The organism is Chryseobacterium sp. DT-167, from assembly GCF_058310155.1.
Window position 1 is genome coordinate 57672 of record NZ_JBZEEQ010000013.1, and the last position, 83756, is coordinate 141427.

Annotated in this window: 76 protein-coding genes, 4 tRNA genes and 1 pseudogene (1 of these 81 only partly in view); 35 read left to right on the plus strand and 46 right to left on the minus strand. The window is 35.0% G+C overall.

Features of this window, described 5'->3' with window-relative positions:
- The 3 genes from AC4FQ5_RS16255 to AC4FQ5_RS16265 form a co-directional block, all read left to right on the plus strand.
- Positions 1-30: the final stretch of a pirin family protein gene (locus AC4FQ5_RS16255; RefSeq protein ID WP_491144993.1), read on the plus strand. It extends 846 nt beyond the left edge of the window; only the last 30 of its 876 coding nucleotides appear in the window; its start codon lies off the left edge, out of view; it ends in the stop codon at positions 28-30.
- Positions 31-175: 145 nt separating this feature from the next.
- Positions 176-493: a GNAT family N-acetyltransferase gene (locus AC4FQ5_RS16260; RefSeq protein WP_491144995.1), complete on the plus strand. Its 318-nt coding sequence runs from the start codon at positions 176-178 to the stop codon at positions 491-493.
- Positions 494-569: 76 nt separating this feature from the next.
- Positions 570-1469 carry a pirin family protein gene (locus tag AC4FQ5_RS16265; RefSeq protein ID WP_491144996.1) on the plus strand — a complete coding sequence of 300 codons (900 nt, stop codon included), beginning with the start codon at positions 570-572 and terminating at the stop codon, positions 1467-1469.
- A gap of 56 nt (positions 1470-1525) precedes the next feature.
- Here AC4FQ5_RS16265 and AC4FQ5_RS16270 read toward each other — a convergent pair whose 3' ends face one another.
- A complete protein-coding gene (locus AC4FQ5_RS16270) occupies positions 1526-1924 on the minus strand; it encodes a hypothetical protein (protein ID WP_491144998.1) in 399 nt (132 codons plus the stop codon).
- Positions 1925-2128: 204 nt separating this feature from the next.
- On the opposite strand from AC4FQ5_RS16270, the gene AC4FQ5_RS16275 reads away from it, so the two are divergent.
- From AC4FQ5_RS16275 to AC4FQ5_RS16310, 8 genes are all read left to right on the plus strand, one after another.
- Positions 2129-2662: an NADPH-dependent FMN reductase gene (locus AC4FQ5_RS16275; protein WP_491144999.1), complete on the plus strand. Its 534-nt coding sequence runs from the start codon at positions 2129-2131 to the stop codon at positions 2660-2662.
- A 4-nt stretch (positions 2663-2666) separates the two neighbouring features.
- Positions 2667-2885: a (4Fe-4S)-binding protein gene (locus AC4FQ5_RS16280; RefSeq protein WP_491145001.1), complete on the plus strand. Its 219-nt coding sequence runs from the start codon at positions 2667-2669 to the stop codon at positions 2883-2885.
- A complete protein-coding gene (locus AC4FQ5_RS16285; RefSeq protein ID WP_491145002.1) occupies positions 2885-3283 on the plus strand; it encodes an OsmC family protein in 399 nt (132 codons plus the stop codon). Before AC4FQ5_RS16280 ends, AC4FQ5_RS16285 begins: the two co-directional genes overlap by 1 nt.
- Before the next feature lies 1 nt (position 3284).
- Positions 3285-3566, plus strand: coding sequence for a GNAT family N-acetyltransferase (locus AC4FQ5_RS16290; protein WP_491145003.1), 282 nt, complete (start codon positions 3285-3287; stop codon positions 3564-3566).
- Between the two features lie 246 nt (positions 3567-3812).
- Positions 3813-5387 (plus strand): sodium:solute symporter, encoded by a 1575-nt coding sequence (locus AC4FQ5_RS16295; protein ID WP_491145004.1) that lies wholly within the window; start codon positions 3813-3815, stop codon positions 5385-5387.
- Positions 5388-5422: 35 nt separating this feature from the next.
- Positions 5423-6409 carry a WG repeat-containing protein gene (locus AC4FQ5_RS16300; RefSeq protein WP_491145005.1) on the plus strand — a complete coding sequence of 329 codons (987 nt, stop codon included), beginning with the start codon at positions 5423-5425 and terminating at the stop codon, positions 6407-6409.
- A gap of 275 nt (positions 6410-6684) precedes the next feature.
- Positions 6685-7536, plus strand: coding sequence for a transketolase (locus AC4FQ5_RS16305; RefSeq protein ID WP_491145006.1), 852 nt, complete (start codon positions 6685-6687; stop codon positions 7534-7536).
- A 96-nt stretch (positions 7537-7632) separates the two neighbouring features.
- The gene (locus AC4FQ5_RS16310) at positions 7633-8577 is read left to right on the plus strand and encodes a transketolase family protein (protein ID WP_491145007.1); all 945 of its coding nucleotides are present in this window, start codon (positions 7633-7635) and stop codon (positions 8575-8577) included.
- Positions 8578-8960: 383 nt separating this feature from the next.
- On the opposite strand, the gene AC4FQ5_RS16315 is transcribed toward AC4FQ5_RS16310, so the two are convergent.
- The 3 genes from AC4FQ5_RS16315 to AC4FQ5_RS16325 all read right to left on the minus strand — a co-directional run bounded on the left by AC4FQ5_RS16315 (position 8961) and on the right by AC4FQ5_RS16325 (position 14809).
- On the minus strand, positions 8961-9350 hold the full coding sequence (locus AC4FQ5_RS16315) for a hypothetical protein (RefSeq protein WP_491145008.1): 390 nt from the start codon (positions 9348-9350) through the stop codon (positions 8961-8963).
- 67 nt (positions 9351-9417) lie between these two features.
- Entirely contained in the window at positions 9418-9888 is a 471-nt protein-coding gene (locus AC4FQ5_RS16320) for an Lrp/AsnC family transcriptional regulator (protein ID WP_047446659.1), read from the minus strand.
- 133 nt (positions 9889-10021) lie between these two features.
- Positions 10022-14809: a translocation/assembly module TamB domain-containing protein gene (locus AC4FQ5_RS16325; RefSeq protein ID WP_491145010.1), complete on the minus strand. Its 4788-nt coding sequence runs from the start codon at positions 14807-14809 to the stop codon at positions 10022-10024.
- 4 nt (positions 14810-14813) lie between these two features.
- Here AC4FQ5_RS16325 and tsaD point away from each other — a divergent pair, with 4 nt between their 5' ends.
- From tsaD to AC4FQ5_RS16340, 3 genes are all read left to right on the plus strand, one after another.
- Positions 14814-15830, plus strand: a complete 1017-nt coding sequence (tsaD, locus tag AC4FQ5_RS16330; protein WP_491145011.1) for a tRNA (adenosine(37)-N6)-threonylcarbamoyltransferase complex transferase subunit TsaD — start codon at positions 14814-14816, stop codon at positions 15828-15830.
- Positions 15831-15900: 70 nt separating this feature from the next.
- Positions 15901-16311, plus strand: coding sequence for a hypothetical protein (locus tag AC4FQ5_RS16335; protein ID WP_491145013.1), 411 nt, complete (start codon positions 15901-15903; stop codon positions 16309-16311).
- A gap of 17 nt (positions 16312-16328) precedes the next feature.
- Positions 16329-17024: an RsmE family RNA methyltransferase gene (locus tag AC4FQ5_RS16340; RefSeq protein WP_491145015.1), complete on the plus strand. Its 696-nt coding sequence runs from the start codon at positions 16329-16331 to the stop codon at positions 17022-17024.
- Here AC4FQ5_RS16340 and AC4FQ5_RS16345 read toward each other — a convergent pair.
- Both AC4FQ5_RS16345 and AC4FQ5_RS16350 read right to left on the minus strand, forming a co-directional pair.
- Positions 17021-17494 carry a hypothetical protein gene (locus tag AC4FQ5_RS16345; RefSeq protein ID WP_491145017.1) on the minus strand — a complete coding sequence of 158 codons (474 nt, stop codon included), beginning with the start codon at positions 17492-17494 and terminating at the stop codon, positions 17021-17023. The two genes, AC4FQ5_RS16340 and AC4FQ5_RS16345, sit on opposite strands and share 4 nt — an antisense overlap.
- A gap of 99 nt (positions 17495-17593) precedes the next feature.
- Positions 17594-18265, minus strand: a complete 672-nt coding sequence (locus AC4FQ5_RS16350) for a TrmH family RNA methyltransferase (protein WP_491145019.1) — start codon at positions 18263-18265, stop codon at positions 17594-17596.
- An 83-nt stretch (positions 18266-18348) separates the two neighbouring features.
- Between AC4FQ5_RS16350 and AC4FQ5_RS16355 the strand changes: the two genes are divergently transcribed.
- From AC4FQ5_RS16355 to AC4FQ5_RS16365, 3 genes are all read left to right on the plus strand, one after another.
- Entirely contained in the window at positions 18349-19365 is a 1017-nt protein-coding gene (locus AC4FQ5_RS16355) for an asparaginase (protein ID WP_491145021.1), read from the plus strand.
- A gap of 56 nt (positions 19366-19421) precedes the next feature.
- Positions 19422-19508: transfer RNA gene (locus tag AC4FQ5_RS16360), tRNA-Ser, on the plus strand.
- A 329-nt stretch (positions 19509-19837) separates the two neighbouring features.
- Complete coding sequence (locus AC4FQ5_RS16365; protein WP_491145022.1) at positions 19838-20677, plus strand: GLPGLI family protein; 840 nt, start codon at positions 19838-19840, stop codon at positions 20675-20677.
- Positions 20678-20922: 245 nt separating this feature from the next.
- Here AC4FQ5_RS16365 and AC4FQ5_RS16370 read toward each other — a convergent pair whose 3' ends face one another.
- From AC4FQ5_RS16370 to AC4FQ5_RS16390, 5 genes are all read right to left on the minus strand, one after another.
- Complete coding sequence (locus tag AC4FQ5_RS16370) at positions 20923-21621, minus strand: hypothetical protein (RefSeq protein WP_491145024.1); 699 nt, start codon at positions 21619-21621, stop codon at positions 20923-20925.
- Positions 21622-21780: 159 nt separating this feature from the next.
- The gene (locus AC4FQ5_RS16375; protein ID WP_491145026.1) at positions 21781-23223 is read right to left on the minus strand and encodes a TolC family protein; all 1443 of its coding nucleotides are present in this window, start codon (positions 23221-23223) and stop codon (positions 21781-21783) included.
- Positions 23207-26404: an efflux RND transporter permease subunit gene (locus AC4FQ5_RS16380; RefSeq protein ID WP_491145027.1), complete on the minus strand. Its 3198-nt coding sequence runs from the start codon at positions 26402-26404 to the stop codon at positions 23207-23209. The genes AC4FQ5_RS16375 and AC4FQ5_RS16380 overlap by 17 nt, the downstream gene beginning before the upstream one ends.
- 7 nt (positions 26405-26411) lie before the next feature.
- Entirely contained in the window at positions 26412-27494 is a 1083-nt protein-coding gene (locus AC4FQ5_RS16385) for an efflux RND transporter periplasmic adaptor subunit (RefSeq protein ID WP_491145110.1), read from the minus strand.
- A 142-nt stretch (positions 27495-27636) separates the two neighbouring features.
- Positions 27637-28026 (minus strand): hypothetical protein, encoded by a 390-nt coding sequence (locus tag AC4FQ5_RS16390; protein WP_491145029.1) that lies wholly within the window; start codon positions 28024-28026, stop codon positions 27637-27639.
- 246 nt (positions 28027-28272) lie between these two features.
- On the opposite strand from AC4FQ5_RS16390, the gene AC4FQ5_RS16395 reads away from it, so the two are divergent.
- Positions 28273-28653, plus strand: coding sequence for a hypothetical protein (locus AC4FQ5_RS16395; RefSeq protein ID WP_491145030.1), 381 nt, complete (start codon positions 28273-28275; stop codon positions 28651-28653).
- A gap of 34 nt (positions 28654-28687) precedes the next feature.
- On the opposite strand, the gene AC4FQ5_RS16400 is transcribed toward AC4FQ5_RS16395, so the two are convergent.
- The 8 genes from AC4FQ5_RS16400 to AC4FQ5_RS16435 form a co-directional block, all read right to left on the minus strand.
- On the minus strand, positions 28688-29719 hold the full coding sequence (locus AC4FQ5_RS16400; RefSeq protein WP_491145032.1) for an NAD(P)/FAD-dependent oxidoreductase: 1032 nt from the start codon (positions 29717-29719) through the stop codon (positions 28688-28690).
- A gap of 54 nt (positions 29720-29773) precedes the next feature.
- Positions 29774-30712 (minus strand): type IX secretion system ring subunit PorN/GldN, encoded by a 939-nt coding sequence (gene porN / locus AC4FQ5_RS16405; RefSeq protein WP_491145034.1) that lies wholly within the window; start codon positions 30710-30712, stop codon positions 29774-29776.
- A 24-nt stretch (positions 30713-30736) separates the two neighbouring features.
- On the minus strand, positions 30737-32329 hold the full coding sequence (gene porM / locus AC4FQ5_RS16410) for a type IX secretion system motor protein PorM/GldM (RefSeq protein ID WP_491145035.1): 1593 nt from the start codon (positions 32327-32329) through the stop codon (positions 30737-30739).
- Between the two features lie 39 nt (positions 32330-32368).
- A complete protein-coding gene (gene porL, locus AC4FQ5_RS16415; protein WP_300352584.1) occupies positions 32369-33061 on the minus strand; it encodes a type IX secretion system motor protein PorL/GldL in 693 nt (230 codons plus the stop codon).
- Positions 33062-33122: 61 nt separating this feature from the next.
- Positions 33123-34535 carry a T9SS ring complex lipoprotein PorK/GldK gene (gene porK / locus AC4FQ5_RS16420; protein ID WP_491145037.1) on the minus strand — a complete coding sequence of 471 codons (1413 nt, stop codon included), beginning with the start codon at positions 34533-34535 and terminating at the stop codon, positions 33123-33125.
- Between the two features lie 107 nt (positions 34536-34642).
- Positions 34643-36496: a glutamine--fructose-6-phosphate transaminase (isomerizing) gene (gene glmS, locus AC4FQ5_RS16425; protein WP_491145039.1), complete on the minus strand. Its 1854-nt coding sequence runs from the start codon at positions 36494-36496 to the stop codon at positions 34643-34645.
- Positions 36497-36521: 25 nt separating this feature from the next.
- Positions 36522-38051, minus strand: a complete 1530-nt coding sequence (locus AC4FQ5_RS16430) for a DUF4270 family protein (protein WP_491145040.1) — start codon at positions 38049-38051, stop codon at positions 36522-36524.
- A 23-nt stretch (positions 38052-38074) separates the two neighbouring features.
- Positions 38075-38845 (minus strand): glycogen/starch synthase, encoded by a 771-nt coding sequence (locus AC4FQ5_RS16435; RefSeq protein ID WP_491145042.1) that lies wholly within the window; start codon positions 38843-38845, stop codon positions 38075-38077.
- 168 nt (positions 38846-39013) lie between these two features.
- Here AC4FQ5_RS16435 and panC point away from each other — a divergent pair, with 168 nt between their 5' ends.
- Entirely contained in the window at positions 39014-39862 is an 849-nt protein-coding gene (panC, locus tag AC4FQ5_RS16440; protein WP_491145044.1) for a pantoate--beta-alanine ligase, read from the plus strand.
- 96 nt (positions 39863-39958) lie between these two features.
- Here the strand turns inward: panC and AC4FQ5_RS16445 are convergent.
- From AC4FQ5_RS16445 to AC4FQ5_RS16455, 3 genes are all read right to left on the minus strand, one after another.
- A tRNA-Lys gene (locus AC4FQ5_RS16445) sits at positions 39959-40031 on the minus strand.
- 65 nt (positions 40032-40096) lie between these two features.
- A tRNA-Leu gene (locus AC4FQ5_RS16450) sits at positions 40097-40179 on the minus strand.
- Positions 40180-40214: 35 nt separating this feature from the next.
- Positions 40215-40287: transfer RNA gene (locus AC4FQ5_RS16455), tRNA-Lys, on the minus strand.
- 115 nt (positions 40288-40402) lie between these two features.
- Between AC4FQ5_RS16455 and AC4FQ5_RS16460 the strand changes: the two genes are divergently transcribed.
- Positions 40403-40918 (plus strand): shikimate kinase, encoded by a 516-nt coding sequence (locus AC4FQ5_RS16460; RefSeq protein ID WP_491145045.1) that lies wholly within the window; start codon positions 40403-40405, stop codon positions 40916-40918.
- Here the strand turns inward: AC4FQ5_RS16460 and AC4FQ5_RS16465 are convergent.
- On the minus strand, positions 40913-41350 hold the full coding sequence (locus AC4FQ5_RS16465; protein ID WP_491145047.1) for an RNA-binding S4 domain-containing protein: 438 nt from the start codon (positions 41348-41350) through the stop codon (positions 40913-40915). The genes AC4FQ5_RS16460 and AC4FQ5_RS16465 overlap by 6 nt on opposite strands.
- A gap of 54 nt (positions 41351-41404) precedes the next feature.
- On the opposite strand from AC4FQ5_RS16465, the gene AC4FQ5_RS16470 reads away from it, so the two are divergent.
- Positions 41405-42139, plus strand: a complete 735-nt coding sequence (locus AC4FQ5_RS16470; protein ID WP_491145049.1) for a hypothetical protein — start codon at positions 41405-41407, stop codon at positions 42137-42139.
- 64 nt (positions 42140-42203) lie between these two features.
- Here AC4FQ5_RS16470 and AC4FQ5_RS16475 read toward each other — a convergent pair whose 3' ends face one another.
- From AC4FQ5_RS16475 to AC4FQ5_RS16485, 3 genes are all read right to left on the minus strand, one after another.
- On the minus strand, positions 42204-43706 hold the full coding sequence (locus AC4FQ5_RS16475) for an FMN-binding glutamate synthase family protein (RefSeq protein WP_491145050.1): 1503 nt from the start codon (positions 43704-43706) through the stop codon (positions 42204-42206).
- A 56-nt stretch (positions 43707-43762) separates the two neighbouring features.
- Complete coding sequence (gene mtaB / locus AC4FQ5_RS16480; RefSeq protein WP_491145052.1) at positions 43763-45109, minus strand: tRNA (N(6)-L-threonylcarbamoyladenosine(37)-C(2))-methylthiotransferase MtaB; 1347 nt, start codon at positions 45107-45109, stop codon at positions 43763-43765.
- Between the two features lie 143 nt (positions 45110-45252).
- Positions 45253-45819 (minus strand): hypothetical protein, encoded by a 567-nt coding sequence (locus tag AC4FQ5_RS16485; RefSeq protein WP_491145054.1) that lies wholly within the window; start codon positions 45817-45819, stop codon positions 45253-45255.
- Between the two features lie 135 nt (positions 45820-45954).
- On the opposite strand from AC4FQ5_RS16485, the gene AC4FQ5_RS16490 reads away from it, so the two are divergent.
- Entirely contained in the window at positions 45955-46290 is a 336-nt protein-coding gene (locus AC4FQ5_RS16490) for a nuclear transport factor 2 family protein (RefSeq protein ID WP_491145056.1), read from the plus strand.
- A 45-nt stretch (positions 46291-46335) separates the two neighbouring features.
- Here AC4FQ5_RS16490 and AC4FQ5_RS16495 read toward each other — a convergent pair whose 3' ends face one another.
- Both AC4FQ5_RS16495 and AC4FQ5_RS16500 read right to left on the minus strand, forming a co-directional pair.
- Positions 46336-48438 carry an FIDD domain-containing protein gene (locus AC4FQ5_RS16495; RefSeq protein ID WP_491145057.1) on the minus strand — a complete coding sequence of 701 codons (2103 nt, stop codon included), beginning with the start codon at positions 48436-48438 and terminating at the stop codon, positions 46336-46338.
- Positions 48439-48573: 135 nt separating this feature from the next.
- Complete coding sequence (locus AC4FQ5_RS16500; RefSeq protein WP_491145059.1) at positions 48574-49371, minus strand: hypothetical protein; 798 nt, start codon at positions 49369-49371, stop codon at positions 48574-48576.
- Positions 49372-49572: 201 nt separating this feature from the next.
- Here AC4FQ5_RS16500 and glgP point away from each other — a divergent pair, with 201 nt between their 5' ends.
- Complete coding sequence (gene glgP, locus AC4FQ5_RS16505; RefSeq protein ID WP_491145061.1) at positions 49573-51237, plus strand: alpha-glucan family phosphorylase; 1665 nt, start codon at positions 49573-49575, stop codon at positions 51235-51237.
- 49 nt (positions 51238-51286) lie between these two features.
- Here glgP and AC4FQ5_RS16510 read toward each other — a convergent pair whose 3' ends face one another.
- Together AC4FQ5_RS16510 and AC4FQ5_RS16515 are read right to left on the minus strand one after the other, a co-directional pair.
- Positions 51287-51478, minus strand: coding sequence for a DUF6496 domain-containing protein (locus AC4FQ5_RS16510; RefSeq protein ID WP_491145062.1), 192 nt, complete (start codon positions 51476-51478; stop codon positions 51287-51289).
- Between the two features lie 13 nt (positions 51479-51491).
- A complete protein-coding gene (locus tag AC4FQ5_RS16515) occupies positions 51492-51965 on the minus strand; it encodes a hypothetical protein (RefSeq protein ID WP_491145064.1) in 474 nt (157 codons plus the stop codon).
- Positions 51966-52183: 218 nt separating this feature from the next.
- On the opposite strand from AC4FQ5_RS16515, the gene AC4FQ5_RS16520 reads away from it, so the two are divergent.
- Entirely contained in the window at positions 52184-54313 is a 2130-nt protein-coding gene (locus tag AC4FQ5_RS16520) for a S9 family peptidase (RefSeq protein WP_491145066.1), read from the plus strand.
- Between the two features lie 351 nt (positions 54314-54664).
- On the opposite strand, the gene AC4FQ5_RS16525 is transcribed toward AC4FQ5_RS16520, so the two are convergent.
- Entirely contained in the window at positions 54665-54910 is a 246-nt protein-coding gene (locus tag AC4FQ5_RS16525) for a hypothetical protein (RefSeq protein ID WP_491145067.1), read from the minus strand.
- A gap of 84 nt (positions 54911-54994) precedes the next feature.
- Here AC4FQ5_RS16525 and AC4FQ5_RS16530 point away from each other — a divergent pair, with 84 nt between their 5' ends.
- The 5 genes from AC4FQ5_RS16530 to recG all read left to right on the plus strand — a co-directional run bounded on the left by AC4FQ5_RS16530 (position 54995) and on the right by recG (position 62904).
- Positions 54995-56650: a peptide MFS transporter gene (locus AC4FQ5_RS16530; protein ID WP_491145069.1), complete on the plus strand. Its 1656-nt coding sequence runs from the start codon at positions 54995-54997 to the stop codon at positions 56648-56650.
- Between the two features lie 132 nt (positions 56651-56782).
- Positions 56783-58501: a peptide MFS transporter gene (locus AC4FQ5_RS16535; RefSeq protein ID WP_491145071.1), complete on the plus strand. Its 1719-nt coding sequence runs from the start codon at positions 56783-56785 to the stop codon at positions 58499-58501.
- Between the two features lie 134 nt (positions 58502-58635).
- The gene (locus tag AC4FQ5_RS16540) at positions 58636-60147 is read left to right on the plus strand and encodes a peptide MFS transporter (protein WP_491145073.1); all 1512 of its coding nucleotides are present in this window, start codon (positions 58636-58638) and stop codon (positions 60145-60147) included.
- A gap of 29 nt (positions 60148-60176) precedes the next feature.
- On the plus strand, positions 60177-60710 hold the full coding sequence (locus AC4FQ5_RS16545) for a thioredoxin family protein (RefSeq protein ID WP_491145074.1): 534 nt from the start codon (positions 60177-60179) through the stop codon (positions 60708-60710).
- A 109-nt stretch (positions 60711-60819) separates the two neighbouring features.
- Positions 60820-62904 (plus strand): ATP-dependent DNA helicase RecG, encoded by a 2085-nt coding sequence (gene recG / locus AC4FQ5_RS16550; RefSeq protein WP_491145112.1) that lies wholly within the window; start codon positions 60820-60822, stop codon positions 62902-62904.
- A gap of 124 nt (positions 62905-63028) precedes the next feature.
- Here the strand turns inward: recG and AC4FQ5_RS16555 are convergent, their stop codons facing one another.
- Both AC4FQ5_RS16555 and dapA read right to left on the minus strand, forming a co-directional pair.
- Positions 63029-63526, minus strand: a complete 498-nt coding sequence (locus AC4FQ5_RS16555) for a GNAT family N-acetyltransferase (RefSeq protein WP_491145076.1) — start codon at positions 63524-63526, stop codon at positions 63029-63031.
- Between the two features lie 252 nt (positions 63527-63778).
- Entirely contained in the window at positions 63779-64651 is an 873-nt protein-coding gene (dapA, locus tag AC4FQ5_RS16560) for a 4-hydroxy-tetrahydrodipicolinate synthase (protein WP_491145078.1), read from the minus strand.
- 170 nt (positions 64652-64821) lie between these two features.
- Here dapA and AC4FQ5_RS16565 point away from each other — a divergent pair, with 170 nt between their 5' ends.
- The 4 genes from AC4FQ5_RS16565 to recO are packed head-to-tail and all read left to right on the plus strand — an operon-like array spanning position 64822 to position 69485.
- The gene (locus AC4FQ5_RS16565; protein WP_491145080.1) at positions 64822-65577 is read left to right on the plus strand and encodes a 5'-nucleotidase C-terminal domain-containing protein; all 756 of its coding nucleotides are present in this window, start codon (positions 64822-64824) and stop codon (positions 65575-65577) included.
- Positions 65577-66527 carry a bifunctional metallophosphatase/5'-nucleotidase gene (locus AC4FQ5_RS16570; protein WP_491145081.1) on the plus strand — a complete coding sequence of 317 codons (951 nt, stop codon included), beginning with the start codon at positions 65577-65579 and terminating at the stop codon, positions 66525-66527. The genes AC4FQ5_RS16565 and AC4FQ5_RS16570 overlap by 1 nt, the downstream gene beginning before the upstream one ends.
- Before the next feature lies 1 nt (position 66528).
- Positions 66529-68799, plus strand: coding sequence for a type IX secretion system anionic LPS delivery protein PorZ (porZ, locus tag AC4FQ5_RS16575; RefSeq protein ID WP_491145083.1), 2271 nt, complete (start codon positions 66529-66531; stop codon positions 68797-68799).
- A complete protein-coding gene (gene recO, locus AC4FQ5_RS16580) occupies positions 68799-69485 on the plus strand; it encodes a DNA repair protein RecO (RefSeq protein WP_491145085.1) in 687 nt (228 codons plus the stop codon). The genes porZ and recO overlap by 1 nt, the downstream gene beginning before the upstream one ends.
- 3 nt (positions 69486-69488) lie before the next feature.
- Here the strand turns inward: recO and AC4FQ5_RS16585 are convergent, their stop codons facing one another.
- The 8 genes and pseudogenes from AC4FQ5_RS16585 to AC4FQ5_RS16620 all read right to left on the minus strand — a co-directional run bounded on the left by AC4FQ5_RS16585 (position 69489) and on the right by AC4FQ5_RS16620 (position 77112).
- On the minus strand, positions 69489-70298 hold the full coding sequence (locus tag AC4FQ5_RS16585) for a glucose 1-dehydrogenase (RefSeq protein WP_491145086.1): 810 nt from the start codon (positions 70296-70298) through the stop codon (positions 69489-69491).
- A 61-nt stretch (positions 70299-70359) separates the two neighbouring features.
- Positions 70360-70851, minus strand: a complete 492-nt coding sequence (locus AC4FQ5_RS16590; protein WP_491145088.1) for a GNAT family N-acetyltransferase — start codon at positions 70849-70851, stop codon at positions 70360-70362.
- 2 nt (positions 70852-70853) lie between these two features.
- A complete protein-coding gene (locus tag AC4FQ5_RS16595; protein ID WP_491145089.1) occupies positions 70854-71480 on the minus strand; it encodes a DUF1684 domain-containing protein in 627 nt (208 codons plus the stop codon).
- Between the two features lie 4 nt (positions 71481-71484).
- Positions 71485-71928, minus strand: coding sequence for a hypothetical protein (locus tag AC4FQ5_RS16600; RefSeq protein ID WP_491145091.1), 444 nt, complete (start codon positions 71926-71928; stop codon positions 71485-71487).
- 35 nt (positions 71929-71963) lie between these two features.
- A pseudogene (gene mqo / locus AC4FQ5_RS16605) lies at positions 71964-73468 on the minus strand (malate dehydrogenase (quinone)).
- Positions 73469-73623: 155 nt separating this feature from the next.
- Positions 73624-74727, minus strand: coding sequence for an NAD(P)-binding domain-containing protein (locus AC4FQ5_RS16610; RefSeq protein WP_491145092.1), 1104 nt, complete (start codon positions 74725-74727; stop codon positions 73624-73626).
- A 12-nt stretch (positions 74728-74739) separates the two neighbouring features.
- Positions 74740-75762 carry an LLM class flavin-dependent oxidoreductase gene (locus AC4FQ5_RS16615; protein WP_491145094.1) on the minus strand — a complete coding sequence of 341 codons (1023 nt, stop codon included), beginning with the start codon at positions 75760-75762 and terminating at the stop codon, positions 74740-74742.
- A 309-nt stretch (positions 75763-76071) separates the two neighbouring features.
- Positions 76072-77112, minus strand: coding sequence for an NAD(P)H-dependent glycerol-3-phosphate dehydrogenase (locus AC4FQ5_RS16620; RefSeq protein WP_491145095.1), 1041 nt, complete (start codon positions 77110-77112; stop codon positions 76072-76074).
- Positions 77113-77333: 221 nt separating this feature from the next.
- On the opposite strand from AC4FQ5_RS16620, the gene AC4FQ5_RS16625 reads away from it, so the two are divergent.
- The gene (locus AC4FQ5_RS16625; RefSeq protein ID WP_491145097.1) at positions 77334-78359 is read left to right on the plus strand and encodes a M23 family metallopeptidase; all 1026 of its coding nucleotides are present in this window, start codon (positions 77334-77336) and stop codon (positions 78357-78359) included.
- A 139-nt stretch (positions 78360-78498) separates the two neighbouring features.
- On the opposite strand, the gene AC4FQ5_RS16630 is transcribed toward AC4FQ5_RS16625, so the two are convergent.
- From AC4FQ5_RS16630 to AC4FQ5_RS16650, 5 genes are all read right to left on the minus strand, one after another.
- A complete protein-coding gene (locus AC4FQ5_RS16630) occupies positions 78499-79152 on the minus strand; it encodes an NAD(P)-dependent oxidoreductase (protein WP_491145099.1) in 654 nt (217 codons plus the stop codon).
- A 57-nt stretch (positions 79153-79209) separates the two neighbouring features.
- The gene (locus AC4FQ5_RS16635) at positions 79210-79620 is read right to left on the minus strand and encodes an Rrf2 family transcriptional regulator (RefSeq protein ID WP_491145101.1); all 411 of its coding nucleotides are present in this window, start codon (positions 79618-79620) and stop codon (positions 79210-79212) included.
- A gap of 87 nt (positions 79621-79707) precedes the next feature.
- Positions 79708-81174, minus strand: coding sequence for a serine hydrolase domain-containing protein (locus AC4FQ5_RS16640; RefSeq protein ID WP_491145102.1), 1467 nt, complete (start codon positions 81172-81174; stop codon positions 79708-79710).
- A gap of 86 nt (positions 81175-81260) precedes the next feature.
- On the minus strand, positions 81261-81830 hold the full coding sequence (locus tag AC4FQ5_RS16645) for a helix-turn-helix domain-containing protein (RefSeq protein WP_491145104.1): 570 nt from the start codon (positions 81828-81830) through the stop codon (positions 81261-81263).
- 103 nt (positions 81831-81933) lie between these two features.
- Positions 81934-82368, minus strand: coding sequence for an FKBP-type peptidyl-prolyl cis-trans isomerase (locus AC4FQ5_RS16650; protein WP_491145105.1), 435 nt, complete (start codon positions 82366-82368; stop codon positions 81934-81936).
- Between the two features lie 182 nt (positions 82369-82550).
- Between AC4FQ5_RS16650 and AC4FQ5_RS16655 the strand changes: the two genes are divergently transcribed.
- Complete coding sequence (locus AC4FQ5_RS16655) at positions 82551-83552, plus strand: catalase family protein (protein ID WP_491145107.1); 1002 nt, start codon at positions 82551-82553, stop codon at positions 83550-83552.
- Positions 83553-83756: the final 204 nt, after the last annotated feature.

Sequence of the window (83756 nt, forward strand, 5' to 3'; positions counted from 1 at the left end):
ACCGGGAAATTCGGGTATCTGGAAGATTAAAACTTAGCCATTAATTTAGAAGTATGTTTGTCATTCTGTAAGAATCTAAATTCAGAGTTATCATCAACATTCAGATCCTTTCAGGATGACAAACTAAATGTTTAAGTATATAAATTTAATTCACAAACATAAAATATAAAAAATCATGAAACCAGAATTTGAAAACATCCCGTTAATAAAAAACGAAGAAAAAAAGAGATTTGAAATTGAATACAATGGTCATTTCGCATTTATCGACTGCAAAGAAACAAGTCATCAAATTGCTCTCATTCACACAGAAGCCGAGCCTGAATTGGCAGGAACAGGAGCTGCCGCTGCCGTAGTTGAAAAGACTTTAATTTACATCGAAGAAAGCGGAAAAAAACTTCTTCCTTTTTGTCCGTACGTTTTTGCTTTCATCAGAAAACATCCGGAATGGAAACGCATTGTTGACGAGAGATTTGAAGGGTACAGCAAACTTTAAATTTACGCAAACAAGCATCAGCATTGAAAATATTTGATTACATTAGCTTATCTGAAAAATAAAAACCAAATCTATCATGTCAAACATCGGACTTATTTTAGAAGAAAAATCAGCAGATATAGGAAATTTTTTGGTGGGAAGACTTTTGCCTTTCCGTGAAAAAAGAGCGGTCGGACCTTTCGTATTTATCGATCACATGGGACCTGCAGAATTGAAGGATTATCAGAACTTAGATGTTCCTCCACATCCGCATATTGGGCTTTCAACTTTAACTTATCTATTGGAAGGATCAATTTTTCATCGAGACAGCATTGGAAGCGCTTTAGAAATAAAACCGGGCGCAGTCAACTGGATGACTGCCGGAAAAGGTGTTGTACATTCAGAAAGAACTCCGGAATATTTACGGGAAACCGACAAACGACTTCACGGATTTCAAATCTGGGTAGGTCTTCCGAAACATCTGGAGCAAAGCGAGCCGACTTTCAGCCATATTGAAGCAGATGAACTTCCGGTTTGGGAAGAGAATGGAGTACAGTATAAATTGATAGCAGGTGAAGCCTTCGGAAGAAAATCTCCGGTTCCGGTTCACAGCAAATTATTTTTTATTGAAATTAAAACTAAAACGGCTCAGAAAATAAGCATCGGGCAAGATCTTTATGGAGAAGCTGCAATGTATGTTCTTGACGGAACCGTAAATATTGAAGATAATAATTACGGATCAAAACAATTGCTGATCGCCAAAAATACTCAACTTTGTGAGTTTGAAATGAGCGAAAATGCGACTGTTTACCTTTTCGGAGGCGAACCTTTTGATGAAGAACGTTTCATTTTCTGGAATTTCGTCAATTCAGATAAAGCATTGATAGATGAAGCAAAAGTAAACTGGAATGATCAGAATCACGAAGCTTTCCCCTTAGTTCCGGGAGATGAGAATGAATTTGTTCCGCTTCCGAAAGCAATTTTAAACAGAAAATAAAACAAAAGCCACTTGTTTTTGTAAGTGGCTTAGTTTTTTGAAAAAGAGCATAAAGATTAATTCTCTCTTTGAGCTTCAGAAAGTTTCGTAATAAAATCTGTCCAAAGTTTAGAATCTTCAGGGGTCATTTTAGACGACCAGGAAGCGTGTTGTGCAGTCCATTCCTGTGATTTTGCAGTAAGTTCCTGGCTTTTTGCTACATCTCCGGCTTTTGAAGCTGCAGACATTTCAGAAACCATTGTTGCGTATTCACTCGCAAATTGCTGAACTTCCGGGTTACTGAATTTTGGGACTTGTACTCCATCAACAGTAACACCTGATCCGTTCGAAACTTTTTCTTCTGATGCAGCCGAATTTTCTGTAGCAGCGATCTCAGCTTTTGAGGTTTCTTCTTTTTTGCATGCTGTAACGCAGATTAACGCAACAGCACCCAACATGAGGATAGTTTTTTTCATAAATATTTGATTTTATCTGTATTACAAATATAAATTAATTTATGAATAATTTAAATAAAAATATATTTAACCTTAAATTATTCAACAAAACTAAGCATAGCATAATAAATCAATAAAACAATTATTCCATAATAACAAATCTTTACAAAATAAGAGCAGTTCTTACTTAAATTAAATTTTGATTAGTTTTATAAAAAAATAACAATGAAAATATTAGCATTTGCAGGAAGTACATCCTCCACATCCATCAACAGAGAATTAGTGAAATTTGTTCTGAAAAGTTTTCAGGAAAATGAAATCAATTTTATCGACCTTAATGATTTTTCAATGCCTGTTTTCTCAGTTGATCTAGAAAAAAAAGGTTTTCCGGACGAGGCTTACAATTTCCTGAAGCAAATTGAAGAATGTGATGTAATTATCTGCTCGCTTGCTGAACATAACAGATCTTACAGTGCCGCCTTTAAAAATATTTTTGATTGGGCTTCGAGAATCAATGTAAAAGTTTTCCAAAACAAACCTATGCTTTTGATGAGTACTTCTCCAGGTGGTTATGGTGGCGGAAATGTTATGAATACAGCAAAAACCTTCTTCCCACAATTTGCGGCTGATGTGAAAGAAACTTTTTCTTTATCTAAATTTTATGAAAACTTCGATTTGGAAAGCGGTGTGATCAATCCGGAAATGCTGAAAGATTTAAATGAAAAAATTGAAAGCTTTAAAAACCAGACTCAATCTTAAAATCATGGAAACACATAAATATTCTAATGACAGCATTAATGTAATATGGCAACCTCAAAAGTGTATTCACTCCGGAATTTGTGTGAAAATGCTTCCAAATGTTTACGATCCGAAAGCACGACCCTGGATCAAGGCAGAAAATGCAACTTCTGATGAACTAAAAAATCAGATCAATCAATGTCCTTCCGGTGCATTAACTTATGAATTAAAAACTGAAAAATAATGGCTGTAACTGTAAAAGCAAGTCTAGGCAAAACAAAATACTACACAGAAGTGGTTGCAGGTGATAATAAATTAATCACCGACGAACCCATTGACAAAGGCGGAAAAAACGAAGGATTTAATCCTTTTGAAATCCTGGCAACTTCTCTGGCAAGCTGTACTGCTGCAACGCTGCGAATGTATATCGAAAGAAAAGAATGGGATGTAGAAAAAATTGACGTAGAAGTAGAACTTGAAAATTTCCCTTTGACAAAATTGGCAGTTTTTAAAAGAAATATTAGTTTTGAAGGGCAGGGTTTAGATGAAGATCAACTAAAAAGGCTTCACGCAATTGCAGATGCCTGTCCGGTACACAAAATTTTAACCAACCAAATAGAAATTCAAACCAAATTTTCATAATATGATAGAAGTAAAACAAAACAACGACGAAAAACACGGAAGCTTTGAAGCTTTAATAGATGGAAAAAAAGCAGGATTAATGACCTATACCTGGGCAGGTGAAGAAAGATTCATCATCGACCACACCGAGGTAGAAGAAGAATATAACGGAAAAGGCGTTGGAAAAGAAATGCTGATCAAAGCTGTAGAATTTGCAAGAGAAAACAGTAAGAAAATCATCCCGCTTTGTCCGTTTGCCAAGGCGACTTTTCAGAAAAACGAAGATTTGCGTGACGTGCTTTAGTTGATTTAAAATTAAATTTTCAACATACACCCTTTCAGAGTTCAGAACTCTGAAAGGGTTTTTCGTTTTATGAAATTTTTATCTCGCAGATTAAACTGATCCAGCAGATTTTTTATATATTTTGCCAAATCTGCGAGAGTTAATAAAATCAAATATCATCCAAAAACCTGTAATTCTTCCCTCCTAAATCTCCATGCTTTCTTCTTTCCAAAAAAAACTATATTTGCTAAAATTTAAAATCTTAGCATGAATACAGGAACTGTCCTTTTGCTGTTTGTTTTCGTTTACTTCGTCGGCCTTTTGGTGATCTCATATTTTACGAGCCGGAATTCTGATAATCAGTCGTTTTTCATCGGTAACAAAAAAAGCAAGTGGTGGCTTGTTGCTTTTGGGATGATCGGAACCAGCTTGAGCGGAGTTACCTTCATTTCTGTTCCCGGAACCGTCGGGAAAATGACCGGAAGCGAATATATTTATGGCGGATTTGAATATTACATGATGGTAATCGGGTTTTTCATCGGATATTTTATTGTTGCGGCGATCCTGCTTCCACTCTATTATAAGATGAATCTAACCTCTATTTATACTTATTTAGGAAAAAGGTTTAATGTAGAAGCACATAAAATTGGTTCGGTATTTTTTATCGTTTCGAGAGCGATCGGCGCAACTGCGAGACTGTATCTTGTTGTCAATGTATTACAGATATTTTTACTGGAAGGTTTAGGAGTTCCGTTTTGGCTGACTGCGATGGTACTTTTGCTGATGGTGCTTTTATATACATTTGAAGGCGGTGTAAAAACGATTGTGATTACCGATACGTTGCAGACTTCATTTATGATTATCAGTCTGATTGCGTGTATTGTTTATATTTTATCAAATTTAAATCTGTCTTTTGGCGAAGCTTATACTATTTTAGGTGAAAAAAATTATACTCATTTTATTAATTTTGATCCCAATTCCAAAACATTTTTCCTGAAAACCATCTTAGGCGGAATTTTCATTACCATTGCAATGACGGGTCTGGATCAGGAAATGATGCAGAAAAATATTTCTGTAGACAATCTTCAGAATTCTAAGAAAAACATGCTGACTTTCGCAGGAACATTGCTTTTTGTGAATCTTGCCTTCTTATTTTTAGGTGGTTTGCTTTATCTTTTTGCTTTGCAGAACGGCGCAGGATATTCGCAAATTACAAATATTGTCGACGGAAAAGAGGTTGTTTCTAATGTTTTCGGATTTAAAGATGCTGCGGGAAATGTGAAAAACATCATGGGAGACGATTTGTTCCCGGCTTTATCGCTAAACGGTTATTTCCCGATGACGATCGCAGTGATTTTCATCATCGGGTTAATTTCGGCATTATTCCCTTCTGCGGATGGTGCTTTGACGGCAGTGACGAGTTCTTATTGTGTAGATTTATTAAATTTAAATGAAGATAAAACCAGAACAGAAAAGCAAAAGAAACATCTTCGCATGAAAATTCACTTGACATTCACGGTGGTTTTCTTTATTTTAATTATGGTTTTCAAAGCGATGAATGACAAATCAATCGTTTATCTGATCATGGAAATTGCGGGTTATACATACGGACCGCTTCTGGGACTTTTTGCATTCGGAATTTTCACCAAATTTAAAATTTCAAGGAAATATTCAATTCTTGCCGTAACACTTTTAGCTCCGGTTCTTACTTATTTAATTAACTATCTCGTAACAACTTACACCGATTACAGAATTGGTGTGGAACTGATTATTTTAAATGGATTGTTAACGTTTATCGGGTTGTGGCTGGTGAAGAATAAGAATTATTTGAAGTTGGTATAAAATCTGACAATTATTAAATTTAAAACAACTTAAAAATGTTATTAAATAAAGTAAATTTATATATTTCAATAATTACATTCTTAGTTGTAAACAAAATTCATGCACAAAACCCGCTGATTCAATTTACTGACAAAATAGATTTTAATATTCTTAACGAAATAGTTAAAATGTCTGATGATAAAGTTTATGTTAGTAATACAAACAAAAATCATCTATCAGAAGATAGCCTTTTCTATTTTTATGATAAAAATGGAAATAAAGCAATTGAAATAGGTTATGAAGTTGCTTATCCCTTTACAGGAAAATCAGCAATTGTTAAAAACAAAGGTAATTGGGGGCTTATCAATCGTCTCGGTGAATTTATTTATCAGTCACAATTTCCTTTTCCAATAAAGTTATCTTCTTATGAAAAATATGGAATTTTCGATGATGGAGGAATTATATACAACTTAAGAAGTGGTACACAACAATCTGGGTTCATCAATTGCGCTGAGCCTATGACTCCCGATTATTTCATTGTCAAAACACAATCAGAAAAATATAAATTAGTACATACAAAAGAGCAAAAATCTATTTTTAAATCAGAAATGGATTCAATTATTTCACAGAATTTTTTAATGTATAACAACGGACCAAATTTACTCATCTTAAAAAAGAAAGATAAATACGGATTATTTCTTTCTAATGGTAATGAAATTTTGAAAATTAAACATGAAAAAATTCAATTCTTAGGAAAGTATATAATGTTACTTAAAGATAAAGTTTGGAAATACTACTTGTTCGAAAACAACAAGTTAAACTTAATTGTTTCTTCAGAATTTCAATGTGCTACTCCTACTTATCAAAGCAATACTATTGGTGTATATTTAAAAGATGAAAAATATAATATCCTAAAAACCAATGGAGAAAATTTATCTCAGGAATTTGATTATATTAACTTCGATGGAACTTTTGGTGTTGTGAATAATTCAATAGTGATATTTAATTCAAAAGCCGGTTTTCATATATTTTATAAAAAATAGAAAATACAACACTTTCCAAAATTTCTGTTTAAATAATTTTTATCAAACTTTTCAAAATATAATTTAGACGGAGAAATAACAAAGCGAAGACAAGAAAAACGGTGAAAGCTTAATAAACTCTTGAATCCAAAATATTATAAAATACTCTCACATATTTTAAGTTCAAAAAGAATTAAAATAAAATATCGGAAGAAAATCTCATTTTTTCGCATTTCCGTAAGCCGACAAAAAATCGTAAATTCGCATGTATCAATTCTAATAATAAATCCTAATATATGAGTAAAAGTATTGAAGAGCTGAAATCTCTTACAACACAAATCAGAAGAGACATTTTAAGAATGGTTCATGCTGTAAATTCAGGGCATCCTGGTGGAAGTTTAGGCTGTACAGAGTACTTCACTGCGCTTTATGGTAAGGTTTTGAACTACAAGTTACCATTCACCATGGAAGGTAAGAACGAAGATCATTTCTACCTTTCAAACGGACATATTTCACCGGTTTTCTATTCTACTTTAGCAAGATTTGGTTTCTTTCCGGTAGATGAATTGAAGACTTTCAGAAAATTAAATTCAAGATTACAAGGTCACCCAACAACTCATGAAGGTTTGGAAGGAATTAGAATCGCTTCAGGATCTTTGGGTCAGGGACTTTCTGTGGCACTTGGTGTTGCTCAGGGTAAAAAATTAGACGGCGACAATTCTTTGGTGTATACCCTTCACGGTGACGGAGAATTGCAGGAAGGTCAGGTTTGGGAAGCTTTGATGTATGCTGCAGCTAAAAAAGTAGATAATGTGATCTCTACAATCGATTATAACGGACAACAGATTGACGGAAGCACAGAAAATGTACTTTCATTAGGAAATCTTCATGCAAAATTAGAAGCTTTCGGATGGATCGTTTTGGAAGAAAAAAACGGTAATGATCTGGAGGCCGTAATTGCTATTCTTGAAAGAGCAAAAACGGAAACAGGAAACGGAAAACCAGTTGCAATCATTCTTCACACAATTATGGGTAATGGTATTGATTATATGATGGGAACTCACGCTTGGCATGGTAAAGCTCCAAATGATGAGCAGTTGGATACGGCTTTCAAACAATTGTACTTAGAAGCTCCGGCAGATTATTAATTGTAACTAATAAATAATTGGTAATCAGTAATAAATAATTTAGTAAAGAAATAAAACCGCAAGGTTATATGTTTCGTATAAAAATTTAAAATTCTCATGAAATATACCTATACAGAAAAAAAAGATACACGTTCAGGATTTGGGGCTGGATTGGCTGAATTGGCTGACAAAAACCCTAATGTTGTAGCACTTTGTGCAGACCTTATCGGTTCTTTAAAAATGGAAAAATTCATCGAAAAAGCTCCTGAAAGATTTTACCAAGTCGGTATTGCCGAAGCAAATATGATGGGACTGGCTGCAGGCTTAAGCATCACAGGGAAAATTCCTTTTACGGGAACTTTTGCTAACTTCTCTACATCAAGAGTGTATGATCAAATTCGTCAGTCTATTGCTTATTCTAATAAAAACGTAAAAATCTGTGCTTCTCACGCAGGTCTTACTTTAGGAGAAGACGGTGCAACCCACCAGGTTTTAGAGGACATCGGAATGATGAAAATGCTTCCTGGAATGACCGTAATCAATACTTGCGACTACAACCAGACAAAAGCTGCTACTTTAGCTATTGCTGACTTTGAAGGCCCTGTATATTTAAGATTCGGAAGACCAGTAGTTCCTGTTTTCATTCCTGAAGATATGCCTTTCGAAATTGGTAAAGGTATTCTTTTGCAGGAAGGAACCGACGTAACGATTGTGGCTACTGGTCACCTTGTCTGGGAATCTCTGCTTGCAGCTGAAGAGCTTGAAAAAGAAGGTATTTCTTGTGAGGTAATCAACATCCACACAATTAAACCTCTTGACGAAGAAATCATCTTAAAATCAGTTGAAAAAACAGGAAAAATTGTTACTGCTGAAGAGCACAACTATTTAGGTGGTTTAGGAGAATCAGTAGCAGGAATGTTGGCAAGAAAAAGACCTACAAGACAGGAATTTGTAGCTGTAAACGATACTTTCGGAGAATCTGCAACTCCTGCTGAGTTAATGAAAAAATATAAAATCGATTCTGCAGCTGTCATTGATGCTGTGAAGAGAATTTTAGCATAATATATTCATTTGAAATATATTTTAAAGCATCCAAATTGGATGCTTTTTTCTTTAATTGAATTTAAGATTCAGCAATTTTAATTGACCTTTAACAATTTTGCATCTTATTGTGTCGCTCCTACGGAGCTGAATATTTTTATGCTTCTTTATTGCTACAAACGTTTAGCAATATTTTAGGTGTGATTCCATTTTAGAATTATAAACGCTAAAAAAACTAACGGTTATAAACTTAAGCTAAAATCATTTCGAACGGTTCCTTAAAAAAAACGAACTAAAGCCCATTTCTATTAATACTTTTAAATATTTATTTTCTTTTGATCGAAGCTCAGCTTAATTCTTAAAAGCTTCAATACAATTTAATGGCTCAAGAAAATTTAAAATCATTATCTGAAAAACTTCCACTTCGGAATAATCGCCAGCATTCCAAAACCTGTAAAAAGGAAAAGATTGGTGACGTCTGAATATAGGAACGTAGACAAATAATAATTGTGCATAAAGAAATGCAGAACAAGCATTACCGGAAAAAGAATGATGCCTATTTTTCTGTAAAAATACATCAGCACAATTCCTGCAATCATTAAGATATCTATTGAGAAAATAAAGTAGAAATATCCGGAAGGAATATTCAGGGTCTTATGCTGCAAATATTCGTCAAAATCTAATCCAACTCCCATCAAAGTAAACAGCAGCAGAGCAGCTAAAGCCAAAATAAACCCCCATCCTTTTTTCGGATCTTCATCAAAATAACTGTATTCTTTATATTCCTTTTCCATAATGCAAAAATAAAGAACTTATGAATTACTTCATAAGTTCTCTGGTATTTATATCGTCTAAATTTGATTAAATCGAGATTGCGTTGATCAGTCTATTTTTGTCACTTAAGAATTCTTCCATAGAAATCATACTTTCAGTTCTCATTACATCCTGAATATCATCGATCTGATAAATGATCTTTTTCGCATCCTCAGTATTTTTTGCTTTTACTTTACAGAAAATATTATATTTTCCTGAAATAACGCTTGCTTCTACTACGTTTGGAATCGTTCCCAATTCCTTCAAAACCTCTTGTGTGCGGTTTGATTTTGTTAAAAGAATTCCGATAAAAGCTGTAAAATGATAGTCTAGCTTACCATAATCTAAATTAAGAGATGATCCTAAAATAATACCTGCATCTTCCATTTTCTTCACCCTTACGTGTATTGTACCTGCAGATACATCCATCTGCTTAGCAATTTCTGTAAAAGGCATTCTTGTATTTTCTACTAAGAAATCAAGAATTTTCTTGTCTATTTCGTCCAGTTGATAGTTCATATAGTGAAATTATATTTTTCCTAAAAAATCGATAAATTTTTTACAAAATTAAGAAAAATAAATTAACTAAGAAAAATATATTAAAGATTAACAATAATTAACACATATGACAAAAATCATTCAAAGATTCAGATTATTTAACCTGTGATTTTACGGAATCTGTTTTTATTTCGTTATTGACAGGCACCTGCTTTTTATCTTTTTTCTTCTTTTTAAAGAAAGAATTGAAGCTTCTACTCCACACAACACCGCCTCCATAAGCTTGATTCGCAGAGCCGTTTGTTCCTACAGTACCAACACCCATCCCGATATTGGTAGGTTTTGAGTATCCCCTTAGCAATAATGTACCGTCATTTTTTTTAGAAATATCATACTCTATAGTTCCTTCACCAGAGAGATAATTGGTTTCTGTAGCATCCGTTTTATTTAAAGGAATACCAAGACCCGTCTTTACGGTAACTCTTGGCGAAAGATCAAAGCTGACTCCGGCATTTGCACGATCTCCTATATTAGAATTCTGATCTGCTTTTACATAATTCAAATCAATCTGAAACTCATTACTCATCGTATTCAGTACAGAGCCCAGCTGTTTCAGGATCATATTATACCCAGAAGATTCTGCCACATTACTTGCATTAAAAGTCACTCCGCCCGTACTCGATTCATTAAACATATTGAGCAAAAGTATTGAACTGAACTGTAATACATTTTCACCTTCTGTCTGATTGATTTTTGCCGCCAGAGTTTCTTTAACCTGACTTGAAACATCTAAAGCCGTAACATTAAGATCTATTTTTGGATCAGTAAGAGTATTGGTAATTTTTGTTTGCAGCAAAATACTGATTGGCTGAAGATTTCCCATATTAAGATATGCCCCTGCGTTGGAAACCATTCTTACATAATTGGCTGTGATATCAAGCATTGGTTTCATTGCATCACCGTCCCAGCGTATGCTGCTGTTTTTCTGAATCTGGAATGTTCTGTTCAAAATTGCTTTGGAAACAAAAGTTCCGCTGTCTACCATATAAGCACCATTCATTGCAATATTTCCCTGTCTCCCCATCTGGAATCTTAAATCATCCGCAATACCTTTCACAGTAATATTCCCGACGTCATCACCTACCAAAACGTTTACCGTAGTTCCTTTGTCAACATCAAGGCTGAAGTCGATATTCATATTGGCTCCGGATTTTTTCTTGTCTTCCAATGTTACAAGACCGTCTTTCCCTTCTTTCAGGAATCTCAGCATTTTAAATTCTTCAACATTTGATGTAGAACTTGAATTAAAAGTAAATGTACTTCCATTCAGAGCCTTCATATTCGGGGTAGATAAATTTAAAGCAGAAACAGGACCGTCAACATACAAATCACCCTGCCCATAAATTCTTCCCCAGAAAAGATCATATTCCTTTTGAGTAGTATTCAGCATCAATAAATTATCAGCTCTCATGACAAGGTTGACTCCCATTGAGGATAAAGTTTCAAACTGTATTGCCCCGGAAATCGTTCCCTGTGAGTTTGATCTTCCATCATGTACACCGATATTGTTCAGGATCGCCAAACCTTTTGAAAGTGGGATCACGGTATCATCAAACGAATAATCTACACCCGTAAACAGAAGTTTTAGTCCAAATTCCTTTAAACCTATGTCTCCACTGTAATCTAAATTTTTCAGAGTTCCGTTGATTTTTAAATCGCCGGTTGCTTTCCCTCTTAAATTTCCGAAAATAGTCTGTACAAACTGTTGCGTAAAAGCCAAATCAAATTCACGAAGTTCTGCTGTCAGATCGATTGTCGGAGAAGCTGTGTTATTATTGACCGTTCCAGTTAAATGAAGGTTATTATTACCTATTACTCCGGCAGAAGTCACTTTCACATCTACATCATAAACATTAAGTGAATAGCCATTGACAGCAGAAATGGTAAGATCTCCCATGTCATTTCCGTTCATCATAATATCATCAACAGTCAGATCTACGAGGGGCTGCAAAGTATTTTTATCCATCTTGATCTTCACGCTCCCATTGGCTAATCCTTTAATATCCATAGGATTTCCTCCAGCCTGCATTTCGAGAAGTTTTTCAATTGCAAAATCCTGAACTTCAGCATCCACATAGAAATCTTTTGCTGATTTAAATATTGATTCATTAATCAAGAGTGAGCTTTTATCTGAATAAATTCTAAGATTCCTGACTTCAAAATCTTTTGTATTTTTCCGGTAGCTTATATAATGATCAAGCTCAGGACTTGTATCAATTGTCCATTTGACATTATTAAAATTAACTTCAGTCGGCTCAAATCTGAAAATATAATCCCCTTCCGGATTTGTTGACTGATTAAAGTTGACCGCATAGTTTTTCAGATTGTCATCAAGCTCATCTTCAGGACTGCCATGCTTAAAGCTTGTTGCAATTCGTAATGTTGTATTGTTTTCATTCTTTCCGGTGAGAAGAATGTCTTTCAGAATATTTTTATTGTACTCTACCCTTTTGATTTTGGCATAAAGCTGCTGATCAAGATTTGCCGTGTTGATTCTCACCATCACACTATCAACTAAGGCACTGTCTCTCGTAACAACATCCCTTTCATTGATTTTATAATCAGGATTTGCATTCGCCAAAGCCATATCTGCATCCGTAATTTCTTCCTTTTTGGTCATTACATATTTCAGTGATGCGGCGTCGAGATTTAAAATTAAATTATTTGAATTTCCGTCATATTCACCTTCAACAGTTGCTCCTTGAGGAAGCTTGAGATCCGGCATAAAATAACTTACCAAACCTTGCTGAACATCGAAATTCATTGCAAAATTTTGTCCGCGGTACAGTTTTCTCGGTGGTGGACCCACTAAGATTTTACCTAAACCATTTTCCACCATTCCTGCCAAATCAGCAAGATTATACTTACCTGAAATTTTACCATTTACAGCTCCCGGAGCATCTACATCAATTACGCGGTTTCCACCTTCTATAAACGTTTTTATCTTAGCGTTAGGAATCTGATAACGCTGTGTAGCAGTTGCAAAACTGATATTATTTGCCACAACGTCAAGATTTAAATCATTCACATTAGTCATCGCCATTTTTCCGTTTACCTGACCGCTTACAATCTGACTTCCGGATTTACCAGTGAAATAATTCATGTTCAGATGCGTAACGTTTGCATCAATATTTGCCGAAATTCTTTTAGTGCTAAAATCAATCAAACCTTTTACAGTTGCTTTTGCCTGTTCATCATTAACTGTTATTAAACCGTTGTATTTTCTGTGATCAAGCAAACCATCCAGATTCAGATTATTGATTTCCTTATTCATGATATCAATGCTTGAAATCTGAGATCTTGTCCTGATCCGCATCGTATTGACATCAAAACTCTGCCCGTCAATATTGAATTTTCCTGAAATAAGCCCCACCGTTTTACTTTTGGTAATCACCGAGGTATTTAAATCTCTTACTTCTGCGTAGCCTTTGTATTTAGGCATTGCAGTGCTGAAATCTGTCAATGAGAAATTGGTGATTTTTGCCTGTCCGATTCCTGTCATCAGATTTCCTGAAGAAACATACACTTGTTTTGGAGTTACTTTTACATCTCCATTGTATTTTAGTTTTCCGAAATCATCAGCGAAGTTTTTCATTTTCTTCGAAATGAAATTCGGCATCATCGCTTTCAGATCTTTGTAAGTGAAATCTGCGGAAAGATTATTGGTTTCAATTAAAAAATTACCTTTCAGCAAATTGGTAATATTCATTTTCTGAGTGGCAATGTTCACTGAAGGATTTCTGATCAGGAAATTATCTAACTTAAATTTATTTAGCGGACCAGCCATTTTTCCGCTAATGTTGAAAGGAATATAATTGTCCCAATTGGTCACAAAATAAGAAATATCGTAACCGCTTAACTGGCTTCCCAGCTTAAGATTCATATCCCATTTTACCTTATTGGTAAAATCTGCCCACGAACCTTTATTGAGATTAAATTTAATATCTCCCTGAAGAAGCGAATGATCAGTATTTAAGGTTAAGTCTTTAAGAAAAAGAAAATCTTCTGTCATCGAAAAATCTGTAGAAAAAGTATCTACAAAATGCGCTTTCCCCCATCTTTTGGTGGTAAATGTAAAATTATTGATGGTTGCATTGATATTTGCACCATTCACTTTTACTCGTGGAGCAATCAGATTGACATTGGTTGCAGTCAGCCATTTGCCAGGCTCTCCCGGAGAATTCTGATTGACAATAGAAACTTTAGAATCTAAAATCTCCAATCTTGAATTTAACTGAAATGGTGGTTTTGTAGGATCTTTCTTTTTACCACTGTCAAAAAGCTGTGTAAATCGTATGAAATTTGAAATACTGTCGCCTTTGTAGGTAATAACTTTTATATCTGCATCTTTCAGAGTCAGCCCGTTAAAACTTAAAGAATTGTTTTTTCCGATGTTGGTTGCCAAAGAAAACCAGTCAGAATTGGCTTTAAACTCTCTGGCTTTAATGAAATCTAAATTTTTATAATCTTTTATTCTTAAACCTTTAATCGTCACATCACCGAAGAAATCAACCTCTACACTTTCGGTAGACATTTTTGCCTTAAAATCTCTGTTAACAATCTGTAAAGCCTGATCTGCAGCCCATCTTTTGGTAACCGGAAGATTGATGGCGATAAAAATAAGAACAACAATTGAGAGAAGCGTCCAGAAAAGAATGAGCAAAAGTTTTGCCCACCAGGAATAGCTGGTAACATCTTTTGCAGCCTGTTTACCAAATTCCTGAGCGGTATCAATCGGATGATGAATGGCATCAGAAGCAAGCTCAGAAGCCTCTTTCACAGTCTCCTGAACATTATCAACCGTCTTTTGTACCTGATCTCCTAAGTTTTCAGCTACTGATTTTTTATGCTCATTTTCGTTATTATTCTCTAACTTTGCCATTACTATGAGTGACTCTATAATTTTAGGTATCGAATCGTCTTGTGACGATACTTCAGCAGCCATTATCAAAGGAAATTCTATTCTTTCAAATATTGCCGCAAACCAGGAAATCCATAAAGAATATGGAGGTGTGGTTCCTGAGCTGGCGTCACGAGCTCATCAGCAGAATATCATTCCTGTAGTAGAAAAATCCTTTACCAAAGCAAATATACAACAAAATGCAATCTCTGCCATAGGCTTTACCCGTGGTCCCGGACTTTTGGGATCTCTTCTCGTGGGAACTTCTTTTGCTAAGTCTCTGGCTATGAGTTTAGACGTTCCTTTAATTGAAGTAAATCACCTTCAGGCGCATATTTTGGCGCACTTCATCGACGATGCAAATCCTGTGCCGCCAAAATTCCCTTTTTTGTGTCTTACAGTAAGCGGCGGACATACGATGATTGTCTTGGTGAAAGATTATTTTGACATGGAAATCATAGGCAAAACGATTGACGATGCAGCAGGTGAAGCATTTGACAAAATCGGAAAAATTTTTGATCTTGATTATCCGGCAGGACCTATTATCGACCGTTTGGCAAAAGAAGGAAATCCTGATGCTTTTAAATTCAATAAACCTAAATTAGAAAATTACGACTACTCGTTCAGCGGAATCAAAACTTCAGTTTTATATTTCATTCAGAAAGAAGTAAAGAAAAATCCCAATTTCATTAAAGAAAACATGAACGATCTTTGTGCTTCGGTACAACAATGCATCATTGAAATTTTAATGAATAAGCTGGAGAAAGCGGCGAAAGATTTAGACATAAAAGAAGTAGCGATTGCTGGTGGAGTTTCTGCCAATTCAGCTTTAAGACGAGTAATGCAGGACAATCATGAGAAATTAGGCTGGAATATTTACATCCCAAAATTTGAATATACAACCGATAATGCCGCAATGATTGCAATGGTTGCCCAACTGAAATTTGAACGTGGAGAATTTACGGATCTAAGAACAACAGCAATATCGAAATACGATTTGTAAAAGAAATTTTCTTTCCCCAACCCTAAAAGTAGAAAATTCTATAAAATAACGGATTAAATAACATCTACAGATGAAAGTATTATTAGAAGAAAAAGTATTGGTAACGCATTCTAAAAAAAACTCAAAATATTATTGGGTTTTAGAAACCATTACAGGAAAAAATGAAGTAACAGAAAAATCTGAAGACGAAGATTATTTAATGACTAGTTCAGAAATAGGATATGTTCAAAATGTAAAGGAAGAGATTATCGAGAAGATCAACTCAGAAAATGTATTTAGTTTTGCTTACGAACCGAAAGAAGGAGATTATTTATCCATCAAAAATAATTTAAGAAAAAACGAATATCTGAATTTAATTTTTATGAATAACAGGTGGATTGAAGAGATTTACGCTTGTTCATACAGAGATTGTGACGGCGATATTTATACCACGATAAAGACCGGAGTGGCATTTTTAAGCGATAATGAAATTACGTTTTAAAAAATAATAACTTTTCTATGAAACTTTTTTTTGGAGAAATCAATAACGGAAAAGCAATCATCAACGACGAAGAACAGCAACACATCGTGAAAGTTCTTCGTATGAAAGATGGTGAAGAAATTCATGTGACCGACGGAAAAGGAAACTTGGCTTCCGGAAAATTAATGATTGAAGGTAAAAAAGCAGGAATCGAAGTTTCAGAAATCAAAACTGAAACTCCAGATTTCAGTCCGAAACTTCATATTGCGATTGCTCCGACAAAAAATATTGACCGCATTGAATTTTTCGTTGAAAAAGCAGTCGAAATGGGAATTTCTGAAATTACGATTCTTCAGACCGAAAAAACCGAGCGTAAGAATCTGAATATTGATAAAATCAGAAAACAGGCAATTGCGGCGTCAAAACAAAGTCTGCGATTTCATTTTCCTGTTATTAATGATTTGATTAAACTACCTGATTTTCTAAAAAACGTAGATTCAGAAAGTACTTTTGTAGCGCATTGTAACGAAAATTTAGAAAGAATTAATTTACATAATATTCCAAAATTGGAAAGCTACACTTTTCTGATTGGTCCTGAAGGTGATTTTTCAGATAAAGAAATTCTATTTTTGGCTGAAAAGGGAATTAAAGCTGTTTCACTAGGAAGTCAAAGATTGAGAACAGAAACTGCAGGAGTTTTTGTGGCAGCCTGGAATTATAATAAGATGATTTAATTTCTATTTTTATCTTTCCCTTTAATTATTGGCCACGTAATTCCGATATGACCTGTATTAATGGGCAAACTTTCAGCTTTTACTAATCTGAAATTGTAACCGATATAAAACTTACCACCCCAACCGCCAATTCCAAAATAAGGCATTATTCTCGGGACAAATTGTTCGAAATTGGTTTGAAGCTGTATTTCAGTACCAAAAGTGAATCCTGCTCCAACACTGATTCCAACTTTGGGAGCAACAAAAAAATCATATTTATCGCTCAGGCTAAAATCACTTCCAATATAATAAACTTTTGAACCACCGTGATGACCGCCATATTTGAAAACCCTAGCATAAGCCAATTCTATCGTATGCATTTTTCCGGCTTTCCATGTTTCTGTATTGTCTTTTGCATCGCCGGAAAAATGATATCCAGCCAAAAATGCGGGATAAATAGAGGTCTTCATATTTCCTCTATTATAAAACATCGAATCATTTTTTGATTGTGAAAACAAAAATCCTGAAAAAAACAGAAATAAAAGAGGGAATAATCTCATTATAATGATTTAAAATTTTAATAATAACTTTTAAAAAGTCAAATTATTATCCCTCAAATACTTTCCAAAAATCTGCTCACCACTTCTGATTGAATTTACAGTCCATCGGATTTTCATTCTCAACAGTTTTTCTTCATTAAGTTTGTAATCAATATCAGATTTCATCAGCTTTTGTTTTAACTCGTACATACAAATTGAGGCAGCAACCGAAACATTAAAGCTTCTTGTAAAACCATACATCGGGATCGCTAAAGTTTCATCTGCAAAATCTAGAATTTCCTGAGAAACGCCTTCCATCTCAGTTCCAAAGACTAATGCAATCGGTTCTGTAATTTCATATTCAGGTAGCATTTTTGCGTTATTTTCAAGAGAAACAACGACGATTTTGTAGCCTTTATCTTTAATTTTCTGGAAAGATTCCATATTTCGGGGTAGTTTTTCTACTTCAACCCATGTATCTGCACCTTTTGTTACTTTGAGGTTCGGTTCGAAATTGTTTTCTTCCTGCAAAGCCAATACTTTATGAAAACCACAAGCTTCCACGGAACGCACAATTGCAGCAGCATTTCTAAACTGATATACATCTTCCAAAACCGGAAGCACAAAATCTGAACTTTCAGGAGCGAAATGCTCAATCTTCCTCAATCTTTCATCCGTTAAAAACTGCTTTAAATACTCGTAAGTTTTTGCTAAATCTTCCATCTATTTTCAAATCTTTGCAAATTAACGTAATTTTGAAATTCTGAACCTGAAAAGAAACTCAAAATCTTTAATTTAAAGTAAAAATGAAGCGAAAAGTCCTTCTTATTTATACTGGTGGAACGATCGGTATGGAAAAAGATTACGAAACCGGAAGTCTCCGTGCCTTTGATTTCGGAAATATTTTTGAGAAAATGCCCGAAATGAAGCTGATGGAATGCGAAGTTTTTGTACATCCTTTTGCAAAACCGCTCGACTCTTCTGATATGGGACCTGAAGAATGGAGAATTATCGCCAATTACATCTTTGATAATTATAAAAAATATGACGGATTTTTGATTCTTCACGGGACAGACACGATGTCTTATACTGCTTCAGCATTAAGTTTTATGCTAAAAGGTTTAACAAAACCTGTTATTCTTACAGGTTCACAACTTCCGATCGGAGATTTAAGAACGGATGCGAAGGAAAATCTTCTGACAAGTTTGTACTACGCAAGTTTGTATGAGCAAAACGAAGCCGTGATTCAGGAAGTAGCGATTTATTTTGAATATAAATTATTGAGAGGAAACCGTACCCTGAAATATTCTGCTGAGTACTTTGATGCCTATTCGAGTCCGAACTACCCTATTCTGGGACAATCCGGAGTGCACCTTAAAATTGATAAAGACAATTTATTCCGTTGTGACGGGAGAATTGAATTTCATGTGGATGCGCATATTTCTGAGGATGTTTTGTTCTGGAGAATTTTTCCCGGAATGAAGCTGAATCATTTTAAAGAAATCCCGAAAATGAAAGTTCTGATTTTGCAGGTTTTTGGCTCAGGCACGATTTTCAGCAGTCAAAAAACGTTGGAAACTTTGCAGCAAATCAGAAATAACGGAACTGAAATCGTGGTGGTAAGTCAGTGTATTTCAGGAGGCATATCGTTTGGAAAGTATGAGAATAGCAATATTTTCGCAAAAATAGGAGCGATCAGCGGAAAAGATATGACGGCAGAATCTGCGATCACAAAATCGATGCACTTAATTGATAACCCAAATTACAAAGGAAGTTTTGCCGATAATTTTTCAAGAAATATTTGCGGAGAAATCAGTGAATAGGAAATAAGAATTTGTTAATTCAATAAAATAGCCTATTTTTGCAGTCTTCAAAACATAGAGAGGTGTCCGAGTGGTTGAAGGAGCTACCCTGGAAAGGTAGTATACGGGTAACTGTATCGTGGGTTCGAATCCCATCTTCTCTACATAGCAGGAGAAATGATTATTATTATCGTTTCTCCTGTTTTCTTTTGTTGGCAACTCATTGTTAATCTGAAAAATAAGATTTACGATGATGTTAATTCGGGTGGTTCGATAACGATTTCTGTCAAATTCCATTTTTTCGGGGAAAATCGAACCGATAATTTTCCTTTTAATCGCAATTCCCACTTCCGAGTACGTTTTCCAGATATTTGTAAGATTTTCAATAGCCTTACAAATTTATTGAAATCAGCAAATTGATTCATAAATCTGAAAATTTCCGGGATTATTTTGTAATTTCCGCTAGTCTAACCTTTTAAAATATTTATATAAAATGATTAGAAAAATTATAATTATCAGTACCGTTTTAATTCCATTGTTTTGCTTTAGTCAAAAATATTTTTTCATCTATGAGTATACCTTTAAACCTGACTCCTTACATTTGGAGAAAACCGAAACTGAATTAATGGGATTACTTATAGATAAAAATGAATCAACGTACATCAGTCTGAAAAAATTGAAAAGAGATTCGGCAATTACACAGAATATGGAGTCAAACAGAACATCTTCAAATATGTCAGTTTCTTTAACCACTTTTCCGAAAGAAAAAGTTCCTGGTATTATTCAGAAAAATTGGCAGTCAAATGAAGCCGTATCCTACCTGTCTGTAAATGGTGACAGGTTTAAAATCACTCAGCCTATTGCATATAACTGGCATATACAAAAAGAAACAGATGAGATACAAGGTAAGAAATGTCAGCTGGCAACGATGGAATATAAAGGTAGAAGATATAATGCCTGGTTTACCAATGAAATTCCCTTTTCCGAAGGGCCTTATAAGTTCGCAGGACTTCCTGGTTTAATTGTAAAGATCGAAGATACAAAAAAACAACATATCTGGGAGTTGAAAGGTATTGAAAAGTTCAGAAGTATGAAATTCAACTTTTCAAAATATATTCCTATTTCTGAAATACAATACAAAAAGGCCCTTGAAAATTACATCAAAGATCCAATGAGTAAAATGAGAGAACTTAGGCAAAGATATGGTATTACAAGCTTAACATCAACTTCTCCCGACGGCAATTCATACTCAGATGCTGATTATGAAAAAATGAGAACCCGGGAAGTAAAGGACAACTTTAAGGAAAACAATAATTCTATTGAACTTGATTAAATGGCATCCTTAGCCTATGTATATAATCTCTCAACTGAATAATAGTTATAAAAAAGTTGAAATTATCACGAATTTAATTCTAATAATACCTTCAAATCATTGACTAGTTGGTCGATATTTGTCCATTATTGACTACAAAACAAAAACCAGATCGATTGATCTGGTTTTTTGCTTGAAATGCAATTTCAAAAAGTGCATTTCAAAAATATAATGAAGTGAATAAATGTTGATATTAATTGAATTAATCAATTACAAATCGTCAGAAAACTGTGACCTCTCATGTGGATTTTCATCATGGCTTCAGATCTTAGTTCGGCATAAATGCTTTTTTCGAACGCTTCCACAGCTTTCAGTTTCTGGTCGATAAAATCTGCAATTCTCACTACCGAAAAATAAAAGTTCCTGTACAATGCCATATCAACTGTACTTCCAAAATGAGACAGAAAAGCCTTTAAAAAAGGAAGTTTTTTCTGATGCAAATCATAATCGAGACAATATCCTGTTTTTTCTTTTGCCGTGATGATTTCGTAATGATTGATGTAGTTTAAAATCGTCTCATTTTCTTTCATCGAAATTTTATTTTTCTGAAAGTAATGATGAATTCTGTCTAAAATATGTTGAGCATATTCCATCATGCTGATGGTTTTCAACTCGGAAACGTTGTTGATTCCGGTTTTGAAACTTTTTGCATTACCATGATTCATGTTGAATGAAATCCCGAAGTTTTCATGGTACGGAAAGAAACAGTTTTTCACTTCAATCATTGCATCTGCCTGCAATCGGTCTTCAGAAAAGTTGTAACACAAATACGGTTTGTACATCTCTTTTACATGAAGTAAAAAATCTGTTTCATTCGTATTTTGGTCGTTTTCAAACCACTTTTCAAGATTGTTATAATATTGATTTTCGAATTCTCTGAAACTTAAATAAAACGGAATTTCCATAACTCTTAATATTTTATACTGCAAAGCTATAGGTGTAATGCGACAAAACTTGACGTGTTTTATTTTGAAATTTAATTTTATTAAAAAAAAGCCCGGCTCTGAAAACAGAACCGGACTTCACGATTGAAATAATGATATATGAATAAAAAACTAACTTACTTACTTCCAGCCGCCACCTAAACTTTTGTAAATATCGACAACAGTGCTTAACTGTTTTTCTTTCGCTTCGATCAACTCCATTTTTGCGTCTAAAGCATCTCTCTGGTTTAATAAAACTTCCAGATAATCTGCTCTTGAATTCATAAAAAGCTGATTCGCAATATTGATAGATTGATCTAAAGCCTGAGTTTCCTGAGACTTTAACTGATAATACTGATCAATGTTTTTCACTTTAGACATCAGGTTTGAAATATCCAGATATGCATTCAGAATAGTTTTGTCATATTCATACAATGCCTGAATCTGTTTTGCATCTGCTGTCTGGAAATTGGCTTTGATCGCACTTTTGTTGATCAGTGGTCCTGCCAATTCGCCAACTAAACTTGTAGCGATTGACTCGGGCAATTTAACCAGATAAGAAGGTTTAAAAGCTTCCAAACCTAACGTTGCTGAGATTTCCAGAGAAGGATAAAACTCTTTTCTTGCTGCTTCAACATCTAATTTTGCCGCATTTAATTCTAATTCAGCCTGTTTAATATCCGGACGATTTGCCAATAACTGCGACGGAATTCCCGTATATACTGTTTGCGGAATGATAGACATAAAACTTTCTTTCGTTCTCACAATTGGCTGCGGATAACGGCCACAAAGTGCATTGATCTGATTTTCTTTTTCCGTGATTTCCTGACGAATTGTGTATTCCGTAGCTTTTGATTTTGCCAGTTCGGCTTCAAACTTTTTCACTGCCAACTCTGTTGCAGCTGCGGCCTGCTTCTGAATTTTTGCAATTTCTAAAGCTCTCGTCTGCAATTTGATGTACTGCTGAATAATATCCAACTGATTATCCAACGCCAACAATTCGTAATAATTGTCAGCAACTTCCTCGATCAGATTAGACAGAACAAAGTTCTTTCCTTCTACTGTTGAAAGATAATGAGCTACTGCAGCATCTTTCTCAGTTCTCAATTTTTTCCAGATATCGATTTCCCAGTTTGCCATCAAACCTCCTTCAAAATTCCCAAGTGGATCCGGCATTTCTTTTCCTGGCTCGATTTCAGTGGATGCGTCTCCGGCTCCTTCACTCGTGTAACGACCGGCTTTACTTACTCCGGCTCCTAAACCTGCTCTTACAGACGGACTTAATCTTCCCTTTTTGGCAACAATTCCGCTTTTGGCAATCTCTATTTCCTGAAGCGTAATCATTAATTCCTGATTATTTTTCAGAGAGGTTTCGATTAAACTAACCAAATTTGGATCTGTAAAAAACTGTCTCCAAGGGGTAGTTCCGCTGTTGTTATTAACGTCCTGTTGTTCATTTTGACTAAAATTCTCAGGAATTGTATTTTTTACTTCATCCTGAATAACGGTCGCCATTGGCGCCTTACAACTTGCTAAAACAAGCGATAAGGCGATGGCTGCTATATATTTATTGTAAATCTTCATGTTTATCATCGTGTTGGTAAGGTTCTGTTTGTTCAGTTAAAGGATTTTCTTCTTCATATTTTGCCAATCGGGATTTATCGGCAATGGTTCCGAAAATGTAGTATAGTCCCGGAATAATCAGCAGTCCGAAAACGGTTCCAATAAGCATTCCTCCTGCTGCTGCTGTACCAATCGTTCTGTTTCCAACAGCTCCCGGTCCGGTTGCCATGACCAAAGGAATCAAACCAGCAATAAATGCAAATGAAGTCATCAAAATCGGTCTGAAACGGATGGCTGCTCCTTCGATGGCTGCTTGAGCTACAGGAATTCCTTCTTCGGCTTTTTTCTGAACGGCAAATTCAATGATCAATACAGCATTTTTACCTAAAAGTCCGATGAGCATAACCATTGCAACTTGTGCGTAGATATTATTTTCTAATCCTAATAATTTTAAACATAAAAACGCTCCGAAAATACCTGTAGGCAACGAAAGAATGACCGGAAGAGGAAGAATAAAGCTTTCATACTGCGCTGAAAGAATTAAATAAACAAATCCTAAACAGATCAGGAAGATGTAAACGGCTTCGTTCCCACGGCCTACTTCATCTTTTGAAATTCCTGCCCAGTCGATACCGAAACCTCTCGGTAATGTTTTATCGGCAACTTCCTGAATGGCTTTTATTGCCTGTCCGGAACTGTAGCCCGGAGCCGGAGTTCCGCTCACCTCAGAAGAATTGTACATATTATGTCTTGTAATCTCGGAAAGACCATACACTTTTTCCAAATGCATAAAATCTGAATACGGAACCATCTGATCTTTATCGTTTTTCACATATAATTTCAATAAATCACTTGGCAAAGCACGATATTGTGGACCCGCCTGAACAATCACTTTGTAAGGTCTGTCGAAACGGATGAAACTGGTTTCATAGTTTGAACCGATTAATGTTGACAAATTATCCATTGCTTTCTCGATGCTTACACCCTTTTGTTCGGCTAAATCATTATCAATTTTAAGCATATACTGAGGGAAACTTGCAGAATAGAATGTGAATGCAGAACCTAGTTCCGGACGTTTTTTCAATTCTTTCACAAAATCTGTACTTACCTGTTCCATTTTTTGGTAATCACCGCTTCCTGCTTTATCCAAAAGTCTCAATTCAAATCCACCTGCAGCTCCATAACCTGGAATAGAAGGCGGCTGGAAAAATTCAATATTGGCTCCCGGAATATTTTTGGCTTTTTCTTCAAGCTTTTCAATGATTTCGGCAGCAGATTCTGAACGGTCTTCCCAACTTTTAAGGTTAATCAAACATGTTCCTGAATTTGAACCTGTTCCTTCCGTTAGAATTTCGTAACCAGCCAATGAAGAAACTGATTGTACTCCGTCAATATCTTCAGATTCTTTCAATAATTCTTTGGCAATCTGATTCGTTCTTTCTAGTGTAGAACCAGGTGGCGTCTGAATAATTGCATAAATCATCCCCTGATCTTCTCCCGGAATAAATCCTGAAGGCAGTGAGTTGCTTAAAAAGTAGGTACAAGCACAGAAAAGCAATAATAAAGGAAGTGTGATGAACTTTTTAGTAACTGTTTTATTCAGCAGCTTCTCATATTTTCCTGCTCCTTTCGTAAATACATTGTTAAATTTATCTAAAAGAATCGTGATCGGACCTTTCTTTTTAGCTTTTCCGTGATTGTTTTTTAGAATTAAAGCACATAAAGCCGGAGTCAAAGTCAATGCAACAACTCCCGAAAGAATAATCGACGAAGCCATTGTAATGGAAAACTGGCGGTAGAAAACCCCAACCGGACCAGACATAAACGCCACCGGAATAAATACAGCCGCCATCACCAATGTAATTGCGATAATTGCACCGCTGATTTCATGCATTGCTTCTTCAGTCGCCTTTAATGCAGAAAGTCCTTTTTCTTCCATCTTGGCATGAACGGCTTCAATCACAACAATCGCATCATCGACGACAACACCGATTGCCATTACCAATGCGAAGAGCGAAATCATATTTAAAGTGATTCCAAATGCGGACATCACCGCAAATGTTCCTACCAACGAAACCGGAACCGCAATTGCAGGAATCAACGTTGAACGCCAATCTCCAAGGAATAAAAATACCACAATCGCTACCAAAATAAAGGCTTCAAATAAAGTATGAACCACCTTTTCAATCGACGCATCAAGGAATCTTGAAACATCATAACTGATATCGTAATGCATTCCTTTCGGGAAATTGGTTTTTTCAAGATCCGCCATTAAGGTTTTTACATTTTTGATAACGTCACTTGCGTTTGATCCGTAAGATTGTTTTACAGTAATCGCTGCAGAAGGTTTTCCGTTTAATGTAGAATAGATATCGTACATCGAAGAACCAAATTCGATATCGGCAACATCTTTTAATCTTACAAATTCTCCTGCTGATTTAGCTTTAAGAATAATATTTCCGTAGTCTTTTTCATTATTAAAACGTCCCGGATATTTTAAGATATACTCAAATGACTGAGAACGTTTACCCGAACTTTCACCTGTTTTACCTGGTGAAGCTTCCAAACTTTGTGCGTTAAGAGCTTCCATTACTTCATCTGCTGAAATATTGTAAGCCGTCAAACGATCCGGTTTCAGCCAAATACGCATTGCATATTCTCTAGTTCCCAAAATATCGGCAAAACCAACTCCGCTTACCCTTCTCAATTCTGACATCACATTGATATCTGCATAGTTGAAAAGAAATTTCTGATCAGCTTTAGGATCGTCACTGTACAAGTTAATGTACATCAACATATTCGGTTCTTCACGGGTGATTTTCACCCCTTCACGAACTACCAATGGCGGAAGTTTATTTACAACCGAAGAAACACGATTTTGAACATTAACCGCTGCAACATTTGGGTCAGTTCCCAAATCAAACACTACCTGAATAGATGTTTCACCATCATTTCCTGCGTCGGAAGTCATGTATTTCATTCCGGGAACACCATTTAAACCTCTTTCCAACGGAATAACAACAGATTTAATTAATAATTCGTTATTTGCTCCGGGATATGTTGCGGTGATATTTACTTTTGGCGGAGAAATCGCTGGAAACTGAGTGATTGGAAGTTTCATTAAAGATAGAACTCCCATAAAAACAATAATCAGCGAGATTACGATTGACAGAACAGGTCTGCGAATGAATTTCTTAAACATAATTCTTCTATTCTGCTTTTAATTTTAAAGACTGAAGAACTTTCTTCGGATCCTGGAATTTCACTTTTACCTTCTGATCGTCCTTCACTTTTTGAACACCTTCCAGCAAGATTTTTTCGTCCGGAGAAATTCCTGAAGAAACAACATAGATGTCTGGAAGTTCATAAGACACTTTAATATTTTTAGATTTTGCAACACCGTTCTTATCAATCACGAAAACATATTTCTGATCCTGAATTTCGTATGTCGCTTTCTGCGGAATGATCAAAGCATTTTTAAGCGGTAAAGTCATACGAACTTTTCCTGTTTCGCCGTTTCTCAACAACTTTTCAGGATTTGGAAACTTGGCTCTGAATGCGATGTTTCCTGTTTCGTTGTCGAACTGACCTTCGATCGTTTGAATTTCTCCCTGCTGATTAAACATTTCACCATTTGCCATCATTAAGCTTACGCTCTGGCTTCCGCGATCTGCAACGTGAGTTTGATAATTAAGATATTCTGGTTCGGAAACATTGAAGTAACTGTAAATATTGGTATTATCTGAAAGTGTTGTCAAAAGATCACCTTCATCAACCAGACTTCCCAATTTCAATGGAATTCTGTCAATTACTCCGGAAAACGGAGCTTTAATATCTGTAAACGAAAGATGGATTTGTGCTAATTTCATTTCAGCATTCGCAGCATCCAATTTAGCTTTAGCCATTGATCTTTCATTTTTAGAAACAATGTTGTTGCTGGCCAATGTGCTTGCATTTTTAAGCTCAATAGAAGCTTGCTCAACTTCTGCTCTTGCCTTCAACAATTCTGCCTGATAAATCTGCGGCATAATGCGGAACAAAGTTTGTCCGGCTCTTACATACTGACCTTCGTCAACGTAGATTTTCTCAAGGAAGCCTTTTTCCTGAGCACGGACTTCGATATTCTTCACCGACTGAATCTGAGCGACGAAATCTTTGTTAATAATCGTATCCATCTTTACGGGGGACGTCACCGGATACACAGAATCTTCCTGTTTTTCTTCCTTCTTTCCGTTGCAGCTAAAGAACAACAGAACCGCGCTAAGTACAGCGCCTGAGACAACTCTTTTCATCATAATCTAGAGTATTATTAAAATCGTTAAATGTTAGTTTGAAATAAGTAATTTACTGGAATTTCACATTGTGAAATAAGAATTTGCACAACGTAAAGCTTCCTGCCCGTTTAGAGCAAAAAATAATCGAAAAAAAGAAATTTTAAATTCTGATAGAACGGATCAGAATGAAAGTTTTTACAAAACTGAAATGCTGTAAAAAATTTGAAATTGAGGGTTTGAACCTTTTTTTGAATAATAGTCCAAACGAATAAATCAATCCGAAAACACATGCAAAAGTCATTACTGCCTGCAGATTATCTGCCAACTGAAAATCGTCTTCTGCTACATCAAATGAAAAATCACTCACAAAATCAGAAGATTGCTGAACAGAAAATTTCTGTACTGAATGATTTAATTGATTTGTTTTTTCGGGATAATTGTGAGAAATATGACCTGAAAAGTCATTATACAAAGTTTTGACATTAAGTTTGCTTTCCACCACGAACAGCAGAAAAAGGGCAGTCAAAAAATATACGATGGTATTTCTCATTTCAAGTTGCAAATGTAAGCGGAGATTCTATTACTTAATTCAATGTTAACAAAGTTTAACTCTCCTTTAAATAAGCTAAAAAACGAATGACAGAAACAAAAAATTACATTTAACATAAAAAAATCATTCAAATCTTATCTTAAAATTCTTTAATTTATTAAAAATTAACATATTTTAAAGAAAAATAATTGTAATTTTGTCGAACCACATCAATATTATATGAAATTCATAAAACCACAACTAGAAATGAAAAAATCAGTTTTTGGATTATTAGTAATCCTCACATTAGCAGCATGTAAGCATTCTGCTAAAGATCCCGATCTCGCAGCTACCAATACAGAAACTGCTGCTTCAACAGATAATATCACAAAGCAAACTATTTCTGACCGTCACGGCGATGAAATGGAAATTATCATGAATAATACCAAAGATATTGTCACTGTACATCTTAATGGAAAGACTTACGAGCTTAAAAAGAATCATGAAAATGCCGGATTTTCTACAGAAGACAACAAATATCTGTTTACAGATACAAAAAATGAAGTTACCTTTCTGCAAAAAGATGTAGATATGGTTTTATTTCACGGTAAAAAAAATCAGGCCGAAACTAAAATGGCTTCACAATAAAACAAAAAGGACACTTTATAAGTGTCTTTTTTGTTTAAAACCTGTCTAAAGAAATTTCGTGCGGCAGATCAATATTATTTTCTATGAAATCGTACAAGCTTTTTGAAAAATAGCACCCGTTAAGAATCCCCCTTGCTCCAAGACCGTTAAAAACATAAAGATTATGATGGTCAGAATGTCTTCCTACAATCGGTCTTCGGTCTTTTACGGTTGGTCTGAAGCCGAAATGAACCTCTTCTATGACAAAATCATTCGGATAGAATTCAGACAAACCATTTCTTAATTGCTCAACTGCAGAATCGTCAATATTTTCATGCATTTGCTCTCTGTCATACGTTCCGCCATAAAAGTATAAATCTTTATTTAAAGGAAATAAAAAATGTTTCTTTTTGATGGTTATATTTTGAGGTATTGGTTCAGCAAGCTTGACTCTGATGTGGTGTCCTTTATTCGGAATTACCTGAATGTCTGAAAAATACGGATTGTTCTTAACAGCCATTCCCTCACAAAATACGATGTTTTTAAATTTAAAATTGGGGTATGTAGATTCAGCGATATTTAATTGACTATAATTAAATCGCTCCTTAACTAATTGAGAATTATTTTCATGAAACTTCATTAGATCATTGAAAAATCCATGAACGTTTAATCTTGCCGACTGCTTTACAATTCCGGTATTAAAATCATTTTTTACATCCTTTAAATGCTTAAAATCTTCATTTAAAAAATTCGAAAGCTCTTCGGTTTGTGATTTTTTAAGCCATAATTTCTGTTCATTTTCATCATGGAAAATCCTATGAATAAAAGCATTGATTAAATAATTTTCTCCGGTGTACTTTTCAATTTCATCAAGAGAATTTTTGAGAAAATCTAATTGTTGCTGAGCCAACCAAAAAGTAGTAAACTTTTTAAGAACCACAGGATTTACAATTCCTGCAGAAATCTGAGATGCACTTTTTCTCCCTTCAGAAAAAATAACAAATGACTTTTTATTTTTGGTAAGCTGATGAGCTAAAAACAAAGCTGCATACCCGTCTCCTACAATGATATAATCTACATTTTGCATAATAAAAAAACCTGAGTAAAAGTACTCAGGTTTTTTATAAATATCAAGTGAAATCTAGTAATTCCACATATCATTCTCCATTTGAAGAATCTGTTCTTTGATTTTGTCGCTTTCTTCCAATTGCTCTTCAGCATTTCTAGGGATGTAGTCTTTAATAACTCCATCACCTAAACCGTTTGAAGATTTGTAGATCACAGAAGAAAATCTTCTAGCATTGATTATATCATCAAAAGATAAGTCTGCAGATGAGTTCTTTCTATTGAAAACGTAATTGTTTGCTAAAATCTCTCTGGCTTTTGGATAGTAAACCCAGAATAGATCAACTAAATCATTTGCACCATCCATCAACTTACCTTCAGCATCTATTCTACCTAAAGATGTTGGATCAGGACCCATGGCTGCAATACCAAGCGGTCTGTATTTCATCTGACCATCTCTTTTGTCGATAAACCACATTCCCATAATCTTTAAAACCTTTACTTTGTCAGTAGTAGTTCTAATCTTATCAATTAACCTTTTCTTTTCCTCATCAGTAAGATTTCTTCCAGAATTTAGAATTTCGATAGCTTCATCATCCATTCTTTCACTTTCAAGCTTACTCTTGATTCCGTCTGGAGTTAATTTTGTGGTGAAATTTTCATCATCATACACTTCTTCAATTTCGCCGCTCATAGCAGCGTCTAAAAGAATTTGATATAAAGATCTTGTATTTTTAGAAAGCAACCCATCCGGGTTATCATAATAGAACGGTTGATTGATTTTATCATTCATATCGATAATCTCCCAAACCATCATGCTTTTCAAGACGTCTTTTTGATCTACAAAACCGTACTCAAGTGGTTTAACTTTATTGCTAATAACAGTATCTCCCACTTTCATCATATTTTCAGATCTCATTTGTCTGAATTCTTCTGGAGAAGATGCATTTAGAATAGACTGTGAGAATGCAAACCCAGAAGCTAATACTAAAAGACTGCTTATATATTTTTTCATAATATGATTTTTCAAATTATAATCTTATTGAACATTAATCGTTACTGGAGAAAGTTCTTTTAATTGTTGATTGCCTAAACCAGTAGCAGTAACTTTGATATCATAAATTTGTACAACATCACCAGATCTTAGGTTTCTAATTAAGCCTTCAGCAGAAGACAATGAATTTCCTTGAATCATGGTACCCGCTCTTCCTGGCAATTTCAAAATGAAACTATTAACAGTAAATGATACAGGGAAATCGAAATCAGGTAATGTAGCAGTAACAATCTGATTAGGTATCGAAGTAGCTGGCATAAAGTTTACTGCTTTTCCTCTGATCTGACCTTGTGGCTTAGGAATACCTTTGATTCTGTATTCAAATACCTGTGATACTGATTTTCCTGTTGGATCCGTACCTGACAATGTTAATTTTACTGTAGTTCCAGTTGAAGGAATAACGTTCCATTTACCCTTTCCAGTATTCTTCACTACAGCTCCTGGAGCAGATAAAGATAATTTAGCATTATCAGCACCTAGAATAGAACCCGTTACTGGGTTTTCTAATCCTCTGTACATTACATTCATCTTATCGGCAGAAAGTAATAGACCTTGTTCAAGTTTTACTTGTTGTGGACCAGCAATTACATTATACGTATGCGTGAATGGGAATTGCTGAGCTTTTCCTGTTGCATCTGTTAAAGTAATTACACCACCAATCTTTCTCTCTCCAAGACCTCCGGTATTTAAAGGAAGATATCCTTTACCGTTTTCTTGTCTGCTTACACCGCTGATGCTGATTTTATTACTGTTAGAATAAGTTCCCAACATAATAACCGCTTCAGCTTTTTTACCAGACTGAATGTCTGAAGGTGCTGAAACAATAGCTTCATACTGATTAAACTTAATGCTTGCATCAACTTTTTCCTGAAGCATTAATGCTAATGCATCAGACTGTACGTTTCTTGCATCATTCTGAATAATTTCTAAGTTTGAGATCGCAGCGATAAGCGGCTGGTGATAGAATTTATTCTGGAACCATGTTTTTCCGTTCGGAGATTTCCCTTGAGGATATTCGGCAACAATAGATCTGTTTGCTCTATCAACCAATTTTAATAATTGTGGGTTATTTCCAAAAGTAGAAACAATATACGATCTTACTTCATCCATTTTCTTTTTAAGCTCTAAAGCTTTCGGAGAGGGGCTGTTTTCATCACCCTCTTTAAAGAAATATTCTGTTGTTGCTTCGTTATTATTCAGTGCAGAAAAATTCTCGCTGACATCCATATCTTTTCCAGTTTTTGGATCTTTGTCAAAGAATTCTGAATTTTTTTTCAAAATTACTTTAACATCTTCCGCAGCACTAACTAAACCGTCAATTTTACTTTTTAAAACCTTGTATTGTTCCCAAGGCTGTGCATAAGTATCGGGTACCTGTTGAGCTTTTGCTTCCAGAGTAACTTCAAAGATATCCTGATTTTTATCTTCAGTTAAGTGTCTTGTTTCATTCAATGCTCTTGTAGAGTCGTAATATGATCTGATGATTTCAACATCAATGTTTAGGGCCATCATTGCGATGAACACCAAATACATTAGGTTGATCATCTTCTGACGTGGAGTCTGTTTTCCTTTTGCCATTCTCTTTTCTTTAGTTTTTATTAAATTAATGGTTTAGGATTACGACTTCATTGCAGTTAACATACCACCGTAAACTCTGTTTAAGCTGTTTAAGTTTGTGGTTAAACCTTGTAATTCTTGATTAAATTTTTCTGAATGCTCAGCAGATTTCTGCATATCTTCTACGTATTTTTTAGCAAAATCAGATTGTCTCTGACCGTTTTCTAACTGCATTGCATATAAAGCGTTCATACTTTCCATGTGCTGAGCAGCTTTGTTTAACTGATCGTTATACTTATGAGTAGAAGCAGAAACATCAACGGTCTGATTGATCTGATCTACTGAGTTTGAAAATTTATCAATTCCGGTTCTCAATCTGTCAAATAATTGTACATCAAGTTTTGCATCCTGAAGCATTTTATCCAATTTAGTAGATAAAGAATTTTCTAATTCTGCAAATTGAGCATTAGCATTTTTAGCAGAAATATTTGAATGTAGAGGGTTTGGGTTCGCATGTTTGTCTAATAATTCAGGGTAAACATTTTCCCAGTGGTAAGACTCTTCAGCTGCTGGAGGGTCAAAAGCGAAAATAATAAAGATAATTGCCTCTGTAACAAGCCCTACTGTAAGTGCGATGTTACCGTTAATTGGGCCAAATGAAATGTGAGTAATTTTAAGCCAAGCTCCAAGAATTACAATTGCAGCACCGAATGAATAGAAGAAATTCATCCAAGCATCTTTAGTCTTAAACATATAAGTTAGTTTTTTTTAATGTTAAATAAAATTGTTTCCGAAAATAATTGATTGAAAATTCTTATCTGTTAATTCTTTTTGCTTTAACAGCAGCCTCAGGAATATCCTGTACTGTTCTGAATCCGATGTAACTTCTTGCAGAGTCTTTCATTTCGAAATCTCTGTAACCAGTCATCAACATATAACCAACATCTTTCCAAGAACCACCTCTTACAGATCTTTTAGCATCTTCTTTATCTTTAGTAGAAGGATTTAAAGTTGAAGAGAAACCGTAAGATGAATTATTGTATGCAGATTCTGTCCACTCAGAAACGTTTCCGGCCATATCAAACAATCCGAAACTGTTTTTCTTGAATTTTTTCACAGGAGCAGCATAAGTATAAGTACCTAATTTCTCATCTTCCATATAATTACCTCTTTTTGGCTTGAAGTTTGCAAGATAACAACCTCTGTCATCCATCAGGTAAGGACCACCCCAAGGATAGGTTGCATTTTGCTTACCTCCTCTTGCAGCATATTCCCATTCCATTTCAGTTGGAAGACGGAAAGTCAATGGTCTTTGTTTTCTTCTTTTTAAACTTTCGTTATAATCAGATTTTAATTTAGATCTGAAGTTACAATATGCTCTAGCCTGATCCCAAGTAACCCCTACAACAGGATAATCTTTGTAAGCTTTGTGCCAGAAATACTGTTCAAATAATGGCTCATTATAAGTAAAATGGAAATCTTTAACCCAAACTGTAGTATCAGGATAGATTGCTATGCTTTCACTTCTAAGGTAGTTTACACCTCTTTCGTTTTCTGCAAGTGCAACATCCATATCTCCCCACTTATAATTATATTTTAATTTGCTCACGTCAAGAAGTCTTTCGCTGCCTACTCTTGAAGAAGCAGGTAAGTACATAGATTCTAAAACTTCAGCATATTCTACATCAGGATATTTAGAAGTATTCCAGTGTAATGGAATTTTCCAGTCTAATCTTTTTGTATCATCAAAACCTTCTCTTCCACCTGCTCCTTCAAGATACTCCTGATAAGCAGTAAGATTTTCTTCTTTTTTTGCAAGGTATGCATAATCTCCGATTCCTGTACCTTTGCCACCACCTTCTCCGCCTTCTCCGGCAGCTTCAGCGAGCATAGTTCTTGCAATAGAGTCTCTTACATAGTTAATAAACACCCTGTATTCTGCATTTGTAGTTTCTGCCTCATCCATAAAGAAAGATGATACAGTCACGGTTTTCAATGCTGCTTTTTCAGGGCTGTCTGTGAAATCCACATCAGCTAAACCTGCAACGAAAGATCCACCAGGAATGGCAACCATACCATATGGTCTTTCTGCAACAAATGATTTTGTTTTTTCTCTAGGTATCAATTCCCCTTTTGTTCCTGGCTTCCCAACAGAAGAAGATCCACCACCTGAACAAGATACCGATGCTACCGACGCAGACAATAATAAAAGAAATATCCTTTTCATGTTAATTTTTATAATTAAGCCGTAAATATATAATTTTTTTAAGAAACTTTTAAGATTTTTTTCAGAATAACGAAAAAAATCTAAATTTATTTTATTTGCAAGTATTTTTACTCTACAGTTACAGATTTTGCAAGGTTTCTCGGCTGATCAACATTTGCGCCTCTGTATACAGCGATATAGTATGCCAACAACTGTAAAGGAACAGATGCTACAATTGGCGAGAAGCATTCTGAAGTTTCAGGAATCTCAATTACATAATCTGCCATTGCACTTACCTGAGTATCTCCTTTATTTACCACAGCAATCACTTTTCCTTTTCTTGCTTTAATTTCCTGTACATTACTTACAATCTTATCATAATGCCCTTTTTTAGGGGCAATAATAACGATTGGCATATTTTCATCAATCAAGGCAATAGGACCATGCTTCATTTCTGCGGCGGGATATCCTTCTGCATGAATGTAAGAAATTTCTTTTAGCTTCAAAGCTCCTTCCAAAGCCGCAGGATAGTTATAGCCTCTTCCTAAATACAGGAAATTGGTAGCATTGATAAAATCCTTAGCAATGCTTTGAGTTAATTCATGAGTAGCTTCTAAAACTTCTTCAATTTTCTTAGGAATGGCATTTAATTCAGCAATTAAGCTCATAAATTCCGCATTCCCCAAATTACCGTTATGCTTTCCTAATTTTAATGCAATAAGCGAAAGAATAGTAAGCTGTGCAGTAAATGCTTTAGTAGAAGCAACCCCAATTTCCGGACCTGCATGGGTGTATGAACCTGCATCTGTAATTCTTGCAATTGAAGAATCAACAACATTACAGATACCATAAATAAAAGCTCCTTTTTCTTTTGCAAGCTTTAATGCCGCCATTGTATCAGCAGTTTCTCCTGACTGGGAAATTGCAATGACTACATCTTTGTCTGTAATAATCGGGTTTCTGTATCTGAATTCTGAAGCATATTCAACCTCTACAGGTACTCTGGCAAATTCTTCAATCAAATACTCACCAATAAGACCTGCGTGCCATGAAGTACCACAAGCAATAATGATGATTCTATTAGCATTTTTAAATTTTTCAAGATGATCCCAGATTCCGGCCATTTTAATAATTCCTTCTTCAACGAGAAGTCTTCCTCTCATCGTATCATGAATTGATTTTGGCTGTTCAAAGATTTCTTTAAGCATAAAATGCTCGTACCCCCCTTTTTCGATCTGCTCTAAATTTAATTTAAGCTCCTGAATTTCCGGAATAATTTTAGAATTATCTTTAATTGTTCTGATATCTACGCCATTTTCCAAAGAAAGAATCGCCATATGACCTTCTTCTAAATAAATAGCTTCTTTTGTGAATTCTACAAACGGAGACGCATCAGATGCAATGAAGTATTCTTTCTCACCAATTCCGATCGCCAAAGGAGAGCCTAGTCTTCCTACAACCAATACTCCTGGATAATCTTCATGCATTACCGTAATGGCGTATGCTCCGTATACTTCATTTAGTGCATATCTTACTGCTGTAGGAAAATCTGTTTCAGAATTCAGATCCATAAAATACTGCACAAGATTTACCAAAACTTCTGTATCAGTTTCTGATTTGAAACTAAAACCTTTGTCTGTAAGCATTATTTTAATGGTATCATAATTTTCGATGATCCCATTGTGAACGATTGCAATCTTACCGTTGTTTGATAAATGAGGATGAGAATTTCTATCACTTGGTACACCATGTGTTGCCCAACGTGTATGCCCCATTCCCACTTTTGCAAATCCTTTTAGTTTACTTGAAATATTTACAAGATCATCAACTTTACCTTTTGTTTTTTCAACGTCAAATGCATTGTTTTCGCCTTCCAAAACGATTCCGGCACTGTCATAACCTCTGTATTCTAGTCTTCTAAGTCCGTTTATAACTATATCATAGGCATCCTGAAAGCCCGTATAACCAACTATTCCGCACATAACTTATTAGTGTTTTTTTATTTTTTTATTTTGTACCGTAGGTAACTCTTAATTGAATTCTATTTGTATTTGCCGGATCTGATCCTACAAAAACAGCTCTATCCAAAGCGAAAGGTCGTGATGTATACTGATATCCTGCCAAAGTTGACCCGGTAGATGAAGAGATAAAATTTCCTAAATCTACTCTGAAATATTTATCGCTATATTTTGCTCCTGATTCAACAATATCTTTTACAGACTGAGTAACTGTGAAGTCATAATAAGCAGGATTTTTATCTAAATCATATGCTTTGATATAGGCAAAATTAGGTGTTGCACTAAGTTTTAACAAGTCTTCCGTAAAATTGGTAGTTTCCTTCCCGTCTACAATATCTTTCTGAAGTATCGTTAAGATTGTAGGTTTTTTAAGATTATTTTTCCATGCAACAGGATCGGTATACATTCTGATTTTTGCACTGATAATCGCAGCTTTATTATTTTGATATAGAGTTTTCAATGTATTTATTGTCTCAACTGGAAATTTAATCCCAATTGAATTCCCCCCCATTCCTTGAGTGTAAAGTTTCGCATCACCAGTAGTTGTATTTCCAATAGATGCTGACTGTAATGCAGATCCCGTTCTATTGTATTCATAATTTCCGATATGAGCATTTCCGTTTCCTATTGAGAAAGCGTATTTCTTTTGAGTGCTCGTTGTTGCACCTGTATCAGTAGATTTGTAATACATGATCAATTCAACTGATGAAGGTGAAAACTGTACCAAATATCCATCAGAATCTGTAACAGAAACTTTTAAACCTCTAAAATATCTAATGAATGTTGTAACATCTTTTAGTTCGGGTTGACCTTTTTTATCAATAATTTTTGTCTTAAAGAAACTTGCTGAAAGTGGTATTCTAAAACCAACTTCAGAAGAAAACAACGACGTATTATCCGAATCTTTTGTAATAGCAACGGAACTTACATATCCGTTGAATGTTTTAGAACCTAGTTCCTGACCTATTTGGTAAATTTTGTTAGAAAAAGCTATGTCGCTATACCCATTCAAAAAATCAGTAACTTCGTGTACTTTAACAGCTAAATTCCCACCATTAAATTTTGTTCGTCCATATTTGGTTGCGGGATATCTGTTAAAAACTTTTTTTGCTGGTACTGCACCATCCGGATAAACATAATTTTCATCGGTAGTGGTGGTCAAAGAATCTGAAGCATATGTTGGTTTGATGACCAATACTACAGAATCAACTTCTGCACTCGCACCAAAATCAGGATCATAAGCCGGAAGCCTTACCTGTGTATAGTAAGCAGCTCTCTGCATTCCAAATTGACTTTCAGAAAAAGCACCCAAAGTAGCTAAGCCTAATTTTGCGGCATCACTTCTTATACTGTCATTATTATTAATATTATATGCGGTAACGTCATACGCAACTTCATTTCCATTCGCCGCTCCGTCTAAAAACAATTGTTCCCCCAAAGAATCCGGATCCGGTTCGCAATTGTACACCAACATTCCGCCAAAAATCACCATAGAAAGTATAGTGAGGGCTCTTTTCACATTATAAATCATCAAAATGTTCTTTAATATAGTTTATTGATAGAATCTACGTCCAAATATTCTGACTTTGAAGTAGTAGTTTCGTTAAAAGCTTTATCCAAATCTCCTTCTAAAAACTCGTCACCTTTCACCACTTCATCTACATATTTCATACTTTCAATGACAAAACTTTGAAAACTCGGATTATTTAACGCTTCTAATCCTGAAATATTATCAAACTGTAATTTTTCTGCAATACTTTTATCTAAGGGAGCGTCCTTTTCATTATATAATGAAAGAACAATTTTTGCATCTTTGAAATAAGTATCAGATTCGTAAAAGGTTTTTAAATAAACCGGAATAAAAGAAGCCATCCAACCATTAAGGTGAATCACGTCCGGAACCCAGTTTAATTTCTTTATCGTTTCTATAACGCCCCTTGCAAAGAAAATTGCACGCTCGTCATTATCAGGAAAGCCTACACCTTCATCATCAAAATAATATTGTTTTCTTTTAAAATATTCTTCATTATCTATAAAATAAACCTGAAGTCTTTCTCCCGGAAGAGAAGCTACTTTAATGATAAGGGGCTGATCTAAATCGTTGATGATGATATTCATCCCAGAAAGTCTGATGACCTCATGAAGCTGGAATTTCCTCTCACTTATCTGTCCAAATCGTGGCATAAAAACTCTTACATCATTGCCTTCTTGGTGCATTTTAAGTGCCATTTTGTTTACCACGGTTCCTAAATTGGTGTCTTCCTGATAAGGGTACATCTCTGTGGTAATGTACAGTATTTTCTGATTGGGCATATAATTTTTATATAATTTAAATAATGCTATAAGTTGCAAAATTACAAAAAAACATCCAACATCAATGTAATTAACATTTATTTACGATAATCATTCCGTACAAACTGCTAAATCTTAAAAATTAATCCCAGATATTTTAGTATTTTTGAATTGCTATTAAAATAAATTATGGAAGTTCTAAAAAACAAAAAAACGCTTCAGGACTTTATTGAAAGACAGAGAGAAATGGGAAAAAAAATCGGTTTTGCACCAACGATGGGAGCCTTACACGATGGTCATCTCTCCCTTTACGAAGCTGCACGTACAGAGAATGATCTCGTCATTTCTTCAATATTTGTAAATCCGACTCAGTTTAATAATGCTGAAGATTTAAAAAAATATCCCAGAGACACCCGTCGAGACATTTCGATTCTTGAAAAATCGGGCTTGGTAGACGCTGTTTATATTCCGGAAGTTCAGGATATTTACCCCGAAAAAGCAGAAAGCCAGCATTATGATTTTGACGGTCTGGAAAATGAAATGGAAGGAAAATCACGACCCGGACATTTTGACGGTGTAGGAACTGTGGTTGAAGAACTTTTCAGTCAGGTAAAACCAGATACGGCTTACTTTGGTGAAAAAGATTTTCAACAATTGGCAATCATCAAAAAAATGGTTGATAAAAAACATCTTCCTATTAAAATAAAAGGAGTTGATATCTACAGGGCAGAAAATGGTCTGGCTTTAAGCTCAAGAAACCAGAGACTGGCTGAAAACAGAAGAGAAGACTCGAAAGTTATTTATGAAACGTTGGTAAAAGTGAATGATTGGTTCAGAACCGTTTCTGTATCTGAAATAAAGGATAGAGTGAGAGATATTTTTGATGACCAGAAAGGTATGCAGCTTGAGTATTTTTTAATCGCTGATGAAAACACACTGAAAGAAACAGATTTTTTCTATAATAACAAATCTTACAGGGCATTTATTGTAGTGATGGTAGACGGAGTAAGATTGATCGACAATATGCATTTAGATTAAAACCTTCAACAAAAATCAAAGGCTTCCTGAAGGAAGCCTTTGAACACCAAATCACAAAATATTAATATGAAAAAAATTTACTTTTCAGTAAACTTGTGACCCGGCTGGGATTCGAACCCAGGACCCATACATTAAAAGTGTATTGCTCTACCAGCTGAGCTACCGAGTCGGTCTTGATTTAATTTGATAAATATAAAATAAATTTCAGACTTACCAAATATTTTTTTTTTGCAGTGCCTGCGACTGGACTCGAACCAGCACATCCTTAGGAAACCACCCCCTCAAGATGGCGTGTCTACCAATTTCACCACGCAGGCAAAAAATTATAAAAAATATATAATATTTTTGCTAGTGACCCGGCTGGGATTCGAACCCAGGACCCATACATTAAAAGTGTATTGCTCTACCAGCTGAGCTACCGAGTCGGTCACTGATTATCAAGTTTTCATCGTAAGTAATGTCCCTTGTTTTTAGTGGTGCAAAGATAGAACTTTTTTCATTATCTCAAAACTTTTTCGCAAATTTGTTCAAAATAAATTCATGATAATTTCACTCGTCGGATACATGGGAAGTGGCAAATCTCACATTTCCAAAATTTTAAGCGAAAAAATAAATTTTAAATTAATTGACCTTGATAAAGAAATTTCCAGACGAAATAAATTGACGATCCCTGAAATCTTCGAAAAGAAGGGCGAAATCTACTTCAGGAAGCTGGAAAGGGAAACTTTGGAAGAAATATTGGCGACCGAAGAAAACATTGTTCTCAGTCTGGGCGGAGGCACCCCTGTGTACTACAACAATATGGAAATCATCAACCATAATTCAAAAAGTGTATTTCTCAGAACGTCTATCAATACTTTAATAGAAAGAATTTCAAAACAAAAAGAAAAAAGACCTTTGATTGCTAACATTTCAGATGAAAATCTCCCTGAGTTTATCGCCAAACATTTATTCGAAAGAAATGAATTCTACAGCAAAGCACAATTCCAGATCAGTACAGACTCTAAAGAACCTGAAGTGATCATGAATGAAATCATTGAAAAGCTTTATTTATGAATCTTTTTCTTCTTCAGAATCGTTCTCTCCAAAAAAATCATCCCAATCTGTAAAGTCAGCATCTACATCATTTTCTACATAGCCATCGATCTCTCTTCTGTCTTTTTTGGTGGGTCTTCCTTCGCCTCTGTCCCGGTAATAACTCTGAGACATTTTACGAAGCTTTAATAATTCATATTGTTCTTTGTCGGTAACATCTTTAATGTGGAGCGAAACCAATTTTGCTCCAATTCTGCTTTTAGGGATTTGTATGACTTTAATTTTATAGTCAATCTGATTTTTACGGATCCTGATCACATCACCTTCTTTTACCTCTTTAGACGACTTTACAACCGACTCTCCTATTGCTACCCTGTTCTTTTTGATCTCGTCGGTAGCAATACTTCTGGTCTTGTAAAAACGAATACTCCATAAAAATTTATCTATTCTCATAATTTTTTATACTTTTGCCGTTATATTATTTGTAAAGTAATTAAAGTTTTTGAAATGAAAAAAATATTTTTGTATATCCTTGCTGGATCTTTGTGTTTTTCAGCTTGTAAAAAAGATGATGAAGTAGAAACATTTATAGAGCCGGATAACATTGAAGTGAGAAACACTCTTGATGAACAGGCTATCCAAAAATTTATGGATAACAACTACTTAGACACACAAGGGAATATCAAAGCGTTTAGCAGTACAGACGCTACTGATGATAATTATAAGAAGTTATCTGAACTAAGTCCGGTAAAACTTCCTTCCGGAGTTATTTACATTAAAAGAGAAGGAGCACAACCCAATCCTGGAGTAGCAATAAATACTGATTCAAGCTCACCAACTACTGCAAGTCTGATCAAAACAATGATGAGAGTTACCTACTATCGTGCTACAGATACGGACGGAAATGTTGCCCTTACAACTGGGGGAGCCCTTTTAAATACAATTGATGGTGAAGCTTCTCCTACAATTGATCCAAAATTTTACTATGCGAAAAAAAGTATTGTAACAGATACATATCCACGAAGCTATTACGAGATAGAAGGCCTTCAGGAAGGGTTAAAGTATTTCAATGGTTTTCAAAACTTACCCAATGAAACCTTACCTAATTTACAGGGTGTAATTATTGTTCCTTCAAAAGCAGCTTTTGCAAGAGATGCCAATTATTATAGTCTTCAGAATGCAACATTTGTATTCAACTTCCAGATTTATCATACTGAAGTAAGACCAGTAGGTCAACAATAAAAAAACAAAAAATCCGCTTCAAATTTTACGAAGCGGATTTTTTTTGCTGTATGCGAGATTTAAATTATCTCACATTTCCCAGAATATCCGGGAAATATTTATCCGAAAGATGCTCAAACTCATCGCCACGCATGAACATGGTAGCATCTACTTCTTCATAAGAATCTCTTCCTGCCGCTGCAATCAATTCATTACAGGTGTGTAATGTATTTTTGTGAAAATGGTACACTCTTTCAGCTTTATCCGTCACATCAAGACCTTTGATCAGCATTTTATCCTGTGTTGCAACGCCTGTAGGGCAATTGTTGTTATTACATCTCAAAGCCTGAATACAGCCTAAAGAAAACATAAACCCTCTCGCATTATTACACATATCGGCTCCCATCGCAACTGCTCTCAAAATATCTAAACTTGTCAGAACTTTTCCGCTTGCGATCACTCTCAGCTTATTTCTGACATTGTAATTTTTCAATGTTTTATTTACAAAAATCAATGCTGGTTCCAGAGGCATTCCCACTCCGTCAGAAAATTCGGGTGGTGCAGCTCCGGTTCCTCCTTCTGCTCCGTCAACGGTGATAAAATCAGGATAAATCTTCAGAACGTTCATCTGAACGCAGATATCTTCAAACTCTTTCGTATCACCAATACAAAGCTTAAAACCAACAGGTTTCCCTCCCGAAAGCTCTCTTAAATGCTGTACAAATTTCAACAAACCTGCTGCATCTGAAAAAGATGAATGTGATGGCGGAGAAACAATCGTCAAACCGGGCTGTACGTGACGTATTTTTGCAATTTCCGGAGTATTTTTCACTCCCGGTAAAACTCCGCCGTGACCTGGTTTTGCACCTTGAGACAATTTAATCTCAACCATTTTCACGTTGGGAAGATTTGAATACTTTGTGAATAATTCAGGATTAAATTTTCCTTCCTCATCTCTGCATCCGAAATACCCGGTTCCGATTTGCCAACAAAGATCCCCTCCTTCCAAATGATGCGGAGAAATTCCACCTTCTCCTGTGTTATGATAAAAATTTCCTTTTTTTGCACCTCTGTTTAAAGAAATCTGGGCCCTGTCACTCAACGCACCGAAGCTCATTGCCGAAATATTAAACAACGAAGCATGATAAGGCTGTGTACATTGCTCACCTCCTACCCAAACTCTCGGAAGTTCTTCTTTTGGAGATTTAGCATAAATAGAGTGTTTGATTCCTTCGTACTTTCTGTGATTAACCTCTAGCTGTGTTCCGAAAGGCACAGTATCACTCAGGTTTTTTGAACGTCTGTACACTGCAGAACGCTGATTTCTTGGAAATGGTTTCCCGTCTGTTTCTCTTTCGATAAAATACTGCTGCATTTCGGGAGAAATATCTTCAAAAAAATATCTGAAATATCCTAAAACAGGGAAATTTCTGAGAATTGCATGCTTGGTTTGATAGGTATTATAAACCCCTAATGCATAAATTGCCGTTAAAAGGATCGGAATCCAATAATGTGCTCTTATCAGCAATGCAACGATCCATGTTACAATGACCAACACAATTCCCCAAGATAAAAATTTATCTCTCATAAGAATGTAGATTTAAAAAAAGTTAAAATAAATTTAGTGGAAATAAAGCAAACAGACTATGCTTTTGCTAAAAAACTTTCGTAAGATGACTGCACAGAAACCGTGCCATCTGAAAGGATTTTTTCTAAATTCAGAAATTCAATCTGATTGACAGAAGATTGGTCAAAATCTTTTTGTACCCTCACGTAATTTTCTGTGAAACCGTACATTTTTCCGTCTTTATTTTCGTGCTCCCAAAGTACGGGAAGTGTTTGCCCAAGCTGAGTCTGATAGAATGCCATTTTCTTTTTCTCAGAAAGAATTCTAAGCATTTTGTTGCGTCTTTTTCTTTCGGGAATTGGAACAGTTCCTTCCATTTCGGCAGCTTCCGTATTTTCTCTTTCAGAATAGGTAAAAACGTGCAGATAACTGATAGGAAGCTCATTCAGAAAATTATAGGTTTCCATGAATAACTCTTCGGTTTCTCCCGGAAATCCAACGATGACATCAACGCCAATTGCTGCATGAGGCATTACCTCACGGATTTTATTGGCTCTGTCTCTATATAGTTTGGTTAAATAACGACGTTTCATTTTTTTCAGCAAATCATCGCTTCCCGATTGCAAAGGAATATGAAAATGTGGAACAAAGCTCTTACTTTTAGAAACCAGCTCAATACTTTCATCCTTCAAAAGATTCGGTTCAATTGATGAAATACGGATTCTTTCAATACCGTCAACCTGATCTAATTCTTTAATTAAATCTAAAAAAGTATGCTCGTGTTTTTTGTTTCCAAATTCACCTTTTCCGTAATCACCAATGTTTACACCGGTAAGAACGATTTCTTTGATGTCTCTTGCTGCTATTTCTTTTGCATTTGTAAGAACATTTTCGATGGTATCTGAACGGGAAATCCCTCTTGCTAAAGGAATTGTACAGTAAGTACATTTGTAATCGCAGCCATCCTGAACCTTCAGAAAAGCTCTGGTTCTGTCACCGATAGAATAACTTCCGATGAAAAAATCTGTTTCTTCGATTTCGCAAGAATGGACAATACCTTCACTTTCAGATTTTTCCAAGTCATCAAGATAGCTCAGAATATTGAATTTCTCTTTGGCTCCAAGAACTAAATCTACACCTGTAATTTGTGAAATTTCTTCCGGTTTTAACTGCGCATAACATCCGACAATCACCACTAAGCCTTCGGGATTTGCTTTCATGGCTCTTTTTACGTGAAGTTTACATTCACGGTCTGCGTTTTCAGTTACCGAACAGGTATTGATGACATAAATATCTGCTTTGTCATCAAAACTCACCTTATCATAACCGGCATCTGTCAATTGACGGGCAATAGTAGATGTTTCCGCAAAATTTAATTTGCAGCCAAGGGTATGAAATGCGGCAGTTCTGTGAAAATGAGACATTTATTATTACTGAATTTTAATGGGTGCAAAGATAATAATTTAAATATGAATACTAAATTGATTCGGTCTATAGTTTGTAATCGTCTCGCAGTTCCTTGCTTTTCGCAAAGCAAACGGGAGAAGAATTCTGAATTTCAACCTCATCATTTTTTCTGTAAATTTTCAATACACTGCTCTCTGATATTCCAGATTTCATCTAAATTATAAGGAATTTTTTCTTCAGCAATCCAATTTTTAAGATACTCTTTATGAAATGAAATTTTCTCTGCAAAAATTTGATTATACTCTATTTCCTTTTCAATTAAAATCTTATTTCTGAATTGTCTGTAATCCGAATCAGGCTTAGTAAAATCAAAATATTCATTTTCAATTTTGAGATAATTGTGTGCTTCGGGAATATAATTTAAATGATATTCTTCCAACGTTTTTTTGATTTTAAGAGTATAATCAGCATCCATTTTAAAAATACCGAGAATCAATTTTACTTCAGGATGATTATTTTCAAGTGCTAATTTTTTTAAAACTGCGTGTTTTGTACTGCAGGTTCCTGCTGATTCGTCGAAAACACATTTGATATTCCTTTTGTCTAAATTTCGTTTATAAGGTAATTCGGAAATGTATTTACAAGCTGAAGAAAAATCAGTGATCTTCCGACTAAGAAACTGATCAGAAATAATTCCTTTATATTGAAGAATCGAGAAGTTTTTCATTCTTTTAATTTTAATAGTATTAAAAACCCGATTATTAACCCTACATTTCCGTGATCGAATTTAAATCCAAGTTAACAAATTCCCCGTATATAAAGATAAAAGAAGTAATTTATGGTGTGCAAAATCAGTGATTTTATGAAAGATTTAAATTCTCTGAAAATTGATCAGCTGGAAAAGTGGTTTACAGATGAAAGTACAATATGGATTCCACCCTCAAAAGAAATTTCAGGCAAAAATAGAATATTAGCCTTGTTCAGAGCTATTTTCAGGCGTTATGAAAAAATTGAATGGCATGTTTCGGAGATTTTTCACTTAGGAAATGAAAAATATTTTTATCAGACAACATCAATCGGAAATATGTCGGGATCGGGTGAATATGAAAATAGCATTTGTACAATCGTTCAGTTTTCAGAACACGGTAAAATCATCTATCTTTCTGATTATTTTAAAGATACTAAAGTTTTTAACTGAAAAGACCACCTTTATTAAGATGGTCTTTATTTATTTAATTGTTATTTATTCTCTATTCTTCACCAATACCCAACCTGTATACTTGAATAAGGTATTTTTCTGATCATTTTCATTCCATGTTACAGAATACCAATAATTTCCCGTAGGAACTTTTTTTCCACCTGAACTTCCGTCCCATTTGTAGTTATTGAATCTGTCTGCATGGAAAATTTTATTTCCGTAACGGTCAAAAATGTTGAATACCAAATTCTGTTTATTGGCCAATGCAGAATAATCGATGACATCATTTACTCCGTCTCCGTTTGGTGTGATTACGTTAATTAAATTAGGGACTACAATGTCTATCTTAATCGGTTCACAATCATAAGCATCTTTCACGTAAATCATATGATCACCTCTTGAAATGTTTGTAAAGACATTAGAGTCCTGCCAGTTGACATTATCCATAGAATATTTATAAGGTGCTTTACCACCATCAACATTAATAGTAACTGTAGTATTTGAAATTTCTATGCTTGAAACCACGGGTTGGTCAGAAGCATATACTTTTACCGTCTGATAAGAAATACATTCGCCAGTTTTTAGTTTCACCCAATAAGTTCCGACTCCGGCATCAGAAATTGTTTGTGTAGTGGCACCCGTACTCCATTCATATCCGTCAAATCCTGCACCTGCATCAAGTACGGTCTTGTCTTCGATACAGATGATTTTATCTTTTAAAACAGCAGAATAAACCGGCGGAATTACCTGCAAAGTAATTTTTGCAATAGCATAGCATCCGTTTTCATTAAAGACTTTTACATAAGCCACTCCGCTTGGAGAAATATATGCTGTAGCCATTGCAGCTGGTATTTCATTAGTTTCGCTGATTGCATCCTGTACTGACTTATAATATTTTTTTGTAGTTCCTGTTTGCAGTGTAACGTTTGCAGTAGTAAGATCAAAAGATGCAGTTACCAAATTTTCCTGCAATGCACAAAAGCGTAAAACAGCATCATTTACAACTACTTCAGGATAAAAACTCAAGGTAATCGCTGCCGTATCTGAACAACCTTCCGATGTGGTAACCAGTGCGTAAACTACACCTTGTGCAGAAACATACTGAGTCGGATTCATAATCTGTGCTGTTCCGGCATTCAGGTTTGCCATTGTAGGATAATATTTTATGGTAATATTAGAACCCGTAAAGACATTTGCTGAATTTAAATTGAAGGTTGCCGTACCCGCTTTATTATTGTTACAGGCAAATATAGTTTTGTCAAGAGCCGTAATATTCCCCTGCTTAAATTTAAACGGGCCAATCTGACGGCAAAAGTTGATCGGATTGTTTGGATTGGCAGGATCCTGATAATGAATGCTGTAATAATAAATCGTTGTCGTATTTACAGTAATCGGAGCTGTAATAGGACTTGTTCCGGCAAGTGCATCATTCTGAGTTGTATGGTAAGAAACAATAAAATTAGGATTTCCATTCAAAATTCCTGCTGTAAGTGTTGTGAAATCAAAAACTGCAGGACTTACACATATCAAAACTTCTCTCGGATCTGCAGGATTAGCTGCAGGTAATCCCGGTGGAATAAACGGCTGAGGCTGCAATGCAGGGTCTGTAAAGGGAGAAGCTAATGTTGCTGTTCCGCCCCACGTTAATGAAAAAGGTGCGGTGGTTGTACTTCCTGCACCCACCCAATTATCGATGTACAGATAATAACTTTGCCCTGCCACAACATCCATATACTGACAATACGGCGTCAAAGATCCTCCCGGAGCATTGGTGATTGTACTGGTCATATTGAGTCCTGTTGCAGCACCTACTCCGAGTACAGTTGCAGCATTACAGCGTATCGGTGAACCTAAAGTTCCGCAGGTAACATTCGGACCATAAACTGCCCAATCGTAATCTGCATCAGGATCATTCGGAACTAAATTAAAAGTCAATGTACCACTCGTGGCAATCGTCAATTTATACCAGATAGAATTATGCTCACCAGTGATTAAACAACCTCCTAAAGATTCGTTCACGGCGCCAATTCCGGTGGGGCTGTACGTAATATTTGAATTTCCGCAAACCGACAATGCAGTAGAACAATCTGCCTGAGAGAAAAAAGTTTGTGAAATAAGAAAAATAAATAAAAGTAGAGTTTTTTTCATATCAGATTGGTTATTAAGGTTTAAACTTTATCAAATATAATGAAATTTAATTATAATCACCAAATAATGATAAAAACAAAATATTTAATATGAAAAATATTAAATATTTGAATATTTGATACCTGATCAACAAAACTACTTAATACTCGTCATATTCCCGCAAAGATTTTCAAGATGAAAAATTTTGTGAAACGGACTTTCCACTTCCTTCAAATGCTCTTTATCCTGAATAAAAGTATAGCGTGACGCCAGAGAATTCATATCTGAAACAATAACAAGCCAACACTCATCAACGGATCTGTCATAATAAGGAAACTTCTCGTTCTTCTTTTCTATTAATTCTAAAATTTTCTCGGAGCAGAGCTCATCAAAGAGATTCATATTATATTCGTGAGTAATAAAGACATTTCTGCGATGAGAAGATTTTCTGATGCTTTTCACGCATCCCAATGCTTTATTTTTTTTAATGCTTTTATAAATATTAAGAATAATTTCCTGTTGCTGTTCAGGGGTATCAAATTTTAAGTGGGTGTGAAAAGACAAAAAATAAACACCACGATATTTCGTGGTGTCTTCATGTTCTAACAATATTTCTGCCTGACGGAAGATCTTATTCAAATTGCTTTCAACTTTCTTCATCTCAAGATGATTGATGACCTCGGTCAATTCTATTCCGATTTTTTTGCCGTTGAATTTTGCGATAAAGTCGGGACTTTCGCAGGTGAGATTCTCAAAGGTCACTTCAGGAAAATGGTGCATGAAAGAATTCAGCAATAATATTTCAGCTTTTTTCTTGTATTTTTCCCTTTCATGGAGAGGCGATGCATCGATTGTACGATGATATTTCTCCATCGGTTTCTTCTTCAGATGTCGGTTGAGGTAGTATAAACTTAGATTTTTAATCAAATCTTCCTCTGAGAATAATTTTTTCATGCACTGATTCTTAATTATTAAAGGATACTTGGAACCCCCCGTTTCACTCTTGAAGTTTTTGATTATCAAAAATTTACATTTAAAGGTAGTAAAAAAAACTTCTCCAAAGATTATTTTAAAAATAATTTATCATATAATTAATGTAAAGTTTATTTTCTTAATTAATACCTTTACCCTTTTAAACACAAAACCGATCTTTTTATGGATTTTAAAAATTTTAAAATACCTTACAGCGTAAACGAAAAGTACACCAAAAAAGTAGCCTATTTTTCTATGGAATTTGCGATAGAACAGGTTCTGAAAATATATTCCGGTGGTTTGGGATTTTTAGCGGGCTCTCATATGAGAAGCGCTTATAATCTGAAGCAGGATTTAATAGGAATCGGGATTCTCTGGAAATTCGGATATTATGATCAGGCAAGAAATCATGATCAGACATTACAGCCAGTCTGGACAAGAAAAATGTACAGTTTTCTTGAAGATACCGGAATCAAATTCCAGATCGAAATCCACAGTGCTCCCGTTTGGGTAAAAGTATGGTATCTGGACCCTGAAATCTTCCATACAGCACCCATGTTTTTCCTTTCAACGGACGTTCCGGAAAACGACCATGTTTCAAAAACAATCTGCCACAAGCTGTATGATGCTAACGAATCTACAAAACTGGCTCAGTATATTTTATTAGGAAAAGGCGGTGCAAAACTTCTTGACGAAATGAATATCGAAAGAGAAGTCTATCATCTTAATGAAGCGCACGGGCTTCCCGCAGCATTTCATCTGTTAAAAAAGTACAGCGGAAATCTGCATAAAGTAAAAGAAAAATTAGTTTTCACGACCCATACTCCGGAAGAGGCCGGAAACGAAAAGCACAACCTGAGATTATGCTACGATATGTCTTATTTTTCAGGTCTAAGCATGGAAGAAGTTAAAAAACTGGAAGGTTCTGACGGTGAGCTTTTCAATCACTCACTTTGTGCTTTGAAAATGGCAAGAATTGCAAACGGCGTATCACAACTTCATGGGGTTGTTTCCAGAGCCATGTGGAGCAAATATCCCGGAATTTGTGAGATTAAATCAATCACCAATGCCCAGGAATTCAAATATTGGGGTGATAAAGAACTCTATATTGCTAAAGACGAAAATAACGATACTATTTTTGATTACCGCAAAAAGCTTTTAAAGAAAAGACTGTTTAAAATCGTTGCAGATCAAACCGGAAATTTGTTTGATCCGAATATTTTCACCATTGTCTGGGCAAGAAGATTTGCAGGATATAAACGTGCTGATTTACTGTTGCACGATAAAGACCGTTTTTATAAATTATTAAACAACCCCAAATATCCCGTACAGATTATTTGGGCCGGAAAGCCTTATCCTATGGATTATTCGTCAATCTCAACTTTTAATACTCTTGTTGAGGAGAGCAAAAATCATAAAAATATGGCCGTCCTTACAGGGTATGAATTGTCTTTAAGCAAATCTCTAAAGCAAGGTTCAGATCTCTGGCTGAATAATCCGAGGGTTCCGAGAGAAGCTTCAGGAACTTCAGGAATGTCAGCTGCGATGAACGGAACGGTCAATCTTTCAACTGATGACGGCTGGATTCCTGAATTTGCAAAACATGGTGAAAATTCTTTCGTTGTTCCAAAGTGTGATTACGAAAATATGAGCATCTACGAGCAGGATAACTATGATCTGAATAAATTGTATGAAATTCTAGAAAACGAAGTTCTTCCGCTGTATTATGACCAGCCAAAAAAATGGAGAAACATACAGCAGAATGCCATGAATGATGTAAAAGACCAATTCAACAGCGATAGGATGGCTGATGAATATTATGAGATACTTTACAATCAAAACAAATAAAAAAAAATAAAACCGTTCGTGACAATTCGCGAACGGTTTTTATTTAAGATTAATCCTTTTTCTTCTTTTCCTTAGGTACTTTCAGACCTTTTTCACGGGCTTCAGATATTCCGATGGCAACTGCCTGCTTTTTATCTGTAACTTTCTTTCCGGAAGATGATTTCAGCTTTCCTTCTTTGAATTCCTCCATCACCTTTCCAACTTTTTCCTGAGCTTTTTCTGAATATTTTGTTTTGCTCATCGTATTGATTTTTTTAAGATTTGGATATCGAAACTCCTATTTCGTAAACGTGTGCATGCTTGAGATACTTTGATCGCTCTCTTGATGTCACAGATTCAAATTGATCATTCTTCAGAACAACGATAGGATCTTCAGCATTTTCAATTTCAAAATTTGCTAAATATCTTTCATCGGGTGGTGATTGCTGCAGTTTTGCTTTGATCTTCTGCAATTCGTCTGCATACTGTTTAAAACCGGGATCAGAAGAATGAATAAATTTATACTCATCACCGGCATCTACAAAATAATGTAGCTTTTTTTCAACCAGTCCTGCTTCGGTGGTAATCTGGGGATTATCATTTCCGTCTTTAAAACCCACTTCTACCACAGTTCCACCCTCTTTCCCTGCATAGTCTTCTGCTTCATTGAATGTAGAAAATCCTGTATATATTGTTTGGTTTTCGAGTTGGTACTTGTTAAGTTTCTTGTTATTTGCCTGCGTTTCCATAATTATCATTTTAATGTGAGAGAATAGCTTCAATTTTTCTGCCAAACCTTTGTAATCTGTAATTAATCTTATCAAAAACAACATTTATTCACAAGTAATTTCCATACTTATTATTGTGTTTTATTAGAAAACAGTCAAAAAGCGGATAGAATTTTTTCTGTCAGCTTTTTTTATAAAATCACTATATTTGAAAACTTACGATATTTCTATTTTTGAAAATGAAAAAACTCTTACTTACGCTTACGATTGTTGCTGCACTTTACAACATTTCGGCACAGGAAATCACTTTAGATAAAATATATTCTGGTTATTACCGCGGAAAAGGCATTGCCGGAATCACGTCTATGAAAAACGGCGAAAACTATCTTGTCATCGAACAGGGCGGAATTGCAAAATATTCCTACAAAACTTCCCAAAAAGAAGGAAATCTGGTTGACGGAAATTTTGAAAGCTATGAGTTTTCTGATGATGAGTCTAAAATTCTTTTTTTAAAGCAAAGTCAGCCGATTTACAGACATTCTTTTTTAGGTGTTTATGATATTAAAGATTTAAAATCAGGAAAGACAACCAGTCTGAACGAAGGAAAACCTGTTCAGGAACCAAGATTTTCACCTGATGCCACCAAAGTTTCTTTCATTGTTGATAATAATTTATTTTATCAGGATTTAAATTCAGGAAAAATCACGCAGATTACAGAACACGGCGTGAAAAATAAAGTTCTGAACGGTTTGGCAGATTGGGTTTACGAAGAAGAATTCGGTCATGCAAGATTGTATGAATGGACGAAAAACTCAGCAGATATTTTATTTGTGAAACTCGTAGAAACAGATGTTCCGGAAATTTATATTCCGATCTATGAAAAATCTCTGTACCCGACAGAAATGCGTTATAAATATCCGAAAGCAGGAGAAAAAAACTCGGTTGCAACGGCACATATTTATCATTTGGCTGATGGAAAAAAGACTAAGGTAAATTTAGACAATTTTAAAAATTACTATATTCCGAATGTTATTCGGACTTCAAATCCTGATGAAATTGTTTTGATTACTTCACAGAGAACACAAAATGCTTCAGATGTTTTAAAAGTCAATACAAAAACAGGAGCTACAACAAAACTGTTTACAGAAACTGACGACAAGTGGATCGACACAGACAATGTAACTCTTGAATTTTTGGATGACAACAGTTTTCTTTGGGGATCTGAAAGAGACGGAAATCGCCATTTGTATTGGTATGATAAAGACGGAAAACTAAAAAAACAGGTAACAAAAGGAAATTGGGAAGTAACAGATTATTATGGCTATAATCCGAAATCGAAGGAAATATTCGTTCAGACTACTGAAAAAGGAAGTATCAATAAAGTAGTTTCTAAGATTAATATTGAAAACGGAAAAGCTCAGTTGATTTCTAATGCAGAAGGAAATAACTCAGCAAATTTCAGTAAGAATTACAATTATTTTATCGAAACTTCCTCTACTGTTGCAAAACCATACACTTTTGTTCTGAAAGACGGGTCAGGAAAGACTTTGAAAGAACTTCAGAATAATAATGACCAGCTCAAAAAACTTCAGGCTGATAATTTCACTGTAAAGGAATTTATCACGATTCCAAACGGAGCGGGTGATGAGATGAATGCATGGATTATCAAGCCTAAAAACTTTGATCCCAAGAAGAAATATCCATTATTTATGTTCCAATATTCAGGTCCGGGATCTCAACAGGTTTCCAATTCCTGGGACAACGGAAATGCAATTTGGTTTGAAATGTTGGCTCAGAAAGGTTACATCGTAGCTTGTGTTGATGGTCGTGGAACAGGTTTTAAAGGGGCTAAATTTAAAAAAGTAACGTATAAAAACTTAGGTAAATACGAGATTGAAGATCAGATTACAGCCGCAAAATGGCTGGGAACTCAATCTTACATTGATAAAAGCAGAATTGGTATTTTCGGATGGAGTTTCGGTGGTTATATGGCGAGTCTGGCAATGACAAAAGGCGCTGATGTTTTTAAGGCTGGAATTGCTGTTGCACCGGTTACCAACTGGAGATATTATGATTCAGTGTACACAGAAAGATTTCTATTAACCCCACAGGAAAATCCGGCTGGTTATGATGAAAATTCGCCGACAACATATGCCAATTTATTGAAAGGTAAATTTCTATTAATTCACGGAACAGCCGATGACAACGTACATTTCCAGAATTCTATGGAGTTTTCTGAAGCCTTGATTCAAAATAAAAAACAATTTGAATTTATGGCTTATCCGGATAAAAATCACGGGATTTACGGTGGACAAACCAGACCTCAATTGTATCAGAAAATGACGGATTTTATCTTGGAGAATCTTTAAATTTCATAGTAAATTTAAACTAAAAAAAAATCCGAATCCTTTTATACGAGATTCGGATTTTCATTTTCTTTCTTTCCAATTTTCGGGATTTTTGGAAGTGTGAAAAACGGAATATATTTCTACTAAATTTTCCTCTTTATTATAAAAATAATGAATTCCATAAGGAAATTTTTTAAGGAAAATAATTCTGTTATCATCATATTTCAATTCTAAAGACAACGGATTTTCTTTAATGAAATTGATTTTCGAACGAATTCTTTAATAAAATTATTCCACAGCTTTTTATCAATTTTCCTATACCAATCATTAATTTCTCTTAAATCCTGTTTTACAAAGTGACTATATATTATTTTAATCTCCATTTTCTAAATTATTCAAATAGTTATTCATTTCGGGTTCAGAAACAAAACTTTGAGGATTATTTTGAGCATAATCCATTCTTCTTCTTACTTCATTTTTTTGCCATTCGGGAACTTCATATTCCCTTTCTTTAAAATGTTTATGTTTAAGAAAATCAATAAAATCATTGACTTCATTTAAAAATTCTTTCGGTAATGTTTCCAAATTACTTTGTATATCTTTTACTGTAATTTCCATTTTTGACACTTAATTTACTTAAAGTTAATAAAATTCGTTTATTATATTAAATATTTTATATTTGTGAAAATTGAAATTTGAATTATGAAGACTAAACATCCTAAAGGACTGCCTTTCCTCTTCTTTACTGAAATGTGGGAACGTTTCGGATATTATTTAATTCTCGGAATATTTGTACTCTACGTTATTGAACCTACAGGTTTGAAAGGTGGTCTTGGACTTCCGGACAAAACCGCAGATGATATTTTCGGAACCTATATCGCTTTGACTTATTTGACACCTTTCATCGGAGGATTTTTGGCAGACAGAGTTTTAGGATACATCAATTCCATTTATCTGGGTGGAATTTTAATGGCTGCAGGATATATAGGAATGGGAGTTTTTAAAGATTTACCCCTGTTTTACGGATCTTTGGCTTTGATTATTGTTGGAAACGGTTTTTTCAAACCCACAATTTCTACATTGTTAGGAAATTTATATTCCGAAGAGCCATACAGAGCAAATAAAGATTCAGGATACAATATTTTCTATATGGGAATCAATATAGGTGCGTTTATCTGTAATATTATTGCGGCTTTCATGCGAAATAAATTCGGTTGGGGAGAAGCATTTATCACAGCCGGGGTCGGAATGTTGATCGGAATGGTCATTTTTACCATAGGTCGAAAGCATTACATTCATGCTGCCAAAATGAAACCTGTAGAAGAAGGCGACACAAAGCTGTCTGAGATTTTGTTAAAAGTTTTCGTGCCTGCGATTGTAGCCGGAATTATTGGATGGTTTATTCCGAAAAATATTTTTGGAAGCGACAGTACAGACGCATTTATTTTTGCATGCGTTCCTGTTATATATTTTTATGCTTCTCTTTACTTTAAAGCAAAACCTGAAGAAAAACCTTCTATCGGAGCTTTACTTTCTGTGTTTCTGATCAGTATGTTCTTTTGGGCTGTTTTCAAGCAAAACGGAACGGCGTTGACAAGATGGGCAAATTATTATACGGACAGAAGTGTTTCTGTATCTTTAGAAAAACCTTTGGAAGAAATCTATATGGTTGATGGTAAAGGTTATGAAAATAAAGAAGTTCCTGTTTATGATAATCAGTATCAGTCTCAGAAAGACAAAGACGGGAAAGCAATCAAAGAAACGGGAAAAGATATTTATTTTAAAAACATTTCTCCTGAAAAACGGGCTGATTTAGAAAAAAATCCGGAGAAAAAAGTTTATTTATACAACACAGAATTATTTCAGTCGATCAATCCGTTTTGGGTGATTGTTCTAACACCTGTTATTGTAGGATTTTGGGCGTTTTTGAGAAGAAAAGGAAAAGAACCTTTAACGCCTACGAAAATTGTTTTAGGATTATTCATTTCAGGTGTTTCCTGTTTGGTGATGGTTTTGGCTGTTTGGGCAGGAGATAACGGAGCTGTAAAGGTTTCTCCATGGTGGCTAGTTGCGAGTTACGGAGTGATTACAATCGGTGAGCTGTGTCTTTCCCCGATGGGACTTTCATTCGTTTCAAAACTTTCTCCTGCAAGAATTACTGCATTGATGATGGGTGGTTTTTTTCTTGCAAACTCGGTTGGTAACAAACTTTCAGGAATTCTTGCAAGTACGTGGTACAGCTATGATAATAAGATGAATTATTTCCTTGTCAACTTTGCGCTACTGATTTTCGCAACACTTTTAGGACTTAGTATGCTGAAAAGATTAAACAGAATTATGAAAGAAAAAGGTCATTAACTTTTACTTCTATACAATACCAGGCTGCAGAACCCTTCTGCAGCTTTTTTGTTTAAAATAAAATTAAAACCTTGTCAAAAACTCAAAAAAAACTATATTTGTCAGTCTTAACAAAAAATTAACAATTTATATATGGATACAGTAGTTCAGTCGAAGACTAAACACCCTAAAGGATTATGGGTTCTGTTTGGAACAGAGATGTGGGAGCGTTTCAATTTTTACGGAATGAGAGCATTACTTACCTTATTTATGGTAAACTCTCTTCTTATAAAAGAAGCAGATGCTGCAATTATTTATGGCGGTTTTTTAGCTTTATGTTATTTAACACCACTTTTAGGCGGATTTATCGCAGATAAATATATTGGAAACAGAAATGCAATTCTGGTTGGTGGTACTTTGATGGCGATCGGTCAGTTGTTATTATTTTTCAGTGCTTCTACTTTTTCATCTAATCTTGGAGGTGCAAAAACCTTAATGTGGCTGGCTTTATTCATCATTATCTTTGGAAATGGTTTCTTCAAGCCAAACATCTCATCAATGGTAGGAAGCCTTTACCCAAAACAGGAAAAATCTAAACTTGATTCTGCTTTTACTATTTTCTACATGGGAATCAATATTGGTGCATTTTTGGGTCAGTTTATATGTCCGTATTTAGGAGACGTCAAAGATTCTGAAGGAGTAAGAGATATTTTTGCTTTCAAATGGGGCTTTTTGGCTGCATCCATTGCAATGCTAATAGGTACTGTTACCTTTTTTATCCTTAAAAATAAATATGTAGTAACTCCGGAAGGAAGACCAATCGGTGGATTACCAAAAAATAATACAAGTGATGATTTTGAAGAAGGGGAAACTCAAACTGCAAAATTTTCAGGTAAAAATATGGGAATTGCAGCAGTACTCTTTGTTGCTCTTTTCTTTGTATTCAGATATGTTTTAGTAGGTGAATTTGGATTCAGCTCTGTAGCAATGGGACAATTGATTAAAGGAATCATCTACCCTTTCATTTATGCAGCAGGAATCGCGTTGGCATTTTTGATTATGAGTTCTGCAGAAAACAAAGTGGAAAGACAGAGAATCTGGGTAATTTATATCGTTTCATTCTTTATTATTTTCTTTTGGGCTGCTTTTGAACAAGCAGGTTCATCATTAACTTTCATCGCAGATAACCAAACCGACAGAAACATTTTTGGGTGGAATATGCCACCATCTATGGTGCAGATTTTCAACGGATTATTTGTTGTAGCATTAGCTTTACCTTTCAGTATTCTTTGGGATAAATTAAGAGCAAAAGGAAAAGAGCCGGTTTCTCCAATGAAACAGGCAATAGGTCTTGCTTTGATTGCTTTAAGTTATTTCATCATTGCTTATAACGTAAAAGATTTAGGAAATACAGGTTTATTAGCAATCAAATGGTTGATGCTATTGTATCTAATTCAAACAATGGGGGAACTTTGTTTATCACCCATTGGATTATCTTTAGTTGGTAAATTAGCTCCAAAAAGATTTGCATCTTTATTATACGGAGTTTTCTTCATCTCAAATGCAGCGGGCTATGCTTTAGCCGGTTCTTTAGGAGCAATTATTCCTGCAACCGGAGATAAATTTGTAAAAGCTGAAAAATTAGGAATAAACCTTCAGGACGTTTTGGATAAGAAAATAACCCTTACTCCTGAACAGGTTGCATTATTTGAAAAAGAACAATTACCAACTGCAAACACTACGTTTGCAGGAGTAGAAATTCATAATTTATTTGAATTCTTTATGGTATTTGTTGTACTTTGTGGTATTGCCGCCGTGATCCTTGCCATTTTATCACCCAAATTAAAGAAAATGATGAATGGCGTAAGCTAACATCATTTTTAAAATAATATTTAAACCTCTGATTTTTTCAGAGGTTTTTTTATAAATTCGTATCACACAATGTTTTCAATTTTATCATAACAAAATGTTACTCATTGAAAAATTCAAATAATTAATCATTACTTATGAATCTAACTCTTGACGAGATACAAAATTTTAAAGGAAAATACCCTAAGCAAATCTGGTCACTTTTCTTTTCCGAAATGTGGGAACGTTTCTGCTTCTATGGAATGCGCGGAATGCTTGTTTTTTTCATGATTTCTCAATTGAACTTCCATGAAAAAGAAGCCAATCTTCAATATGGAGCGACTCAGGCTTTTGTTTATGCATTTACTTTTGTAGGCGGTATTTTTGCTGATAAAATTTTAGGTTTCAGAAAATCTCTTTTCTGGGGCGGGCTTTTAATGATTGCAGGAAGTCTGATTTTAGCAGCAGATCCGCATAAATTTTTCTTCTTAGGAATTGCATTTACAGTTGTTGGAACAGGGTTTTTCAAACCAAATATCTCTTCAATGGTCGGTCAGCTTTACAAACCAAACGATTCAAGAGCTGATGCAGGATTCTCACTTTTTTATGCAGGAATTAATCTTGGAGCATTATTAGGCGGATATTTATGTATAGCAATTGGTAAAGGTGAACTTTTCGGAAGTATCATTTCAGAAAGTATGAGATGGAATGTGGCTTTTGGTCTTGCTGCAATTGTCATGGTTATCAGCTTAATTAATTTTGTTTTCACTCAAAAAAGCTTAGGGACTATTGGTCTTCAGCCCGGACATCCTCTACAAGAAGTAAAATCTGCCCCAATGCCGAAATGGAAAGAATATGGAGCGTACATTTTATCTCTGATTTTCATCCCGATCATTATGATAATGGTTTCAGTTCCTGAATACACCGATTATTTCATGTGGACAGTCGGACCATTAACTTTGATTTATTTATTTTATGAAATGTCTAAAGTGACATCAGCCGAGCGTAAAAAACTTTGGGCAGCATTGATTTTCATTTTATTTTCTATTATTTTTTGGGGAATTTATGAGCAAAGTGGCGGTTCATTGAGTATTTTCGCAGCCAAAAATTTAAATAAGGATCTTCTTGGTTTAGATCCAAACGGTGTAAACAATTCCGGAGGTGCATTTTTTATCATTTTCCTAGCTCCATTGCTTGGTCTGTTATGGATCTGGATGAGCAAAAGAAAAATAGAACCTAACACGATTATCAAATTCGGACTTGGATTTATCTTTTTGGGATTAGGATACTATGTACTTTTTGCAACAAGATTTTTTGCAGATTTACAGGGAATCACATCATTAAATTTCTTTACCATTGCTTTGTTAGTAATCACCTTAGGAGAGCTTTGCCTATCACCCATCGGATTATCAATTATGACTAAACTTTCCACCAAAAACCTTCAGGGAATGATGATGGGAATGTGGTTTCTTGCTTCTGCTTACGGGCAATATGTTGCAGGAATCATTGGTGCAGGATTGGCAACTGCAAAAGAAGGCTCCACCAATTATGATGCATTGATAACCTATACAGAAGGTTATAAACAATTGGCTCTCTACGCAATCATTGCCGGAGTGGTACTGATTTTGATATCTCCATTGGTCAGAAAACTGATGCAGGAAGTAAAGTAAACATCAGTAACCTGTAAAAATATCAAATCATGAAAAAAATTTCCATCATACTATTCCTTTTTTTTATCAGTTTAAATTTTGCTCAGGTAAAATGGATGACAATCGAAGAAGCCCTGAACGCACAGAAAGTTCAGCCAAAAAAAATACTGATCGATTTCTATGCAGATTGGTGCGGACCTTGTAAAATCATGGATAAAAAAACCTACGGACATCCCGTTATTTCAGAGTTTTTAAACCAAAATTACTATCCTGTAAAATTTAATGCTGAAGAAAAAAAGCAGATTGAAATATTCGGAAGAAAATTCGTAAACGAAAATACTGCACATAAAAAAGGAAGAAATTCTCTACATGAATTTACACAATTTATGAATGTAGGAGCTGTTCCAAGTACCGTTTTTCTAGACGAAAACGGAGCTCCGATTACCATTTTACAGGGTGAATTGTCTGCAAAAGAACTCGAACCATATCTTACTTTGATTTCAGATGACTTATTTAAAAAAATTAAAACCAGACAGGAGTGGGAAGATTTTCAGAAAAAATTTAAATCAAACATAAAAGATTAAGCAACTCATAGCAATTAACTAACGAGAATAAAATACATTATAAAAGGCTTTCAAATCTGAAGGCTTTTTTTATTTCTAAATTTTCCCGAAATTCGTGGCTTTCTACCCATTGACTTTAGAAACTTCCATAGAATACGTTAAAGGAATCGGTCCTGAACGAGCCAAACTCATCAAAAATGTGTTGGGAATTTCTACCGTTGAAGATCTTCTGCACTTCTATCCTATCCGATATATCGATAAAAATAAATTGTATAAAATCGGGAATCTTCAAGAAAGCAATCTTGAAATTCAGCTGAAAGGTAAAATCTCCAACGTTCAGGAAATTCATAATGGGAAAATAAAAAGACTGACTGCCAAATTCAATGATGACACAGGAAGTATGGATTTGGTTTGGTTTCAATACTCAAAATGGCTGAAAGAACAGCTTCCGGTGAATCGTGAAGTTTTTATTTTTGGCAAGATCAATGCTTTCAATAATCAGTTTTCGATGCCGCATCCGGAAATTGAACTGGATGAAAATAAAGAGAAAGATAATCGTTTAAGACCCATTTATCCAAGTTCGGAAAAATTGACCAAAAGAGGTTTGAATCAGAAATTTTTTCAGGTGATTTTACGAAATATCTGCAAAGAAATTCCTGATTTAATTCAGGAAAATCTTCCGGAATACATGATGAAGTCGATGAATTTTTTATCAAGACAACAAACTTATCTGAATATTCATTTTCCTGAAAATTTAGAATATTTCGAGAAAGCTGATTTCAGATTAAAATTTGAAGAATCTTTCTTTTTCCAGCTAGGTTTTGGATTAAAAAAAGCTCATCATAAAACAAAATCACATGGAAATCCGTTTCCTATTGTCGGGGATTATTTTACAGATTTTTATGAAAATCATCTTCCTTTTGACCTCACCAATGCACAAAAAAGAGTTTTAAAGGAAATCCGGCTCGATATGAAAAAGCCTATTCAGATGAATCGACTTTTACAAGGTGATGTAGGTTCAGGGAAAACAATGGTTGCTCTACTGACGATGCTGATTGCGCTTGATAATGGATTTCAGAGCTGTTTAATGGCTCCAACAGAAATTCTTGCCCAACAACATTACAACGGAATCAAAGATTTACTGAAAGACACACAAATCAAGGTGAATATTCTCACAGGTTCCGTAAAAGCTTCTGCCCGAAAAGTCATTCACGAAGAGTTAGAAAACGGCGAACTCTCCATTTTGGTGGGAACTCACGCTGTTTTGGAAGATAAAGTTAAATTTAAAAATCTGGGCTTAGCAATTATTGACGAACAACACCGATTTGGAGTTGCGCAGCGAGCAAAACTTTGGGCAAAAAATAAAATTCCGCCACACATTTTGGTGATGACTGCAACACCGATTCCGCGAACTTTGGCAATGAGTTTTTACTCTGATCTTGATGTTTCTGTAATTGACGAAATGCCTGTCGGAAGAAAACCGATCATCACGGCTCACAGAAGAGAAAAAGATCGGACTTTTGTCTATAATTTCTGTCGTGACGAGATCAGAAAAGGTCGGCAAATTTATTTTGTTTATCCGTTAATTGAAGAATCTGAAACGTTGGATTATAAAAATTTGATGGAAGGTTTAGAGCATGTCATGCAATCTTTTTCAGATTACAACGTTGCAATGCTTCACGGGCGAATGAAACCTGATGAAAAAGACATCGCCATGAATTATTTCGCTTCCGGAAAAGCAGAAATTATGGTGGCAACAACGGTAATTGAAGTTGGTGTCAATGTTCCAAATGCATCGGTAATGGTGATTGAAAGCGCTGAAAGATTCGGTTTATCACAGCTTCATCAGTTGCGAGGTCGTGTCGGAAGAGGTGCGGAACAGAGCTATTGTATTCTGATGACTTCTGATAAATTATCAACAGAAAGTAGAACCAGAATTAAAACGATGACCGAAACGAATGACGGTTTTAAAATTTCTGAGGTTGATATGCAATTGCGTGGTCCGGGTGATATTCTGGGAACTCAGCAAAGTGGTGTTGTAGATTTCAAAAGACTTGATTTGGTGAATGATTCGGCAATCATTAAAAACACCAAAAATATGGTGGAGAAGATTCTTGAAGCCGATCCCTTGCTTTCAAGACCTGATCATCAGATTATTAAAAATTATTATCTACAATATTATAAAGGGAAAAATAAGTGGAGTAAGATTTCGTAATTTCTTTTAAAATCAACATTATTTTTGTCATTGACTTCGTCGAATCTTCGATTTCCGGAGGAATCTAAATTTATTTGTATAGATGCTTCCAGCATGACAAATTAACTGTTTACTTAAAATGTTTTTATAATTTAATTTCCATTAAATAATCATCCATCACAAAACCATTTCCGATATCAAAAACGCCTTCATCATAAATTTTATAACCTTGAGATTCGTAGAAAATCTTTGCTGAATTGTACTTATTGACATTTAAAATAATTCTCTTGTCACCACTTTCTTTTACTTGTTCATTTAAAAATTCTAAAGTTTTTTTACCTAAACCTTTTCCTTTGCTTTCCGGAACCAAATAAATACGGTGAAGTTTTGTTGTTTGGTTTTCGTAATGATTTTCATAGCCTAAAAATCCATCAAATGAGTTTAAACTTTCATCAAAAACCAAAAAATAATGATAATTCGGATTTCTTAAATGTTCAGAAATTTCTGCCTCAGAATACATGGTTTCAAGCATGTATTTCATCTGTTCTTTCGAGAGTATCTCTGCGTAGGCATTTTCCCATGATCTTTTTGCTAAATCCTGGATCAAAGGAATGTCTTTTTCTGTTGCTTTGATTAATTTCATATTTGATATTGTTTTGACGCTAAATGTATATCTTCCGTTTACAAAGGTGTTTAACTCCGTCGACTCTACGATTTCACTAAGTCAGGGTTTGAGATTAAAAAAGTGAAAAGTATGAACTTTTCACTTTTTTGTACTTTTATTATATCTCAACTAACACAAAGTTTGTCATTCCGTAGGAATCTAAATAACTTGCAGAGATGCTTCCAGCATGACAAACTGAATGTCAATTATTATATTAAAACTTATATTATTCTAAATTTTTGCCATTTCAGCTTTAATCTTCGCATAAAGCCCTTCTGAAGCAGGAACCAATGGAAGTCTCAAATAATTTTTGATCAAACCTTTTTCAGCCAAGACAACTTTAATTCCGCAAGGATTTCCTTCTGCAAAAATCAGTCTTGTGATCTCAACCAATTTATTGTGAATTTCATAAGCTTCATCCACTTTTTTATCAAAAGCCAACTGCACCATCGTAGAAAATTCTTTCGGATAACCTTGTCCGATTACTGAAATCACACCATCCCCACCTGCTAAAGTTACAGGAAGTGTAAATTCATCATCTCCCGAAACTAAATTAAATCCTTCAGGTTTTTTTCTTAAAATATCAAAATATTGTAAAATGTTTGGTGAAGCTTCTTTAATTAAAAATAAATTGGGGAATTCATTTGCCAAACGCAAAGTCGTTTCTGCCTCAACATTTTGTCCGGTTCTCGACGGAACGTTGTAAATGATGATATTTTTTCCGGTAGAAGCCAAAGCTTTATAATGCTGATAAAGCCCTTCCTGATTAGGTTTATTATAATATGGAGACACAGATAAAACAGCTTCAAAATCAGACAAATCTGTTTCTTCGATTTGCTGTTTGACTTCAAGAGTATTGTTTCCGCCGATTCCTAAAACCAAAGGAAGACGTTTATTATTAACCTTAATGATGTGCTCAACCACCTGTTTCTTCTCGTCTGAAGAAAGTGTAGCAGCTTCCGCTGTAGTTCCCAATACCACCAAATAGTTGGTTCCGTTTTCGATGTTGTACTCAACAAGTTTTGTCAAACTTTCGAAATCTACGGATAAATCTTCATTAAAGGGTGTTACCAAAGCAACACCTACTCCTTTTAAAATGCTCATCTGTTAGAAATATTTTTTCCAAATTTAATAAATTAGACCAAGAATTTATCATAATTAATAATGTTTTATTATACATATAATTATATTTGCATATACTAAAAGAAATTATGAATCAGATTGACCATTAGAATGTGATTCCATATAATCTTTATAATAAATGATTACAACATATGAAAAATAGATTCTTATTATTAGGAATTGCTTTGATCTCGCTCACTGCCTGCAAAACGACATCGTTGCAGGTTGCTAATGTGCAGACTCAAAAGAATATTTCTATTGATAATGAGCTGAAAAATGACGAGGAGTTTGTAAAAGTTATCAATCCTTACAAAGAAAAACTGGATAAAGAGATGAATCAAAAAATCTCTCACACCAGTGTAGATCTTACAAAACAGGGTGATAACAGCAATTTGGGAAATCTTTTAGCAGATTATACGTTTGATGGAGCCAATGAATGGGCGAAAATCAATCTTAAAAAAAATATAGATGCCGCTCTGATCAACATCGGCGGAATCCGAACTACAATCGGAAAAGGTGATATTCTTCTGAAAAACATTTTTGAAGTAATGCCTTTTGAAAACGAAGTCATTATTGTAAAAATGAAAGGAACAGATTTGCAGGGACTTTTTGATTACTATGCGAAAAATCTGGTCAACAATCCTGTTTCTCATTTATATATTGAAACAAATAACGGACAGTTATCAAAAACTTTAATCAACGGACAGCCGTTAAATCCTTCGCAGGATTATTATATCGCCACGTCTGATTATCTGGCTTTGGGTGGTGACAATATGAAATTTTTCAGTAAAGGAGAATATATTTCGACCGGAATTAAATTAAGAGATTTATTTATTGAATATTTTAAAAATAATCACGAGATCAATCCAAAAGAAGATGTTCGTTTAAATTTTATCGGAAAGGAGTAATGAACAGAAAAGGCTTTTTAAAAACTATAACGGGCGGAACTTTAGCGATGACTTTAGCTCCGAATCTGATGATGGCGGAAGAATTGAGTTTAAATTCTTTTAAATCTGCCAATAAACTAACCATTCTTCATACCAATGACCAACACAGCAGAATCGAACCTTTTGATGAAAGCTACACCAGAAATCCCAATCAGGGTGGTTTTGCGAGAAGAGCAAGTTTAATTCAGAAAATCAGAGGTGAAGAAAATAATCTTTTGTTGCTTGATTCCGGTGATATTTTTCAGGGAACTCCTTATTTTAATTTTTTTGGAGGCGAACTTGAATTTAAACTCATGTCGATGATGAAATATGATGCCTCAACAATGGGTAATCATGATTTTGATAATGGTTTAAACGGATTTTTAACGGTTTTACCGAATGCTAAATTTCCTTTTATCTGTTCAAATTATGATTTTAAAAACACCGTTTTAGACGGGAAAACTTCGCAGTATAAAATTTTCAATAAAAATGGAATCAAGGTCGGAATTTTTGGTGTAGGAATTAAACTCGACGGACTTGTAGGCAAAAAGCAATACGGTGAAACTATCTGGACAGACCCGATTGATGTTGCTCAACATTATTCCAATTTTCTGAAAAACGAACAAAAATGTGATCTCGTCATTTGCCTTTCTCACATTGGCTACGATTATAAAGATGAACCGGAAAAAATAAGCGATAAAATTTTAGCTTCAAAAACAGAAAATATTGACTTAATTTTAGGCGGTCACACTCACACATTTTTACCTGCACCTGAAACGTATAAAAACACACAGGGAAAAAATGTCCTGGTCAACCAGGTTGGCTGGGCAGGTCTTCTTCTGGGGAGGATAGATTTCTTTTTTGATTCTAATAAAAATATACAAAATATCTCCTGGAATAATCAGGTAATTGACAGCAGTATAACAGCATAATATGAAAAAACTTTTAATTTCTCTTGGTATTTTAGCTTCCGTGCAACTTGTAAGTGCACAGAATATTTCTTCTAAAAAATGGGCAGATTTATTTTCGTACAACAACGTTCTTGCAGTAAAGGAAGATAACGGAAAAATCGTGGCAGCTACAGAAAACGGAATTTTTTATTATACTGTTTCAACAGGAGAAATTACAAAACTCTCAAAAGCAAACGGACTTCACGAAGTAAAGATTTCCGCTTTTGATTACAATCCTCAGACAAAAATAGGCTTAGTTGGCTATCAGAACGGGGCTCTGGATGTTATTACTCCGCAGGGAGTTACTTATGTTGTTGATATTCCTATTGCAACAGGTTATAACGGAAGCAAAAAAATCAATCACATTTCAATAAGCGGAGACAGAGCAGTTGTTTCTGTAGGTTATGGAGTTTCTATTTTTGATTTAAAAAAGAAAGAATTCGGTGATTCTGCATTTTTTGTATCAGGCGGAGTTTATCAGGCAAGTAATGAAGCCACAATAAAAGATAATAAAGTTTTTTCGGTGACCAATACAGGTTTAAAGACGCACGAATTAAATACAACATTTCCTGTATTCTCTACTTGGACTACCGAATTGGCAGGTAATTTTACCCAAATCGATTCTGAAAATGCAATATCATTTTCTTCACCAACGTCAGCTTATATTTATAATAATGGAGTTTCTACCCCAATACCGCAGGTTTTTGGTAATGTAAACGATATTGTTGTCAATACAGACAATATCATCATTACCGATGCGAGCAGAATTTACAGTTACAATACCAACGGAACTTTTGCGGGTTCTGTTACAGTAGGAGAAATTTGTAATACCGCTACAAAAGTTGGCTCGAAAATATATCTGGGAACTATTCTATCTGGTTTAAAGAGTGAGGATAATATTGCTTATAAACCAGATGGACCGTATTTAAATTTTGCGTACAAAATAAGAATTTTTAATGAAAATCAGCTTTTGGTTTCTACCGGATCAAGAATCAACAATTTCAATGAGGGTTTCAATAATCCAAAAAATCCGGGATTTTATTATTTCACCGGAACTGAATGGATTTATCCTTCTTATTTTATTGGTAGCTCTACTGCATTCAATGTTTTGGATGCCATTGCAGATCCTAATAATCTTTCGGAAGTTTATTTTACCAATTACAATACCGCTCCCGGGTTTGGAATCTATAAAATGAAATATAATGCAGGTTCTAAAGATTTTGAATTTGTTAAAAGGTATGGATTGGAAGCACTTGATGGTTTTATGAACAGACCTGTCGGATTTGCATATGATGATCAAAATAATCTGTTTGCAAGTATGGCGTTTGCGGGAAATAATGCAGCTACTCCAGGTTTTGCTTATTACGATCGTGCAACTGATAATTTCATCAATAAATATGCGGTAGGAATTATCAGCAATGGTATACAACAGCCGGTGTACCACGAAAATAAATTCTGGACTCCACTCCCAAGATCTAATAACTTCTTAGTGTATGACACTAAAAAAACACAGAGTGTTACCGATGATACTTTCACTGTTTTAGCTGAAAGCAATGGTTTACCGGGTTCTGCTACAGGAAGTTTATCGGTAGCTTTTGACAAATCAAATGATGCTTGGATAGGAACTGATGTTGGGCTAAGAATTCTTCCCAACGCTGCTGCAGAAGTAGAGAATAATCCTCAGATGGAGCCGATTGTTATAGAACAGGGAGGTCTTGCAGAAGAATTATTCAGAGATTCTCAGGTTTTACAGATAGAAGTTGATGCCGGAAATCAGAAATGGGTTTCCATCGATGGTGGCGGAGTTTATTATCTTTCTGCATCTGGTGAGCAGGTGATCAAAAGATTTACAAAAGAAAATTCACCACTTCCTACGAATACGGTTACAGATATCAAAGTTGATAAAAAAACAGGAAAGGTTTATTTCGTTACCTATGACGGAATTGTGACTTATCAGGGTGATGTAGCCGATGTTACTTCCAATTTCGGGAATGTTTTGGTTTATCCAAATCCTGTAGTTTATGCTCAGTTCAAAGGTAAAGTGACCATCAAAGGATTGGCAGAGAAAACCAATATCAGAATTACAGATGCTGCAGGAAATATTGTGCATTCTGCCATTGCGAGAACCGGATATTATGAATGGGATCTTAATAATCAGAAAGGAAAAAGAGTGGCATCAGGAATTTATTTTGTGCTGATGACGAATGAAGATGCAAGTGATAAAGCAACTGCAAAAATAGCCGTTGTCAATTAATGAATTCTCAGAACGGTTTTTTACTCTCTTTTATAAAATATGGGGAAAACGATGCAATCCTGCATTGTTTTACAGAAGAGGAAGGTTTTCAGACTTATTTTCTCAAAGGAATTTATTCTCAAAAAAATAAGAAGAAAGCTTTTCTTTTGCCATTAAATAAATTAAACTTCTCAGTAAGGCTTGGTAAAGGAAGCGGTATGCAGACTGTCTCAGGATTTGAGTTGCTCAATCTTCACGATGTGTATACAGACATTAAAGCCAATACGGTTGTATTTTTCATTTCAGATTTTCTTAATCAGATTTTGCGAAATGAAAATAAAAATTTAGCCCTGTTTACCACAATTGATGAATTTACAGACCAGCTCAGCAATAAAAACTACCAGTCGCATCTTATTTTTTTAATTAAAATTTTAAAAATTCAGGGGGTTGCACCACTTTTAGGAGACGGAAAATTTCTTGATCCGGAAACCGGAAATTTTATTCATAATTCTACACACGCTATTTTTGATGAAGAAAATTCGCTATTGTGGAAAAGCATTATTTCATCACAAAACCCTTATGAAATCAAGATTCCGTCATCAAAAAGAAAAAATTTTCTAGACAGTATTTTAGTATATTATCATTATCATATTCCTGACTTTAAAACTCCAAATTCATTAGAAATTATTCAGCAGATTTTTGAGTAAATCTTATCCTCCATCTGCAAAACTTTCAAGACTCGTCATTCCTCCATCTACGAAAATACTTGCTCCTGAAATATAATCTGCAAGATCACTCGCTAGAAAAGCAGCCAAATTTCCGATATCTTTTGGTTGCCCGATTCTGTTGTAAGGAATAAGTTCCAACAGAGAATTTAAAGCGTCTTTCGTTTCCCAAGCCTGTTTATTGATAGGTGTTTGTATTGCACCGGGACCTATTGAGTTGACCCTTATTTTGTCGGGACCATATTCCTGCGCCAAAGTCTGCATCAGCATTTTGATAGCACCTTTACTTGCCGCATAATTGGCATGACCTGCCCAAGGAATAATTTCGTGAACCGAACTGATGTGAATGATTTTTCCACAAGCAATTGAACGTGAAGTATCAATACCGCGTCTGAGAAACTCTTTGATCGCTTCCCTTGAACAAAGGAATTGACCCGTCAGATTAACATTGATTACTGCATTCCAGTCATCAAGGGTCATTTCGGTAAATTTTGCATCTTTCTGAATTCCTGCATTATTGATCAGAATATCAACCGTCCCGAATTGATCAATAACATCTCCGAACATTCTGATTACTTCATCTTCTTTGGAAACATCGCATTGATAGGTGATTCCTTTTCCGCCTGCATCGGTGATTTCCTTTAGTACTTCCTGAGCACTTTCGTGAGATTTTTCTGAAGAATGATTGATGATTACTGTGGCTCCGGCTTCGGCAATAGATTTGGCAATTCCGGTTCCTATTCCGCTTGATGCACCTGTGATGATGGCGACCTGATTTTTTAATGATACTTCCATAATTATATTTCAATCGTGTTTAAATCAAATTGAAAGTATCACGCCAAACTAAAAAATTGATTTAATTATTCTGAAGTTTTTTAGACATCAAAAACTGAGGTCCGCTTCTGCCCTCTCTCGTTTTACCTTCAAATTCATATCCGGTTTTGACATACAATTGAAAAGCTGAGGTATTTTTTTCGTTTACGGCTAAGACAATTTCATTGCAGTCTGCGAAATGTTCTTTTATAAAATGATCAACTTCAATCATTGCTGATTTCCCAATCCCTTTTCCCTGAAAATCAGGATTTACAGATAATGAGCGAAGTAAAACCGAGTCAGTATTTTCTGTAAGATCAAATTTATCATCTCCAAAATCAAGCACAAAAAACCCAGCTGCTTTTTCGTCATAAAAAATGGTAATCGGGTAAGCAAAAAAATCTCCATTGTGGTTTCTCTCTTCTATTCTTTTTAAAGATTGCTTTGCTGTTGCTGTGTACTGCGACTGAATATCATCGAGAACATAATCAAGTTCCGGAAGATCTTCAGGTTGATAAAATTTTAACTCAGTCATATTTAATGATGATAAATATCTTCGTACATCACTCCGGCTCGTATTTCTACAGCCAATTTATTTTCTTCAGGAACGATCGGGCAATTGTAATCGTACGCATTGTAAGCACAGAAAGGCTGATAAGATTGATTAAAATCTAAAACAATTGTATTGCCGCTCGGAATTTTCAGATCCATATATTTTCCGCCGCCATAGGTTTCTTTGTTGTTGGTTTCATCACGAAAAGGCAGGAAAAGGTAGTCTTTATATTCTTCTTTTTTCATTAAATCTAAACTTTGGTAAATCGTTAAAGTATACCATTTTCCATCTAAAGTAAAAGTTGCCTTACCAAATTCCTGATACGATTTTGATTTTCCGGAAGATGTAGGCAAATCAAAAGGTTGAGGATTTTCAGTTTTAATAAAGTTTGCAGTAACTCTGTATTTTAAATCAATCGGAAAGAAAGGATGCTGTTTGAATTTCGCAAAATTATCATCTCTTAAAGGTGTTTCTTTAGGATCCAAATATTCTTTATTTAAATCTTGCTGAAATTTCTTGATTTCTTTAATTTCCTTCGATTGCTGTTTATTAATCTGAGGAAATGCAAATACCGGAAGTATAAAAAATAGAAATAGGATGTATTTTTTCATTTAATTATTCTGAAATTTTAATTCTATAAATATCTGACGAATTTCTTTTAATTGATTTCACAAAAAAACCACCTTCTTCCGGAATAATTTCTTTAAAATCGAAGCTTGAACAATCCTTCGGAAGTCCTGAAAAAATTAAGGTAAACCAAAAGTCTCTCATAAACGGAACTGCCGTCCAGTTGGGATAAATCGTGATATTTTCAGCGTGAATCAATTTACTTTTGTGACTGGAAGAATTGTCTATCAGGTAAGTCGTATTCCAGATCCTGATCAGGTTTCCCAAAAACGGCGATGCAGGAAAACAGCAATGCACGATTACCTGTTTCTCTTCTTCAATTTTGGTCTGAAGAGATTCAAGCAATTCTTTTGCGATAACGGGTTTTACGATTACTTCTTCCATGATTGATGATGGGTAATTGGCAATTGGTAATGAGTAATAGGTAATCAAGCATTTTTTATTGCTTATTACCCATTACTTATATTTTAATGTTTTAGTTCTAATTTTTCTTTGCTGTAGGCTCTTACCCTCTCTGTAAGCTCAGGGTTTTCGGCTAATTTCTGTCCGTATGAAGGAATCATTTCCAATAATTTTTCTCTCCATTCACCATTTATTTTTTCGGGAAAGCATTTTTCCAAGACATTGACCATTGCAAAAACTGCTGTGGAGGCTCCCGGAGACGCACCCAACAAAGATGCAATCGTTCCCTGCTGATTGACCACAACTTCGGTTCCGAATTCTAATTTTCCACCCTGTTTTCCATCTTTTTTAATGATCTGTACCCGTTGTCCGGCAACTTTCAGTTCCCAGTCTTCTTCTTTAGCATCTTTTACAAATTCCCTTAAATGCTGAATTCTCTGAGCCTTAGTCATTGCAACCTGTTGCACCAGATATTTTGTCAGCGGAATATTATGCCACCAAGCTCCGAATAGTGACTTTATATTTTTAGTATTGACACTTGCAGGTAAATCCAGATAATTTCCTTCTTTCAAAAATTTAGTTGAAAATCCTGCAAAAGGACCAAAAAGCAATGCTTTCTTTCCGTCAATAATTCTCAAATCCAAGTGCGGAACTGACATTGGTGGCGCATCTACAGTTGCCTGAGTATACACTTTTGCCTGATGCTTTTCTACTAACTCAGGATTGTGTGTTACCAGCCATTCTCCGGAAACAGGAAAACCTCCGTAACCTTCACTTTCCTTAATGTCTGAACTTTCGAGTAACGGCAATGCGTAACCTCCTGCTCCGATGAAAACAAAATCTGCCACTACTTCCTGCTTATGACTGTGAATTCTGTCTTTCACTTTCATTTCCATTTCCCGTCGTTTCTCGGATCGATATCTTTTACTTCATGATAAAGAAACACTTCAACGTTTGAATCTTCAAGCAAATGTCTTCCCATTTTTCTTGTTAGGCTACCGAAATTCACATCGGTTCCCAAATCCATTTTTGTGGCTGCGAGAACTTCCGCTTCGTTTCTTTTACTCATTACCAAAGGAATCCATTCTCGCAATTGGTCATGATCTGTAGTAAATTCCATTGCAGAAAACAAGGGCGAATCTTTCATCGCTTCATGACGTTTCTGAAGATATTCAGCATCTTTTTCGCCAAATACCAAACTCATGTGCGCACAGGAATTAATGAAATCTGACGGAGTTGATATATATTTCTTATCAATCAGGTAAGACCAGAATTGTTTTGAAATTTCAAACTGTTCTGCAATCTTTTCAGCTTTTGAAATATCAATTGTTCCGTCTTCATTTTCGGGCGTATAATTCAATTCGCAAAATGCTGAATGTCCTGTTCCTGCATTGTTCCATGCGGCCGTACTTTCTTTCGCAAATCTTCCTAGTCTTTCAAAGATGGCTATATTTAAATTGGGATCAAATTCGTGAAGCAATGTTGCTAAAGTGGCACTCATAATTCCGCCTCCGATTAAAACAACATCATATTTTGGTTTTGGTGTTCTGCTTAAAATTGTATTCGGCATTCCTTTAAATTTACTACGAATTTCGGGAAAAGTTTTAACAGAAGAATCTATTTTAAATAACTTTTTTAAATTATTATTTCGAAAACTATTGAGAGTAATTCAATTTAAATTCTTTTAGAAATATTAAACTTAGATTCCATTCACAGAATCTTTATTTATTGAGATTGTGATTCTATCTTTAAATCTAAGGTTTTTACCAATTCTCTTGCTGCTGCACTTCCTGCTCTATTAGCACCAATGGTAGATGCTGAAGGACCATAACCCACAAGATGAATCCTCGGTTCTTTTGACACTTCCGTCGCCAGTCTTCCAGACATCATAATGCCACCACCTTCTTCTTTAGGCAAAACAGCATCCAGATGTGACATAGACCAACGGAAACCTGTATTCCAAAGAATAACATCGGCTTTTTCATGCCTCCCATCTTCCCATTTAATACCATCTTCAATGATTTCACTAAACATAGGGAAGCGTTTGAGAACACCTCTTCTCTCCATGTCCTTAATATCATCATTAACAGGCAATCCCGTTACTGAAACTACCGACATCGGCAATAATCCGTTTCTAACCAGCTTTTCAACCATCGCTACCGCTAAACTGCCTGCCATATCATCAAAAGGTCCTTCTCGAAATTCCGGAGGTCTACGTGTAACCCATGTTGTAGTAGTTACTTTTGAAATTTGATCTAGCAACTGAATCGCCGAAATACCACCGCCGACAATAATTACGTGTTTTCCTTTGAAATATTCAGCATTTTTGAAATTTCTAGTATGCAATTGCTCTCCCTGAAAAAGCTTAGCACCAGGATATTCCGGAATATAAGGATTCCCCCAAGTTCCTGTAGCGTTGATAATACCTAATGCAGAAAATGCAGCAGATGATGTATCGATATAGAATCTTTCGCCATGAATACTCACTTTCTCAACTTTCACCGGCCTGTAGACCTGCAATCCGAATTTTTTCTCGTACAAATCATAATAATGTGGAACTGCAACATTGGCTCTCACGTTCAACTTATCTCCCTCAATGGTTTCTTCAAAAGACATTCCCGGCAGATCATGAATCCGATTTACGGTGCTTAAAGTCAATGAATCCCAACGGGACTGCCATGCCCCACCAGCCGTAGGGGCTTCATCTAAAATAATAAAATCATGTCCGATTTCCAGACCCATTTTTTTAAGATGGTATGCTGCTGAAAGCCCGGCCTGTCCAGCTCCAATAACTGCAATTTTTGTTTTATACCAAATTTTCCCTGCCATTTTCAATATTTTTTAACGCCAACCTAATTCGGGAGCAACATACTTCAAAATAGATTCGAGTATATGAATGTTGTAATCGACACCTAATGTGTTAGGAATAGTCAACAATACAGTATCTGCTTCCAGAATTGCCTCATCCTGTGCCAATTCCCTGATTAACTGTTCCGGTTCTGCGGCATAACTTCTTCCAAAAACAGCACGTTGATTTCCTTCCAACACACCTATCTTATCAGTTTTATTATTGTCATTCTCAAAATAATATTGATCCTGATCATTAACTATAGGAAAAATAGATCGACTCACAGAAACTCTTGGTTCACGAACGTGTCCTGCTTTCTTATATGCTTTTTTGTATAATCTTATTTGTTCAGCTTGCTGAATGTGAAACGGTTTTCCGCTTTCATCAAACTTTAAGGTTGAGCTTTGCAGATTCATTCCTGTTTCTCCTGCCCAAACCGCAGTAGCATCTGAAGCAGATCCCCACCAAATACGGTCACGTAATCCCTCAGAATGTGGTTCTATTCTCAATAATCCGGGTGGATTGGGAAACATAGGACTAGGGTTTGGTCTTGCAAAGCCTTCTCCTTTTAATAAATCAAAAAACTCTAATCCTTTGAGGCGCCCCATATCTATATCGGTCTGACCATCCTCCAAATCATATCCAAAATATCTCCAGCCATCAATAACCTGTTCCGGTGAACCTCTGCTAATGCCTAATTGCAACCGACCTTCGGAAATCAAATCTGCTGCACCGGCATCTTCTGCCATATAAAATGGGTTTTCGTAACGCATATCGATTACTCCGGTTCCGATTTCAATTTTCTTAGTTTTAGCACCAATTGCTGCCAACAACGGAAACGGCGAAGCTAACTGTTTGGCAAAATGATGCACCCGAAAGTATGCTCCGTCAATACCTATTTCTTCAGCAGCTACAGACAGATCTATTGACTGCAATAGAGTATCACCCGCAGTTTTGGTGTCATACGATGGATGATTTCCCCAATGTCCGAACGATAAAAATCCTATCTTTTTCATGTATCTAAAATACAAAATGCAATCTTCGAAAGTATTACCATACATCAATTTCGGAAAGAAGCAGATCACTATCAAAAAAATTAAAGTTGAAGCCGTGATTTAAGCAAAAATAAATTTATCAATTTTCATTTTTAATAAAAATGTTTAATTTTAAAAATAATTACACAAAGATTTTTTATTTACTAAACGTTTAAGGCGTTAACATTTAACGGAGCACAAGAAGTTTCCATGTTATGACAAATTGTAAATACAAAAAAACATCAGCAATAATTTGCTGATGTTTTATTTTTGATTTAATTTAAAATATTTTTAATTCAGTTTTGCAGTCAGTTTCTTGAACTGTTTTTCTGCGTTTTTACCTTCATACAGAATTCCGTAAATAGTATCTATAATCGGTAATTTCAGATTTTTCTGTTTTGCTGTTTTATAAATAGAATCTGCTGCGTAATATCCCTCTGCAACCATGTTCATCGATTGAATTGCAGACTTTACGGTATATCCTTTTCCGATCAGGTTTCCTAAATTTCTGTTTCTTGAGAATAATGAATATGCTGTAACCAGTAAATCTCCTAAATAAGCACTTTCGTTGACGTCTCTCGGAGCTTCATAAATCGCTTCAAGGAACGTTTCCATTTCACGGATTGCGTTGGATACAAAAACTGCTGTAAAGTTGTCTCCATAACCTAAACCGCTTGCAATTCCTGCTCCGATTGCAAAAATATTTTTAAGAATGGCACTGTACTCGTTTCCTAAAATATCTTTGCTGGAATTAACTTTAATAAAATCAGAATTAAAAATTCCGACCAATTTATCTGAAGTTTCGTCTTCAACGGTCGCAATGGTAAGATAAGAAAGTCTCTCCATCGCAACTTCTTCTGCGTGACAAGGTCCTGCAATCACGGCCTGATTTCTGAAACCGATTTGGAACTCTTCTTTCAGATAATGCGCAACAACATCATTCACTTTTGGAATAATCCCTTTAATAGCAGAAACAAAAATCTTGTCTTTGTACTCACAAGTCATTTTTTCCATCGTATCCGACAAATAAATTGACGGGGTTGCCAAAACCACCACATCACAAGCAGAAACGAGCTCATTAATATCAGTAGTAAGCTTTAAATTTTTAAGATTAAAATTAACAGCTGTAAGATATGTGGGATTGTGACCGCGAAGTTCAATAGCACCTTTTACAAACTCACTTCTCACGCACCAATGCACTGTTTTGCAGTTCTCAACAAGCATCTTTACAATTGCCGTTGCAAAACTTCCGCTTCCTACGACACCGACAGCAATGTCGTGCTTAGCCTTTTTTGAGTTTGAAGATTCTGAAGTTGTTTTCTTTTTCGCCATAATTGAAATGTGAATTGCAAATATATTAAAACAAAGAAATAAGTGGCTGTATAAATCTAACAATACTTATTTTATTAAGAAATTAACATTCTCACACAATTAAATGGTTAAAATTCCGTTAGTTATAAAATATTCCAGATTTTAATTAGAAATAATTCTTAAAATTTATTTTTAACTAAATTTGCACCCTTAAAACGGTTTTTAAATTCCAAGAAAGAAAAATGAAGAAATTTTTAGGAAGCAAAAAGAAAGTAAACATTCTGATCGGAGGACTTTTACTGGTAGTTTTTGCACAAAGTATTTTTATTGCCAAATTATATTCAACAAAAGATGATAAAAATTATGAAGTCAATCTGGTAAAAATAAATACAGAAAAAGATAGTGTAGATTATCTGAAAATGAAGACAGATCTTAGTTTAGTAGATCAAACGGTAGGACAGCTGAACTCATTTTTAAAATCTAAAGACATTAAGAACGAAAGACTAATGGTCCTTGATAATGATAGTGTTTCAAACTCAATTTATCTTGCCAAACAATCAAACAGATACAGCCAATATTTGATGGATCTTCAGAAAAAACTACAGCAAGTTCCTTTAGGAATGCCGACTGAAGGCTATATTTCGTCAAATTTCGGAATCAGAAAAAATCCTATTCCATTCAAAACGGTTTTTGCATCGGTAAAACCAACTGTAGAATCTAAAACAACAGTAGTTGCTACAGCAGCTCCAAAACCTGAAGTAAAAGCTGAACCTTACGAAAAAACAATTGAATTGACAGACAGCTACGGAAATAAACGTGAAGTAAAAGTAATGGTGACACCTAAAGCAAAGACAGAAACTGTAGCTTCTGCACCTGCAATTTCTTCCAATACTGTTGCTGCATCATCATCAAAAACTACTGCCGAAAAAAACAATCCTCCTGCCGAAGCTGATCAGATGCAGTTTCATAAAGGTCTGGACATTGCCGTTCCATTTGGGTCTGATGTCATTGCTACCGCTGCAGGAACGGTGATATTTGCAGGACAAAAAGGCGGTTACGGAAACTGCGTAATTGTTTCTCACGGAAATGGTTTGGCGACGCTTTACGGACATCTATCTCAATTGGTTGCAAAAACCAATGATAAAGTAAAAGTGGGACAAGTGATTGCAAAATCAGGAAATTCCGGTCGCTCTACAGGACCTCATTTGCATTATGAAGTACATAAAAACAATACTCCGGTGAATCCGAAGTTGTTTATGAATCTGTAAACATTTAATCAATAAAAAATAGTTTCAGCGGCACCTTCGGTGCCGCTGAAACTATTTTTTTAAATTTTTCATTCATCGGATTTTATCCGATGCTTTGTTAGGTCGTCGCCCCGTTGGAGCTTTTTTAGGCAAAATCAAATTAATAAGCAGCCGTAAAACGCTCACGAATATGGTTGTTCTGCTCCAATTCATCCACCAAAACAACGGCAACATCTTCCACAGACAAAATACTTCTTCCATTTTCGTCAAAAACAGGAGATTCCAGAGCTGTTCTGTATTTTCCGGTTCTTATACCCGCTGTTCCTTGGTGCATTTCAATTGCTGGGCTAAAAAACGTCCAGTCTAAAGTGTTGTTTTGTTTAATTTCATTCAAATAATCTCTTGCCGCGGTTGCTCCCGGTTTGATATCTGCAGGAAAATCAGGACCGTCAACCAATTGGTTTCCGTCGATGAATAAACTTCCTGCTCCACCAACGGTAATAAATCTTTTAACACCGGATTGTTCTACTGCTTTTTCGATATTTTTACTTCCGTTCAGAAAGTCATCGTAAAGATTGGGATTCATCCATCCCGGATTGAAGGTATTGATTACGGCATCGTTTCCTTCCAGAACTTTTGCAAATTCTTCCACATTGTTTACGTCTGCGCTGATTGCCTTTACATTGTCTTTCACATCAACTTTTGAGCTGTCTCTAGCGATGGCAATCACTTCATACCCTCTGTTTGATAATTCGTTAACAACTTGTTTTCCTACGAAACCTGTGGCTCCGATTACTGCTACTTTTTTGTTCATGCTTTTTTTATTTAAATTAATTGTAATAAATATTGTTACATTTTTGGTTAAAAAATTTTAATCAAATTGATCTGTAAATTCCTGGAGAGATTTATCTCCCAAAAAACTTTTTACCAATAGATCTGTCTGCTCAAAAAGCAAGGAAAGATGATTGTTGATCTCCTTTCCTACCGGACAGGCAGGATTTGGGTTCTGGTTTTTCTTCCCTAAAACTTCATTGTTTTTTACGGCTGCGTAGATTTCAGAAATTTTAATTTCGTCAGCACTTTTTAAAAGTCTTGTCCCGCCATCTTTTCCCAATCTGCTTGTAATTAAACCCGCTTCACGCAATTCACGCAATTCTTTACGTACAATTACAGGATTTACATTGATGCTTCCGGCGATCCAGTCAGAAGTGAGCCACTCCTGAGGAACTTTTGCCAGTAATGTCATAATATGTATCGCTGTTGCGAATCTTGTATTGCTCATAATTATGGTACAAAGATATACAAATTTTAATTGTAACAAAATTAATTACAATTAAAAATAATTTAACTGTAATTAATTATATCAGAATCATTTTGTTTCAATCTCAACAATCTTCCTACCAATATCTTCAAAGTACTGATTGATGAGAGTTTCATAAATTTTGTAGCCGTCATCGATATTTGTGAAAATAACAATACCTTTTTTTGTTTTTGGTAAAATGATCGCAAACGTGTTAACACCTTTATCTGAACCGCTGTGTGAAAGGGAAATTTCATTATTTCCTAAGTCATAAATTTCAAATCCGAGTCCGTAATATTTGTTTTTTTTAGTTTCGACCTGCTTGGTTTTCATCTCTTCAAAATTTTGTGGTGAAAGCAGTTTATTATCCATTACGGCAATCAAAAAGTTACTGTAATCTTCCACAGAAGTCATCAAATCATCTGCTGCATTAGGAATTCTGTTTTTTACAGTATCGTAGGGTTTTCCGTTTTTGTCATAACCAATAACGATTCTTTCCGCATTTTTTTTCTCATTCCAGAGATAACTTGTATCATTCATATTCAAAGGGTTGAAGACCAATTCTTTTGCTAAATCTTCCAGACTTTTATTGAATTTTTTTTCGATCGCTTTTCGTAGATATTCAAAACCCTCACCTGAATATTGATATTTTGTACTCGGATCAAAATTAAAACTGAGCTTTTGATCTTTATTCATCCATCTCCAATTTGAGAAACCGGTTTGATGGCTCAAAACCAATCTGGTCGTCAGTTTCTTGTGACGAGGATCATCAGCAACATCAGGATCGGTAAAATATTTATAAAGCGGTTCGTCAAGGTTCCATTTTCCGAGGCTTACTAAACGCAGAACTGCCATTGCTGTAACGGGTTTGGTTAATGAAGCTACATTAAAAAGGCTGTTGTAAGGCGCTGTTGTTTTGCCGTTTAATGTTCCGTAAACTTTTATCTGTGTTAATTTACCATTTTCGATTACACCTAATCCTAAAGTAGGAATGTTATTAGCTTTTAATAATCTTTCCAAATCGTCCGAAATTTTTGTTTTAGCAGGATCTTCGTGGCTATAGCTGAGAACATCGCTCATCAACCAATTTCCGTTTTTTTTGGTCCAGACTGATGTGAATTTTGCTTGTCCGCCTAAAACATCTTCTTTATTTTTTTCGCGCGTAAAAAACTGATGTTCTCCTGTTTGGATAGCACCGTACAATTCGCCGTTATTATACAAAGGAAAAACTTCCAGACTGCTTTCAATCACTTTGCGAATCGGCTTTTGATCGGGATTACCACAGATATTTTTCTTCGTTCTTTCCATAAACAGTTTTTTATCCTGGAAACCACCGAAGTCATGATAAAATTTCAGATTATCATCTACCGATTTTTCGAGATATGCAATATCACAATTATTGAAACCACGCTCGAAGAAAAGGCTGTCCTGTTTTTTTAATTCTAAAAATAATGATGAATTTTTATCGATTTGGGCTTTCAGATTTCCAAAGAAAAGGAAAAGAATAAGAATGCTGTAGTAAAGTCTTTTTGTCATTGAATTATTTTTGACAAAGATTCAGAATTAATCAGTTTTAATTCAAAAATTTACCCCGACAAAAACCCGACAACTGGATGACAAATTTATATGATACTGAAATTCAATCTATAGCAAAGATTTCGTTTCTTGTCAATTTCATAAGCATTTCTCAGAATAATGAAAACATTTGCAAGCGTTAAGCAAATCATCGTTATCATTACAGATGCCGAACCGAGTTTTAAGAAGGCAACAATCAGAAAAATAATGGGCGAAATAATGGCTAAAAATATCTGAAGAGAAATGATTTGTTTTACAATTGAGGATTTCTCTTTTGTGAAGAGCATCATCAATAAAGGCGGCAGAAAATTGGCAACCGGAAGCCACGCAAAAGGAATTGAAGACAGATTAATCATCTTGATGAGAGTATAATTAAGAACCTCATCTTTTTCTGACGATGGAAGAAAATTTTCAACAAAAATTTCCTGCGGGATTTCCTGATGTAATAATTGCTTTTCAGAAATATCAAGAGTGGTAGCCAAGGTTTTCAGCGTATAACCTTTCGGGTCTGTTCCGGCCTCAATCCGTTGAATGGTTCTTACAGAAATACCTGATTTTTCAGCCAGTTCTTCCTGAGTGAGATTTTTCTGTTCTCTGATTTTCTTTAGTTGTGACATTTGTAAAAAATTTACAAAACAAATTTACAGATTCGATCTGTTTTAATTTAATAAATAAATTACCCGAAAAAACAGGTAATTTATTTTAAATATCAGTTGAAATTTATTTAATATCCAGCAACTCAACCTGAAAGACGAGTGTACTGTTAGGTCCGATTTCTTTACTGATCTGCTGATCTCCATATGCCAGATGTGGGGGAATGATCAATCTCCATTTACTTCCTACAGACATCAACTGAAGAGCTTCTGTCCATCCTTTGATTACTTTATTCAATGGAAATGAAGCCGGAGTTCCTCTTTTCACAGAACTATCGAAAACTTTACCTCCGATTGTTGTTCCGTGATAATGACATTTTACCATAGATTTCGGACCTGGTTTCGGACCGTCGCCTTCTGTGATGATTTCATACTGCAAACCGCTCGGTAATTGCACTACGCTTTCTCTTTTACCGTATTCCGTCATATATTCCTGTCCGTCTTTCAGGTTTTTCTCTGCCAGTTCTTTTTTGCGCTTAAATAACATATCTGCTACTCCCATAATTTTTTTTACAAAGATAAGATTTTTGAAGCGGGAAGCACAAAACCTGAAAATCAAAATCATAAGGATAAATTTCTGACACCGATCTTTTTGTTTCCTGAAAATCATAAATTTCAAATAAGTTTAATATTCTCTTAACGTAGAAATAAAAACTTGGCGTTATACTTGAATTTTGAAAATATATGTCAAATCCCTTAAAATATAATAAGAACTTTGAAAAACTATCATACGAGGAAAAGCAACTCCTTGAGGAAACAAAAAAAAGCATTGCCGATTTTGTAGAGCAATCTTCCTCCATCAGCGATGTCAATTATGCGACAAGAAACGCCCATGCTAAAACTTATGCTGTTTTGAAAGGAGAATTTATCATCAACCCGGAAATGCGGTCTGATCTTCTATACCTGTTTGATAAAGAAAAATACAACATCGTCGTAAGGCTTTCAAATGCTCATTTAAAAATTAAAAGAAATAAAAAAGACATCCCTGCCTATGGGTTTTCAATTAAAATAAAAGATGATGCAGATCGTACAATTGCCAATTATCCGCTGGTGAATTTTCCATTGTTCCCGATCAACTCGGTTGCTAAATTTTTGAAATTATTTACAGCTATCAATTGTTTCTTTACTAAAAAATGGGGAAATACATTCCAATTAATTTCGCAATTTTATAAGGTTTTGCCAGGCATTCTGACTTTATCATTTCTAAAAAAAAGCTGGGAACTTTTCATGAAGAGGAATGATTTTTTTCTGTCTTTTGATTATCATTCGGTCGGCGTTTATCGTTTGGGGGATCACATGATCAAAATTAAACTGAGTCCGCAAAACATCCAGAAAAATTTCGGAACAAAACTTACTACCAAAAAAGCTATTGAAGATTTTTGCTTTCACGAAAATTATACTTCTGATGTTATGATTCAGTTTTGTTATGATCTGAAAGATCAGCCCATCAATATTCTCAACCGCGAATGGAAAAACTCACCTTTTGTTAAAATTGGTGAAGTAAAAATTGAGAAAAATTCTTTGGTTAATCCCAAAGCCTGCGACAATGAACTGCTGTCATTCAATCCTTTTGAAAGTGCAGAAATCTTCCAGCCGGTAGGGAAAATTCAGAAATTGAGGGATGAGGCGTATAAAGTTTCGCTTCAGACGAGAAAAAAAATCAATAAGCTTTTGAAATATAAATAAACTTTATAAGCTTGAATTTTTTTTATATTGCCACAGATGCACAAATACAAATGTGTTGTTTTTTATAAACTATTAAGATAGATATGAATGTGCATTTTTTAACCATAACGCTAAAATCAGCAGTTATTTTGTCATTGACTACGTCGAATCTGTGATTTCCGGAGGAATCTAAATGGTTGAAGGTTAAAATCTTTGTAGAGATTC

Coding starts and splice junctions, on each gene's coding strand:
- AC4FQ5_RS16615 (WP_491145094.1), bottom strand. CDS start 75,762: ATGAAAAAGATAGGATTTTTATCGTTCGGACATTGGGGAAATCATCCA.
- AC4FQ5_RS16460 (WP_491145045.1), top strand. CDS start 40,403: ATGATAATTTCACTCGTCGGATACATGGGAAGTGGCAAATCTCACATT.
- AC4FQ5_RS16285 (WP_491145002.1), top strand. CDS start 2,885: ATGGCTGTAACTGTAAAAGCAAGTCTAGGCAAAACAAAATACTACACA.
- porL (WP_300352584.1), bottom strand. CDS start 33,061: ATGTTTAAGACTAAAGATGCTTGGATGAATTTCTTCTATTCATTCGGT.
- AC4FQ5_RS16585 (WP_491145086.1), bottom strand. CDS start 70,298: ATGGAAGTATCATTAAAAAATCAGGTCGCCATCATCACAGGTGCATCA.
- AC4FQ5_RS16260 (WP_491144995.1), top strand. CDS start 176: ATGAAACCAGAATTTGAAAACATCCCGTTAATAAAAAACGAAGAAAAA.
- AC4FQ5_RS16275 (WP_491144999.1), top strand. CDS start 2,129: ATGAAAATATTAGCATTTGCAGGAAGTACATCCTCCACATCCATCAAC.
- AC4FQ5_RS16345 (WP_491145017.1), bottom strand. CDS start 17,494: ATGTTTTATAATAGAGGAAATATGAAGACCTCTATTTATCCCGCATTT.
- porM (WP_491145035.1), bottom strand. CDS start 32,329: ATGGCAAAAGGAAAACAGACTCCACGTCAGAAGATGATCAACCTAATG.
- AC4FQ5_RS16540 (WP_491145073.1), top strand. CDS start 58,636: ATGAATCTAACTCTTGACGAGATACAAAATTTTAAAGGAAAATACCCT.
- AC4FQ5_RS16315 (WP_491145008.1), bottom strand. CDS start 9,350: ATGGAAAAGGAATATAAAGAATACAGTTATTTTGATGAAGATCCGAAA.
- AC4FQ5_RS16325 (WP_491145010.1), bottom strand. CDS start 14,809: ATGGCAAAGTTAGAGAATAATAACGAAAATGAGCATAAAAAATCAGTA.
- AC4FQ5_RS16630 (WP_491145099.1), bottom strand. CDS start 79,152: ATGAACAAAAAAGTAGCAGTAATCGGAGCCACAGGTTTCGTAGGAAAA.
- porK (WP_491145037.1), bottom strand. CDS start 34,535: ATGAAAAGGATATTTCTTTTATTATTGTCTGCGTCGGTAGCATCGGTA.
- AC4FQ5_RS16375 (WP_491145026.1), bottom strand. CDS start 23,223: ATGAAGATTTACAATAAATATATAGCAGCCATCGCCTTATCGCTTGTT.
- AC4FQ5_RS16595 (WP_491145089.1), bottom strand. CDS start 71,480: ATGAAAAAATACATCCTATTTCTATTTTTTATACTTCCGGTATTTGCA.
- AC4FQ5_RS16515 (WP_491145064.1), bottom strand. CDS start 51,965: ATGGAAACGCAGGCAAATAACAAGAAACTTAACAAGTACCAACTCGAA.
- AC4FQ5_RS16485 (WP_491145054.1), bottom strand. CDS start 45,819: ATGAAAAACTTCTCGATTCTTCAATATAAAGGAATTATTTCTGATCAG.
- AC4FQ5_RS16635 (WP_491145101.1), bottom strand. CDS start 79,620: ATGAGCAATACAAGATTCGCAACAGCGATACATATTATGACATTACTG.
- panC (WP_491145044.1), top strand. CDS start 39,014: ATGGAAGTTCTAAAAAACAAAAAAACGCTTCAGGACTTTATTGAAAGA.
- AC4FQ5_RS16400 (WP_491145032.1), bottom strand. CDS start 29,719: ATGCAAAATGTAGATTATATCATTGTAGGAGACGGGTATGCAGCTTTG.
- AC4FQ5_RS16435 (WP_491145042.1), bottom strand. CDS start 38,845: ATGCCCAATCAGAAAATACTGTACATTACCACAGAGATGTACCCTTAT.
- AC4FQ5_RS16355 (WP_491145021.1), top strand. CDS start 18,349: ATGAAGCGAAAAGTCCTTCTTATTTATACTGGTGGAACGATCGGTATG.
- glmS (WP_491145039.1), bottom strand. CDS start 36,496: ATGTGCGGAATAGTTGGTTATACGGGCTTTCAGGATGCCTATGATATA.
- AC4FQ5_RS16280 (WP_491145001.1), top strand. CDS start 2,667: ATGGAAACACATAAATATTCTAATGACAGCATTAATGTAATATGGCAA.
- AC4FQ5_RS16305 (WP_491145006.1), top strand. CDS start 6,685: ATGAGTAAAAGTATTGAAGAGCTGAAATCTCTTACAACACAAATCAGA.
- AC4FQ5_RS16570 (WP_491145081.1), top strand. CDS start 65,577: ATGAACAGAAAAGGCTTTTTAAAAACTATAACGGGCGGAACTTTAGCG.
- porN (WP_491145034.1), bottom strand. CDS start 30,712: ATGAAAAAATATATAAGCAGTCTTTTAGTATTAGCTTCTGGGTTTGCA.
- AC4FQ5_RS16340 (WP_491145015.1), top strand. CDS start 16,329: ATGAAACTTTTTTTTGGAGAAATCAATAACGGAAAAGCAATCATCAAC.
- AC4FQ5_RS16650 (WP_491145105.1), bottom strand. CDS start 82,368: ATGGGAGTAGCAGATATGTTATTTAAGCGCAAAAAAGAACTGGCAGAG.
- AC4FQ5_RS16470 (WP_491145049.1), top strand. CDS start 41,405: ATGAAAAAAATATTTTTGTATATCCTTGCTGGATCTTTGTGTTTTTCA.
- AC4FQ5_RS16525 (WP_491145067.1), bottom strand. CDS start 54,910: ATGGAAATTACAGTAAAAGATATACAAAGTAATTTGGAAACATTACCG.
- AC4FQ5_RS16545 (WP_491145074.1), top strand. CDS start 60,177: ATGAAAAAAATTTCCATCATACTATTCCTTTTTTTTATCAGTTTAAAT.
- mtaB (WP_491145052.1), bottom strand. CDS start 45,109: ATGTCTCATTTTCACAGAACTGCCGCATTTCATACCCTTGGCTGCAAA.
- AC4FQ5_RS16475 (WP_491145050.1), bottom strand. CDS start 43,706: ATGAGAGATAAATTTTTATCTTGGGGAATTGTGTTGGTCATTGTAACA.
- AC4FQ5_RS16320 (WP_047446659.1), bottom strand. CDS start 9,888: ATGAACTATCAACTGGACGAAATAGACAAGAAAATTCTTGATTTCTTA.
- AC4FQ5_RS16645 (WP_491145104.1), bottom strand. CDS start 81,830: ATGTCACAACTAAAGAAAATCAGAGAACAGAAAAATCTCACTCAGGAA.
- AC4FQ5_RS16620 (WP_491145095.1), bottom strand. CDS start 77,112: ATGGCGAAAAAGAAAACAACTTCAGAATCTTCAAACTCAAAAAAGGCT.
- AC4FQ5_RS16270 (WP_491144998.1), bottom strand. CDS start 1,924: ATGAAAAAAACTATCCTCATGTTGGGTGCTGTTGCGTTAATCTGCGTT.
- recO (WP_491145085.1), top strand. CDS start 68,799: ATGAATTCTCAGAACGGTTTTTTACTCTCTTTTATAAAATATGGGGAA.
- AC4FQ5_RS16385 (WP_491145110.1), bottom strand. CDS start 27,494: ATGAAAAGAGTTGTCTCAGGCGCTGTACTTAGCGCGGTTCTGTTGTTC.
- AC4FQ5_RS16380 (WP_491145027.1), bottom strand. CDS start 26,404: ATGTTTAAGAAATTCATTCGCAGACCTGTTCTGTCAATCGTAATCTCG.
- AC4FQ5_RS16555 (WP_491145076.1), bottom strand. CDS start 63,526: ATGAAATTAATCAAAGCAACAGAAAAAGACATTCCTTTGATCCAGGAT.
- AC4FQ5_RS16365 (WP_491145022.1), top strand. CDS start 19,838: ATGATTAGAAAAATTATAATTATCAGTACCGTTTTAATTCCATTGTTT.
- AC4FQ5_RS16310 (WP_491145007.1), top strand. CDS start 7,633: ATGAAATATACCTATACAGAAAAAAAAGATACACGTTCAGGATTTGGG.
- AC4FQ5_RS16295 (WP_491145004.1), top strand. CDS start 3,813: ATGAATACAGGAACTGTCCTTTTGCTGTTTGTTTTCGTTTACTTCGTC.
- AC4FQ5_RS16395 (WP_491145030.1), top strand. CDS start 28,273: ATGAAAAAATCAGTTTTTGGATTATTAGTAATCCTCACATTAGCAGCA.
- AC4FQ5_RS16300 (WP_491145005.1), top strand. CDS start 5,423: ATGTTATTAAATAAAGTAAATTTATATATTTCAATAATTACATTCTTA.
- AC4FQ5_RS16510 (WP_491145062.1), bottom strand. CDS start 51,478: ATGAGCAAAACAAAATATTCAGAAAAAGCTCAGGAAAAAGTTGGAAAG.
- AC4FQ5_RS16640 (WP_491145102.1), bottom strand. CDS start 81,174: ATGACAAAAAGACTTTACTACAGCATTCTTATTCTTTTCCTTTTCTTT.
- AC4FQ5_RS16500 (WP_491145059.1), bottom strand. CDS start 49,371: ATGAAAAAATTATTCTCAGAGGAAGATTTGATTAAAAATCTAAGTTTA.
- tsaD (WP_491145011.1), top strand. CDS start 14,814: ATGAGTGACTCTATAATTTTAGGTATCGAATCGTCTTGTGACGATACT.
- AC4FQ5_RS16335 (WP_491145013.1), top strand. CDS start 15,901: ATGAAAGTATTATTAGAAGAAAAAGTATTGGTAACGCATTCTAAAAAA.
- AC4FQ5_RS16290 (WP_491145003.1), top strand. CDS start 3,285: ATGATAGAAGTAAAACAAAACAACGACGAAAAACACGGAAGCTTTGAA.
- AC4FQ5_RS16520 (WP_491145066.1), top strand. CDS start 52,184: ATGAAAAAACTCTTACTTACGCTTACGATTGTTGCTGCACTTTACAAC.
- glgP (WP_491145061.1), top strand. CDS start 49,573: ATGGATTTTAAAAATTTTAAAATACCTTACAGCGTAAACGAAAAGTAC.
- AC4FQ5_RS16590 (WP_491145088.1), bottom strand. CDS start 70,851: ATGACTGAGTTAAAATTTTATCAACCTGAAGATCTTCCGGAACTTGAT.
- AC4FQ5_RS16390 (WP_491145029.1), bottom strand. CDS start 28,026: ATGAGAAATACCATCGTATATTTTTTGACTGCCCTTTTTCTGCTGTTC.
- dapA (WP_491145078.1), bottom strand. CDS start 64,651: ATGAGCATTTTAAAAGGAGTAGGTGTTGCTTTGGTAACACCCTTTAAT.
- AC4FQ5_RS16655 (WP_491145107.1), top strand. CDS start 82,551: ATGTCAAATCCCTTAAAATATAATAAGAACTTTGAAAAACTATCATAC.
- AC4FQ5_RS16565 (WP_491145080.1), top strand. CDS start 64,822: ATGAAAAATAGATTCTTATTATTAGGAATTGCTTTGATCTCGCTCACT.
- AC4FQ5_RS16265 (WP_491144996.1), top strand. CDS start 570: ATGTCAAACATCGGACTTATTTTAGAAGAAAAATCAGCAGATATAGGA.
- AC4FQ5_RS16535 (WP_491145071.1), top strand. CDS start 56,783: ATGGATACAGTAGTTCAGTCGAAGACTAAACACCCTAAAGGATTATGG.
- AC4FQ5_RS16495 (WP_491145057.1), bottom strand. CDS start 48,438: ATGAAAAAAACTCTACTTTTATTTATTTTTCTTATTTCACAAACTTTT.
- AC4FQ5_RS16530 (WP_491145069.1), top strand. CDS start 54,995: ATGAAGACTAAACATCCTAAAGGACTGCCTTTCCTCTTCTTTACTGAA.
- porZ (WP_491145083.1), top strand. CDS start 66,529: ATGAAAAAACTTTTAATTTCTCTTGGTATTTTAGCTTCCGTGCAACTT.
- AC4FQ5_RS16625 (WP_491145097.1), top strand. CDS start 77,334: ATGAAGAAATTTTTAGGAAGCAAAAAGAAAGTAAACATTCTGATCGGA.
- AC4FQ5_RS16490 (WP_491145056.1), top strand. CDS start 45,955: ATGAAAGATTTAAATTCTCTGAAAATTGATCAGCTGGAAAAGTGGTTT.
- AC4FQ5_RS16350 (WP_491145019.1), bottom strand. CDS start 18,265: ATGGAAGATTTAGCAAAAACTTACGAGTATTTAAAGCAGTTTTTAACG.
- AC4FQ5_RS16610 (WP_491145092.1), bottom strand. CDS start 74,727: ATGGCAGGGAAAATTTGGTATAAAACAAAAATTGCAGTTATTGGAGCT.
- AC4FQ5_RS16465 (WP_491145047.1), bottom strand. CDS start 41,350: ATGAGAATAGATAAATTTTTATGGAGTATTCGTTTTTACAAGACCAGA.
- AC4FQ5_RS16370 (WP_491145024.1), bottom strand. CDS start 21,621: ATGGAAATTCCGTTTTATTTAAGTTTCAGAGAATTCGAAAATCAATAT.